This is a genomic window from Acidovorax sp. Leaf78, from assembly GCF_001422735.1.
In the GTDB taxonomy this organism is placed as follows: Bacteria; Pseudomonadota; Gammaproteobacteria; order Burkholderiales; family Burkholderiaceae_C; genus Acidovorax.
Genome location: NZ_LMLZ01000021.1, coordinates 337290 through 451365, shown reverse-complemented (window position 1 = coordinate 451365; position 114076 = coordinate 337290). Strand labels below are relative to the sequence as shown.

The following is a 114076-nucleotide window of genomic DNA, read 5'->3' as shown; positions in this document are numbered from 1 at the left end:
CGGGGCGCTTTTGCGCGGCTGGCGTCAGGCCGACCAGCGCCAGGGCGGCGTCGGTGCGGGCACGCAGTTGCGCCTTGCTTTCCTTGCCGCCAAACACGCGTTCCACCGCCAGGTAGATGTTGTCGAAGCAGGTGAGCCACGGCAGCAGCGAGTGGTTCTGGAACACGACTGCGCGCTCGGGGCCCGGGCCCTTGATCTCCTTGTTGGCGCACAGCAGTGCGCCGTTGGTGGGCGTCGTCAGGCCGGCAATCAGGTTCAGCAGCGTGGACTTGCCGCAGCCCGAGTGCCCGATCAGCGCGACGAACTCGCCCTTGGCGATCGTGAGGTTGATGTCGCGCAGTGCCGGGAACATGCCCTTGGCGGTCTTGAAGGTCTGCTCCACGCCATGGACTTCGATGAACTTGGTGGTGAGAGAGGTGTGCATGAGGAACTCCTGGTTGTTTCGAGGCCCGCCGTGACCACCGCTTGGCCGGGCCACTGGGGGGCGCCTGAAGGGATGAAGCCCCGCAGGCGCTGCTCAGGGGAGGGTCAGGCTTTGACCTCTTCGAACGTGAATGCGGTGGCCAGCTTGATGAGCGCAAACTCCAGCACCAGCCCGACGATGCCGATCACGAAGATCGCGATGATGATGTTCTTAACGTTCAGGTTGTTCCACTCGTCCCACACCCAGAACCCGATGCCCACGCCGCCCGTCAGCATCTCGGCCGCCACAATCACGAGCCACGCGGTGCCCACGGCCAGGCGCACGCCGGTCAGCATGTAGGGCAGCACGGCGGGGAACAGGATCTTGGTGGCGATCTTCCACTCCGACAGGTTGAGCACGCGGGCCACGTTCATATAGTCCTGCGGCACGCGCTGCACACCCACGGCGGTGTTGATGATCATGGGCCAGATGGAGCAGATGAAGATGGTCCAGATGGCGGCCGGGTTGGCGCCCTTGAAGACCAGCAGCCCGATGGGCAGCCAGGCCAAGGGCGACACCGGGCGCAGCAAGCTAATCAGCGGGTTGAACATGCGCGACAGGAAGTTGAAACGCCCGATCACGAAGCCCGCCGGAATGCCCACCAGCGCCGCCATGCCGAAGCCGACCGCCACGCGTTCGAGTGACATCAGCACGTTCCAGCCCACGCCCTGGTCGTTGGGGCCATTGCGATAGAAAGGGTTGCTGAAAATCTCGAGCGCCTGTTTCCATGTCTCCAGGGGCGTCGGAATGCTGCCGCCCGTGGTGGTGGAGACCACCGCCCACAGGCCGATGAGCAGGCCCAGGCCACACAGCGGCGGCAGCACGGCCATCCAGAAGCTGCGCGACAGGGCAGCCCAGTCGCGGCGCGGGGCTTGCGCTGGCACGGTGGCGGCAGGGGCAGCAGCGCCTGCAGCGGCGGCTGGTGCAGTGCTGCCGACGGCGGTGGCCGCAGCGCTGGCGGGGGCAGGGTTCATGGTTTTCGGTGCAGCCGCGGGGGCTGCATCCAACGGGGTGTGAAAAACGGCGCTGACCATGGTGTTCTCCTTCAAGAGGGGCGGGTGGTGCTGGCGGGGTGGATGTCGTCGTCAGGCGAGGGCGATCAGGCCTTGACCTTGAAGCTGTCGGCGTACTTGGCGGGGTCCTTGCCGTCCCACACCACGCCGTCCATGAACTTGCTGCTGCGCATTTCGGTCTTGGGCACGGGGGTCTTCGATGCGGCGGCGGCCTGCTTGTAGACGTCGATGCGGTTCACGGCCTTGGCCACGTTCAGGTAGTCAGGGTGGTCCTTGATCAGGCCCCAGCGCTTGTGTTGTGTGAGGAACCACATGCCGTCCGACAGGTACGGGAAGTTCACCGCGCCGTCGTTGAAGAACTTCATGTGGTTGGGGTCGTCCCAGGTCTTGCCCATGCCGTCCTGGTAGCGGCCCAGGATGCGCTGGTTGATAGCGTCCACGCCGGTGTTCACGTAGGCCTTGCCGGCAATGGTCTCGGCCATCTTGTTCTTGTTGGCCAGGCCTTCGTCGATCCACTTGCTCGCCTCCAGGATGGCGGCCGTCACGGCGCGCGCCGTGTTGGGGTACTTCTGCACGAATTCGGACGTGGTGCCCAGCACCTTCTCGGGGTGGTCCTTCCAGATGTCCTGCGTGGTGGTGGCGGTCACGCCGATGCCGTCCATGATGGCGCGGTGGTTCCAGGGCTCGCCCACGCAGAACCCGTCCATGTTGCCCACGCGCATGTTGGCCACCATTTGTGGTGGCGGCACGGTGATGACCTTGGCGTCCTTCATCGGGTTGATGCCGTTGGCCGCCAGCCAGTAGTACAGCCACATGGCGTGCGTGCCGGTGGGGAAGGTCTGCGCGAAGGTGTACTCGCGCTTCTCGCTGGCCATCAGCTTGGCCAGGCCCGCGCCGTTGACCGCGCCTTTGTCCGCCAGCTTCTTGGACAGCGTGATGGCCTGGCCGTTGTGGTTGAGGTTCATCAGCACGGCCATGTCCTTCTTGGGGCCGGCCAAGCCCAGGTGCACGCCATACACCAGGCCGTACAGCACGTGGGCAAAGTCGAGTTCGCCGTTGACCAGCTTGTCGCGCACACCGGCCCAGGAGGCTTCCTTGGTGGGGATGATGGTCACGCCGTATTTCTTGTCGATGCCCAGCACCGAGGCCATCACCACGCTGGCGCAGTCCGTCAGCGGGATGAAGCCGATCTTGACTTCCTTCTTCTCGGGGGCGTCCGAGCCCTGGGCATGCACCAGCGCACGCAGCGCAGGGCTGACGCCAACGGCGCCCACGGTAGCGGCCTGCAGCACGGTGCGGCGGTTGAGGCTGGTTTTAAGCAGATCGGTCATGGGGCACTTCCTCGTAGCGTTAAAAACAAAAAGGCGTCCACACCACACCCCGCGAGATGCACGCATGCATACGTCGGGGCGGGTGGGGACGCCTTTGTCCATTGCCAAGCATTGGGGCTTGGCATCAGCACCGGCCCGCCATTGGGCCGCTGCTGTCAGGGGCAAGACCTTCATTGGTCTTGCCAGGGTTAACGCAAGCTGCGTGCCAACCTGTGACGCACCAGCTGCGCGCCAAGGCGGCGCAGTAATTGCTATGTAATTGATAGCTGGTAGCGCTTGTCTATCAAGCGGTAGCGGCCAGTTTTAATCAAATGGTTGTGCGATGGGTGCTGCAGGAGCGCCCGCACTGCCTTTGTGCGGTGCACCATCTGGGAGTGGTGTTGAGAACTGTGCGCGGCCCAGGGCAGGGACGCCAGGCAAAGGCCGACGCGCAGCACATCGAGAAGCCCCTCGCTGCAGGCGAGCAGTGCCTATGGGGATGTCACGGGTTCAGCCCAGCAGGTCCATCACGTCCAGCATCCGCTGGGCCACGTCCACGAGCTTCAGGCCCTTGTCCATGGCCGTCTTGCGCAGCTTTTCGTACGCTGCCTGCTCGGTCAGGTTCTGGCGCTGCATCAGCAGGCCCTTGGCGCGGTCGATGGTCTTGCGGTCCTTGAGCTCGGTCTTGGCATCGGCCAGCTCGGCGCGCAGGGCCTGTTCGTGCTGAAAGCGCGCCATCGCCACGTCCAGGATGGGGCGGATGCGCTGGGGCGACAGGCCGGCCACGATATAGGCCGACACGCCCGCCGCCACTGCGGCCTTCACGTGCGATGTGTCCTCGTCGTTGGTGAACATCACGATGGGCCGGCGTTCGTCGCGCGTGGCGACCACCACATGCTCGAGCGCGTCGCGGGCCTCGCTCTCAGCGTCCACGATGATCAGGTCGGGTTGCAACTGGGCGATGCGCTCGCTCAGGAACACGTCAGCCGGCAGTGTGGCCACCAGGTTGAAGTTGTTCTCCAGCAGCCCGATGCGCAGCGCCCGCGAACGCTCCGCCTGCAATACGGCGTGTTCGTCGTCGGGATCGGCAATGGCCAGGTCCGGGGCCACCACCACGATGCGCAAAGACTCGTTCATACCCCGAAGCATAAGCAATTTTTACGCCACATATTGGTGCGCGCAAGCGGTGCAAGACGTCCGATCATCCCATCACCGAGCCCATCGTTCCTTGCAGGGCCTGAAACTTGCTAATAGTTTGATGATTGGCAGGGCATACCCGATAGCCGCCTTCCATTCGCTCGCATATACATCTGGTCACATTGACATACTGATGAGGAATCTGCATGAACAAGCTTAACGACCGGCGCCGTTTTCTTTCCGCCGGCCTGGCCCTGACCGCGGTCACGTCTGCGGCGCTGCTGCTCCTGTCCGGGTGCAGCAAGGTGCCCGACACCATCAAGATCGGCGTGGCCCAGCCCTTGAGCGGCCCGCTGGGGGCGCTGGGTCAGGACTTGCTCAACGGCGTGAATCTGGCGGTGGCCGAGCTGAACAAGGGCGGCTACACCGTGGACGGCAAGCGCGTGACGCTGGAGGTGGTCTCCGTGGACGACAAGGCCGACGCCGCCACCGGCAAAACGGTGGCCCAGCAACTGGTGGATGCGGGCGTGGTGGCCGTTATCGGGCATTTGAACTCGGGCGTGAGCATCGAGACCGCCCCCATCTATGCCGCCAAGGGCATCGCGCAGATCGCGATCTCCACCAACCCCAAGTTCACGCAGCTGGGCTTTCCCACCACGTTCCGCATGGTCGGCAACGACACCCTGCAGGCGCGCGCCATCGGTTCGTTCGCCGCCACGCAGTTGGGTGCTGCACGCTACGCGGCGCTGGACGACGGCACGCCCTACGGCAAGGGCCTGGCCGACGGCGCGGCCGCACAACTCAAGACCGAGAAGAAAGAGGTCGTGGTGCGCAAGTCGTTTGACGACAAGACCACGGCGTTCAATGAACTGGCCGGCGAGCTGAAGGCCGCCAAGGTCGAGGTCATCGTCTCCACTCTCAACGACTTCCAGGCGCTGGCGCTGCTCGAAGCCCTGCGCAAGGTCGACCACACCAAGGTCAGCCTGCTGGGCGGCGACACCATCAAGACCACCGACATGGTCAAGGGCGCCGGCATCATCGATGGCATCTACGCCACGTCGCCCGTGCTGGAGGCCAAGGAATTCGCCACCGGCAAGCCCTTCCTCGAAAAGTACATCGAGGCCTACAAGAAGCCGCCCGCTTACGGCGGCCATTACAGCTACGACAGCATGTACGTGCTGTCTGCCGCCATCCAGAAGGCCAAGTCGGCAGAGCCCTCAGAGATCACCAAGGCGATGCACAGCATCAACGGCTATGCGCCGGTGATCGGCACCATGACCTGGGACGACAAGGGCGAGCAGCGCTACGGCGCCGTGGGCGTGTACGAACTGCGCAGCGGCAGCTGGGAGCTGCGCATGCGGTCGGACCGCTGGTAGCCGTCCTCTGACGGTTGCGCCGAATCGGTGGGCTCCTCCGCCTTCTGCGCACCACGCTCACGCACAAAGCCCCTGCCGGCCACCGCCCGCAGGGGCTTTGTGCCGTGGCGGCGGGCCATACCGGTGCGGGTTTTACACTCGGGCGATGAGTTTGCTGATCCTTGGAATCGAATCCTCCTGCGACGAAACCGGCGTGGCCCTGGTGCGCTCCACCGGCGACGCCGCCGTGCCCACCCTGCTGTCGCACGCGCTGCACAGCCAGATCGAGATGCACCAGGCCTATGGTGGCGTGGTCCCCGAGCTGGCCAGCCGCGACCACATCCGCCGCGTGCTGCCACTGACTACCCAGGTGCTCACCGAGTCCGGCCAGACGCTGGCCGACGTGGACGTGGTGGCCTACACCCGCGGCCCGGGCCTGGCCGGAGCCTTGCTGGTGGGTGCCGGCGTGGCGTGTGCGCTGGGGGCCTCGCTGGGCAAGCCCGTGCTGGGCGTGCACCACCTCGAAGGGCATCTGCTCTCGCCTTTCCTGAGCGCGGATCCGCCGGAGTTTCCGTTCGTGGCCCTGCTGGTGTCGGGCGGCCATACGCAGCTGATGCGCGTGGACGGCGTGGGCCGCTACGAAATCTTGGGCGAGACCATCGACGACGCCGCCGGCGAGGCCTTCGACAAGTCCGCCAAGCTCATGGGCCTGGGCTACCCCGGCGGCCCGGCGTTGTCGCGGTTGGCAGAGCAGGGCAGTGCCACGGCGTTCAAACTGCCGCGGCCTCTATTGCATAGCGGGGACCTCGATTTTTCTTTTGCGGGGCTCAAGACGGCGGTGCTCACGCAGGCTAAGAAGCTGGGCGATGAGCTCGAAGCTCGCAAGGCTGATTTGGCAGCCAGCACCGAGGCGGCGATCGTCGACGTGCTGGTGCGCAAGACGATGACGGCGCTCAAGCAGACGGGTTTGAAGCGTGTGGTGGTGGCCGGGGGCGTGGGGGCCAATCGGCATTTGCGTGCGCAGCTGAATGGGGCCTGTGCGGCTGCGGGGGTGCGGGTGCACTACCCCGAGCTGCATTTGTGCACGGACAACGGGGCGATGATTGCGATGGCGGCGGCGATGCGGTTGCAGGCGGGGCAGCAGGAGGCCAGCAGCGACTATGCGTTTGATGTGAAGCCGCGGTGGCCGTTGGATGCGATTGCTGCGGGGGCTTGATGAGCTTGTCGAGATGCCGGTACTTTGAGTTCGAGAAACCGTTTACATGCCGAACAGTTCGCAACGCAGGCTGTTCGGGCTGAGCCTGTCGAAGCCGTTGCGCATCGCAACCCGTAGCCGTTCGGGTTGAGCTTGTCGAAACCTGGGCGCTGCTCGCTAGCTCGCTGGTTTGAGAGGTGTGCCTGTGCTGAGGGCGGGAGCCGGGGTGCGCGCCCGGCGGCGCGGTAACTTTCTCTTGCGTCGCCAAGAGAAAGTCACCAAAGAGAAGGCGACCCCAAGTCTGCGACCCCTTCGCGGTGCGAAGGGGCAAACCTGCGTCGGGGCGGTTGCGGGGTGCGCCGCAGAACTCACTGCGCTGCTTTGCAGCTACGTTCAAACAACTGCGGCGAGCTAGAGCACGAAGCATGCGCGCTCCGACGCGCATGCCACCCCGCAACCGCCCCTCCGCAGGCGCAGCCAGCAGGGGGTGGACAGCCGAACAGCCACACGGGCCATCGCGTTGCTCGGCCCCGAACGCGCAGGCGCTTCGCGCCGCGACCGCCAGGCCGAGCGCAGCGATGGCCCGTGTGGATGTTGGCTCCCCCATCCCTTCAGGATGCGCCGAGGAGCGCAGGGCGTGGGGTGAGCGTGTGCCGAAGGACACACGCATCGTGAACTGACTCGCTGCGGATGTTTGAGCGTAGCGCGSCAGCGCGCAGCGAGTTCCGCAGCGCACCCCACGACCGAGCACCGCAGGTTGCCCGAAAGAAAGTTACTCGCACGCCGGGCGACTCCCGGCCTCCGCCCTCAACAAAGGCATGCTGCCCATCAGCGAGCCTGCGAGCAGCGCCCAGGTTTCGACAAGCTCAACCCGAACGGATGTGGGTCGCTGCGCCTTGGTTTCGACAGGCTCAACCCGAACGGACGTGGATCGATGTGCCCAGATTTCGACAAGCTCAACCCGAACAGATGGGCGGCAGGACAACCTCAATCCACAGACAGCACCGCTTCAGAACGGATAGTGCCGCGCAGTCGTCTGCACCGTAATCCACCGCAGCTCCGTAAACTCCCGCACCCCCGCCATCCCCCCAAACCGCCCGTACCCCGAACTCTTCACGCCCCCGAACGGCATCTGCCCCTCGTCATGCACCGTCGGCCCGTTGATATGACAAATCCCCGACTCAATGCGCGCCGCCACATTCCACGCCTTCGCCACATCGCGGCTGAACACGGCGGATGACAGGCCAAACTCGTTGTCGTTGGCGCAGGCGATCGCCTCCTCCACGCCGTCCACCCGCACCACCGGCTTGACCGGGCCGAACGACTCCTCGCGGTAGATGTCCATCTCGGCCGTCACGTGGTCCAGGATGGTGGCGGCCATCAGCGTGTTCTCGCTCTTGCCGCCGCACACCAGCGTGGCGCCCTTGGCCAGCGCGTCGTCGATCAGCGCGTTGCAGCGGTGCACCGTGGCCATGTCCACCACCGACCCCAGCACCACCGGGCCCTTGCGCGGGTCGCCCAGGGGCAGGGCCTTGGCGCGCTCGCCGAGCTTGGTGACGAACTCGTCGGCCACGGCGTTGTCCACGATGATGCGTTCGGTGGACATGCAGATCTGGCCCGAGTTGGCGAACGAGCCGAACACGGTGCCCGCTACGGCGGCATCCACGTCCGCATCGTCCAGCACCAGCAGCGGGGCCTTGCCGCCCAGCTCCAGCACCACGGGCTTGAGGTACTTCGCGCACGTCTGCGCGATGATGCGGCCCACCTTGGTGGAGCCCGTGAAGTTCACGCGGCGAACGGCCGGGTGGGACACGATGGCCTCGACCACCGCACCGGCGTCGGCGGGCGCGTTGGTCACGAAGTTCACCACGCCCGGGGGCAGGCCGGCTTCCTGCAGGGCCTCGATGATCAGGCCGTGCGTGGCGGGGCTCAGCTCCGAGCCCTTGAGGATGACCGTGTTGCCGCAGGCCAGCGGTGTGGCGATGGCGCGCACCCCCAGGATGATGGGCGCGTTCCACGGCGCGATGCCCAACACCACGCCCGCGGCCTGGCGCACGCCCATGGCCAGGCTGCCGGGTACGTCCGACGGAATCACCTCGCCCGCGATCTGCGTGGTCAGGGCCGCAGCCTCCTGCAGCAGGCCGGCCGCCAGGTGCACGTTGAAGCCAGCCCACAGGCCTGATGCGCCGGTCTCTGCGGCCATGGCGGCAGCAAAGGCGTCGCCCTTGGCTTCGAGCGCGTGCGCCGCCTTGAGCAGCAGTGCGCGGCGTGCATTGGGCCCAAGGGCAGACCAGGCCGGGAAGGCCTTGGCGGCTGTGTCTGCGGCGGCCTTGGCATCGGCCACGGTGGCGGCGGGCGCGGTGGTGGCCACGGAGCCGTCGAGCGGGTTGCGGCGCTCGAAAGTCGCGCCGCCGCTGGCCTGCACGCGCTCGCCGTGGATCAGCATGGAAATGGCAGTCATGGAATCAGTCTCCTGAAGGACAAGGGAAAAAGTCGGATACGAGTGGGTCGAAAAGATTCAGGCCACGCCCAGATAGGCCTGGCGTACCGCATCGGATTGCAGCAGCGTGGCAGCCTCGCCAGAGGCCACGATGCGCCCGCGCTCCAGCACATAGCCGCGCTGGGCCACCTGCAGCGCCTTGCGCACGTTCTGCTCCACCATGAGCACGGTGACGCCCTGCGCCGCGATGCGCTGCACGATGGCCAGCAGTTCGTCCACCATGCGCGGTGCCAGCCCCAGCGAGGGCTCGTCCAGCATCAACAGGCGCGGGCCGCTCATCATGGCGCGGGCCACGGCCACCATCTGCTGCTCGCCGCCGCTCATGGTGCCGGCCAACTGCTGGGCGCGTTCCTTGAGGCGCGGGAAGTCCTCGAACGCCTGGGCCAGGCGCTCGGCGCGCACCCGCGAGGGCACCAGCCAGCCGCCGAGTTCCAGGTTCTCGGTCACCGTCATCTGCGGAAACAGCTGGCGGCCCTCGGCCACCAGGGCCAGGCCGCGCTGCACGCAGGCCGTTGCATTCATTGCGGGCATGGCCTGACCGTCGAGCAGTACCGCGCCCTGGCGCGGCAGCAGCCCCGCCAGCGCCTTGAGCAGCGTGGTCTTGCCCGCGCCGTTGGGACCCACGATGACCGTGATGCCGGGCTGGGCTTCGAGCGACAGGTCCTGCAGCACCTGAAAGCCGTTGTAGCCCGTGGTCAGATCCTGTACCGAGAGGTGTGCGCCGCTCATGCCGTAGCTCCTTCGGGCGTGGCCTGTGTGCCCATCTCATCGCCCAGGTAGGCCTCGATGACCTCCGGGTTGCGCACCACCTCGGCCGGCGTGCCGTCGGCGATCTTGCGGCCCTGGTGCAGCACCAGCACGCGCTCCACGTACTTGAGCAGCGTGGTCACCGCATGCTCGATCCACACCACAGTGAGGCCCCAGTCATCGCGCAGGCGGCGGATGCGCTGGGCCATGGCATCGACCTCGGCCTCGGTCAGGCCGGCGGCCACCTCGTCGAGCAGCAAGAGGCGAGGGCGCGTCCCCAGGGCCATGCCGATCTCCAGCAGGCGCTGCTGCGAAGGCGTCACGTCGGCTGCGGGCCGGTCTGCGAGGGCTGACAGGCCCAGCATGGCCAGGATCTCGTCCTCATTGCGCAGGCCCACGGGCCCCTGGCGGTGGCGGCCCGCGAACTGCATGCCGAAGCGCACGTTGTCGCGCACCGTCATGTCCGGGAACACGCGCGGTGTCTGGAAGGTGCGCGCGATGCCGTGGGCCGCATAGTGGTGCGGGCCCTTGCCGGTTAGGTCGTCGGCCCCGCAGACAAGCGTGCCCGAAGTGGGCGGCTGCACGCCCGAGATGGCGTTGAAGAACGTGGTCTTGCCCGCGCCGTTGGGGCCGATGATGCCGATGAGCTCGCCCGCATGCAGCGTGGCGCTCACGCCGTCCACGGCGGTCAGCCCGCCAAAGCGCACGGTCACGCTGTCGATGGTCAAGAGGGCCTCAGACATGGCCAGCCTCCGTGGCAGGTGCGGCGGGCGTGGCCGCCCGCTTGCGCTGCCACAGCGTGGCCAGTCCGTTGGGCAGGTACATCACGCACAGGATGAGGAGCAGGCCCAGCACCATCATGTAGCCATAGGGCAGCTGCAGGCGCAGCGTCTCGGCCAGCAGGCTGAAGACGATGGCCGCGAGCACCGGGCCGCCGATGCTGGCCGCGCCGCCGATCAGCGCGATCAGCACCGTCTGGAAGCCGATGAAGGGGCTGAACACTGCCGCCGGTTCGATGTAGGTCCAGCGCACCGCCATGGCCGCGCCCACGGCACCCGCAAACGCGGCGGTGATGCCGAAGCCCGCGATCTTGGCCAGGCGCGTGTCCACGCCCAGCGTCTGCGCGCGCTGCTCGTCGGCGCCGATGCCCGAGAGCGCCAGGCCGAAGCGGCTGCGCTGGACGGCAATCGCGGTGGCGATGGCGCCCGCCGCGATCAGCAGCACCGTGAGGTACACCGTCTCGTTGCTCGGCACCACCGTGAGCACGCGGCCCACCGTGCCGGAGACCTGCTTTTCGACAAAGGTCACCGCATGGCGGATCAGCTCCGTCATGCCGAAGGTGAGCACCGCGAAGTAGGTGCCGCGCAGGTGCAGCACCGCCGCACCCATCACGACGGCCACCACGGCGGCGATCAGCGCGCCGGCCACGATCACCAGCGGCCAGGGCAGGCTACCGAGCAGCGTGGCGCTGGCATACGCCCCGATGCCGAAGAAGGCAGAGGTGGCCAGCGAGAGATAGCGCGTAGCACCGCAGAACAGCGACCAGCTCGTGGCGAGTGCGATGTACATCAGGCAGCTGAGCAGCACCGAGGCCATGAACTCGGACACCAGCCAGGGCAGGGTGCCGACTACGGCCGTGCCCGCTGCGAGCGCGAGCCAGGGCTTGTTGGAATGGAGTTTCATTTTTTTCTGAATAGACCGTTGGGGCGCCAGATGAGCACGCCGATAAAGACTGCGTAGCTCAGCAGCATCTTGAGAGAGGGGCTGCTGAAGTGCATGCCCAGGGCTTCGACCACACCCAGCAGCAGGCCTCCAGCCAGGCTGCCCGCCAGGCTGCCGAAGCCGCCCAGCGTGATCACGATCAGCGCGGTCACTGTGTAGGGCTCGCCCATGGAGGGCGAGATCTCGTAGGTCATCGACAGCAGCGCCCCCGCCACACCCGACAGGCCCAGGCCGATGCCGAACATCATCGGGTGCAGGCGCCGGGTGTTGATGCCCACGAGCTGCGCCCCCGTGGGCGACTGCATCAGCGCCCGCACGGCCTTGCCCAGCAAGGTGAGCTTGAGGAGCACGATCAGCGCGGCCGACAGCGCCAGTGCCACGCCGAACAGCACCAGCTTGTTCTCGGTGAAGCGCATGCCTGCCACCTGCACCGGGTCGGCCAGGTATTCGTAGCCGCGCAGGTCGCCGCCCCAGATCAAGAGGGCGGTGTTCTGCACCAGGAACATCAGGCCGAAGCCCACCATCAGGCTGCGCGCCTCGAACACGTCCACGTTCGGTGCGCGCGCCGCCAGGCGCTTGAAGCACAGCGCATGCACCGCCACGCCCAGCACGAACAGCGCGATGAAGGCGATGGGCATCAGCAGCAAGGGCGACCAACCCCAGGCGGTGTGTGCCCACCAGGTGAGGAAGGCGCCGAGCATCAGGAATTCGCCATGCGAGATGTTCATGATGCGCATCAGCCCGTACTGCAGGTTCAGGCCCATGGCCACCAGCGCGTAGATGCCGCCGGTAATGAGGCCGCTGGCGACCAGTTCGGCCCAGGAAGTCAGAGACACTGTGTTATTTCCAGGCTGGTTTTGCGGTGTTCAGCTGCGCCGTGGCGCGGTCCTTGGGCCACACCACTTCGAAGTCGCTGCCCTGCCACTGGCTCACCGTGCCCGGGATGGAGGCGTTCTCGCTGCCTGCAAAGCGGATGCCGCCCAGGATGGTCTTGAACTCGTTCTTGGCGATGTGCTCGCGCAGCGCCTTGCGGTCCAGGCCCACCTTCTCCACGGCCTGCTGCAATATCTGCAGGCCCGCCCAGGCATGGCCGCTGGCCCAGCGGTCGGGCTCCTTGCTGAACTTCTTCACGTGGGCGTCGAAATACGCCTTGGCCTCGGGGCTGGTCTTCACGCTCCACGATCCCATGCCGATCACGCCTTCGGTGTTGGCCTGCATCACGTTCTTGTACAACTGGAAGGCGGTGCCCACCGAGGCGTAGAAGAACTTGGGGTTCAGGCCCACCTCGCGCGCCTGGCGGCTGGCCAGGATGGTGTCGGGCGGGTAGGTGATGCCGATGAAGGCATCGGGGTTCAGGTCCTTGATGCCGCGCAGCACGGGCGCCAGGTCCTTCACGCCCAGCGGGTAGCTCTTCCTCTCCACCACCTGGATGCTGGTCTTCTTGAGCGCGCTGTTCAGCGCCGCGAAGTTTTCCAGGCCGAACAGGTCGTCCATGTAGACGATCGCCACCGACTTGACGCCGTTGGCCACCAGCATGTCCACCAGCGCGCCCATCATCTTGTCGGGCTGCTGCAGCAGCGAGAAGAAGTAGGGCAGGTTCATGTCGATCAGCTTGCGCGACAGGGCGGTGGGCGCCAGCAGCGGGTAGCCGAAGCGGTTGGCCAGCGGCGCGATGGCGAAGTTGGCGCCCGAGCCCCAGGGCGGCAGGATCAGGTCCACCTTGTCGCTGCCCATGAGCTTTTCAAACGTGCGCACGCAGGTCTCGGTCTCGCTGCGGTCGTCGTAGCCGATGAGTTCGATGGGGCGCTTGGCGCCCTTGATGCTCAGGCCGCCGGCGGCGTTCACCTGTTCGGCCCACAGCAGGTAGTTGGGCTCCTGGCTGACCTGGGCGCCCGCAGCCCAGGGACCCGTGCGGGCAATCGCGTAGCCGATGCGCACGGGGCCGCTGCCATTGCCTTGGGCCAGCAGTTGCGGCGCCACGGCCAGCGCGCCCACGGTGGCGGCGGCCCCCTTGATCCATTGGCGCTTGGAGGGTTGGGACGGTGAATGCGTTGTCATTGTGTGTCTCCTCGGATGGGAGGCCCGCGCAGTGCAGGCCGTACCCGGATCGTAGGAAGACGCCGCCCGGTACGCTGGGCTGAGCGTGCACAAAAGCCTTGTCCCAGCGTGCACGACGCAGGGGGTTTACCCGGATTTCCGTGCCCGCCGCAGGAATAGCGGCGCGGCCGATAATCCCGCTGAGACAGGCGGCACCGTCTGCATGACGACTGGAGACACCCATGGCCCACCCTCTGACCGAGGTATCGACCGACACCGTGCCACCGCGCGACCGCCTGCACCTGTGGGGCGATGCGGTGTGGCGCCTCATTGGCGGGCTGGAGTCCGATGCCTTCGGCGACGAGGCCTTTGCGGGCCACATCACGTCGGGCCAGGCCGGCTACGTGAACCTGTGCCAGCTCGACGTGAGCCGCCACCGTGTGGTGCGCACCCCCAGCCTCATCCGCAGCAGCGACCGGGCCTACATCAAGGTGGTGGCGCAGCTCGAAGGGCGCGCCTGCTTCGAGCAGAACGGCCGGCAGGTGTGGCTGTCGCCCGGCGAATGGAGCGTGTACGACACCACGCGCGCCTATGCCGTGAGCAACCCCGAGGCCGTGCGCCAGATGGTGCTGATGATCCCCAAGGAACAACTGCCCGAGCGCAAGCTCAAGCTCGACGACCTGATGGTGCAGCGGTTTTCAGGCACCACGGGCGTGTCGCGTCTGGCGTGGGACACCATGCGCGCGGCGTTCACCGAGCTGCCCAGCATGTCCGACACCGCTGCCGACGGTGTGGCCGACGTGATCACGCACCTGGTGCAGCTGTCGCTGCTGGAGCGCAACGGCCAGCACAGCGCCGTGTCGCAGCGCGAGGCCCTGCGCGACCGCATCGGCCAGTTCATCGACCGGCACCTGGGCGACCCCGAACTCACCATCGACCGCATGGCGCAGGCGCTCAACTGCAGCAAGCGGCACCTCTACAACGCGGTGGCCGACGACGAGGAAACGCTGGCCGCCATGATCCAGCGCCGGCGGCTGGAGGCCTGCCTGCGCGACCTGCGCAGCAGTGCGCAGGCGCAGCGGTCGGTGACGGACATCGCGCTGTCCTGGGGCTTTTCGAACAGCGCGCATTTCAGCCGCGTGTTCCGCAGCCACGTGGGCTGCAGCCCCAGCGAGTACCGCGTGCGGGCCCGGGTTCCGGTGCTGCCACACTGAGCGCGCGCCCGGGCCGCTGCGCAGGCCTGTCGGCAGGTGGTTTCATAAGAAAAAACGCCCCTACCGCTTGCGGTAAGGGCGCTTCCAGCTATTGAATCAATAGCATCGTGCGCGGTGCTGTCGGCCCGCCCTTTGCGGGCGAGCGACTGTGCGGGCGCCGCCTTTTTACTGAATGTTGAGCGACGTGGCACGGCTTACGGGCTCCAGACGGGCCAGCGTCAGGGTGAGCACGCCGTTTTCCAGCTTGGCGGAGCTGTTGGCGGCGTCGATGTCGGTGGCAAGCTCCCAGGCGCGCTGCACCTGGCGGGGCGCGCCTTCCACGCTGTGCAGGCGGACCTGGTTGCCTTCGATCTGGATGGACAGTTGCTCGCGCGCCAGGCCGGGCACATCGAGCTGCAAGGTGGTGGTCTTTTCGTCCTGGGTCACGCTCACGCCGGCAGAGCCTGCAGGGGCTGCATTGGCAAAGCTGCCCAGCAAAAAGCGTTGCAGCGCCAGGTCGGCAGAGCGGGGTGCGTTGAAGGCGGAACGGCGGGCGACGGGGGCGAAGATCATGGAAAGTACTCCTATACACTGCGCGGCTCTCGACGTGGTCGCCGCATGGACAGGAGTTGTGTACGGCCGCATCGCTTTTCAAGGGAAAAAGTGGCATGAATAAATTGCGTTCCGGGGGCTTGAAAACAGGCACCACGGCATTACGTCCAGCGGTTTTTGCCGCAGTTGTCGGCATCGCCGGGGTGTTGTTCTCGGCGACTCCGGCGGCGGCCCAAGGCAGCGCTTCAACAGCTGCCAGTGCGCCCGCCAAGCCGGTGAAGGTGGCGCTCATCGAAAGCCTCTCGGGGGCGTTCGCCAACACCGGCGAGGCCGTGTACCGCAACGTCTACTGGGCCATGGAGCGTGTGAACGCACGCGGCGGCGTGCAGCTGCCCGCCAGCAGCGGCGGCCCCCGCCCGCTGGCGCTGGAGCGCTACGACAGCAAGGGCCAGAACGAAGAAGCGCTGTCGGCACTGCGCGCGGCCATCGACGACGGCGCGCAGGTCATTCTGCAGGGCAATTCGTCGGCCACCGCGGCGGTGTTGATCGAAGCCATCAACAAGCACAACGAGCGCGAGCCGAACAAGCGCGTGATCTTTTTGAACTACTCCGCGGTGGACCCCATCCTCACCAACGAGAAATGCAGCTTCTGGCACTTTCGCTTCGATGCCCATGCCGACATGCGCATGGCCGCGCTGATGGAAGTGATGCGCGAAGACAAGGCCTTGAAGAGCGTCTACCTCATCGGCCAGGACTACAGCTTCGGCCAGGCCGTGCTGCGCGAGGCGAAAAAGCAGCTGGCCGCCCAGCGCCCCGATGTGACCGTGGTGGGCGACGAGCTGCACCCCATCGGCCGCGTGAAGGACTTCGCACCCTATGCGGTGAAGATCAAGACCAGCGGCGCGCAGGCCGTGGTCACCGGCAACTGGGGGAACGATCTCACGCTGCTGGTGAAGGCCGCGCGCGAAGTGGGCTACGAAGGCAGCTTCTACACCTTCTACGGCAACGCACTGGGTGCGCCCGCCGCCATCGGCGACGCGGGCATCGGCAAGGTGGTGGCCGTGGCCGACTGGCTGCCCAACGTGCCGGGCGCGCAGAGCGAGGCGTTCTACCAGTCGTTCCGCACACGCTTTCCCAAGCCGCAGGATGACTACGTGCACATGCGCATGCAGCTCATGGTCGAGGCGCTCGCCCAGTCCATCGAGCGCGCGGGCAGCACCGACGCCGTGGCCGTGGCGCGGCAGATGGAGAGCGCCAACGTGCAGCTGTCGGGCCAGGGCGGCAGCATGCGCGCGGCGGACCACCAGTTCCAGCAGGCGCTGGTGGTGGGCGTGATGGACAAGAAGGGCGCACCGGGCGTGAAGTTCGACGTGGAAGGCTCGGGCTACGGCTTTCGCGTGGTGCGGCAGATTGCCGCCGCCAAGGCACAGCAGCCGCACAGCTGCACCATGACGAGGTTCTGACCCACGGCGTGGGCGGTAGGCGGCGCAGCGCGCGCCGCATATCGATATGAAAAGTTAGCGCAACCGGTGCAGGCCGTCGGGCCACAGAATTTGTCGCATTGATCACCCATGCGCGAATCGCTGCCTCCACCGTGTCCTACACCCTCTCCCTGCTCGACAAAAGTCCCATCCCCGAAGGGGCCACAGCGGCCGAGGCGCTGCAGCGCACCGTAGCGCTGGCCCAGCGCGCCGAGCAGCTGGGCTACCGCCGCTTCTGGGTGGCCGAGCACCATGGCAACCCGGGCCTGGCCGGCTCGGCGCCCGAAGTGCTGGTGGCCCACCTGCTGGCGCGCACCTCGCGCATCCGCATCGGCTCTGGCGGCGTGATGCTGCAGCACTACAGCCCCTTCAAGGTGGCCGAGGCGTTCAAGGTGCTCGCATGCCTGGCCTCCGGCCGCGTGGACCTGGGCGTGGGCAAGGCGCCCGGCGGCCTGCCGCTGTCCACCCGGGCGCTGCAAGCGCTGCACGACAAATCCAGGCCGTCCGATTTCAGCGCGCGCTTTGCGGAGCTGGACGCCTTTCTGCACGGCACGCTGGACCCGGACCACGCGCTGGCGGGCGCCGTGGCCTACCCCGCACCGCCCAGCCTTCCCGAGTGCCATCTGCTCGGCGGCAGCCCCGACAGCGCGGCGCTGGCGGCACGCCACGGCTGGCACTTCACGTACGCGGGCCATTTCAACGGCGACCCCGCCAACATCGAGCGCACGGTGCGCGTATACCGCGAGGCCGCGGGCCGGGCCCCGTCACTGGCGCTCTATGCGCTCGTGGCCCCCACGCAGGCGCAGGCCGACAGCCTGGTGGGCGCATTGCGTGTCTTCAAGCTGCATTTGTCCACCGGGCAGAGCGTGAACCTGCCCAGCGCCCAGGCCGCCGCGGAGTTTGCGCGCCAGGCTGGTGTGGCGGACTACCGGCTCGAAGAAACCCGGCCCCACGTGATCGCCGGCTCGCCCGAGCATGTGCGCGAGCAGCTCGATGCGCTCAGTGAGCGCTACGGCATCGAAGAGTTCGTGGTCGACACGCCGGTCGCGGGCTTTGCCGAGCGCCTGGCCTCGGTGGAGCTGCTGGCGGGCGCCTATGCCACCGCCGAGGCCTGACCCGCCGGCCGCCCCCCTTTCCCCAGGAACAGACACCATGAGCAACACCCCACAACCCATCCGATTCGGCGTCATGCTGCACGGTGCAGGCGGCCACATGAATTCGTGGAAGCACCCCGCAGGTCCCGCGGACGCGAGCGTCAACCTCGACTTCTACATCGAGACCACGCGGAAGGCCGAGGCCAACGGCATCGCCTTCGCCTTTGTTGCCGACGGGCTCTTCATCAACGCGAAGTCGATCCCGCACTTTTTGAACCGGTTCGAGCCCATCTCCATCCTGTCGGCGCTGGCCGTGGCGACGTCGAAGATCGGGCTGGCGGGCACCATCTCCACCTCGTACAGCGAACCATTCACGGTGGCGCGGCAGTTCGCGTCGCTGGACCTCATCAGCAAGGGGCGCGCCGGCTGGAACGTGGTGACCACGCCGCTGGAGGGCACGGCCAGCAACTACAGCCGCAACCACCCGGACCATGCGCTGCGCTACGAGATCGCCGACGAATACCTGCAGGTGACGCAAGGCCTGTGGGATAGCTGGGACGAAGACGCCGTGGTGCGCAACCGCGCCACGGGCCAGTTCTTCGACCCCGCCAAGCTGCACACGCTGGACCACAAGGGCCGCTTCTTCCAGGTGGCGGGGCCGCTCAACATCGGCCGGTCGCCGCAGGGGCAGCCGGTGATCTTCCAGGCGGGTTCCTCCGACGCCGGCATCGGCCTGGCGGGCAAGTACGCCGATGCGGTGTTCACCCATTCGCCGTCGGTGGAGGAGACTCGCAGCTTTCTCCGCAAGGTCAAGGCCAGTGCCGTAGTGCATGACCGCCAGGCCGACGATGTGAAGATATTCCCCGGCATCGGGCCCGTGGTGGGCGCCACGCAGGACGAGGCGGACGCCAAGTACCAGGCCATCCGCGAGCTGCTCACGGTCGATGAAGCGCTGGCCTACCTGGGCCGCTACTTCGACCACCACGACTTCAGCCAGTACCCGCTGGACGCGCCCTTCCCGGAGCTGGGCGAGATAGGCCGCAACAGTTTTCGCTCCACCACCGACCGCATCAAGGCCGATGCCACGGCGCGCGGCCTGACCCTGCGCCAGGTGGCGCTGGAGGCCGCCACGCCGCGCTCGCAGTTCGTCGGTACCGGCGAGCGCGTGGCCGACGAGATCATCCGCTGGGTGGACGAGGGCGCGGCCGATGGCTTCATCCTGGGCTTTCCCGTGCTGTCGCAGGGGCTCGATGATTTCATCACCCACGTGATCCCCGTGCTGGAAGCGCGGGGCCGCTACCAGCGCACGCTGCCGGGCCACACGCTGCGCGACCACCTGGGCTTGCAGCGCAAGGCCAGCCGGTATGCGCAGGCCGATGCGGATGCAGACACGGCGCCAGAGAAGAAGGTGGCGTGATGGGCGCCGCATTGCCAGCAGCGGCTTCCGCACACGACGTGCAGCGGGTGAAAAGCGTGGAAGAGGGCATTGCCGCCTTCATCCACGAGTTCCAGGCATTGCGCCGGGACCTGCACCAGCACCCGGAGCTGTCGTTCCAGGAGCACCGCACCTCGGCCATTGTGGCCGAGCGCCTCGCGTCCTGGGGGTACGAGGTGACCACCGGCATCGCGGGCACCGGCCTGGTGGGCACGCTGCGCAAAGGGCAGGGCACCAAGACCCTGGGCATCCGTGCCGACATGGATGCACTGCCCATCACCGAGGCCACGGGCCTGCCGTATGCCAGCCGCAATGCCGGGGTGATGCACGCCTGCGGACATGATGGGCACACCACGGTGCTGCTGGCGGCCGCGCGCTTCCTGGCCGAGTCGGGCCGATTCGACGGAACGCTCAACCTGATCTTTCAGCCCGCCGAAGAGAACGGCGGTGGTGCCCACCGCATGATCGGCGAGGGACTGTTCGAGCGCTTTCCGTGCGACGCGGTGTTCGGCCTGCACAACTGGCCCTGCGTGGGCGCGGGGCACTTCGGCTGCGTGACCGGGCCTGCCATGGCCTCGGTGGACCAGATCACCATCACCGTGCGCGGCAAGGGCGGCCACGGCGCCGCGCCGCACGAGACGGTGGACCCCGTGGTGGCCAGCGCGCACATCATCACCGCGCTGCAGACGGTGGTCTCGCGCAACGTCGATCCGCTGGACATGGGCGTGGTCACCGTAGGCTCCATCCATGGCGGCAACGCGCCCAACGTGGTGCCCGAGAGCGTGGAGCTCAAGCTCACCGCCCGCGCCTTCAAGCCCGAGGTGCGCGAGGTGCTCAAGGAGCGCATTCCGGCCATAGCCCGCGCGCAGGCCGAGAGCTTCGGCGCCACGGCCGATGTGTTGTACCGGCCCGGCTATCCGGCCGTGCTCAACCACGAGGCAGAAACGGAGCTGGCACGCAGCGTGGCGCTGGACACCTTTGGCGCAGCCCGTGTGGACGCAGGCTTTCGCCCCCGCACAGCCAGCGAGGACTTCGCCTTCATGCTGCTCAAACGCCCCGGCAGCTACGTGTTCGTGGGCAACGGCGATGGGGCATCGCTGCACAGCCCGTACTACGACTTCAACGACGCCATCCTGGCGCCCTCGGCCACGTACTGGGTGCGGCTGGCCGAGCGGTTTCTGGCCTGAGACCCCTTTCACGAGAAAGCCCTCCCCATGAGTGACAGCTTCATCTACACCTCGCCTGCCGATCCCCTGGCGCGCCCGCTCATCGACGAGCTGTCGCACGAGTACGAGTCGCGCTACGGCGAGTTCTATGACCGCGAAGGCGGGCAGCGCGAGATGGAGAAGTACCCGCCCGAACTGTTCACGCCGGAGCACGGTGGCAGCTTTGTGCTGCTGCTGCGCGGCGGGCAGGCGATTGGCGGCGGCGCCTTCAAGCGCCACAGCGATGCGCACACGGCGGAGCTCAAGCGCGTGTGGACGCACTCGGCCCACCGTCGCCAGGGCCTCGCCGCCAAGGTGCTGCTGGAGCTCGAAGCCCAGGCGCTGCGCCAGGGCTATGCGCGGCTGTACCTCACCACCGGCTTTCGCCAGCCCGAGGCCGTCGGGCTGTACCTGGGCCACGGGTACACGGCGCTGTTCGACACATCGCTGCCGCACGAGACGTACCGCCATCTGCCGTTCGAGAAGACCCTGCGCGCAGTGGACGGCCTGGAGTCCGCCGCCATGTTGACGACGGCGCCCGCCACACCGCACGCCCTGGGCGCGGGGCGCGCCGCGGTGGTTGCGCAAGCGGCCTGAAACCGTCACGCGCACCGGCCCCGCCTGCCCCCGCTTTTTTTCCACGAACCCCGACAGCCTGCGAGACCTCACCACCATGTCCACCTCCACCACCCTGGACGCCGCTGCCGGTCTGCCGCTGGGCCCCGGCCATGCCGCGCCCCCTGGTGCCCACAGCCATGGGGCCGGCGCGCCTGCCCTCACGCCCTCGTCCTCCTCGGCCCCTGCCCCGGTGAAGGGCGACTATTCACACTACAAAGTCGTGCCCGCGCGCTACCGGGCACGGGCGGCCGGCACGGTGTTTGCCGCCGTGGTCATCGGGCTGGTGCTGTACTCGGTGTTCACCAACCCGCGCTGGGGCTGGAGCATCTTCGGCGAGTATTTCTTCTCGGAGCCCGTGCTGTTGGGCCTGGGCCGCACGCTGCTGCTCACCGCGCTGGGGGCGCTGTTCGGCTTCACCCTGGGCACGGCGCTGGCGCTGGCCCGGGTGTCGCGCTCGCCGCTGCTGGCGGGGCTGTCGTGGACCTTCATCTGGATCTTCCGGTCCATCCCGGTCATCGTGCTGCTGCTCATCATCAACAACCTGGGCTACCTGTACGAGACCGTGAGCCTGGGCGTGCCGTTCACCAGCTGGACGTTCTTCTCGTACCCCACCACGCAGCTCATCAGCCCGTTCGTGGCGGCGCTGATCGGCCTCACGCTGAACCAGGCAGCGTTTGCGTCGGAGATCGTGCGCGGCGGCATTTTGTCGGTGGACCAGGGGCAGCTCGAAGCAGCGGCCGCCCTGGGTCTGCCGCGCCGCCGCCAGGCATTTCGCATCGTGCTGCCGCAGGCGATGCGGTCCATATTGCCCGCGGGCTTCAACGACATCATCGGGCTGGCCAAGGGCACGTCCAATGTGTACATCCTGGCCCTGCCCGAGCTGTTCTACACCATCCAGATCATCTACCGCCGCAACCTGGAGGTGATCCCGCTGCTGATGGTGGCCACCGTGTGGTACCTGGTGATCCTCACGGTGCTGTCGCTGCTGCAGTACTACATCGAGCGGCATTTTTCCAAGGGCGCGCTGCGCAGCCTGCCGCCGTCGATCTTCAGCGGCATTGCGCAGCGCCTGTGGCCTGCGCGGCGCGTGGCCGTTCAAGCGGATACGGCCGTGGCCGCACCGGCAGCAGCGCCCACGCCCGCCGTCGCCACCGTGCCGCGCTGGACGGGCGAGCGCAATCGCGGTGGCGAGGTCACCATCCACGGCGTGTCCAAGAGCTACGGCGCCTTGCGCGTACTGAAGGATGTGACGCTGACGGTGCAGCCCGGCAGCGTCACGGTGATCCTGGGCCAGTCGGGCTCGGGCAAGTCGACCTTGCTGCGCACCATCAACCACCTGGAGCGCGTGGACGATGGCTTCATCGCCATCGATGGCGAGCTGATCGGCTACCGCCAGGACGCGGACACCCTGTTCGAGCTGGGCGAGAAGGACATCCTCCAACGCCGGGTGGATGTGGGCATGGTGTTCCAGAACTTCAACCTGTTCCCGCACCTCACGGTGCTGGAGAACATCGTCGAAGCGCCGGTCACCGTGCGCAAGCTGCCGCGTGCAGACGCCGAGGCCCTGGCGCTGGAGCTGCTGGCGCGCGTGGGCCTGTCCGACAAGGCGCACAGCTATCCGCGGCAACTCTCCGGCGGGCAGCAGCAGCGCGTGGCCATCGCACGGGCCCTGGCGCTCAAGCCCAAGGTGCTGCTGTTCGACGAGCCCACCTCTGCGCTGGACCCTGAACTGGTGGGCGAGGTGCTCGATGTGATCAAGGAGCTGGCGCGCACCGGCACCACGCTCATCATCGTGACGCACGAAATCGGCTTTGCCCGCGAGGTGGCCGACACGGTCGTCTTCATGGAGCAGGGCCGCGTGCTGGAGACCGGCACACCCGCCAAGGTGTTCAGCCAGCCCGACCACCCCCGCACCGCGGAGTTCCTGGCCAAGGTGCTCTGAGTAGCCGGCACACCTCACATTCCCCCGCCCGCAACGGCCCTTCTGGGTCAGCCGGCCTGTAGCCCAGGCCGGGCTGCGGCATGGGTGCCGCTGTGATCTACCCGATTTTTTGCTTCTTCCTTTGCCTGTTTTCTTGACCCATCCATTTCATCCCCGGAGCCGACCCATGACCCTTGTGAACCGAACCCTCGCAGCCCTGGCACTGGCCGCTGCCTCCATCGCCGCATTGGCGCCCATCCACGCTGCTGCGCAGGCCATCGACCTGAGCCCCGAGCAGCCCACGCGCCCCCGCTCGCAGAAGGTGGACGAGGCGATCAAGCTCGTCGCCAAGGACTTCAAGTTCGCCAAGGACGGCGTGCTCACCGTGGGCACCACCACCGGCCGCCTGCCGTTTGGTGCCTACGCCACCGACAACAAGACGCCCGTGGGCAACGCGCCGGACATCGCGCAACTAGTGGCCGACAGCCTGGGGCGCAAGCTGGAGCTGGTGTCGGTGGCCTGGGCCGACTGGCCGCTGGGCCTGCAGTCCGGCAAGTTCGATGTGGTGATCTCCAACGTCACCGTGACCGAGGAGCGCAAGGAGAAGTTCGACTTCTCGACCTACCGCAATGACCAGCTGGGCGTGTACGTGAAGGCCGACAGCAAGATCACGTCGGTGAAGGAACCCAAGGATGTGGCGGGCCTGAAGGTGGTGGTGGGCGCGAGCACCAACCAGGAGCAGATTCTGGTGCGCTGGAACCAGCAGAACATCGCCGCGGGCCTCAAGCCCGTGGACATCCAGTACTACGACGACGATGTGGTGCTGTACCTGGCGCTGGCCTCGGGCCGCGCCGACGCCTACCTGGCACCCAACGGCATCGCCGCGCACAACGCGCGCGATGGCAAGACGAAACTGGTGGGCACCTTCTCGGGCGGCTGGCCGCAGGCGGCCGAGATCGCCGTGACCTCGCGCAAGGGCTCGGGCATTGCCGACGCGATCACCGCGGCACTGAACGCGCAGATCAAGAACGGCAACTATGCCAAGGCGCTCGAGCGCTGGAACCTGCAGTCCGAAGCCATCCAGGTCTCGCGCACCAACCCTCCCGGCCTGCCCAAGAAGTAAGCCTGCGGCCTTCAAGGACTGTTCATGACTCTCCATTCCTTATCGCGCCGCAGCCTGGTGGCCCTGGCCTCGGCGTGCGCGCTGTCCTGCGCGTGGACCGTGGCCGGTGCTGCCACCGCGTTCGACTTCAGTCCGGAGCAAAAGGGCCGCATCCGCGCCGAGAAAGACGCAGCGGCCGTCCAGGCCATTCCGAAGAATTTCAAGTTCGTGAAGGAGGGCGTCTTCACCGTGGCGATCGCGCCGTTTGCGCCGCCCATCGCCACGTATGCCAGCGACGCCAAGACGGTGGTGGGGTTCGATCCGGACTATGCGCAGCTCATTGCCGACGCGCTGGGGCTCAAGCTCGAACTGCTTCCGATTGCCTGGGCCGACTGGCCGCTCGGGCTCACCTCGGGCAAGTACGACGCGGTGATCTCCAACGTGGGCGTGACGGAGCTGCGCAAGGAGAAGTACGACTTCTCCACCTACCGCCTGGGGCTGCACGGCTTTTATGTGCGGGCCGACAGCAAGATCACCTCCATCAAGGAGCCCAAGGACATCGCCGGTCTCAAGGTCATTACCGGATCGGGCACCAACCAGGAGCGCATCCTGCTGGAGTGGAACAAGCAGAACGTCACCGCAGGCCTCAAGCCCGTGGAGCCCGTGTACTTCGACGACGATGCCGCGCGGCTGCTGGGCGTGGTGTCGGGCCGGGCCGACGCCAACTTCAACCCCAACGCGCCGCAGGCCTACCACGCGGCCAAGGACGGCAAGATCAAGCTCGTGGGCACGGTGAACGCGGGCTGGCCGCTCAAGTCCGACGTGGCCATCACCACGCGCAAGGGATCGGGCCTGGCCGATGCGCTGACGCTGGCCACCAACGGGCTCATCAAGAACGGCAAGTACACGCAGGCGCTGCAGCGCTGGAGCTTGCTGGAGGAGGCCTTGCCCAAATCCGAAACCAACCCCCCAGGACTACCGAAGTTTTGACCATGGCCATCGCGCATCTCGCATTCCTGACCCCTGGCAACTATGCCGAGGACAGCCCGCTGCAAGGGCTGGAAGACACCTTGCGCCTGTTCGAGCTGGGGGAAGCCCTGGGCTACCAGGGCGCATGGGTGCGTCAGCGGCATCTGGAGCGGGCGGTGTCGTCAGCGGCCACGCTGCTGGCCGCCGCCACGCAGCGCACGCGGCGCATCGCGCTGGGCACGGCGGTGATCCAGATGGGGTATGAGAACCCTTTTCGGCTGGCCGAGGACCTGGCGACGGTGGACGTGCTGTCGCGCGGGCGGCTGCAGGTGGGGCTGAGTGCGGGGGCGCCGCCGTACGGGCCGCTGTTGGGCGGGCGCTTGTTCGACGGCGATGCGCAGGCCATCGATTTTTCGCACGCCCGGGTGGAGCGCTTGCGCAGCAATTTGCGCGGCGACTTCTTGGGTGACGATGATTTCTTCGTGGAGTCGCCTGCAGGCCGCCAGCGCCCGCGGGTGCAGCCGCATGCTGCAGGGCTGGTGGAGCGCCTGTGGTACGGGGGCGGCTCTTTGCGGTCAGCCCAATGGGCGGGTGCGAACGGCTACCACTTGCTGATCGGCAATCTCAACCGAGGTGAGCAGACGGACGACTTCTTCGCGGCGCAGCGCAGCCAGCTCGACTTGTTCCACGCGAACTGGTCGGCGCCGTATGCGCCGCGTGTGGCGCTGGGGCGGGTCATCGTGCCGCTGGACAGTGCGGACGCCGGCACGCGCGCCCGCTACCGTGCATGGGCTGCATTGCGGTTGCCGCGCACGCTGGGACCGCAGGGCGACCGCCGCACGCTGTTCGCGCGCGACCTGGTGGGCACGTCGGACGAGATTCTGGAGAGCCTGCGCAAGGATCCCATCGTGCCGCAAGTGCAGGCGCTGCGGCTGGAGCTGCCGTACGACTTCAGCGTCGAAGACTATGCGCAGATCCTGAGCGACACCGCGCGGTACATCGCACCGGAACTCGGCTGGTCACCGGCTGCTGCGGAGCCCGGGGACTCCGGCGATCACTGCCCGGCGCGCGCGGCGGACACTTCGCGGCCCAGCTCGATCACGGCCATCGCGTAGTAGCTCGACCAGTTGTAGCGGGTGATGGCGTAGAAGTTCTCGGTGCCTGCCACGTAGCTGGCGGCATCGCCGCCGTTTTGCAGTTCGATCAAGGCCAGGGGGCCGGTGTGCTGCACGCCCGCGGCGTCCAGCACGGCGCCCTTGGCCTGCATGCTGGCCACGCTGAAGGTGGGCAGGATGTCGGGGGCCATCAGGTCATCGAGCTGCAGACGTGCGGTGTCGAACTGCACGCCGAAGTGCGTGGGCATACCGGGCGTCCAGCCGTGGCCGCGAAAGTAGTTGGCGACCGAGCCGATAGCGTCGGCCGGACTGTTGAACAGGTCCACACGGCCGTCGCCATCGAAGTCGATGGCATAGCGCACCCAACTGGACGGCATGAACTGGCCCAGGCCCATGGCACCGGCATAGCTGCCCCGGGCCTCGAACGGGTCGGTGTTGCTGCGGTTGGTGAAGCTCAAAAACTGCTCGAGCTCGCGGCGAAAGAACTCGGTGCGCTCCTTGGCACGCGGGTGGGCCGACGGGAAGTCGAAGGCCAGCGTGGCCAGCGCATCCATCACACGGAAGTTGCCCATCTGCTGGCCGTAGATGGTTTCCACGCCGATGATGCCCACGATGATCTCTGCAGGCACGCCGTATTCGCGCTCGGCCCGCGCGAGTGCGGCCTCGTTCTGCTGCCAAAAGCGCACGCCCGCGCGGATGCGTATGGGCTCCACAAAGCGGCTGCGGTACACGCGCCAGTTCTTGGCCGTGCCCTTGGCTGGCGGCAGCATCAGGCGGGGCACCTGCGTGAGGAACTGCGCCTGGCCGATGGCCTGGCGCACCCACTCGCGGTCCAGGTCGCGGCGCGCGGCCAGGTCGTCGGCAAACTGCAGCGCCTCGGGGCGGGTGGCGTACAGGACGGCGGGTTGCCTGGCGGGCGCTGCGCTGCTCTTGCCCGCGGGTTTCGGGGATTTTTGCGTGTTAGCGCTGGCTGGGGTGGAGAGGGATGCTACCAATGTGATAGCAATTGCAAGGGCGGTCCGGCTCAGGGGATTCAGCATGTCCGATATCGGTGGATTCAATGGGGGGCAGGCTTGGGCCACGGCAGGCTGCGGAACTCGCTGCGCAGTGTGCCGAGTTCAGCGCCGGGGTCGGGGGCATAGCGCAGGCGCTCCAGGCGCAGCAGCCACTCGGCGACCGCGGCGGCCGGGGTTCCGAATTGTGCCTGCACGCGCTCTGCCATCGCGCGGGGCGGCAGGTTGTCCGGCAACGCCAGGCCTGCACGCGCCAGCCGCTGGCGCGTGCGCGCCAGCAGCCGCAGCCACGGGTCGTGCTGGCTGCGTTCCCACAGGCCCCAGGCTCCAGCCACCACGGCAGCTGAGATGATCAGGTAGCCCAGGACCGTGGTCAGGTCCTGCCAACTGGGCGATTCGAACCCCAGGGCCTTGAGCAGGTCCATCTGGCGACTCTGGGTGTAGTTGAGCACCCACTGGTTCCAGCTGTTGTTGACGGCTTCCCAGACGGCGCGCAGGCTCTGGGTCATCCCGATGGTGCCCATTGCCGCAGCGAAAGCGCCCTGGGGGGCCCGCAGGCGCTGGAACTGGCCGATCCGGCCGGGGGATACCGCGCCGGTGGGGTCCACGCGCACCCAGCCGCGGCCTTCCATCCAGACTTCGGCCCAGGCATGCGCATCGGCGTTGCGCACGGTCCAGTAGCCATCCACCGGGTTGCGCTCACCGCCCTGGTAGCCGGTGACGATGCGGGCAGGCACGTCCATGGCGCGCATCAGGATGACGAACGCGGAGGCGATGTGTTCGCAAAAACCTTCCTTGCGGTCGAACCAGAATTCGTCGGCGGTGTGTTCGCCGAAGACGCCAGGGTCGAGGGAATAGCTGTAGCCGCCGGTGCGCAGGCGTTGCAGGGCTGCAGTGACGAGGGCCTGCGTCCCTCCGCCGGACAGGACCGGATCTGCCCGCATCTGCGTGGCTAGCTCCAGAGTGCGCGGGTTGAAACCGGGCGGCAGCTCGGTGTGCACGCGCAATGGGCGCACCGATTGCTGTGGGCCATGGCGGAACTCCGGGTAGCTCACGGCCTGATAGCGCAGCACCTCCGTGATGGGCCGCGTGGTCAGCCACTGTAGATCCTGCGTCATGTAAGCCTGCATGTTGGGCAGGCTGGGCGCCTCGGGGGTGGCTTCCAGCACCATCAGCCAGGGTTGCCGCTGGGGTTCGAGCGTCACTTCGTACCGCACGGCGCGGCCGCTGGTCTGCAGGTTTGCCGGCAGGGCCACACGGGCCGCCCATGCGCTGTCTTCGCGAAACGGTTCCGCATTCCACTGCCGGCCGTCGAAGCCCGTCAAGACGGGGCCGCGGAAATAGAGCATCGCCTGGGGCGGCACATCGTCGACGCTCCCTTCGAAGCGCAGGCGGATGGCCACGCGCTCATCGAGCGCGATCTCGGCCATGTCGCCGATCTTCATCGTGCCCGACAGGCCGCTGCGCCCGGTGAGGTTCTCGCTGGGCATGCCCCACAGCGGCGCCATGCGCGGGAACAGCATGAACAGCGCCACCATGATCGGGGCACCCAGCAAGGCCATGGTGCCGGCGATGCGGAAGGTCTGCGCGAGGGCAGGGCGCCCCACGGGCATGTGCGCGTTGACCAGCGCCATCAGCAGGCCCAGCAGCGCCACCAGCATGGCAGCGGCGGTGGGCAGCGACTGCGAGAAGAAGAAATTGCTGAGCATCGTGAAGAAGCCCAGGAAGAACACCACCATCGCGTCGCGCCGGGCGCGCAGCTCCAGCATCTTGAGCACCAGCAGCAACACGATCAGCGTGACCCCGGCGTCGCGACCGAGGATCGTGCGGTGGGTGAGCAGCGTGCCCACCACCGCCAGCGCCAGCAGCGCGGCCACCGTCCAGCGGCCGGGCAGGGCCTTGCCCTTGATGGCCAGCCAGCCGCGCCACAGCAGCAGCCCGCCCGCGAGCACGGTGGTCCACACCGGAAGGTTGGGCACCTGCGGCGCGATGACCCAGACGATCACGAACAACAGGAACAGCGTGTCGCGCGCGTCGCGCGGCAGGGAGGTCAGCGTTTGGCGCAGGGTCATTGCGAAAGAGTCACGCTTGGCGTTCCGGTGAATGATTTGCTATTGAAAAAAGCTTTAAGGGCTTTTGAGTGCTGCGGCGGAGGGCAATTCGATGCTGCTGTCAGCACAGTGCCAACGCCTCCAGGCAACGCCTGCGGTGCGCGGCGCCGGTGTCGGGGTTTATTTCGACGCCCGGCAGGCGCAGTCCGTATTCCAGCCCGAGCCGGTCGGCCTGCAGCACCCAGGCCGCGAGGCGCGAGATGCGTGCCTCATGGTCGGGCAGCGTGGCGCGCGCCAGGTCCAGCCACAGTTCCTGCCGCTGGGCCTGTTGCGCATCCCGGCTGACGAGGTCATCCGTGCCCGTGCCCAAGGTCTTGGCGGCTTTCTTCCAGACCACCAGCTTCAAAGGGTCGCCGCGCCGGTAGGCGCGCACACCGTCGAACTCGCCGATGCCCTGGGTCGGCGTGCTGCCGGACCCGCCCGCGCGCGGCTCGCCGGCGGGCAGGGGTGGCGCAGGAGTTTCCGGCATGGGGTAGACCAGCACCTGGGCGGCGGGGCGCCAGTATGTCCACACCCGGAAGGTGCCCAGCGGAAACCGGGTCTCGGCCGTGAGCGTGGGCACATGGTGCAGGCCCCGGCGCTCTGGCTTGAACGCCACCTGCACGCTGGCCTGCCCCTGCGCCGGCACGTCCGTCCAGGCCCAATGGTGCGACTCCTTGCCCGTGCCGTGCACCGACAGCGCAATGCCATAGCGCGGCGTCTTGCGTTCGCTGGACACCTGGATGTCGAACGCCGTGCTGGTACCCATGAAGTGGGGGTCGGGCGCCTTCAGGTGCAGTGTGAGGCCGCGCAGGTTGGCGTGGCAGATGTGCATGCCGATCACCGCGCTGCCGGCGAGCAGAAACGTCAGCAGATAGCCCAGGTTGAGCTGGTAGTTGATGGAGGCAATGAGCAGGACGATCAGCGTCAGCGCCAGCATCCAGCCAGCCCCGGTGGGCAAGATGTACACATTGCGCTGGGTCAGCGTCAGCGTGTCGTTCAGCGGCAACCGGCCCTGCCACCAGTGCTGAAAGCGCCGGCGCAGCGGTGCCATCGGGCTAAGCCGCGCCGCCAAGCCACGCCAGCGCGCCAAGGGGGAGAGGGAGAGCGGGGCAGCGGAGTCCATGCGTCAGGCCAGCGGTACTGCATCCACCATGGCCCGCACCTGCTCCACAGCCCCGCGCCCCGCATCCCCCACGGGCACCAGGCGGTGGGCGATCGTCTGGGGTAGCACGGCCTGCACGTCGTCGGGGGCCACGTAGTCGCGCCCGCTGATGAGCGCCTGCGCCTTGGCCGCGCGCACCAGGGCGATGCCCGCGCGGGGCGACAGGCCCTGCAGAAACCAGCGGCCCGAGCGGGTGGCGGCGATCAGGTCCTGCACATAGTTCAGCAGCGGGTCGGCCGTGTGTACGGCCACCACCTGGCGCTGCAGTTCGGCCAGCTCCTCGTCCGACAGCAGGGGCAGCATGGTGTCGACCATGTCGCGGCGGTCGGCGCCGGCCAGCAGCACGCGTTCGGCCGCGCGGTCGGGGTAGCCGATGGAGATGCGCATCAGAAAGCGGTCGAGTTGCGACTCGGGCAGCGCGAAGGTACCCAGTTGGTCGTGCGGGTTCTGCGTGGCGATCACGAAGAAGGGGTGGGGCAGGGGGCGGGTCTCGCCTTCCACCGACACCTGTTTTTCTTCCATGGCTTCGAGCAGCGCGCTCTGGGTCTTGGGGCTGGCGCGGTTGATCTCGTCGGCGAGCAGCACCTGCGCGAACACCGGGCCGGGGTGGAACACGAAGGACTCCTTGCCGCGCTCGTACACCGACACGCCGGTCAGGTCGCTGGGCATCAGGTCGGCCGTGAACTGAACGCGCGAAAACTGCAGGCCGAAGGTGCGCGAGAGTGCATGGGCCAGCGTGGTCTTGCCCACCCCGGGCACGTCTTCGATGAGCAGGTGCCCGCCGGCCAGCAGGCAGGCCACGCAGTCCTGTACCTGGGCCTGTTTGCCGACGATCACCGTGTTAAGCTGATCCAGTAAGGATTTGATCTTGTGCTGTGCATTCATAGCGCGACGTTATCCGAAAAACACCAAAAATTGCGATACGCGGGGACAAGACTGTGAGCAAGACGGGCTATTTCACCCATCGGGACTGTTGGAAGCACGAGATGGGCCCGGGTCACCCTGAATGTCCCGAACGGCTGGATGCCATCGAAGACCGCTTGCTGGTCACCGGTGTGGGCGATGCGCTGGAGCGCTACGACGCCCCCGAGGCGTCGCTCGCCGACATCGAACTGGCCCACGGCCGCATGCACATTGCCGCGTTGCGAGGACTGTCCGACCGGCTCAACGAAGAGCTGATGGCGGGCGGCCCCCATTACGCGCAGATCGACACCGATACCTCCATCAACGCCCACACCTGGAAGGCATCGCTGCGCGCTGCTGGTGCGGCGCTGGCCGCGACCGATGCGGTGATGGCCGGGGAGATCGAGAACGCGTTCTGCTCCGTGCGCCCGCCCGGCCACCATGCCTGCCGTGACAAGGCCATGGGCTTTTGCTTCTTCAATAACGTGGCGGTGGCGGCCAAGTACGCGCTGCAGCGCTACAACCTGCGGCGTGTGGCGGTGGTGGACTTCGACGTGCACCACGGCAACGGCACCGAGGACATTCTGGCCAACGACCCGCGTGCGCTGATGGTCAGCATCTTCCAGCACCCGTTCTACCCGTACAGCGGAGACCAGAGCCCGGCCCCCAACATGGTCAATGTGCCGGTACCGGCGTACACCCGCGGCATGGACATCCGCGAGATCATCGAGATGATGTGGATGCCCCGGCTGGAGGCCTTCAAGCCCGAAATGATTTTTGTGAGCGCAGGCTTCGATGGTCACCGCGAAGACGACATGGGGCAGCTGGGCCTGACCGAGCAGGACTACGCCTGGATCACCCAGCGGGTGAAGGATGTGGCGCTGCGATATTCCAAGGGACGTATCGTCTCGTGCCTGGAAGGCGGCTATGTGATGGGGCCGCTGGCGCGCAGCGTGGAAGCGCATTTGCGGGTCCTTGCGGATCTTTAGGGATGCTCTGCACGAATCAAGCGGAAAGTGGGCGCTGCGGATCGGGAGGGGCTGCAAGGCGCAAAACGCAGCAATAGCTGGAGCTATTGCGAGTATTTGCAACGCTGCAGACTGCCCGAGCCCGCAGATGCCCACGACGCGCTGATTCGTGCAGAGCATCCCTGGCTCCCCCTGAGCCGCCTGCGGCGTCTTCCCCCTGAGGGGACGCCACCCGTGGCCTGGCGGAGCCAGTTCCACGGTGGCGCTGGCATGGCAGCGTGCTTGGTTTGACGCTCGCTGTCTATGAATAGAAAAGATATGACGACCTTGAACTCTGAACAATTGCTGCTGGCCACCCGCGATGCGCGCGGCGTGGTCACCCTGACCCTGAACGACCCGGCCCGCTTCAACGCGCTGGGCACCGAGATGCTGTCCGCGCTGCAGCAGGCGCTGGATGCCGCGGGCCGCGACGAGTCGGTGCGGGTGGTGGTGTTGGCTGCAGCGGGCAAGGCCTTTTGCGCGGGCCACAACTTGAAGGACATGGCCGCGAACCCCGAGCTGGCTTACTACCAAAAGCTGTTTGCCCAATGCAGCCGCATGATGCTCACCATCCACAAGCTGCCGGTGCCGGTGATTGCGCGCGTGCAGGGCATGGCCACCGCGGCGGGTTGCCAGCTGGTGGCGCAGTGCGATCTGGCCGTGGCGGCCGACACCGCCAGCTTTGCCACCAGCGGCATCCACTACGGCCTGTTCTGCGCCACGCCCAGCGTGCCGCTGGTGCGCAATGTGCCGGCCAAGCGGGCGATGGAGATGCTGCTGACGGGCGACTTCATCGACGCGCCCACCGCGCTGGCGCAGGGGCTGGTCAACCGGGTGGTGCCGGCCGACGCGCTGGATGCCGAAGTCGAGCAGCTGGTGCAGGCCATCCTGAATAAGCCCCGCGTGGCCGTGGCCATGGGCAAGGCGCTGGTGTACCAGCAGCGCGAACTGGGCATGGACGCCGCCTACCAGCTGGCGGGCCAGGCCATGGCCACGAACATGATGGACGCCGCGGCGCAGGAGGGCGCACGCGCCTTTGCCGACAAGCGCCAGCCTGAATGGAAGCAGTGAACACCATGGCTGTAGACGCAAGTTTGATGCTGGACGGCCTGGGGCGCTGGGCCGAGGCCTTTGTGCGCCCCACGGTGTTGGTGGAGCTGGCCGCGCTGGTGGCCTGCGTGGGGCTGGCCTGGTGGCTGGTCACGCTGCTGCAGCGCGGGCTGCACCACGGGGACCCGCGGTCGATCCTGTTCGGCACCCGCGTCATCGACGGAGCGCTGTTCCCGCTGGCGCTGCTGAGCCTGGCCTACGTGGCCCGCACCTCGTTGATGCACTGGATGCCGCTGGCGGTGTTCCGGGTGGCGATTCCGGTGCTGGTGTCATTGGTGGTGATCCGCATCGGCGTGAAGGTGCTGCAGGCCGCGTACCCGGACGCCACCTGGGTGCGGCCCATCGAGCGATCGATTTCCTGGGTGGCCTGGCTGGGCATGGTGCTGTGGGTCACGGGCCTGCTGCCGCTGGTGCTGGAGGAGCTGGACCAGATCCACTGGAAGGTCGGTGGCTCCAACCTGTCGGTGCGCACTCTCATCGAAGGGGCGCTCACCGCAGGCGCGGTGCTGCTGATCGCGCTGTGGATATCGGCCGCCATCGAGGCGCGCCTGCTGCGTGCCGCCACGGGCGCCGAGCTGTCGCTGCGCAAGGCGGTGAGCAACGCGGTGCGGGCGCTGCTGATTTTCGTGGGCCTGATCATGGCGCTGTCGGCCGTGGGGATCGACTTGACCGCACTGTCTGTGCTGGGTGGCGCCATCGGCGTGGGGCTGGGGTTTGGCCTGCAAAAGCTCGCGTCCAACTACGTGAGCGGCTTCGTGATCCTGGCCGAACGCAGCATGCGCATCGGCGACAACGTGCGCGTCGACAATTTCGAAGGCCGCATCACCGACATCAGGGCGCGCTACACCGTGGTGCGCTCGTCCACGGGCCGCGAGTCAATCGTGCCCAACGAGATGCTGATCATCCAGCGGGTCGAGAACCTGTCGCTGGCCGACACGCGGGTGTGGCTCTCCACGGTGGTCAGCGTGGCTTACGAGACCGATGTGGACCTTGCCACCGGCCTGCTTGCCGAGGCCGCGCTGGCCAGCAGCCGCGTACTGCGCGACCCTGCTCCCAGCGTGGCCTTGTCGGCGTTTGGGGCCGATGGCCTGGAGTTCACCGTGGGCTTCTGGATCGCCGACCCGGAGAACGGGTCGCTGGGGCTGCGCTCTGAAATCAACCGCGCCATCCTGAAGGCTTTGCGCGCCCACAAAATCGAAATCCCCTACCCGCAGCGGGTCATGCATGTGCAGGTCGATGGCGCATTGCCTGCGGCCCTGGCGCCTGCGGTTACGCCTTCCGCGCCGTCCGGTGCGGCTCCGTAGGCCCTGACGCAGACCCCGGTTGCCGCATGCGACAGCCGCACTGGACAAGTGGCCGCTGCAGTCGCCTATAATCTGTAAAAAGCACGATCGTTCTTTTTTTCGATCCTGCACGCTGTGTCCCGGCTCCGTAGCACTCTCGCTGCAGCGCGGCATAGAATGTTCTAGTTTACGTAAACGTCAATTCAACCAACTCTAGGAGCCGCAGCAATGAAGGTCTTGGTCCCTGTCAAGCGCGTGGTGGACTACAACGTGAAGGTCCGCGTCAAATCGGACAATACGGGTGTGGACATCGCCAACGTGAAGATGAGCATGAACCCCTTTGACGAGATCGCCGTCGAAGAGGCCGTGCGCCTGAAAGAAAAGGGCCTGGTGACCGAGGTCATCGCTGTGTCCTGCGGCGTGGCCCAGTGCCAGGAAACCCTGCGCACCGCCATGGCCATCGGCGCCGACCGCGCCATCCTGGTCGAGACCGATGCCGAGCTGCAGCCCCTGGCCGTGGCCAAGCTGCTCAAGGCCCTGGTCGACAAGGAACAGCCCGGCCTCATCATCCTGGGCAAGCAGGCCATCGACGACGATGCCAACCAGACCGGCCAGATGCTGGCGGCCCTGGCCGACCTGCCGCAAGCCACGTTCGCCAGCAAGGTCGAACTGTCGGCCGACAAGGTCAGCGTGACCCGTGAAGTCGATGGCGGCGCTGAGACGCTGTCGCTCACACTGCCAGCGGTCATTACCACCGACCTGCGCCTGAACGAGCCCCGCTACGTCACCTTGCCCAACATCATGAAGGCCAAGAAGAAGCAGCTCGATACCCTCAAGCCCGAAGACCTCGGCGTGGACGTGGCGCCGCGCCTGAAGACCCTGAAAGTGACCGAGCCCGCCAAGCGCGGTGCGGGCGTCAAGGTGGCCGACGTGGCCGCCCTGGTCGACAAGCTCAAGAACGAAGCAAAAGTCATCTAAGGAGAACAAGAAATGACCGTACTCGTTATTGCTGAACACGACAACGCGACCATCAAGGGCGCAACCCTCAACACCGTGACCGCCGCTGTGGCGTGTGGCGGCGACGTGCACGTGCTGGTGGCCGGCCACAACGCAGGCGCCGCCGCAGCCGCTGCGGGCCAGATCGCCGGCGTCGCCAAGGTCATCCATGCCGATGCCCCGGGCCTCGAACACGGCCTGGCAGAAAACGTGGCCGCCCAGGTGCTGGCCATTGCCTCGAGCTACAGCCACATCCTGTTCGCGTCCACCGCCAGCGGCAAGAACGTGGCCCCCCGCGTGGCCGCCAAGCTCGACGTCGCGCAGATCAGCGACATTACCAAGGTGGTCGCCGCCGACACCTTCGAGCGCCCCATCTACGCCGGCAACGCCGTCGCCACGGTGCAAAGCGCCGACAGCGTGAAGGTCATCACCGTGCGCACCACGGGCTTTGACGCTGCTGCCGCCACTGGTGGCTCCGCAGCGGTGGAAACCGCCGCTGCAACCGCCGACGCCGGCAAGAGCACCTTCCTGGGCAGCGAGATCGCCAAGAACGACCGCCCCGAGCTGACCGCCGCCAAGATCATCGTCTCCGGTGGACGCGCGCTGGGCAGCAAGGAAAAGTTCGACGAAGTCATCACCCCCCTGGCCGACAAGCTGGGCGCCGCCATCGGCGCATCGCGCGCCGCGGTGGATGCGGGCTACGCACCGAACGACCTGCAAGTGGGCCAGACGGGCAAGATCGTGGCGCCGCAGCTGTACGTGGCCGCCGGCATCTCGGGCGCCATCCAACACTTGGCCGGCATGAAGGACTCCAAGGTGATCGTCGCGATCAACAAGGACCCGGAAGCGCCGATCTTCAGCGTGGCCGACTATGGCCTGGAGGCTGATCTGTTCACGGCCGTTCCTGAATTGGTCAAGGCGCTCTGAGCACGCCGCTGGCCCGCAAAAAGGCATCGCTTGCGGTGCCTTTTTTTTGAGTTTTTTCCGCTATCTCGGAGACTTTCATGAGTTACATCGCCCCCGTCAAGGACATGCTGTTCGCCATCGAGCACCTGGCCTGCATTGAACAGATCGCGCAGATCCCCGGTTTTGAAGACGCGGGGCTCGACACAGCGCAGGCCGTGCTGGAAGAGTGCGCCAAGTTCAACGAGGGCGTGCTGGCTCCGCTCAACTTCGAAGGCGACAAGAACCCGTCGAGCTGGAAAGACGGCGTGGTCACCACCACCCCCGGCTTCAAGGAGGCCTTTCGCCAATACGGCGAAGGCGGCTGGCAAGGCCTGCAGCACCCGGCCGACTTCGGCGGCCAGGGCCTGCCCAAGACCATCGGTGCGGCGTGCATCGAGATGACCAACAGCGCCAACATGAGCTTTGCGCTGTGCCCATTGCTGACCGACGGCGCCATCGAAGCGCTGCTCACCGCCGGCAGCGACGAGCTCAAGACCACGTACCTTGAAAAGCTGGTGACCGGCGAGTGGACCGGCACCATGAACCTGACCGAACCCCAGGCGGGCTCGGACCTGGCCCTGGTGCGCACGCGTGCCGAACCCCAGGCCGATGGCAGCTACAAGGTCTTCGGCACCAAGATCTTCATCACCTACGGCGAACACGACATGGCCGAGAACATCGTGCATCTGGTGCTGGCCCGGGTGGCGGGTGCGCCTGAGGGTGTGAAGGGCATCAGCCTGTTCGTGGTGCCCAAATTCATGGTCAACCAGGACGGCACGCTGGGCGCGCGCAACGACGCGCACTGCGTGAGCATCGAGCACAAGTTGGGCATCAAGGCATCGCCCACGGCGGTGCTGCAGTTCGGCGACCACGGTGGTGCGGTGGGCTACCTGGTCGGCGAAGAAAACCGCGGCCTCGAATACATGTTCATCATGATGAACGCCGCGCGCTATGCCGTGGGCATGCAGGGCATCGCGATCTCTGAGCGCGCCTACCAGAAGGCCGTGCAGTACGCCAAGGACCGCGTGCAGAGCCGCCCGGTGGACGGCTCCATGGCCGCCAGCGCGGCCATCATTCACCACCCCGATGTGAAGCGCATGCTCATGACCATGCGCGCCACCGTGGAAGGCTGCCGCGCCATGGCCACCGTGGCGGCGGCCGCGTTCGATGCCGCGCACCACCACCCGGACGCCGACACGCGCAAGCAGAACCAGGCGTTCTATGAGTTCATGGTGCCGTTGGTCAAGGGCTACAGCACCGAGACCAGCCTGGAGGTCACCAGCCTGGGCGTGCAGGTGCACGGCGGCATGGGCTTCATCGAAGAAACCGGCGCCGCGCAGTACTACCGCGACGCCAAGATTCTGACCATCTACGAAGGCACCACCGCCATCCAGGCCAACGACCTCGTGGGCCGCAAGACGGCGCGCGATGGCGGCCAGGTGGCCAAGGGCATTGCTGCGCAGATCGAGACCACCGAAGGCGAGCTGCTGGCCAGCGGCACCCCGGCCGCCCTGGCCGTCGCCAAACGCCTCACGGCTGCGCGCAAGGCGCTGCTCGACGTGATCGACTTCGTGGCGGGCGGCACCAAGACCCAGCCCAACGCTGTGTTCGCGGGCAGCGTGCCCTACCTGATGCTGGCAGGCAACGTCGTGGCGGGCTGGCAGCTGGCGCGCAGCCTGCTGGTGGCCCAGGAGCTGTTGCACAAGGGACAGGACACCGTGTTCATGCAGGCAAAAATCACGACAGCGCAGTTCTACGCGGAGCACATCCTGGTCAAGGCACCGGGCCTGCGCGACAGCATCGTCGAAGGTGCTGCCAGCGTGACGGAACTGGCGCTCGACGCTTTCTGATCGGCAGGTCGACAGATCTACAGATTTGTCGCATCTGTGAACGGCACGGTCCAGCGTGACCATGCCGCGTGTTGTGAGGAGACCCGCCTTGTGCCGTGCACCAGGCGGTTGCTATAAAAATAATAGCTGCTAGCGCTTGTCTATCAAGCGGTAGGGGTTTTTTTGAATACCATTCTTTGTCCTGGAAGTCGCTGCCATGTCCACACTGCCTCCCGTTTTGCAGAACCTCTCGCTCCCCGTCATCGGGTCGCCGCTGTTCATCATCAGCAACCCCAAGCTCGTGATCGAGCAGTGCAAGGCGGGTGTCGTGGGTTCCATGCCTGCGCTCAATGCCCGCCCGGCCGAGTTGCTCGACGAATGGCTGGCCGAGATCACCGAGACGCTGGCCGCCTACAACAAGGCGAATCCGGACAAGCCTGCCGCGCCCTTCGCCATCAACCAGATCGTGCACAAGAGCAATGACCGGCTCGACCACGACATGCAGGTCTGCGCCAAGTACAAGGTCCCGATCATCATCACCAGCCTGGGCGCCCGTGAGGATGTGAACCAGGCCGTGCACGCCTGGGGCGGCATCGTGCTGCACGACATCATCAACAACAAGTTCGCGCACAAGGCCATCGAGAAGGGGGCCGACGGCCTGATCGCCGTGGCAGCCGGTGCCGGCGGCCATGCGGGCGTGAAGAGCCCGTTCGCGCTGATCCAGGAGATCCGCCAGTGGTTCGACGGCCCCGTCGCGCTCAGCGGCTCCATCGCCAGCGGTGACGCGGTGCTGGCCGCGCAGGCCATGGGCGCGGATTTTGGCTACATCGGCTCGGCTTTCATCGCCACGCACGAGGCGCGTGCCAGCGACGAGTACAAGCAGGCCATCGTGGCCGGCAACTCCGACGACATCGTCTACAGCAACCTCTTCACCGGCGTGCACGGCAACTACCTGGCGCCGTCCATCCGCGCGGCTGGCATGGACCCCGACAACCTGCCCGAGTCCGACCCCAGCAAGATGAACTTCGGCGGCGACGCCAAGAAGGCCTGGAAGGACATCTGGGGCTGCGGCCAGGGCATCGGTGCCATCGACGCCGTGACCAGCACCGCCGACCTGGTGGCTCGCCTGCGCACCGAGTACCAGGCCGCCCGCGCCCGCCTCAAGCTCTGAGTTCTGCATCCCCGTCAGGCCGGCTGTGGGGTCGGCCCGCTGGTATCTCCCCTGCGCCCGCAGCGTGTCACGCGCTGCGGGCGCAGCTGTTTGTGCAGCGGCTCTGGCAGGTTTTTGCACCGATCGGGACCGGGCAAACCCCCAATAGACGGCGCCGCTCGGCCTGGTGAATGATGATGAACCATAACCAGATCAGCGCCGCGGACAGCGAGTGCTGCTCACCATCATCGCGGGGGATCGCGCCATGCTTCGTTCAACTTTGCTGGGCCTGCTGTTGCTGGCCCTGGGTGCCAGCCAGGGCGCGCATGCCCGCAATGAGGGCGTGACGAACGACGAGATCCGGCTGGGCGCGTCGGCAGTGCTCTCCGGCCCCCTGGGCCCGCAGACGGCGCAGTACGGAGAGGGCTCGCGGCTGATGTTCGACGCCGTGAACGCGCAGGGCGGCGTGCACGGCCGCATGATCCGCTACACCACGCTGGACGACGCCTTCGACACCGCCAAGGCCGTGGAGAACACGCGCCAGCTGCTGGAGACCGACAAGGTCTTCATGATCTACAACAGCACCGGCACGGCACAGACCGCCGCCATCCTGCCGTTGATCAAGGAGCACCGCACACTGCTGTTCGGCCCGGTCACGGGGGCATCGGTGTTCCGTGAAACGCTGAACCCGCTGGTCTTCCACGTGCGCGCAGGCTACGCCAGCGAGGCCACCAAGATCGTGTCCCAGCTGCGCCAGCAGGGCATCAGCCGCGTGGCGGTGTTCTACCAGGACGACGGCCTGGGCAAGACACTGCTGGCCGAACTCAAGAAGGCATCCGACGAAGAAAAGCTCGCGTTCGTCGCCGAGATCAAGGTCGACCCCAAGCAGCCCGACTTCGCGGCCGCCGCGCAAGCGGCCGAGAAGGCGCAGCCGCAGGCCGTCATCGTGGCCACGGCGGGCACCACGTTCACCAGCTTCGTCAAGGCCGTGCAGGCCACGGCGGCGCGGCCGGCGTACTACGGATTTTCGGTGGCCAGCATGGACGTGATCCAGCGCGAGCTCAAGGACAAGGCGCGCGGCATCATCCTGGCGCAGATCATGCCGTCGCTGCGCAACACCACCGTGCCGGTGGTGGCCGAGTACCTGGCCCTGCTGCGCGCCAAGTCGCCCAACGCCCAGCCGTCGGCCTCGCAGTTCGAGGGCTTCGTGCACGCCCGGCTGCTGGTGGAGGGCCTGCGCCGCACCGGCCGCAACCTGACCACCGAGTCGTTCACCAAGACCATGGAAGACGCGGGCGAGATCTCGTTCGGGCGCTTCAACGTCAAGTACTCGCCCAGGAGCCACAACGGGTCTACCTATGTGGAGCTGGCCATTGTGGATGCGGAGGGGAGCTTGCGGTATTGATATTGAGCTGGCTGCAGCGGCGGGGTGTTGGGCGAGTCCATGAGGTAGCGAGATGGAGCAGCTTCTGCAGCCTCCATCCGTTCGGGCTGAGCCTGTCGAAGCCTTGCACGGCGCTTCGACGGGCTCAGCGCGAACGGTCTTGGTGGTGTGCGGCCTGCATTGCTGACCCTTCACAACCCATACGTCAGCTCCCGCGCCTTGCCCCAGAACACCCGGTACATGAAGACCGTGTACACGATGATCGCCGGCAGCGTGATGGCCATGCCGATGCCGATCACGACCAGCGACTCCGGTGCGCTGGCGGCGTCCCACACCGTGAGGCGGTCGATCACGATGTACGGGTAGATGCTGTAGGCCAGGCCCAGGAACGCCAGCATGAAGATCAGCACCGTGGCCACGAACACGATCCAGCCGTAGCCTGCCTGCACCACACGCGGCGTGCCCAGCACGTGGCGGATGGCGAAGAACGCCGCCACGCACGCCAGCGGAATCGGCAGCAGCGCGAACAGCTCGGGCAGCACGAACCATTTGGCGAACACGGTGTGGCTGACCAGCGGTGTGGCCAGCGAGATGCCCAGCAGCGCCAGGCCCATGGGCCACAGCACGCGCTGGCCCCACGTGGCGGCTTTGGTCTGCAGGTCGCCATCGGTCTTCATCAGCAGCCAGCCCACACCGAGCATGGCGTACGCCGCCGGCAGCGTGAGCGCGATGCCCGCCGAGAACAGCAGGCCCCAGGCGTCGTTCTGGAAACCGGTGACGTACGCGCCCAGCATCCAGCCCTGCGCCAGCGTGGTGACCAGCGACCCACCGGCAAACAGCTTGTTCCAGGTGGCCTTGTGCGCATCGCGGGCCTTGACCCGAAAGTCGAACGCCACGCCGCGCAGGGTCAGCCCCAGCAGCATGGCGGCCACGGGCAGGTACAGCGCCGACAGCACCACGCTGTGCGCCATCGGAAAGCAGATCAGCAGCACGCCCACGCCCAGCACGAGCCAGGTTTCGTTGGCGTCCCAGAAGGGACCGATGCTGGAGACCATCACGTCCTTTTCGGCATCGGTGGCCAGGGGCAGCAGGATGCCCACGCCCAGGTCGTAGCCGTCCAGGATCACGTAGGCCAGCAGCGCCAGCCCCATGACGGCCATGAACACCAGGGGCAGCGTATGGGCCAGGGTCATTTCCATGGGGTTCTCCTCAAGCGGCAGGGGGTGTGGGCAGCGGCGCCTGCGCCGGCGGCGGTACGGCCGGTACGGGCATGGCCGGGTGCTCGGACATGTACTTGATCACGCCGATGTAGGCCACGAGCAGCAGCACATAGACCGTGAGGTAGGCTCCCAGCGTGGTCGCGACCATGCCCGGCGGGTGCGTGGCCACGGCGTCCGCGGTCTTGAACAGGCCGTAGACCAGGTACGGCTGGCGGCCGATCTCCGTCACGTACCAGCCGGCCAGCGTGGCCACCCAGCCCGAGAATGTCATGCCCACCAGCGTGAACAGCAGCACGCGGGGCAGGGCGGCGGTGGCCTGCCTGCGGCGGCGGTACAGCACCCAGGCGCTGGCCCACGCCACCGCCAGCATGAGCATGCCCATGCCCACCATCACGCGGAAGGCCCAGAACACCGGTGCCACCGGTGGGTGGGCACCCGGAAACTCGTTCAGCCCCTTGAGCTCGGCGTCGATGTCGTGTGCCAGGATCAGGCTGGCGGCCTTGGGGATCTGCAGCGCGTAGTCGGTGCGGCCTTCCTTTTCGTTGGGCAGGCCGAACAGCGTGAGGGGCGCGCCTTTCTCGGTGTGCCAGATGCCCTCGATGGCCGCGATCTTGGCGGGTTGGTGCTGCAGCGTGTTCAGGCCGTGCATGTCGCCCATCAGGATCTGCAGAGGGATCGCCACGGCCACCGCGGCGACGGCGGTGCGCAGCGCCTTGTGCGTGCCCTCGGTGGCCGTGCCCTTGAGCAGTTGCCAGGCGCTGACGCCTGCGATGAGGAAGCCCGCCGTCAGCGCGGAGGCCAGCAGCTTGTGCCCCAGGCGGTAGGGGAACGAGGGGTTGAACACGATGGCGAGCCAGTCCACCGCGTGGAACTTGCCGTCGATGATCTCGTAGCCCTGCGGTGTCTGCATCCAGGAGTTCAGGCTCAAGATCCAGAACGCCGACAGCGTGGTGCCGAACGCCACCATCAGCGTGGCGACCAGGTGCACCCGCTCGGACACGCGGCCCCGGCCGAACAGCATGATCCCGAGGAAGGTGGCCTCCAGGAAGAAGGCCGTGAGCACCTCGTAGCCCAGCAGCGGCCCGGCGATGTTGCCCACGTGTTCCATGAAGCCTGGCCAGTTGGTGCCGAACTGAAAGCTCATCGTGATGCCCGAGACCACGCCCAGCGCGAAGGTGAGCGCGAACACCTTGGTCCACAGGTAATAGGCCTGCTCCCAGCCCTTGGCCGCCGGCGTGCCGCGCGTGGCGGTGTACCGCAGGCGAAAGAACACCAGGAACCAGCACAGCGCGATGGTGATGGTCGGGAACAGGATGTGAAAGCTGATGTTGGCCGCGAACTGGATGCGCGACAGCATGAAGGTGTCCATGGCCTCAGGCCCCCTTGTTGTCCTTGGCCGGCGAGCCCTTGCCCGTCAGCCGGTCCTTGAACTCCAGCACCCGGGTCACCGCGGTGCCCATGCCCATGAGCTGCATGGCGGTCTCGGGCGCCAGGCGCTGCACGTCGTCGAACCAGGTCATGAGCCGGTCGATGAGCTCGTGCATCTCGCGCATGCGCTCCTGGGCGTGGCGCTCCGCGTCGGTGCCGGGTTCTTCGAGCAGCGCCATGCGCAGCATCGACAGCGTGGGCTCGATTTCGCGGCGGCGGCGCTCTTCGGCCAGCACACGGAAGATCTCCCACACGTCCTTGGGCGCCTCGAAATACTCGCGCCGGTCGCCGGGCTGGTGGCTGAGCTTGACCAGGCGCCAGGCCTGCAGTTCTTTCAAGCCCATGCTCACGTTGGACCGCGAGAACTCCAGCGTCTCGGCAATCTCGTCAGCATTGAGCGGGCGGGACGACAGAAAGATGAGCGCATACATCTGCCCCACCGTGCGGTTGATGCCCCACCGGCTGCCCATCTCGCCGAAGTGGGCGACGAACTGTCGGTTGAGGGGGGGCAGATGGTTGATGTAGGTCATGGCCATGCATTGTGCCTGTAATTTCTGAATTTTCAGTATTTACTGAAAATTCAGAATATGCCGGGGTTGTGCGCTGGGTTATCCATGTCCGAGGCGCGGTGCGGTGTACGGGCGGGGTGCAGACACCTACGTGACGAGCATTTGTGCCATCACAGGGGACAATAGAAGGTTTTTGGCCTGTGCGCCTGTAGGCGCACGGCCTGCGGCACCTTCACCTCCCGGCCCCCAACCAGCATGTCTTCACCCATCTCCCGCACGCCCATCATCGATATGGCCAAAGGCCTGGCGTGCATTGCCATCGTGTGGCACCACCTGGCGTTTTATGGGCCGATGTCGGACATCGCCCAGCCCTTGGCGCCGGGGCTCATCGGCTGGCTGTACGACTACGGTCGCATGGCGGTGCAAGTGTTTTTGGTGCTGGGCGGTTACCTGGCTGCCTCCAGCCTGGCACCGCAGGGTGTGCCGCGCTTTGACCACGCGGGCCATGCCATCGCCAAGCGCTTCGTGCGGCTGGTGGTGCCTTATGCGGTGGCGCTGCTGCTGACCGTGATCGTGGCCGCGCTGGTACGGCCCGGCCTGGACCATGCCTCCGTGCCGGACGAACCCACGCTCGCGCAGCTGCTGGCCAATGCGCTGCTGCTGCAGGACATCGTGGGCGAGAGTGCCTTGTCGGCTGGGGTCTGGTACGTGGCCATCGACTTTCAGCTGTTCGCCCTGAGTGTGCTGGTGTGGGCCGGCGCGCGCGCGTTTCCGGGCGCCCGGGCACAGCAGCATGCGGCGCTGCTGGCCAAGAGCGCCATCGTGGCCGGCATGGCGGCCTCGCTGTGGGTTCTGAACCGCATGCCCGAGCTCGACATGTGGGCGGTGTACTTTTTTGGCTCTTACGGCCTGGGCATGCTGGCCTACTGGGCGGTGCAGGCCCCACGTGCGCAAGGCTGGGTGGCCCTGATGGTGGTGCTGGGGGGCGTTGCCCTGGCCATCGACCACCGTGGCCGCATCCTGGTGGCGCTGGCCACTGCGTTGTGCCTGGTGGCGGCCTTGCGCTCCGACAGCGTTCGGTCGTGGCGGGGCGTGGCGCCGCTGGTGCAACTCGGGCAAATGTCGTACTCGGTGTTCCTGGTGCACTTTGCGGTGTGCCTGCTGGTCAATGCAGTGGTCAGCCGCCTGTGGCCGGAGTCGCCGGTGCTCAATGCCCTGGGCATGCTGCTCGCGTTCATGCTGTCGCTGGCCGCGGGCCGTCAGCTGTATCTGCATGTGGAGCGGCATGTACCTTCATGGACCACGGCCTTGCGCTGGCAGGTGGGACTGGTCGGGGCGGGCATGCTGGTGGCGGTGTCCAGCAATTGGGCTTAGCGCGGGGCGTGGGCGCTCAGGCGGGCGGCAGGCGCTCCCGGCGCTTGCGTTGCCGGTCCAGAAACCACGCCATGAAAGGCAGGATCAGCATCGATCCGGGAATGACCCAGATAAAAAGATAGGGGCTGACGGACGAGGCCGAGCGCATCACGTCGCGCAGGTGCGTGCGCTCGTCGGCCGTCCAGTTGCCCTGGCGGCGCTGCTGCACCAGCCACACCACCGAGCCCCGCATCGTCGCCATCTCGCGCTTGAGACGGCTCTTCTCTCGGCTGTTGCCGGCCAGGAACGAGCAGAACCACTCGGGGGCGCGCTCCATGCGCCGCTGGAATGCGAGGGTCGAGTCCGGATCGAACGCGTCGATGGACGGAGGAGTCTCCGGCGGGCGCGGTGCGGGCGGCGTCGGCAGGTCTGGCGGCGTGGTCATGGCGGGTGCCATTGTCACTGCTCGCACGGCAAGCGCCAAGCCGTGTGTGGCGCCAGCGCCCCGGGGGCGGGGCGCCATCCGGGCAGCCGTGGTGCCTCAGCGGTGCAGTTCGCCAGCGCTTTCGGGCTGGTACAGCAAGTCTTTCACCCGCACCGTCATGGATTTGCCGCCCGGGCCCGGCCAGGCCAGCTCGTCGCCCACCGACAGGCCCAGCAAGGCGCTGCCCACGGGCGCGAAGATCGACAGGCGGTCGGCGCTGCCGTCGGTGTCGCGCGGGTAGACCAGGGTCAGGCAGAACTCCTTGCCGGTCTCCAGGATGGAGAACTGCACGGTGGAGTTCATCGTCACCACGTTCGGCGGCATCTCTTCGGGCGCGACCACGTCCGCCCGGTCGAGCTCTGCCTGCAGCTCGGCCTTGCCCGGAAAAACGCTGGCCGGAATCGCGGCCAGCAAGGCCTCGATGCGGTCAACGTCGAGCGACGACAGGATGATCTGGGGCTTGCGCGCCATGGCGGTACCTCTGGGGTTGTGGCAAAGCGCGGGACTGTAGACCATCCGCAATCTCGCACTGCCGCGCGCGGACATTCAACGAGAGCGCGCGCCGCGGCGCACACCGTCAGTCGCCGGTGATGTTGCGCGCCTTGATCAGCGCACCAAAGCGCGTGCTGTCGATGGCGGCGCGGGCATTGAAGTCGGCCGGCGACATGGGCGCGGGCACGCCGCCCAGCGCGTGGATGCGCTCCCTCACGGCCGGCGTGGCCAGTACCTTGTTGATCTCGCGGTTCAGCCGGCTGACCACGTCGGGCGGTGTGCCCGCGGGCGTGTAGAAGCCGAACCACGTGTCCGCATCGAAGCCCTTGAGGCCCACCTCGTCCAGCGTGGGCACGTCCGGGAACAGCGGCGAGCGCTTGGAGCTGCCCACGGCCAGCAGCTTGAGCTTGCCGGCCTTCACGTGCTGCAGGCCGATGCCCGGGTCGAACATGAAATCCACCTGCCCGCCCAGCAGGTCCTGCATGGCGGGGGCTGCTCCGCGGTAGGGCACATGCACCGCAAATACATTGGCCTGGGCCTTAAGCATCTCGGCTGCCAGGTGCGGCGAGCTGCCGTTGCCCGGCGTGCCGAAGCTCAGCTTGCCCGGATTGGCCTTGATGTACTTCATGAACTCCTCGATGTTGTTCACCGGCAGTGTGGGCCGGACCTCGAGGAACACCAGCACCCGCGCAGCGGCGGCCACGGGGACCAGGTCCTTGGTGGGGTCGAACGGCATCTTGGGATACAGGTGCGGGTTGACCGACACCATGCCGCCCGAGCTCATGAGCAGCGTGTAGCCGTCTGCCGGCGACTTGGCCACCGCCTCGCCGCCGATGTTGCCGCCCGCGCCGCCGCGGTTCTCGACCACGACGGGTTGCCCAAGCGCCGCTTGCAGCGGCACTGTCACGGCGCGGGCGATCTGGTCCGCAGCACCGCCCGCCGGGAAGTTCACGATGACCTTGATCGGCTTGGCGGGCCAGGTGTCGGCCAGTGCCGTGGCGGGCAGCAGCAGGCCCGCTGCGGTGCCGGCCAGTGCCAGCGTGCCCAGCAGCCGGCGGGTGGTGCGAAGGGGAAAGGAATGCATGTTTGTCTCCGGTGGGTGCCCAGGTGTTCCGGGTCTTGTGCGAGGTATCCAGAAAGCCGCACGGTTCATGCCGTGCCGGGGTAGGTGTCGTCAGGCCACGTCCACCTCCACGAGGATCGGGCGGGGATGGGACAGGGCTTGCCGCAGCGCATGCGCCAACTGGGCCGCATCGCTCACGCGCACGGCGTCGCAGCCCTGTCCCCGTGCCAACGCGAGGAAGTCCAGGTCGGGCAGGTCGGTGCCTTCGAGCTTGTCGTTTTCGTGGAAGCCGAAGGTGGGTGCGAATTCCTGCAGCGCTGCATAGCGGCGGTTCTTCAGGATGATGAAGGTGATGGGGAGTTTGAGTTGCGCCGCGCTCCACAGCGCCTGGATGGAGTACATCGCCGAGCCGTCGCCGATGAGCCCGATGACCTTGCGGTCAGGCTTTGCCAGCGCCACGCCCACCGCAGCCGGCAGGCCATAGCCCAGGCCACCGCTGCACATGGTGTAGAAGGTTTCGCTCTGCACGATGGGCAGGTAGGCGTGCATGGCGGCGCGGGAGCTGGGCGCTTCCTCCACCACGACTGATGCGGCATCGCGCACCTCGGCCAGTGTCTGCATCACGTAGGGCACGCTCATCAACTCGCCCGGTGCCGAAGGCTCGGCGCGTGGGCGTGCTGCGCGGGGCGGGGGCAGGGCGCGCATAGCCGGCGCCGGCCGTGCCAGCAAGTCCTGCACACCCAGGCGCACGCTGCCCACGGCCGAGGTGCCCTCGGGTGTCCAGGCGGCGGTGCCCGGGTCGTCGATCAGCTGCACCAGTTGCGCGCCCGGTGGCACATGCGGGCCGAAGCCTTCCACGTGGTACGTGAAGGCCGCAGCGCCCAGCGCGAACACCAGGTCGTGCCCGCCCAGCAGCGCCACGATCTTCTCGCGCATGGCGGGCAGCACGCCCGCAAACAGGCGGTGGTCCTGCGGAAAGCCGCAGCGGCCGGACATGGGCGCGGTCCACACGGCGGCGTTGTGCCGCTCGGCCAGGGCGAGCACATCATTCCAGGCGCGGTCGCGGTCCACGGCGGCGCCGACCACGAAGACCGGGCGCTGCGCGGCGTCGAGCGCGTCGCCAATGGCCTGCAGCACGCGCGGCTCGGGGCGCGTCTCGGTGCTCACGGTGCGCGCCTGCAGCGGCTCGCAGGGCTTGTCCCAATCGTCCGCAGGAATGGACACCAGCACCGGCCCGCGCGGCTGCTGCATCGCGATGTAGTAGGCCCGCGCGATGGCCAATGGCACGTCTTCGGCGCGGGCGGGCTCGATGCTCCACTTCACGTAGGGCTTGGGCAGCTCGGTGGCCTGGCCCGAAAACAGGAAAGGGTCGAACGGCAGGATGGACCGCGCCTGCTGCCCTGCCGTGATGACCATGGGCGTGCGGTTCTTGTGCGCCGTAAAGATGTTGCCCATGGCGTGGCCCACACCCGCAGCCGAGTGCAGGTTCACAAACGCCGCGTTGTGCGTGGCCTGCGCATAGCCGTCTGCCATGCCCACGACCACCGATTCCTGCAGGCCCAGGATGTAGCGGAAGTCCGCCGGAAAGTCGAGGAACAGCGGCAGCTCGGTCGAGCCCGGGTTGCCGAAGATGGTGTCGATGTGAAGGCCGCGCAGCAGTTCGAGCACGGCCTCCCGCACGGTGGGGAGCAAGGTTTCTGAAGGCATCCCTCGATCTTCGGGGCGCGTGCTTCATCCATCAATACAATGAAGTGACTAAGCGGTATTCATTCAATGCATATCAAGGACATCGACCTCAACCTGCTGCGCCTGTTCGATGCCGTCTACCGCACGCGCAACGTCAGCCGCGCCGCCGAGCTGCTGGACCTGACGCAGCCTGCGGCCAGCCAGGCGCTGACACGCCTGCGCCTGCTGATCAAGGACCCGCTGTTCGTGCGCGCGGGCGGCGGTGTGGAGCCCACGCCCAAGGCCGACCGGCTGGCCGATGCGGTGCGCAGCGCGCTGGGCTTGCTGGAGGAAGCCCTCAACGAGTCTGCGCTGTTCAACCCGCTCGATTCGCACAAGGTGTTCCGCATCCACATGAGCGACATCGGCGAAGGCCGCTTTCTGCCGGACCTGATGGTGGCGCTGCGGCGCGAGGCCCCCGGTGTGCGGCTGGAGACACTGCCCGTGCCGCGCATCGAGATCGCGCAGCGGCTGGACAGCGGCCGCATCGACTTTGCGTTTGGCTTCTTGCCCACGGTCAAAGACACGCAGCGCGTGCAACTCATCAAGGACCGCTACGTGGTGCTGCTGCGCGCGGGCCACCCCTTTGCGGCACGCAAGCGCAGCGGGCCGGCCTTGCTCAAGGATTTGCGGCAACTGGAGTTTGTGGGCGTGCGCACGCATTCGGACACCCTGCGCATTCTGGAGATGCTGCAGCTGCAAGACCGGCTGCGGCTGACCACCGAGCACTTCATGGTGCTGCCCGCCATCGTGCGGGCGACCGACCTGGCAGTGGTCATGCCGCGCAACATTGCGCGCACCTTTGCCGCAGACGGCGGCTACACGCTCATCGAGCCTGCGTTTCCGCTGCGCGACTTCACCGTGTCGCTGCACTGGAGCCGGCGGTTTGAAAGCGATCCCGGCAATCAATGGATGCGTGGGCTGATCGAAAAGCTCTTCAGGGAATAGGGCAGCAGCTTCTTCGGAATGCCATTTGTGTAGGGGGATAAATACTGTATATTTGTACAGGCATGACTCCCAAGACCGCTTTCGACCCCGATCTGCCCGAGGTGCCGGCGGAAGTGCGCGTACCCATTCAGGCAATCCGCGGCCGTGGTGCCGCCACCGCCATGCCGCACCGGTTCACACGCGATGTGCGAGAGGTGGCAGATGACGGCTGGGGGCGTGCCGGCCAGGGTGACGAAGGGCAGGGGCATGAGGAGGAAGACGGCGCGCCGGCGTTGACCACCACCGTGCACTTGGAGACCGCGCGCAGCGCTATCTGCGCCAACGACTCACCCGACATCTTTTTCGAGTTGTCCGTCAATCCGTACCGTGGGTGCGAACACGGTTGTGTGTACTGTTATGCGCGGCCTACGCACAGCTATCTCAACTTTTCGCCTGGGCTCGACTTCGAAACCCAGATTGTGGCCAAGCAGAACATCGCCGAGGTGCTGCGCCACGAGCTGGCGCAGCCGCGCTATGTGCCGCGCCTGCTCAACATCGGCTCGGCCACCGACTGCTACCAGCCGGTCGAGCGTGAGCTCAAGCTCACCCGCAGCCTGATCGAAGTCATGCGCGATGCGCGCCACCCGTTCTCGCTGATCACCAAGTCGAGTGGTGTGGAGCGTGACCTGGACCTGCTCGCCCCGTTGGCGGCGCAGCATCTCACGGCGGTTTACGTGACCATCACCACGCTGGACCCCGTGCTGGCCCGCCGTATGGAGCCGCGCGCTGCGGCCCCCCACAGGCGCCTGCGCACTCTGCGCACGCTGGCCGATGCAGGCATCCCGGTGGGCGTGAGCGTGGCCCCGCAGATCCCTTTCATCACTGAGGACATGGAGCAGGTACTTGAAGCCGCGCGCGATGCCGGCGCGCAGAGCGCGTTCTACACGGTGCTGCGCCTGCCCTGGGAGTTGGACGCCGTTTTTCGCGAATGGCTGGAAGTGCATTACCCGCAGCGCGCGGCGCGGGTGATGGCCCGGGTGCAGGACCTGCACAGCATCGACGCCACCGAGCGCAGCGCGGGCAAGAGCTACGACAGCAACTTTGCCACCCGCATGAAGGGCAGCGGACTCTGGGCGGATCTGCTGCGCCAGCGGTTTGCCGGCGCGTGCCGGCGTCTGGGGCTCAACCGCGCCAGGGTCGAGCTGGATCTGACGCAGTTCAGGCCTGGGCTGACGCGGGGGCAGGGCAGCTTGTTCTGAAGGCGGGGGCTAAGGTGGCTGATGGCTGGGTTGGCGTTCTGCTCCGCGACGCCTCGCCTGTCCGAAAAATGGCCTTGCCTGAGGGCAATTGCTGCGAGCGCCTGTGTTTTTCACCATCTGCGTGCTTGAGTTTCAAAAACGCATGGAATGCTGACGAGCGCCATCCGATCCGCATCAAGCCCGCTCCGCTCGCCCATAAGCTTGACTCTTTTTGGCGTGCGCGGCGGGCCGCCTGCACCCGCAACTCTTTAGCGTGCCACGAGTCAGCACAGGAGAAACCCATGGCTTTGCGCGATTTCAGGGTACTGGCGTTTGATGTGGTGGAAACATTGGCACCGGCGCAGTTGGCCGATGCGATGGAGGCCGGGCAATGAGCGCCGCAGCGGCGGCAAGCGCTCCCCATGCATTCTCAGGCGCCGCCATCGCAGCGCCTGTGTCTGACCTGTTGCCCGACCTGGTGGCCCTGCGCCACGACCTGCATGCGCATCCCGAACTGGCCTTCGAGGAGCGACGCACGGCAGGCATCGTGGCCCGCGCTCTGCGGCTGCTCGGACTCACAGTGCACGAGAGCGTGGGAGGCACGGGCGTAGTGGGCACGCTGCACTGCGGCCCCGGTGAAAGCAAACACAGTGGCACCGGCAAAAGCATGCCCAGCGTGGGCCTGCGCGCCGACATGGATGCACTTCCAATGGTGGAACTGGGTCAACGTGCGCATGCCAGCCGGTCGCCCGGCAAGCACCACGGCTGCGGACACGACGGTCACACCAGCATGCTGCTGGGTGCCGCGCAGCAATTGGCACGCACGCACCAGACGCTGGGTTTGAAGGGCACGGTGCATTTCATCTTTCAGCCTGCCGAAGAAGGCAAGGGCGGTGCGGCCCGCATGATCGACGACGGGCTCTTCGAGCGGTTTCCTTGCGATAGCGTCTATGCCTTGCACAACTGGCCCGACCTGCCGCTAGGCCAGGTGCAGACACGTCCCGGGCCCATCATGGCGGCCGCAGACCGTTTCGACATCACCTTGCGGGGTCGCGGCGGGCATGCGGCCCAGCCACACCACACGCCCGATGCCATCCTGGCGGCCAGTCAACTGGTGGCGCAGCTCAACACCATCGTGGCCCGGCGCATCGACCCGGGCGAGTCCGCTGTGTTGTCGGTTACCCGCATCGAGGGTGGCCACAGCCACAACGTGTTGCCGGCAGAGGTGCAGATCACCGGCACCGTGCGCAGCTTCGATGCCACCATACAAGACCGCATCGAAGCCGCGCTGCGCGCCACCGCTCAGGGCGTGGCATTGGCCAGCGGCACCGAGGTGGACGTCAAGTACCTGCGTTACTACCCGGCCACCATCAATACCGCAGCAGAGGCTGCACTGGCGCTTGCCGCAGCGCGCGCCGTCGGCCTGCAGGCCCATGTGGCACCGCGCGCCGCGTTCACATCCGAAGACTTCGCCTTCATGCTGCAGCGCAAGTCCGGCGCCTACCTGTGGCTGGGCCAGGGCAAGGCAGAACCAGGCCCCGACGGAGAGCGTGCACTGCACCACCCCTGCTATGACTTCAACGACGATGCATTGCCGCTGGGGGTGCGCTGGTTCTGTGAGATAGCGGCAAGGGCCTTGTCAGCGGCGGATGCGCGCTGACAGGCGGGAATCGATGGTTGATTGGCGATTCACGTTTGCCGTTTGCCGTTTGCCGTTTCCCGTTTGACGTTTGACGTTTGACGTTTGACGTTTGACGTTTGACGTTTGGCGTTGCGAGTGCAGATGTCAGAGTGACAGCGGGTGACCGTGAATGCCCCAAAACTCCGGCCTGAGCCGATGTGCGAAGCAATCCACGGTTGCGGTAGGCCGCAGTCAATCGGCTATGTGTGCGCGCAGGGCTGGCGCTACGTCTACGCCACGACCCACACTTTGCGCACGGTCGCCAGCGTCTTCCATGTGCCGGTGTAGCCCGGCTTCATGATGAAACAATCGCCCGCCCGAAAAGTGATGGGGGCGTGGCCGTCTTCGGTGATCTCTGCTTCGCCAGACAGGATGTAGCAGAACTCCCAGGTATCGCCCTTGATGGAACGGTTGGTCCCCGGTGTCGACTCGAAGACGCCAGCACGCACGGCGCCGTCCTTGGCACTGTCTATATCCCAGTTGCGCACAACGATGTCTCCTTCGAGCACGCGATCCGCCGGCGGCCGGTACTCGCGGGGATCGCCGAGGTTGTTCAAACTGAAGGTGACGAGGTTGCGGGTCATGGGTGGCCTTGGGTTGGGCGGTTGAAAAAGCGTTAAATCGAATGGAAGGTCTGAGAAGGTCAATGAGGGCCATGGCGGTCACTCAAGGACGGGAAGCCATTGAAGTTCTACGGGTCCTGGATCAGCTGCGTGGGGAGCAGCCAGGGGCTGCTTGGCACCGGGTCGCTGCATGTGGCGTGACTCACCCCCTACGCCAATCAGCACGGGAAGGATGGCAGGCGGCTGCGGAAGGGGCACGGTTCGGTTTGTGACCGCGCCGGGCCCGCTCCCTATCAAGCTCACGACAAGAATGCTCAAGAACAATCGCTCAAGACGACAGCGTTTGGCCTGCAGCAAACCTTTCAATCGCGTACGGTTTCATCGGGATGGCGGTACATCCGGTAGCGATCAATTCGGCCATGGTTTCGCCCACCCCTGGGCTGATGGCAAAACCTTCTCCGTTGAAGCCGAAGGCATAGTGCAGCCCCGGCACTTTGGCGCTCGGGCCCATGACGGGCTGCCAGTCGGGTGTATAGCCTTCGATGCCGCTCCACACGCGAATGAGCTGCACGTTGTCGAACGCCGGCACAAAGCGGCGCAACTCGCGCAGTTGCCTGAGCACGTTGTCAGGCTTGACGTAAGCCCGCACATGGTCGGCGTGGGCAGGGCCCTTGAGGCCGCCGCCAAACACGATGTTGCCGCGCGCAATCTGCCGAAAGTACATCCCCTCGTGCTCGACAGGCGAGGACAGTCCGATGGACGGCCCCAGGGCGTAAGGCAGAGGCTCTGTCACGCCCATCTGCGGGCCGCGGGCCTCCAGCGGCACACCTTCGCCAAACTGCTCTGCCATGCGGTTGGACCACGCGCCGCATGCCACCAGCATCTGTGGTGCCTGAAAGCGCCTCCCGTCCGCCGTGTGGGCGGTAAATCCCTTGCCGTCGTGCTCGACCTGCAGCACGTCCGCATGTTCGATGATCCGGGCGCCCGCTCGCTGCGCCGCGCGTGCGAACGCAGGACCTGCGAGCCGTGGGTTTGCGTGGCCGTCTTCGGGAGAGTAGGAGCCTGCCACCACTCCTGGCGCGAAGATGCCCCAGCGTTGGCGCAGCTGCGCAGCGGTAAAAAGCTGCAGGTGAAGACCCAGGGGCTTCACATCGAGCGCATGTTGCTCGATCACGGCGGCCTGCTTTTCGGTGTAGCACACGCGCAGGTGGCCGTAAGGTACGAACTCAGCGTCCTCGCCCAGCAGTTCGCGGATGCGGCCCCACACGGCGCGGGCGCGGTGGGCCAATGGCATCTGGTGCAGTTCGCGCCCCTGGCGGCGCACATTGCCAAAATTGGTCCCGCTGGCTTGGCGGCCCACCAGTTCGCGCTCCAGCAGCGTGACCGACAGGCCGTGCTGGCGCAGAAAAAAGGCTGTGGTGGTGCCCATCAGGCCACCGCCCAGCACCAGCACGTCAGTGCCGTGCGCGCCGGTGCGGGACGCACTCATGCCTGCACCTCGCGCGTGTTCATCATGAGCGGTTTGACCGGCGCCTGCGAGCGCAGTCGGCCCACTTGTTCAATCGGAATGCTGCAGGTGTGCGCCACGATCTCTGCCGCGGCGTGTCCGCAAAAACGGCCTTGGCAACGGCCCATGCCCACGCGGCTGAAGGCCTTGGCGCGGTTGACCTCGCGGCTGTCCAGCTCGGTCACGCAGCGCCGCAGCTCACCCGCCGTGACCGATTCGCACCTGCACACCACAGCCGTGTCGGGCAGAACTGCGGCATGCGCGTGGGGCCAGGGAAACGCGTGGCCCAGCCCTTGGCGGAAACGGTCCATGCGCGCCAGTTCACTGCGCAGCGCGGGGGCCTCGCGAGTGTGCACGGCAGTCCCCGCAGCGTGCTTCAGGTCCGACAGCGCCGCCAGTGCCGCCAGCCTGCCCGCGGCTTCGGCACCATCTGCGCCCAAAATGCGCGTGCCGTCGCCTGCCAGGTACACCCCCGCAGTGCTACTCCGACCATCGGAATCGATGCGGGGCAGCCATTGCCGTGTGACCGGCTCGAAGTAGAAATCGCACCGCGCCATGTCGGCCAGCTGAGTCTCGGCGCGCAGATGCCAGCCCATGCCGACGGCATCGCATTCGAACCGGCGGTCCGCCCCGTGTGACGGCCGTACGGTCACTGCACGCACGCCCTGAGTGTCGTCGCCTTCGATGGCCACCGGGGTCACACCCTGCAGCACCGGCACACCCGCTGCACGCAGGCTGCGAATGAGTGACAGGCCGCGCAGTGCCAGCCGCGGCCGCGCGAGCAGCCCGCACAGCGCCTTCCATGACTTCATCGCTGGTCCAGTGTCCAGCACTGCGGTCACACGCGCTCCGGCCTGCACGTACTGAGATGCCACCAGATACAAGAGGGGCCCGCTGCCCATGAACACCACCTGCGAGCCAATGGCACATGCCTGTGCCTTCAGCGCGATCTGGGCGGCGCCCAGGCTGTAGCAGCCCGCGTGCTGCCAACCGGGCACCGGCATCAGTCGGTCGGTGGCGCCAGAGCACACCAGCAGTGCGTCGTACGGCAGGGTCGCGGTATCGCCCGCTCGCACCACATGCAACTCGCCTGCGGTCACGTTCCACGCCAGGGTGTCAGGCCTGTAGTCGACATGGTCGCGAAGGGCCGCAAAGTCGCGGTGCAGAGACTCGGCCTTGGATGCTTCCGCGCCATACAGCTTGGCGTAGGGGCGTTTGAAACCTTCTGGCTGGCGGCGGTAGATCTGGCCGCCGTCGAGACGGCCTTCGTCGACCAGGGTGGGGCGCAGGCCTGCTTGCACGACGGCCTGTGCAGCGCGCACGCCCGCAGGGCCGGCACCGACGATGACGATGCGCGGCGCGGTGCCCGGCGCTGTATCGGTGGTCGGCGCGGAAGGTGCTGTGGGCGTGCTCATGCGGCGCCTTTGGTCGGCGGGGATGCGGCACCGGCTCGAAGGCCTACATTTGCATCTGCATCTGCATCTGCATCCGTAGCCGCAACCATGTGGGCATGGATATGCAAGACGGGAACTGCTGCGCCGTGCTGTGTCAGCGATTCCCGCAGGTCCTGCGTCATCGGCCAGTGCCCGGCTGGTGGGCGGGTCAGCACTTCCATGCCAGCCTGCACTGGCGTCGAGCACGCGCGCAGCCGCTCTCCGGTGGACTGCCACACCCAGCAATCCTGGCAGGCGCCCATCAGGCAAAAACCCGCGCGCGGCCCATCACCAAATTCACTGTCGCGCACCCGTCGGCCGTGGCACATCAACGCAACCAGCAGGGTGTCGCCAGCAAGCGCCATGCAGGTGGCGCCGTCGATGGTGATGTAGACCGAGGGGCGGTCCGTTTCGGCCAGCCGCACGAAGCGGGCGGCCTGTGGCGGAGCGGGGGCGCGCATGGGTGGCATCACGGTAATGTGTGGCGTCAGCGCTGGTTGGGAAACAGCCGTTCAATCGGGCAATGTGTCTTGATGAATGGGGACTTGATGACGATGTAGCTGAAGTACTTGGCAATACCAAGATTGCGCTCCAGCAGCTCTTCAATGATCTCCTGGTAGTGGTTGACGCCCCGGGTGACAAAGCGCACCAGATAGTCGTAGCCGCCGCTCACCAGGTGGCACTCCAGCACCTCATCGACTTCGCGCAGCGCTGCTTCGAATCGCGTGAAATCTTCGCGGCGATGATCGGCCAGCGTGATTTCCGTGAAGACGGTGAGCGTGTCGCCCAGCTTTTCCAGTCGCAGATGCGCGCCGTAGCCACCGATGTACCCCGCCTGCTCCAGGCGCTTCACCCGGATGAGGCAAGGGCTGGGCGAGAGCCCGACGGCATCCGCCAGGTCCACGTTGGTCATGCGCCCGTTTTTTTGCAACTGCGCCAGAATGCGCAGGTCCAGGCGGTCGATCTTGAAGGCTTCGTTCATCATGGTTTGCAAGCGAGGAGAAATTGCGTCGATTTTGCTCGGCGGCTGCCAGTAGCGTTCATTCTGTAAGGGCTGCGCGGACGTCTGGGGCGGTCAGCACTTCGTCCAAGGTTGCACGCACGCGGTCGAACAGCAGGCCGAAATCGTCCCGCGTGTAAGTGAGTGCCGGCGCGAAACCCAGGATGTTGTCGCCGAACGCTCTGAAGACAACGCCCTGGCGGTAGCTGGCGGCCGCGATGCGCTCGGGCAGTCCCAATGCGGGCGCAAACCCGCTTTTGGTGTGTTTGTTGCTCACGAGCTCCAAGGCGCCCAGCAGGCCGCGGTGACGCGAATCCCCTACCAACGGGTGTTCCAGCAACGCGTCGAGGCCGTTCGCGAAGGTGCTGGCCATGCGTTGAGCGTTGGCCAGGATGCCGCCTGCCTCATACAGGCGGAGCACTTCCAGTGCCACCGCAGCGCTGACGGGGTGGGCGGAATAAGTGGCGCCATGGCCGATGGAGGCACCCGCCGGGGCACCATCGGCAATCGCAGAATAAACCGCGTCGGACATGAGCGTGGCGCCCATGGGCACGTAGCCGGAGGTGAGGCCTTTGGCCACGGTCATGAGATCGGGCTCGGCGCCTTCGGCATCGCACGCGAACATGGGTCCTGTGCGGCCGAAGCCGGTGATGACTTCATCCACCACAAAAAGGATGCCCAGCTCGTGCGCGGTGTCGCACATGGCCTTGAGCCAGCCCTTGGGCGGCACGATGACGCCGCCCGAACCCTGGATGGGTTCGCAAAAGAATGCTGCGACCTGCTCCGCCCCCAGCTCGTCGACTTTGGCACGCAGTGCAGTCACCGATGCGGCGATGATGGTGGCCCCGTCTTGCGGATCAGGCGCGCGGTAAGGGTTGGGCGATGGAATGTAGTGCTGCGTGGGCAAGGGCAGGTCGAACCCCCGGTGGAACACGGGCAGTGCGGTCAGGCCAGCGCCGGTAGATGACGAGCCGTGGTAGCCCCGCTCCAGCGCAATGAAATGCTTCTTGCCAGGTTTGCCGATGGCGTTGCAGTACTGCACGATGAATCGCACCGCGGCGTCGATGGAGTCGGAGCCACCGAGCGTGAAGTACACGTGCTGGAGCGGCGCAGGCGTAATTTGAACGAGTTTTTCGGCCAGGCGGATGGCGGGCTCGCTGCTGAAGTGAAAGTAGCCCGTGGCGTAAGGCAGGCGGCGCATTTGCTCTGCCGCGGCCTGGACCACGCTCTCCTGGCCGTAGCCCACGTTCACGCACCACAGGCCCGCAAAGGCGTCGAGCAGGCGGTGTCCCTTGGCATCGGTCAGCCATGCACCGTGGGCCGACGACAGGATGGTGGGGCCGCGCTGTTCGTGCGTGCGCCAAGGTGCCACAGGGTGGATGAGGTGGGCGCGATCTATTGCGTCCAGGGCTGCAATTTGGGGCAGGGCTTCGGAATGGGTCATTGCGGCTATCCGTGGAAAGCTAGGGACAAGGGTGATGGCAAGAGGCCTTTCCAGCAACCGCTCTTGACGCCAAGGTTACACCCCGCGCTTGACAAGGTTGTGCTTCTTTGAGGCTTTTGCACGCGGCAGCCTGCGGTTGTTCGGTCTTGGACGGCACATAGTTCTGCCGATGGACTAAAGGCGGTAACGCGGTGGATCCGGGGCACTATCTGCATGGTTTCAATAGCCTCGGCGCCGGTCCACCAAGCCGGTCATTGGCTCGCCTGCACGGAATCGGTGCAAGTTGTCGATGACGGCTGCCGCAGCGCTCTGGGGCTGGGTCATGCTGGCAATGTGGGGTGTGATCTGCACATGGGGGTGCCGCCACAGCGCATGACCGTAGGGCAACGGCTCCGGGTCGGTCACATCCAGCACTGCTTGGGCGATCTGCCCACTGGCCAGCGCCTCGAGAAGGTCCTCGCTGACCAATTGAGCCCCGCGGCCCACATGCACCAGCGACGCCCCTTTTGGCAGTCGGCTGAACATTTCGCTGTTCAGAATGCCCCGGGTGGCATCGGTCAGCGGCAGCAGGCACACGGCAATATCAAGCCGGGGCAGGAATTGGCACAGGCCATCTGGACCAGCGTAGCAATCCACCCCCGCCACTGTGTGGGTGGAGCGGCTCCAGCCCGCGCAGATGAAGCCGAGACTTTTGAGCTGCATCAGCACCGCCTGGCCCAACGAGCCCAGGCCCAGAACACCCACGCGGCGCTGGCTGGCAGGGCGCACCGGCAGCGGGCGCCACTCGCCACGCAACTGCTGGCGCCGGTACTGCGGCATGTCGCGGTGCAGGTCGAGCACAGCGTGCGTCACGTACTCGACCATTCCTTGCACAATGCCGGGCTCGACCATGCGGACTACCGGCAGATGGGCGGGCAGGGCATGCAGATCGAACTGATCCACGCCGGCGCCTGACGAAAACAGCACCTGCAGGTGGGGGAACAATTCGCCGATCTGCTCCGGCGGCTCCCACGCAGCCATGAAGCGCACGGCGTCAGGGTCGCCGACGTCGGGCCAGATGCGAAAGTCGATCTCTGGAGCCTGTTCGCGAAACACCTCGGCCCACTGCCTGCCGCGAACGGGGTCGGCTTTATACAGGAATGTGGGTGGGGATTTGGGTGCGGGCGAAGTCATGCTGCTAAGAGTTGGCGTTGCGTTGCGTTTGCTCTAGGCAGGTACAGGGGCGAGTGCAAATGCAAGGACGTCGCGGTCCGCTCGCTCAGCCCACCGCCTGGGTAGCGATTGCAAACAACCTGGGACCTTCGGCAGGACTCTGAAGCGGCGCGCCGCGCACCATGGTGGTGGGTGCGTCGACCCGCGGCAGCCCGATGCTTTCAAGCCACTCGGTCATGCCGCTGTCGAAATCGATGTCGATGCGGGTGAAGCGGCCGGCATTCATGCCTGCGAGGTGGGCGATCAGCGCCTTGGCGCCTTGAACATCTGGGGCGATCACCGGCCCGATGGCATGACCGCGGCCAAATCTGCGCAGCAGAGCAAAACCGAGTTGCTCGCCGTCACAGTCCAGCACCACGCAGGCTTCGGACTGGTTCAGCAGGTCATCGATCAAGGCGGGACGCGGCATGCCGCGCGCCTGCGCGTCCAGGTTGTGCAATGCCTGGGCTTCATTCAGCCCGGCTGGCCGCAGGCGACAGCCTCGTGCCAGGGCGATGAGCGGCGTCGACACCGCCATCCCCTGGTGCTGGCGCACCTCGCCGGAACGCACAAAGCCAAGGCGCTCATACAGGCCACGCCCCTCCGTGGTAGCGTGCAACAGCACAGTGCGGCCTTGCAGGCCGTCCAGCAGGGCCGTCATGAGGCGATGGCCGATGCGGCGGCCCTGGCAAGCTGGGGACACGATCACCAAGCCGATGGTGGCGTGGTCCGGTCCCCACAGCCACCGCTGGGCCGTGCCGACGACCTGCCCGTCACGTTCGGCCACCAGTCCCTCGGCGTGTGCAAACACCTGCTCCCAGTCTGCAGGACGGTGGGGCCAGCGCAGTTCGGCCGACAGGGCGTGCGCTTGGGGCAGGTCTTCCGACGTCATGGCGCGCAGCACAACGCCGTCGTCGGCAATGAAAGTGCCGGGCGGCAAGGGAGCGGGATGCGTGGGGGGCATGAAAATCAACCTCATGTCAATGGAAATTGGCGCTCATATTGGACGACATCGCCTCTGCGCACCAGCGCCAATGAGAGGGCTGGACGCAACTTGCAAGCATCATCTGTGGAGTGCCCGCGTTTTGATATTCGCTGCGGAACAGTGACTGCTTACAGGCACATATGCTGGGGCTTACTGCCTAGCATCGGACGCTTGTCCATCTTTTCTGCGTTTACCCCGCACACTGCCCCATGTCCGTGTTCGACCCCAACGCCGTCGCTGTACCTTCGGGTCATTTCATTGGGGGGCAGCTCGTTCCTGGCACCCTCCGCATGCCCGTTCTGCGCCCTTCGGATGGCCAGTTGCACGCCGATTTGCCCCTGGCCGATGCAGGGACCGTGGACTTTGCGGTACAAAATGCTTGGCGGGCATGGCGCCAGTCAGACTGGGCACGCCGCGCTCCCCGGGACCGAGCCCGTGTGTTGCGGCGCTGGGCGGACCTTGTGGAGGCAGACGCACCAACTCTGGCGCCCCTCGAAGCCGTGTGCTCCACGCGACCAATGCGCGATGCTGCGGCGTGGGACGTGCCTTTCACGGCTGAAGGGCTGAGGTTCTTTGCAGAATATGCCGACAAGCTGGGCGGCGAAGTGGCCGCCACGCGGCACGATCATCTGGGCATGGTGGTGGCCGAGCCCTACGGCGTGGTGGGTGCGATCACTCCGTGGAATTTTCCGCTGGTGATGGTGTCCTGGAAGGTGGGGGCCGCACTGGCCGCAGGCAATGCTGTGGTGCTCAAGCCCTCGGAACTGACGCCTTTTTCTGCCGTGCGCCTGGCGCAGCTGGCGGTGCAGGCGGGTATACCGCCGGGGCTTTTCAACGTGGTGCAGGGCGATGGGCGCACCACGGGTGATGCGCTGACGCGCCACCCGCTGGTCTCCAAGATGACCTTTACCGGCTCGACCCGCACGGGCGCGGCGATCATGGCCACCTGTGCCTTGCAGGGCCCGAAGCCGGTGACGCTGGAGCTGGGCGGCAAAAGCCCGCAGTTGGTGTTCGACGATGCGCCAGACATCGACCGGCTGGCCGGCATCATTGCGGGCGCCATCACGGGCAATGCGGGCCAGGTCTGCGTGGCTGGCTCACGGCTGATCGTGCAGCGCGGCATCGGTGAACGCCTGGTGGAGCGCATTGCGGCAAGATTTGCTGCGCTGCGCCCAGGTGCCACCTGGGATGCCGAGGCCACGCTCTCGCCCATCATCTCGTCGCCGCAGGCGGCCCGCATTCTCGACATCGTGGAGCGATCACGCGATGCAGGTGGGCGGGTGCGTTGCGGTGGCGGTCTATTTGACGGCGGGCCCGGCGGCGCGTTCTTCCAGCCGACGCTGATCGACGGCGTGGCAGGGGAGAACCCGGCCGTGCAAGAGGAAATTTTTGGTCCGGTACTCACCGTGCAGACCTTCGACGACGAAGAAGAGGGCCTCGCGCTGGCTGCCCACGAGCACTACGGACTGGCCGCGGGGGTGCACACGGCGGACATCGGCCGCGCCCTGCGCGCCATGCGCAGCATCTCTGCTGGCACGGTCTGGATCAACCGCTATGGACGCAGCGCCGACTTCGTCATTCCCACCGGGGGCTATCACCAGTCCGGTCTCGGCAAGGATCTGGGGCGGCAGGCCGTGGAGGCCAACCTGCGCTTCAAAAGCGTGTTGATAGATTTTGCTGCGGCGCAATAACCGTGTCTGCAAGGGTTGCAGAGGTGCAGGTATGCACTGCGTCGGTGCAGACAGCATTGCATGCTGCGGTCGTGCTGCAAAACGCAGATTGCCCGTGTCTCGCCCCGTATTTCCCTATGAACTCGGCCAAGCAGCGTGCTTCAATGGCCTTCAACCATTTGGTCATGACACCGTCGCAAATGCTGCGTAAGGCAGGCGGCCCGCGCCGGCCCGTGACGGCACAACCCAAGGATTCGAAACCATGACTTTCCGTCCCAAGTACGTGACTTTCGACTGCTACGGCACGCTCACGCGCTTTCGCATGGGGGAGATGACGCGTGAACTGTTCGCCGACCGCGTTCCGGCCGAGCGCATGGACCAGTTCATCGCTGACTTCTCCGCCTACCGCTTCGACGAAGTGCTGGGTGATTGGCAGCCCTACGAGGTGGTCCTCAAGAATGCGGTGCGCCGGTTGTGCAAGAAGTGGAAGATTCAGTATTTCGACACCGACGGGCAAAAGTACTACGACGCCGTCCCGACCTGGGACCCCCATGCCGATGTGCCCGCAGGCTTGGCCAGGGTGGCCAAGGAGATTCCGCTGGTGATCCTCTCGAACGCTTCGGACGATCAGATCCAGAAAAACGTCGCCATGCTGGGTGCGCCTTTCCACCGGGTGTACACGGCCCAGCAAGCCCAGGCCTACAAGCCGCGCCTCAAACCGTTCGAATACATGCTCGATTCGCTGGGCTGCAATCCGGAAGACGTCCTGCATGTCTCGTCCAGCCTGCGCTATGACCTCATGTCCGCCGACGACATCGGCATCGTCAACAAGGTGTTCGTGAACCGCGGGCACGGCCCTGGCAACCCTGCGTACCGCTATACCGAGATCCAGGATATCGGCGGTCTTGCGGGCGTGGTCGGCCTCTGACCCGTGTTTGATGCCGCATGCCGTTGGTCGCTGATGCTCACTGCCTGATATGAAGCTCGACTCGTACTGGAACGATGCTTTGCCGGTATGGCCTGCCGAGGCACGGCGCAGCCTGCCTGCCAAGGTGGACGTGGCAATCGTCGGGGCGGGGTTCACGGGCCTGTCCGCAGCGCTGGAGCTGGCCCGCAATGGAGCCACGGTGGCCGTGCTCGAAGCGGGGCCCACCGTGGCCCCTGAGGCATCGGGGCGCAACGGAGGGCATGTCAACAACGGTCTGGCCGTGGACTATGCCGACGTGGCTGCGCGGGTGGGCGTGCAGCAGGCCCGGGCCTGGTACCACGCCTACGACGATGCGGTGGACACCGTGGCCCGCCTGGTGCGCGAGGAATCGATCGACTGCGACTTTTTGCGCCACGGCAAGCTCAAGCTCGCAACGCGGCCCCAGCAGATGGAGGCGCTGCACCGCAGCGCAGAGCGGCTGGTGGCAGACGGCGTCGACACCGATGTGGACGTGCTCACGGCCGCCCGCGTACGCGACGAGGTGCAGAGCGACCGCTTTCATGGCGGCCTGCTGTACAAACGCAGCGCGCAGATGCACATGGGACGGTTTGCGCTGGGGCTGGCGCGTGCTGCACAGCGCAAGGGTGCCGAGATCTACACTGGAGCCCGCGTCGACCGACTGGAGCGGGTGCAGGGGCGCACGCACAAGCTGCACACAGCGCATGGGGTCGTCAAGGCCGACCAGGTGCTTCTGGCAACCGGTGCGTCGCGCCATGGTGGTTATGGCAGCTTTGGCTGGTTGCGGCGGCGCATCGTTCCCATCGGCAGCTTCATCGTGGTGACGGAGCCGCTGGGCGAAGACCGGGCCAGCGCCCTGCTGGCGGCCCGCAGGACGTACACCACCATCGCCAACATCCACCATTACTTTCGGCTCACGGCCGACCATCGGCTGGTCTTTGGCGGACGTGCCCGTTTTGCCATTTCCAGTCCCCAGTCGGATGCCGCCAGTGGCGAGATCCTGCGGGCTGGCCTGAGCGAGATTTTCCCAAGGCTTGGCCCGGTGCGGCTCGACTACTGCTGGGGCGGCCTGGTGGACATGACGCAGGACCGCCTGCCCCACGCTGGCGAGCGCGATGGCCTGTTCTATTCCATGGGCTACAGCGGTCATGGCACCCAGATGTCCGTGCACATGGGTCAGTGCATGGCGGCCGTGATGGCTGGCAATGCCAGTGCCAACCCATGGGGCGGCAGGGCGTGGCCAGCCATTGCAGGGCACTTCGGCCCGCCGTGGTTCCTGCCAGCCGTGGGCCTGTACTACCGGCTCAAGGACCGGCTGGCCTGAGGCCAGAAGCCTGAACCCCTGAAGTCCCAGCGTCATCAGTTCGCCAGTCTGTCTTTCCCTCCAACGATTTCCACCCACTTGCTTTTCAACCAGGAGCTGCACCATGAGCGATAGCCACCACCAGTTCGAGCAACTTGTCGGTTCCCGTGAAAGCCTTCGTGTGATGGACTCGCTGCGCCGGGGCGCTTCGCGGCGCGACGTGCTGGCCATGCTGGCAGCCTGCGGCATGCAGGCCACGGTGGCCGGCAGCATCGCCGGGCTGGCCATGACGGCCCACGCCCAGACACCGAAGCGGGGCGGGCGCATCCGCGTGGCAGGCGCAACGGCCGCGGCCACCGACACGCTCGACCCCGCCAAGCAGTCCAACCAGACGGACTACTCGCGTGGGACCATGCTCTACAACGGGCTCACGGTGCTCGATGCCTCGCTCACCCCCCAGCCTGCGCTGGCGGAGTCGTTCGCCACGCAGGACGCCAAGACCTGGGTGTTCACCCTGCGCAAGGGCGTGGTGTTCCATGACGGCAAGGCCCTGACGCCGGCCGACGTGGTGTTCTCCATCCAGCGCCACAAAGACCCGGCCACGGCCTCCAAAGCCAAGGTGCTGGCCGAGCAGATCGAATCGGTGCGCGCCAGTGGGCCGAACGAAGTCACCATCGTGCTGTCGGCGCCCAATTCGGACCTGCCGGTCATCCTGGGAACCTTCCACTTTCACATCGTCAAGGACGGCACCACCGACTTCAATGCCGGTATCGGCACCGGGCCGTACAAGCTCAAGGAATTCAAGCCGGGCGTGCGCTCGCTGGTGGTGCGCAACGGGGCGTACTGGAAGCCCGGCAAACCCTACCTGGACGAGATCGAGTTTGTGGGTATCGGCGATGAAAGCGCCCGCGTGAATGCGCTGCTGTCTGGCGGCATGGACCTGGTGGCCTCGATCAACCCGCGCGCCGTGGCGCGTGTGAGCGGCACGCCGGGCTACGCCGTCTTCACCACCCAGTCAGGCCAGTACTCCGACCTCATCATGCGCAAGGACGTGGGGCCGGGCATGAATCCCGACTTCGTGCTCGGCATGAAGCATCTGTTCGACCGCGAGCAGATGAAGAAGACGATTGCGCTGGACTACGCCGTGCTCGGCAACGACCAGCCCATCGACCCCACCAACCGGTTCCACTTCAAAGGCCTGCCGCAGCGTGCATACGACCTGGACAGGGCCAAGTTCCACTTGCAGAAATCGGGCGTGACGGGCAAGGTGCCGGTGGTGGTGTCACCGGCCGCGATGTACTCTGTCGAAATCGCGCTGTTGCTGCAGCAGTCGGCCCAGCGCGCCGGCATCGACCTGGATATCAAACGCATGCCCGCCGACGGCTACTGGTCGAACCACTGGCTCACCAGCCCGGTGGGCTTCGGCAACGTCAACCCCCGGCCGAGCGCCGACACGATCCTGACGCAATTTTTCAAGTCCGATGCTGCGTGGAACGAATCCCGCTGGAAGAGCGCCCAGTTCGACCAGTTGCTGCTGGCATCACGGGCCGAGACCGATCTGGCCAAGCGCAAGCAGATGTATGCCGACATGCAGACCATGATCCATGGCGAGGCGGGTATCGGTATTCCCCTGTTCCTGGCCAGCATCGACGGGCACTCCAGCAAGCTCAAGGGTTTGTCTCCGATTCCATTGGGCGGGCTGATGGGCTACTCTTTCGCCGAGCACGTCTGGCTGGACGCCTGACGCGCACGACCCGGCAACCGTCACCCCAGCTTTCGCATGAACCGTGTGATCCTCTCGCTGTTGGCCAAACGCCTGCTGTTTGCGTTGCTTTCGCTGCTGGCGGTGTCGGTCATCGTGTTTGCGATCACGGCGGTGCTGCCGGGCGATGCCGCCCAGGAGCAACTGGGGCAGGACGCGACGCCCGACGCGCTGGCCGCGTTGCGCGCCCAGATGGGCCTCGATGTACCGGCGCCCACGCGCTACCTGCGGTGGCTGTGGGGCGTGGTGCGCGGCGATCTCGGGCAGTCGGCCACCACCCAGATGCCGGTCGGCGACCTGGTGGCCAGCAGGCTGCCCAATTCACTGCTGCTGGCGGCGGTGACGGCGCTTTTCTCCGTACCCATCGCATTGGCGCTGGGTATCTCCTCGGCAGTGTGGCGTGGGTCGTGGCTGGACCGGATTGCGTCCAACCTGTCGGTGGCGGTGGTGTCCGTGCCCGAATTTCTGGTGGCCACGCTGGCCGTGCTGGTGTTCGCGGTGCAACTGCGCTGGCTGCCTGCGCTGTCGTATGTGAGCGATATCGAATCCGTGGGCCAGATGCTGCGTGCGTTTGCCATGCCGGTGCTCAGCCTGTGCTGCGTGATCGTGGCGCAGATGATGCGCATGACCCGTGCCGCGGTCATCGACCAGCTGGAGGCGCCCTACATCGAGATGGTGCGGCTCAAGGGGGCGTCGCCCTTGCGCATGGTGCTGGTCCACGCGCTGCCCAACGCGGTGGGGCCGATCGCCAACGCGGTGGCGTTGTCGCTGTCGTACCTGCTGGGCGGCGTGATCGTGATCGAAACCATCTTCAACTACCCGGGCATTGCCAAGCTGATGGTCGATGGCGTGACCCAGCGCGACATGCCGCTGGTGCAGACCTGCGCCATGATTTTTTGCACCGGCTACCTGGTGCTGGTCACGCTGGCCGACGTGTGCGGCATCGTCGCCAACCCGCGCCTGCGGCACCGCTGACCCCTACCGAGCGAGGACCGCACCATGGACACCAGCCCTCCTGCACGCACGGCTTCGGCCGATGCCGTGCGTGGCCGAAGCGCTGCGCGCCACTGGCTGGCCGGCTTCGGCTGGGCTGGCAGTGTGGGGCTGCTGGTCCTGCTGCTTTGGCTGGTGGCGGCGCTGGCAGGGCCCTGGCTGCTGCCGCGCCACCTGGTGGATCTGCAGGCATCGGTCGTCTATGGCCCCATCAATGCCACCCACTGGCTGGGCACCGACTATCTGGGCCGCGACATGCTGGTGCGGGTGGTGCAGGGGGCCCGCTACACCGTGGGCGTGGCACTGGTCGCCACGCTGGTGGCCAGCGCCACAGGGACGGTGCTGGCCCTGCTGGCCGCCGCTAGCGGTACGGTGGTGGACAGCGTACTGAGCCGGCTGCTCGATACGCTCACGTCCATCCCCAGCAAGATGTTTGCGCTGGTGCTGGTGGCGGGGTTTGGCTCTTCGGTGGGCATGCTGGTGTTCACGGCGGCACTCATCTACGTGCCGGGCGCCTACCGCATCGCCCGGTCTCTGGCCGTCAACATCAACGAGCTCGACTACGTGACGGTGGCCCGCACCCGGGGCGAGAGCACGCTGTACATCATGCTGCGCGAGATACTGCCCAACATCCTGGGCCCCATGCTGGCCGACTTGGGCCTGCGCTTCGTCTACGTGGTGTTGCTTCTGGCCAGCCTGAGCTTTCTGGGGCTGGGCATTCAGCCGCCTGCTGCAGACTGGGGCTCGCTGGTGCGGGAGAACATCGGCGCCCTGCCCGATGCAGGCGCCTCGGTGATCGCACCGGCACTCGCCATTGCCAGCCTTACCATCGCCGTCAACCTGGTGATCGACAACCTGCCGGGCCGGTCTGCCCGTGCGCGGGGAAGGTGCTGACATGGGCGCTTCTGTGGTGGTCAAGGACCTGCACATCACCGCCGGCGGGCAGACGCTGGTGGACCGCCTCAGCTTTGCCATCGAGCCCGGCGAAGTGCTGGCGCTGATCGGCGAGTCGGGCTCGGGCAAGACCACGACGGCGCTGGCACTGATGGGCTTTGCCCGCTACGGCTGCACCATCGCAGGGGGCAGTGTGCACATCGGCGACACCGATGTGCTCAACCTGTCGCCCGCAGGCCAGCGGGCGCTGCGCGGGCGCACGGTGTCGTACATCGCGCAGAGCGCAGCGGCGTCGTTCAACCCGTCGCGCACCATTCTGGACCAGGTGGTGGAGCCCACGCGCATCCACGGCACCATGCCCCGTGCCGAGGCCGAAGCCAAGGCGGTGCAGCTGTTCGCCGAACTGGCCCTGCCAAACCCTGAAACCATAGGCCAGCGCTATCCGCACCAGGTGTCGGGCGGGCAGCTGCAGCGCCTGATGGCGGCCATGGCGCTGATCACCGACCCCGACGTGGTCATCCTCGACGAGCCCACCACGGCGCTGGATGTGACCACCCAGATCGAGGTGCTGCGCGCGTTTCGCCGCGTGGTGCGGGAGCGGCGGACCACCGCGGTGTACGTGAGCCACGACCTGGCCGTGGTCGCGCAGATGGCTGACCACATCCTGGTGCTGCGCGGCGGGCAGACGCAGGAGATCAACACCACCGCGCACATCCTGCAGGCGCCCACGCACTGCTACACGCAAAGCTTGCTGGCGGCGGCACTCCCCACACCACGCGTGGCCGGGCATTGCAAGGGCGAGGGTGAACTGCTGCTGGAAGTGCGCAACCTTTCTGCCGGTTACGGTGCCACGGATGCGCAGGGCCAGCCTGCCACGCTGATTCTTGAGGACATCAGCTTCAAGCTGCATCGGGGCCAGGCCATCGGCGTGATCGGCGAGTCCGGGTCGGGCAAGACCACGCTGGCCCGCGCCATCGCGGGGTTGGTGGCGCCGTGCAAGGGCAGCGTGCTGTTCCACCACCGCGAGCTGCAGCCCGAGCTGCGCCACCGCACCAGGGACGAGCTGCGCCGCATCCAGATCGTGTTCCAGATGGCCGACACGGCGCTGAACCCATCGCAAACCATCGAGCGCATCCTGGCACGCCCCCTGCAGTTCTACAAAGGCCTGCAGGGCGACGCGTTGCAGCGCCGCATCCATGAACTGCTCGACCTGGTGCGCCTGCCGCACGCGGTGGCGCAGCGCTTGCCCGGCGGGCTGTCGGGCGGGCAAAAGCAGCGGGTGAATCTGGCGCGCGCCCTGGCCGCAGAACCGGACCTGATCCTGTGCGACGAGGTGACGTCGGCGCTGGACACGGTGGTGGGGGCTGCCGTGCTGGACCTGATGGCGGACCTGCGGCGCGAGTTGGGCGTGTCCTATTTGTTCATCAGCCACGACCTGCACACCGTGCGTGCGGTGTGCGACGAGATCATCGTCATGCAGCACGGCCGCAAGCTCGATCAGCTGGCCCGTGCCAACTTCGACAGCGGGCCGCACCACCCGTACTTCGAGCTGCTGGCACGGTCGGTGCCCGAGCTGCGCCAGGGCTGGCTGGATGAGCGTGACGCAGAGCGCGGCGCTGCGGTGGGCGTGGCTCCTGCGGCCGCCTCGACCGCCTGAAGGTCTGAACGCCTGCCTAGACGCATGACCGCAAGTTGCGCCTTGCCGGTGCGGGCGCTGCAGCGATGGCTAGGCGGTAGTGCTCCTTTTTTTATAGCTGGTAGCGCTCTACAGGAGCGCGGTAGGTGCCAATTTCATTCGCATGTCTGCCCATCACGGCAGTCCTGTGCCCCTATTGACGCTCGTAACTGTTCGCTTAAAACCATTCGACGGTCATCCCAAGCCCGAACCCAAGTGCACTAACCACGCCCGCCATCCAAGCCCATCGCCCACGCCCGCACCCTGTGCCACACACCACGCCCGCAACCCCATGCCACAGACCCTTGCCCTCACCCGCCACGACCTGATCCGCAACGCCAACTTCATTGCCGGCGCCTGGACCGACACCGCTACAGCGCGCTTTGCCGTCACCGACCCCGCCACCGGCGAGACGATCACCCGCGTTCCTGACTCCGGCGCTGCCGAGGCGCTGGCCGCGCTGGAAGCCGCGCACGCCGCTTTCCCGGCATGGAAGAAGGTACCCGCCAAACAGCGCGCCGCCATCATCAAGCGCTGGAACGATCTGGTGGTGGCCCACCAGGACGACCTGGGCAAGCTGATCTCGCTGGAGCAGGGCAAACCCTTGGCCGAAGGCCAGGGCGAGGTGGCCTACGCCGCCAGCTATATCGAATGGTTTGCCGAGGAGGCCACGCGCATGAACGGCGAAATCATCCCGGCCCCGGTGCCCCGCCGGCGCATGTTCGCGCTGCGCGAGCCCGTGGGCGTGGTGGCCGCCATCACGCCGTGGAACTTTCCGGCCGCGATGATCGCGCGCAAGATCGCCCCGGCGCTGGCCGCAGGTTGCACGGTGGTGTGCAAACCGGCCGAGGACACCCCGCTCACCTCGCTGGCCCTGGTGCTGCTGGCGCACGAGGCGGGGGTGCCTCCGGGCGTGCTCAACATCGTGACCGCTTCACGCGAGCGAACGCCCGACGTTGTGGACGTGTGGCTCGATGAGGCCCGCGTGCGCAAGATCACCTTCACCGGCTCCACGCCTGTGGGCAAGCACCTGGCGCGGCGCAGCGCCGACACGCTCAAGAAGCTGTCGCTGGAGCTGGGCGGCAACGCTCCCTTCATCGTGTTTGAAGACGCGGACATCGGCGCGGCCGTGGACGGCTTCATGGCCGCCAAGTTCAGAAACGGTGGCCAGACCTGCGTGTGCCCCAACCGGGTGTTCGTGCATGCCAGTGTCCACGAGGCATTTGCCAGTCAGCTCACCGCCCGGGTCGCAGCGCTGAAGGTGGGCCCCGCCAGCGACCCTGCCTCGCAGATCGGCCCGATGATCAACGAACGGGCAGTGCAGAAGATAGAGCGCCATGTGCACGATGCCATCGCCAAGGGCGCCCAGGTGCTCACTGGCGGCAAGCGCCTGACCGCACCGGGTGCCACCTACTACGCCCCCACCGTGCTTGCCGGTGCGGACGCGAGCATGGCCTGCGCCTGTGAGGAAACCTTCGGCCCTGTGGCGCCGCTGACCATCTTCCACGACGAGGCCGAGGTGGTCGCCGCGGCCAACGACACGCCGTTCGGGCTGGCGGCGTACTTCTACAGCACCGACGTGCGCCGCATCTGGCGCGTGGCGGACGCGCTGGAGACGGGCATCGTGGGCATCAACGAAGGCGCCATCTCGGCAGAGGCCGCGCCGTTCGGTGGCGTCAAGGAATCAGGCTACGGCCGCGAGGGCTCCACGCACGGGCTGGACGACTACCTGCACACCAAATACATCTGCCAGGGACAGCTGGACTAACGCGTTGCTTGCGCGGTGCGGATACGTTCAGCGCTTTTCATCGCAGGCCCAGAATCACAGCCGGCTGCCTGCAGAAGCGGCTGCGGCCATGGACTGCGATTTGTTCCTGCAGGCCGTGAACATGTCCAGGTCGGGGTTGTAGGCGCCCGTTGTCACGTCCATCAGGCCGAGCACGGAATGAAAGTAGTTGTCGTGCGTGATGCGCCGCTGCGCCAGGTCCTGCTGCAGGCAGCCTGTCGGCAGGCTGGAGCGGGACTGCATTGCAGGCGACAGCCAGGTGAGCCAGGGCACATGCTTTTGCACGTCGGGCGCAATGGCGTAGGGCAGGCCGTGCAGGTAGATGTTGTTCTCGCCCAGCGACTCGCCGTGGTCTGCTACATAAATCATAGCTGCTTCCGGTTGATCAGAGCGCGTGGAGAGCCATTTGAGCACCGATTCGAGGAACAGATCCGTCTCCCGGATGCTGTTGTCGTAGGCGTTCACCACCTGCTGGCGTTCGCATTCCTGCAGCGCGGTCGATGCGCATTCGGGCATGAACTTCTTGAGCTCGGGCGAGGAGCGCTTGGAGTACGCCGGGCCGTGGCTGCCCAACTGGTGCAGCACCACCACCGTGCCGCGTTGGCGCTGTTCGGCAGGCAGCGCGGCGATGTGCGCGTCCAGGTCCTTGAGCATGATGCGGTCCAGGCATTCGCCGCGGGCTGCGCACAGCGCGGGGTCCTTCAGTGCCGAGGTATTGATGTCGTTGCTCACCCGGTCGCACACGCCCTTGCAGCCCGACTGGTTGTCCACCCACAGCACGGCCAGGCCGGCATTGTGCAGCACGTCGATCAGGCTCTCGAAATTGGCGGCGCGCGCCTCGTAGCCGGTGCGCCCCAGGTGCGAGAACATGCACGGCACGGAGGCTGCGGTACTGGTGCCGCAGGACCAGGCGTTGCGCGCGCTGACCAGGTCGGTGCGCGCCGACAGCAGCGGGGTGGTGTCACGCGCATAGCCGTTGAGCCCGAAGTTGCCGCTGCGGCCGGTTTCGCCCAGCACCAGCACCAGCAGGGGCGGTGCTTTCTGGCCCACGTAGCTCGCACCCAGCTGCGCATCGCGGCCCAGCGGCAGCAGCTTGCTGCCGTCGATGCGCAAGGGCCGGGTGGCGATGTTGCCCAGCGCATACACGGTGTTGAGCGGGTTGATGAGGTAGCGCAGCTTGGTGTGGTTGCGCATGGTGGAGGCAAAGTCCTGGAACACCATCAGCAGGCACACCACGATGACGGCGATGGCACCCAGCAGCAGCGCGCCGTTGTGCGCCACCTGCCGCACCGTGCTCAAGCGCCGCACCGGCGTGCGGTACAGCCACACCAGCGGCGGCGCCAGCAGCGCGAACACAGTGCCGGCCATGCGCCAGCTGAGCACGTCGGCGGCCTCATGGGCGTCGGTCTGCAGCACGTTGACCAGCATGCTCGCGTCGATGGTGATGCCGTAGGCCAGCATGAAATACGCGCCGAAGGCCGCCATGACCACCAGCACCGCAGCGGCAGGCTTGAGCGTGAGGCGCCACGCCAGCAGGCTGAGCAGCGCTGCATTGCCCGCCGCCACGATGACGAAGAATGCCGCCGCAAACAACCAGCCGCGCAGGCTGCCATGGCCGGGCAACTGGGCCACTTCGCGCCACAGCGGCACATTGCACGCCGCGGCCAGCCAGACGCTGATGAACACCACCACCCAGGCAGGGTGCAAGGCACGGGGCGCGGCGGCAGCGCCAGGCCGGGGGGCAACGCCCACGGCCGCGGGGGAGAGCAGCAGGCGCTGCAGGATCAAAGGCATGGGCGCACTGTGGCGCCCGAGACTTAAGGCCGCATTAACGTGGAATGAGCTGCAAGTGAGCGGCGTGGTGCTTCAGGTGGTCGGCCATGAAGGTCTGGATGAAGTAGTAGCCGTGGTCGTAGCCGGCGTGCTGGCGCAAGGTCAGCGGCTGGCCGATGGCCTGGCAGGCGGCGTCGAACAGGTGGGGGTGCAACTGCGTGGCCAAGAATTTATCGGCCAGCCCCTGGTCGATGAGAATGCCCGCGGGGTAGGGCGCCACCGGCTGGTGCTGCATCAGCACGGTGGCATCGTGCTCGATCCAGCCCGTGCGGTCCGCGCCCAGGTACCCGGCGAAGGCCTTTTCTCCCCAGGGGCACTGCGTGGGCGCGCAGATGGGCGCAAACGCCGACAGGCTCTTGAACCGCCCCGGATGGCGCAGGGCCAGCGTCAGCGCGCCATGCCCGCCCATCGAATGGCCGAAGATACCTAGCCGTTCACCATCGACCGGCAACTGCGCCACCACCTGGGGCAGCAGTTCCTTCATCAGATAGCTTTCCATGCGCCAGTGGCGCGCCCAGGGCTCTGCCGTAGCGTCGAGGTAGAACCCCGCACCCACGCCAAAGTCCCAGCTCTCGGCCTCGCCCGGCAGGTTGGCGCCACGCGGGCTGGTGTCGGGCGCTATGAGCGCCAGGCCCAGTTCGGCCGCCAGGCGCTGGGCTCCGGCCTTGACCATGAAGGTTTCTTCGGTACAGGTCAGCCCCGCCAGGTACAGCAGGGCCGGCACGGGCCCGTGCTGCGCTGCGGGCGGCAGAAAGACCGAGAACTTCATCGGCAGACCGATCTCGGTGGAGGCGTGCTGGTAGAAGCGCTGCTCGCCGCCAAAGCAGGTATGGCTGCTGAGCAGTTCCAGGGAGGTTGTCATGGTTTTGCTCTCAAAAATATAGCTGGATGCGCTTGATAGGCAAGCGGTAGGGGCTGTTTTTATCTGAAATCAGGCCGCTGCACAGTCAAAAACGAGAACCCCGGTCACGCTGAGCCTTGTCGATGCGTAGCGCGAGGCTTCGACAGGCTCAGCCCGAACGGGTTGCGGGCTCGTCAGGCCACACGGCGAGGCGTCGCCAAGCTCGACCCGAAAGGGCGGAGGAAGGCGTCCGCGCATCGTTGCACGCGTGCTGGCACGCGAGCTGGGGCATGTGCACTAAGACCGACGCCCGGCACCTGCTTCCGCCACCCCCTTGTTCACCCGATCGATCAGGCAGCGTACTTGACCACCGAGCGGATCGACTTGCCCTCATGCATCAAGTCGAACGCCTCGTTGATGTCCTTGAGGCCCATCGTGTGCGTCACGAACGGCTCCAGCTGGATCTTGCCGGCCATGGCGTCTTCCACCATGCCGGGCAGCTCGCTGCGGCCCTTCACGCCGCCGAACGCCGTGCCCAGCCACTTGCGGCCCGTGACCAGCTGGAAGGGGCGGGTGGAAATCTCCTGCCCCGCACCCGCCACGCCGATGATCACCGACTGGCCCCAGCCGCGGTGCGCGCATTCCAGCGCCGCACGCATCACGTTCACGTTGCCGATGCACTCGAAGCTGTGGTCCACGCCCCAGGTCGTCATCTCCACGATCACCTGCTGGATCGGCTTGTCGAAGTCCTTGGGGTTGATGCAGTCCGTGGCGCCGAAGGTGCGGGCCAGGTCGAACTTGGAGGGGTTGGTGTCGAGGGCGATGATGCGCCCGGCCTTTGCCAGCTTGGCGCCCTGGATCACTGCCAAGCCGATGCCGCCCAGGCCGAACACTGCGACCGTGTCGCCCTCCTGCACCTTCGCCGTGTTCTTCACCGCGCCCAGGCCCGTGGTCACGCCGCAGCCCAGCAGGCACACCTGCTCGGGATTGGCGTCGGGGTGAATCTTGGCCAGCGAGACCTCGGCCACCACGGTGTATTCGCTGAAGGTCGAGCAGCCCATGTAGTGGTAGATCGGCTGGCCGTTGTAGCTGAAACGCGTCGTGCCGTCGGGCATCACGCCCTTGCCCTGCGTGGCGCGCACGGCCACGCACAGGTTGGTCTTGCCGCTCTTGCAGAACAGGCACTCGCCGCATTCGGCGGTGTACAGCGGGATCACATGGTCGCCCGGCTTCACGCTGGTCACGCCTTCGCCCACTTCCACCACAATGCCTGCGCCCTCGTGGCCCAGCACCACGGGGAACAGGCCTTCGGGGTCGTCACCGCTCAGAGTGAACGCATCGGTGTGGCACACGCCGGTGTCGGTGATGCGGATCAGCACCTCGCCCTTTTTCGGCGGCGCCACGTCGATCTCGACGATCTGCAGGGGTTCTCCGGCCTTGAAGGCCACGGCGGCTTTGGATTTGATGGTCATGGTCTGTGGGAATGGGTTGGCAGAGGGGAGGGGCGCCAAAGGCTCTGTGGCCATGTGGCGTGCGTTGACGTCGTGACTGTAGGCCATGTGCGCCGTGCTCAGAACCCCATGGCCGCAGACCTTGGGGGTATGGCCGAATACCACTGTTCATGGCTTTGGCGGACATGGACTCTCGTATAGTTGCATTGCCTTTTCCGCACTGCCACGCCGCATGGACGCCAACCACCACCACCCACAATCACAAACACAGCAACACCACCACCCCGCCGGCAAGCCCCACCGCGTCGATCTGGTCGTGTACCCCGGCTTCAAGGCGCTGGAGGCCGTGGGGCCCATGTCCGTGTTCGACTATGCCAACGTGCACCTGCGCCAGCACGGCCGGCCTGATGGCTACGCAGTGCGGGTGGTGGCGGCGCAGGCCGGGGCCGTGCAGTCCGACACCCTGATGGCCCTGACCGCCACCCACACCCTGGCCGAGCTGGAGCTGCAGCAAGAAAAAGGAGAGGGCGGCCCGGGCTGCACCGTTGTGCTGGTCGGCTCGCGCAACATCGAACAGGTACTGGCCGCCTCGCCCGACCTGGTGGCCTGGGCCGCCCGCGTCGCGCCGCGTGTGGACCGCATGATCGCCCTGTGCTCCGGCAGCTTCTTCCTGGCCGCCGCCGGTTTGCTCGACGGCCGCCGCGCCGCCACCCACTGGAGCGTGGCCGCTCTGCTGCGCCAGCGCTACCCCGCCATCGACGTGGACCCCGACGCCATCTACGTGCGCGACGGCCCGCTGTGGACTTCTGCAGGCGTCACCGCCGGCATCGACCTCGCCCTGGCCCTGGTGGAAGAAGACTTTGGCCACGCCCTGGCGCTGGAGGTGGCGCGCGACCTGGTCATGTACCTCAAGCGCCCCGGTGGCCAGTCGCAGTTCAGCGTGCAACTGGCCAGCCAGGGCACCGCCCACCGCGACATCCAGGCCGTGCAGACCTGGGTGCTGGAGAACTTGCAGGAGCCCATGTCCCTGGCCGCGCTGGCCGACCGCGCTGCCATGAGCGAGCGTCACTTTCGGCGGGTGTTCGTGCAGGAGACGGGGCAGACGCCTTCGGCGTTTGTGGATGCCGCGCGGCTCGAAGGCGCGCGGCGGCTGCTCGAGTCGCAGTCCACGCTACCGCTCAAGACCGTGGCCGCGCGCGTGGGCATGGGATCGGAGCAGGCGCTGCGGCAGCTGTTCGTGCGGCATTTGGGGATTGCGCCGCAGGCATATCGGGAGCGTTTCGGTGGGCAAGGGCGGCGTTGACGGGCTGTGATGCCGCCCTCGCTATCCCCGCGAACCTGCAGGCCGATGGTGTGCCAGCGTCTGGAGCCGTTGGATCGCCGCCTTCTGGATCGGTAGCACGGCTGCCACCAGGGCGGGGCACAGCCAGGGGTCCCAGAAAAGCCCGCTGACGATGGCCAGGCCGAAGACCAGGCCGACAAGCACCAGCGCGCTCATGCACTGGGAAAGCTCCGATCCCGCGCGGATCAGCACCAGGCCAGCGCCGAGTGCAACCACCAGGGACCAGCCGATGAACGGGTTATTGACCAGCCGGTAGGGCGTGGTCTTGGGCTTCCAACCTGCCGCGATGCCCAGCTCGGGCAGCATGAGGACGAAGGCCAGCAGCACGGCGAGGACCAGCAGGACCGCCGAGCCCAGGTGATTGATGCGCTTGAGGGGATGCATGGGTGGGCTGCGTCGCTCATGGGTACCGATCGGCCGGAGCCGCGGCGCCGTCCTCTGCGCCATCCTACTGGCTCGCCGGCTGCTTTGCGCATGGGCAGGCGCGGTACACCATGAAAAAAGCCCGCCGAAGCGGGCTTTCCAGAGCAGGTACCTCGAAGACCGGAGACTTCAAGGTACCAGGCTGCCAATCAACGCTTGCCGATGGGCGGCACATCACGGCGCTCGGAGCCCGTGAACAGCTGGCGGGGGCGGCCGATCTTGTACTCGGGGTCGCCGATCATTTCGTTCAGCTGGGCGATCCAGCCGACGGTGCGGGCCAGGCTGAAGATGCCGGTGAACAGGTTCACGGGGATGCCGATGGCGCGCTGCACGATGCCGGAGTAGAAGTCGACGTTCGGGTAGAGCTTGCGCTGCACGAAGTAGTCGTCTTCCAGGGCGATCTTTTCCAGTTCCTTGGCCAGCTTGAACAGGGGGTCGTTTTCCAGGCCCAGTTCGGCCAGCACTTCATTGCAAGTCTCTTGCATGAGCTTGGCGCGCGGGTCGTAGTTCTTGTACACGCGGTGGCCAAAGCCCATGAGCTTGACGCCGGAGTTCTTGTCCTTGACCTGCTTGATGAAGTCGCCGATCTTCTCCACGCCGCCTTGGGCCTGGATGTCGTACAGCATATTCAGGGCTGCTTCGTTGGCACCGCCGTGGGCAGGGCCCCACAGGCACGCCACGCCGGCAGCGATGGCTGCGAACGGGTTGGTGCCCGACGAGCCGCACAGACGCACGGTGGAGGTCGATGCGTTCTGCTCGTGGTCTGCGTGCAGGATGAAGATGCGGTCCAGCGCGCGTTCCAGCACGGGGTTGACCTTGTACTCTTCGCAGGGCGTGCCGAACATCATGCGCAGGAAGTTGCCTGCGTAGCTCAGGTTGTTCTGCGGGTACATGTAGGGCTGGCCCACGCCGTACTTGTACGCCATGGCCACCAGGGTGGGCATCTTGGCGATCAGGCGGATGGCAGCGATCTCGCGGTGCTGCGGGTTGTTGATGTCGGTGCTGTCATGGTAGAAGGCCGACAGGGCGCCCACCAGGCCGGTCAGCACGGCCATGGGGTGCGCGTCACGGCGGAAGCCACGCAGGAAGAACTGCATCTGCTCGTTGACCATGGTGTGGTTGGTCACGCGGCTGGTGAAGTCGGTCTTCTGGGCTTCGTTGGGCAGGTCACCGTACAGCAGCAGGTGGCAGGTTTCCAGGAAGTCGCAGTTTTGCGCCAACTGCTCAATGGGGTAGCCGCGGTACAGCAGTTCGCCCTTGTCGCCATCGATGTACGTGATGGCCGACTGGGTGGCTGCCGTCGACAGGAAGCCCGGGTCATAGGTGAACATGCCCGTTTGCGCATACAGCTTGCGGATGTCGATGACGTCCGGGCCAATGCTGCCCTGGTAGACCGGCAGGTCCACGCTGGGGCTGCCGTTACTGAACGACAGGGTGGCTTTGTTGTCAGCTAGCTTCATTGTTACTTTCCTTGGGTAGGTTGCCGGTAATCCGGGGGTTCAGGCCTTGTCTCAGGTCTTGCTCAGGGCCGTGGCCGTACTGCGCCACCACTGAGCCGCAGCATGCCGAGTACTTCACGCACTTCTTCTGTATCCAGTTCGCCTTCGGGCTCGCGCCGCGCGAGCACCAGGTCCAGGAGGTCGTTGTCCGCCAGGTCCATGAGCGTGTTCATGCCGTGGGCCTGGCGCCAGGTCAGGCCCGCCCCGTGCTTGGCGAAGAAGTTCTCGATGTAGAGATCGTTCTCCAGCAGGCCGCGCCGGCAGCGCCAGTGCAGCTTTGCGCGTTCGCGGTCGTCGAGCACATCGGAGGGCGATGGCAGGACCGGGGTCGGGGTGTCGGACATGAAGGTGATGCTCTGGATAAGGTCAGACGGCGCGGCGCACCATCAGTTCCTTGATCTTGCCGATGGCCTTCGTGGGGTTCAGGCCCTTGGGGCACACGTCCACGCAGTTCATGATGGTGTGGCAGCGGAACAGGCGGTACGGGTCTTCCAGGTTATCCAGGCGCGCACCCGTGGCTTCGTCGCGGCTGTCGGCGATGAAGCGGTAGGCCTGCAGCAGGCCGGCGGGGCCCACGAACTTGTCGGGGTTCCACCAGAAGCTGGGGCAGCTGGTGGAGCAGCTGGCGCACAGGATGCACTCGTACAGGCCGTTGAGCTCTTCGCGCTCTTCGGGGCTCTGCAGGCGTTCCTTCTCGGGCGCCAGGTCCTCGGTGATGAGGTAGGGCTTGATCGAGTTGTACTGCTTGAAGAACTGCGTCATGTCCACGATCAAATCGCGGATGACCGGCAGGCCGGGCAGGGGCTTGAGAACGATGGTGCCCTTGAGGGTGTTCATGTTCGTCAGGCACGCCAGGCCGTTCTTGCCGTTGATGTTCATCGCGTCGGAGCCGCACACGCCTTCGCGGCACGAGCGACGGAACGACAGCGAGGGGTCTTGCTCCTTGAGCTTGACCAGGGCATCCAGCAGCATGCGTTCGTGGCCGTCGAGCTCGATCTCGATGGTCTGCATGTAGGGCTTGGCGTCCTTGTCCGGGTCGTAGCGGTAGATTTGAAAGGTGCGCTTCATGTTGTTCTTTCGTGAGGCTGCTGGTTCATCAGAACGTACGGACCTTGGGAGGCACGCTGTCCACCGTCAGGGGCTTGAGGTTGACGGGCTTGTAGGTCAGGCTGTTGTTCGCGCTGTGCCACAGGGTGTGCTTCATCCACTCCTTGTCGTTGCGGCCCAGAGGGAACTCTGCGTGGTCGGCAGGGTGCTCGTAGTCGTACACGGTGTGTGCGCCACGGCATTCCTTGCGGGCTGCGGCGGAGGTCATCGTGGCCTGGGCCACTTCGATCAGGTTGTCGACTTCCAGCGCTTCCATGCGGGCCGTGTTCCAGACCTTGGACTTGTCCTTCAGGGTCACGCCGCTCACGCGGTCGCGGATCGCGTTGATCTTGCCCACGCCTTCGTCCATGCTGGTCTGCGTGCGGAACACGCCGGCGTGCAGTTGCATGCCGGCGCGGATGTCGTTGGCCACGTCCTGCGCGTAGATGCCTTCGTTGGAGTCCTGCAGCTGGTTCAGGCGCGTCAGTGTGCGGTCAGAGCCGTCGGCAGGCACTGGCTTGTGCTCGCCGGATTCCTTGACGAAGTTGACGATGTGCTTGCCAGCCGCCTTGCCGAAGACCAGCAGGTCCAGCAGCGAGTTGGTGCCCAGGCGGTTGGCGCCGTGGACCGACACGCACGAGCATTCGCCCACGGCGTAGAGACCGTTGACCACGTTGTTCTGCTGGCCGTCGTGCACCACGACCTGGCCGTTGATGTTGGTGGGGATGCCACCCATCTGGTAGTGGATGGTGGGCACCACAGGGATCGGTTCCTTGGTGATGTCCACGTTGGCGAAGTTGTGGCCGATTTCTTCGACCGACGGCAGGCGCTTGCGGATGGTGTCCGCGCCCAGGTGGTCGAGCTTCATCAGGATGTAGTCCTTGTTGGGACCACAGCCACGGCCTTCCTTGATTTCCTGGTCCATCGAGCGCGACACGAAGTCGCGCGGTGCCAGGTCCTTCAGGGTAGGCGCATAGCGCTCCATGAAGCGTTCGCCATTGCTGTTGAGCAAGATGGCGCCTTCGCCGCGGCAGCCTTCGGTCAGCAGCACGCCAGCGCCGGCCACGCCGGTGGGGTGGAACTGCCAGAACTCCATGTCCTGCAGCGGGATGCCGGCACGTGCGGCCATGCCCAGGCCGTCGCCGGTGTTGATGAAGGCGTTGGTCGATGCCGCGAAGATGCGGCCCGCGCCGCCGGTGGCCAGCAGCACGGCCTTGGCGTGCAGCTCGTACAGGTCGCCGGTTTCCAGCTCCAGTGCGGTCACGCCGACCACGTCGCCTTCGGCGTTGCGGATCAGGTCCAGGGCCATCCACTCCACGAAGAAGTTGGTCTTGGACTTCACGTTCTGCTGGTACAGCGTGTGCAGCATGGCGTGGCCGGTACGGTCAGCCGCGGCGCAAGCGCGCTGCACGGGCTTTTCACCGTAGTTGGCGGTGTGGCCGCCGAAGGGGCGCTGGTAGATGGTGCCGTCGGGGTTGCGGTCGAACGGCATGCCGAAGTGTTCGAGCTCGATCACCACGTTGGGTGCTTCGCGGCACATGAACTCGATGGCGTCCTGGTCGCCCAGCCAGTCCGAACCCTTGATGGTGTCGTAGAAGTGGTAGTGCCAGTTGTCCTCGCTCATGTTGCCCAGCGATGCGGACACGCCGCCCTGCGCCGCCACGGTGTGCGAGCGGGTGGGGAACACCTTGGACAGGCAGGCCACGTTCAGGCCTGCGCGGGACAGTTCCAGCGATGCGCGCATGCCGGAGCCGCCGGCGCCGACGATGACGACGTCGAACTTGCGCTTGGTGATGTTAGCTTTGGTGTAGCTCATTGTTGTTTGCCTTCAGTCGCGGGGGATCGGTATCAGAGACGCCACAGAACCTGGATGCCCCAGCCGGCGCAGCCGACGAGCCAGACGATGGTGAAAACCTGCAGTGCCAGGCGGATGCCCACGGGCTTGACGTAGTCCATCAGGATTTCGCGCATGCCGATCCACGCGTGCCACGCCAGCGAGATGATCACGGTGAAGGTCAGCACCTTCATCCACTGGGCCGAGAAGATGCCCGCCCATTTGTCGTAGCCCAGAGGGCCTTTGGAGAAGATCACCTGGGCCAGCAGGGCCAGCGTGAACAGGGCCATCAGGATGGCGGTGACGCGCTGGCTGAGCCAGTCGCGCAGGCCGTAGTGAGCGCCGACGACGACGCGTTTGGAACCGTAATTGACAGACATCGCTGCTTTCCTCTGGTGCGGCGGTGTTGGCTGCGGAATGGCAGCAGTCACCGCTTTTTTTATCGGGGGTGGTGGATCGATCAGTACAGGCCGAAGAGCTTGGCGCCCAGCGCGAGGGTCAGCGTGATGCTGACCACGAAGACTGCGATGGACGAGGTCTTGCCGAATTCCTTGTTCACGGCGCTGTGGCTCACGTCCATCCACAGGTGGCGCAGGCCGGCGCTGAAATGGTGCAGGTAAGACCAGATCAGGGCCAGGGCCACGAGCTTGATGAACCAGCCAGGCACGAAGCCGATGCCGATGCTGAACGCCGCGGTGAACCGGGCGAACGAGAATTCAGACGACACCGAGGTGTCGAACATCCAGATGATGAAAGGCAGCAGCAGGAACATGATCAGCCCGCTGCCGCGGTGCAGGATCGACACCCACGCTGCAGGCGTCATGCGGTAGGTGGTCAGGTCCTTGAACGCGTTGATGTTGCGAAATTCAGGCCGTTTTTTGGCGAGCTCGGTCATGTTGAGTGCTTTCGTGGATGTAACTTCTTTGTAATTCGGAGATGCAAAGAACGCAAAATTCTATTGCAACGCAACAACCGGGGTTTCAAGCGGGTCGCAATATTCGAGGTTAATACTCGGGTGCCAGCTTGAAGTCAGCTCAATTCATTACGGTAGTGGTGGGTGTCGGTCAGGTACAGACCACGCCGTAACTCCATCGGAACGTCGTTGTAGGTATAGGCAATGCGCTCCACGCTCAGCAGCGGCGTGGTGGGCGCAATGCCCAGCAGGCCGGCCTGCTCCGCGTCTGGCAGCACGGCCCGGATCTTTTCTTCGGCCCGCACCATGCGTACGCCGAAGTCGAGCTCGAACATCGCGTAGGTGGGACCCTGGTAGCTGGCCAACTGGTCTGCCGTCAGCCCTTTGAAAGCCTGGCCGGGCAGCCAGATGTCTTCCAGGATGGTGGGCACGCCTGCAAAGGCGAGGATGCGCCGGGCCTGCATGACGGCATCGCCGCTGCGCAAGGCCAGCGCCCGCGCCACTTCGGCATTGGCCCGCACGCGGCGGCAGTCGATCACGCGGCGCTGGGCGGGGCCCTCGACGCGGGCGTCGCCGGTGTCGGGCAGCAGTTTCAGAAAGCGGTACTGCACATGCTGCTCGGCATGTGTGGCCACGAACGTGCCCTTGCCCTGGCGGCGCATGACCAGATTCTCGGCCGCCAGTTCGTCGATCGCCTTGCGCACCGTGCCCTGGCTGACCCGAAAGCGGGCGGCCAGCTCCATCTCGCTCGGAATGGCTTCGCCGGGCTTCCATTCGCCCTGTTGCAGGCTCTGCAGGATCAGTCCCTTGATCTGCTGGTACAGCGGGCTGAACGCCGGCGTGGCACCGCCCGCGGTGCCCGGTGGCGCAGCAGGGTTGTCGGCGGCGAAAGGAAGCGAGGACATGGCAGGCGGGCGCGGTGGAGCCCTGCGTTGCGGCAGGGATTTGCGGACGACGAAGAGGTCTCAATCATATCTTATATAAGACATAAGACAAATTGACCGGGGTGTCCAATCAGCGGTACACTCCAAGGCTGTTTTGCGGGGCACGGGCTGCTGGTAACAGAGGCTGGTGCTTGTTTGCATCACCTTCTGTTTTTTCACTTCCTGGAGTTTTCACCATGAGCAAGAAGCCTGTTCGCGTGGCCGTCACCGGCGCTGCTGGCCAAATCGGTTATGCCCTGCTGTTTCGCATCGCCTCCGGCGAAATGCTGGGCAAGGACCAGCCCGTCATTCTTCAACTGCTCGAAATCGCCGACGAGAAGGCCCAGAACGCCCTGAAGGGCGTGATCATGGAGCTGGAAGACTGCGCATTCCCTCTGCTGGCCGGCATCGAAGCCCACAGCGATCCCCTGCAAGCCTTCAAGGACACCGACTACGCCCTGCTGGTGGGTGCCCGTCCTCGCGGCCCCGGCATGGAGCGCGCCGACCTGCTGGCCGCCAACGCCCAGATCTTCACCGCACAGGGCAAGGCCCTGAACGCAGTGGCTTCGCGCAACGTCAAGGTGCTGGTGGTGGGCAACCCCGCCAACACCAACGCCTACATCGCCATGAAGTCGGCCCCCGACCTGCCAGCCAAGAACTTCACAGCCATGCTGCGCCTGGACCACAACCGCGCTGCCTCGCAACTGGCGGCCAAGACCGGCACCAAGGTGGGCGATATCCGCAAGCTGACCGTGTGGGGCAACCACTCGCCCACCATGTACGCCGACTACCGCTTTGCCACCACCAACGGCAAGTCGATCAAGGACCTGGTGAACGACCAGGTCTGGAACGCCGACACCTTCCTGCCCACCGTGGGCAAGCGCGGCGCGGCCATCATCGCCGCCCGCGGCCTGTCGTCGGCCGCTTCGGCTGCCAACGCCGCCATCGACCACATCCGTGACTGGGCCCTGGGCTCCAATGGCGAGTGGGTCACGATGGGCGTGCCATCAAACGGCGAGTACGGCATTCCTGCCGGCATCGTGTTCGGCTTCCCGGTCACCACCGAAAACGGCGAGTACAAGATCGTCGAAGGCCTGGAGATCGATGCCTTCTCGCAAGAAGCCATCAACAAGACCCTGGCCGAGCTGCAAGGCGAGCAGGACGGCGTCAAGCACCTGCTGTAAAACCAGCCCGCACCATGCAGCCGACGCCACAGGCATCGGGCCTTCGGGCCGCCCCAGCCCCTGAACAGGGGCAGGGCGCTGCACAACCCCATCCGCGCGATGTGCTTCTAGGCGCCCAGGCGCAGACCGGTTTTCTGCCGGTCTGCGACCACTACAGCGGCGTGGAAGCGCGCATGCGCAAAAGCCTGCAATTGCAGGCCGAGATGACGCAAGAGTTCGGAACCTGCGTCTTTGATGTCACCCTCGATTGCGAGGACGGGGCGCCCGTCGGTCTGGAGTCCGAGCACGCGCGGCTGGTGGCTGCACTGGCTGTTGCCGCAGCCCCCGGCGCCCGCGTGGCCGCCCGGGTGCATGCGGTGGACCACCCCGCATTCGCCAACGACGTGGCCGTGATCGCCGGCGAGGCGGGCCACAGGCTGTGCCACATCATGGTGCCCAAGGTCGAGTCGGTGGACGATGTCCTGCTGGCCGAGCGCGCCATCGACCGCGCGTCGCCCTCGCAGCTGCCCATCCATGTGCTGATCGAATCCCCGGCGGCTGTGCACCGTGCCTTCGAGATCGCAGCCCATCCCCGCGTGCAGAGCGTGAGCTTCGGGCTCATGGACTTCGTGTCGGCCCATGCCGGTGCGATCCCGGCCCATGGCATGACGTCGGCCGGGCAGTTCACGCACCCGCTGGTGGTGCGCGCCAAGCTGGAGATCGCCGCGGCCTGCCACGCGCACGGCAAGGTGCCGTCCCATTGTGTGGTGACGGAGTTCGCCGACACGGCGGCCATGCAACGTGCGGCCAGCCAGGCTGCCCACGAGCTGGGCTACACCCGCATGTGGAGCATCCATCCGGCGCAGATCCGCCCCATCCTGCAAGCGTTCGCGCCGCAGCAGGACGATATCGAGCATGCTTCCAAAATAATAGCGGCTGCCGCCGATGCTGATTGGGCTCCGATCAGCATGGACGGCACGCTGCACGACCGTGCCAGCTACCGTTTCTTCTGGCAGGTCATCGAGCGCGCCCACAGCACCGGGCGCGCGCTTCCCCAGGCGGTGCGCCATTGGTTTGACGCGCCGGCTTTCGCTTGAGTTGTAGATACCCGCCCACACCCCCACGCAGGACCCTCCATGAAATTCCTTATCGCCTCTGCCTTGATGCTGCTGGCCCCAGCCCTCGCCCTGGCGCAAACGGACGCCAAGCCTGCGGCCAAGTCTGAAACCAAGGCCGCTGCCAAGCCTGCCGCCAAGCCGGCGGCGAAGTCCGAAGCCAAGTCTGCCAAGTCCTCCGAGAAGGCGGCCCCCAAGAAGGCCGTGGCCAAGAGCGAACCCACCAGCAGCCGCACGCAGCTCAAGAGCGCGACCAACCAGGTGGCCGCCGGCATCATTGCCGCTGAAGCTGCGCTGTCGCCTGCCGAGCTGGCCATTGCCGATCGCGTGCACACCGGCCGCATCCCCTGCGAGCTGGGCGCCTTCGTGACGGTGACTGCCGAGCCTGCATCGCCTGGCCACTTCCACGTGGAAGGCAAGGGCTTCAAGTACTTCATGTCGCCCGTGGCCACCACCACCGGCACCGTGCGCCTGGAAGACCAGAAGGGCGGCGCGGTCTGGCTGCAGATCGGCAACAAGTCCATGCTGATGAACCAGAAGGTCGGCCAGCGCCTGGCCGACGAATGCATGAGCCCCGAGCAGCAACTGGTGGCCGAGGCCATCAAGAAGAACCCGCCCGTCAGCGTGCTGGAGCCGATGACGGTCAAGTAAGCCCTGCCAGGCCGAAGCCGCCAGAGGCTGCCCGCATAACAACCACATAACAACACAGACAGACAGACCGAACTGCGTGCAGCCCGGCTGTGCCGTCGCGATGACGGCGCCAGCCCGCTGCATGCCGCCCCACTTTAGAACGCAACCGGAGAAAAATGATGTTGAAAGCCTACCGTGACCACGTGGCCGAGCGCGCCGCCCTGGGCATCCCGCCGCTGCCGCTGGAAGCCAAGCAAGTGGCCGAACTGATCGAGCTGATCAAGAACCCGCCCGCTGGCGAAGACGCCTTCCTGCTGGACCTGCTCACGCACCGCGTGCCCCCAGGCGTGGACGACGCCGCCAAGGTCAAGGCCAGCTTCCTGGCCGCCGTGGCGCACGGTGACATCCAGGTGGGCCTGGTCTCCAAGTCCAAGGCCACCGAGCTGCTGGGCACCATGGTGGGCGGCTACAACGTGCACCCCCTGATCGAACTGCTGGACGACGCTGAAGTGGCGGGCGTTGCAGCCGATGCGCTCAAGAAGACGCTGCTGATGTTCGACTTCTTCAATGACGTGGCGACCAAGGCCAAGGCCGGCAACGCCAAGGCGCAGGAAGTCATGCAAAGCTGGGCCAACGCCGAGTGGTTCACGTCGCGCCCTGAAGTCGCCAAGAAGATCACCGTCACCGTGTTCAAGGTGCCTGGCGAAACCAACACCGACGACCTGTCGCCCGCACCCGATGCCTGGAGCCGCCCCGACATCCCTCTGCATTACCTGGCCATGCTCAAGAACACCCGTCCCGACGCAGTGTTCAAGCCCGAAGAAGACGGCAAGCGCGGCCCGATGCAGTTCATCGACGACCTGAAGAAGAAGGGCCACCTGGTTGCCTACGTGGGCGACGTGGTGGGCACCGGCTCGTCGCGCAAGTCGGCCACCAACTCCATCGTCTGGGCCACCGGCCAGGACATCCCGTTCGTGCCGAACAAGCGCTTCGGCGGTGTCACGCTGGGTGGCAAGATCGCCCCCATTTTCTTCAACACGCAGGAAGACTCGGGCTCGCTGCCGATCGAAGTGGACGTGTCCAAGCTGGAGATGGGTGACGTCATCGACGTGATGCCCTACGACGGCAAGATCGTCAAGGACGGCGCCACCGTGGTGGAGTTCCAGCTCAAGAGCGACGTGCTGTTCGACGAAGTGCGCGCCGGCGGCCGTATCAACCTCATCATCGGCCGCTCGCTGACGAGCAAGGCCCGCGAATTCCTGGGCCTGCCAGCCTCCACCGTGTTCCGCCTGCCGACGCCACCCGTGGCCACGCAGGCCGGCTTCACGCTGGCGCAGAAGATGGTCGGCCGCGCTGTCGGCCTGCCCGAAGGCCAGGGCGTGCGCCCCGGTACCTACTGCGAACCCAAGATGACCACCGTGGGCTCGCAAGACACCACCGGCCCGATGACGCGCGACGAGCTCAAGGACCTGGCCTGCCTGGGCTTCTCGGCCGACCTCGTGATGCAGTCCTTCTGCCACACGGCCGCCTACCCCAAGCCCGTGGACGTGAAGACCCACCGCGAACTGCCAGCGTTCATCTCCAACCGCGGCGGCGTGGCCCTGCGTCCTGGCGACGGCGTGATCCACAGCTGGCTCAACCGCCTGCTGCTGCCCGATACCGTGGGTACCGGCGGTGACTCGCACACGCGTTTCCCCATCGGCATCTCGTTCCCAGCGGGCTCTGGCCTCGTGGCCTTCGGCGCTGCCACCGGCGTGATGCCGCTGGACATGCCGGAGTCCATCCTGGTGCGCTTCAAGGGCGAAATGCAGCCCGGCGTGACCCTGCGCGACCTGGTGCACGCGATTCCGCTGTACGCCATCAAGCAGGGCCTGCTGACGGTGGCCAAGGCCGGCAAGATCAACGCCTTCTCGGGCCGCGTGCTCGAGATCGAAGGCCTGCCAGACCTGAAGGTCGAACAGGCGTTCGAGCTGTCCGACGCGTCCGCCGAGCGCTCCGCCGCCGGCTGCACGATCAAGCTCAACCCCGAGCCGATCAAGGAATACCTGACGTCCAACATCGTTCTGATGAAGAACATGATCGCCGACGGTTATGCCGACGCCAAGACGCTGCAGCGCCGCATCGAGAAGGTCGAAGCCTGGCTGGCCAAGCCCGACCTGCTCGAAGCCGACAAGGACGCCGAGTACGCCGCCGTGATCGAGATCGACCTGGCCGACATCAAGGAACCCATCGTCTGCTGCCCCAACGATCCGGACGACGCCAAGTTCCTGTCCGAAGTGTCCGGCACCAAGATCGATGAAGCCTTCATCGGCTCGTGCATGACCAACATCGGCCACTTCCGCGCAGCTGCCAAGCTGCTGGGCGGCCAGCGCGACATCCCCGTCAAGCTGTGGGTGGCACCGCCCACCAAGATGGACGAGAGCGAGCTGATCAAGGAAGGCCACTACGCTGCGTTCGGCACGGCCGGTGCGCGCACCGAAATGCCCGGCTGCTCGCTGTGCATGGGCAACCAGGCACAGGTGCGTGAAGGCGCGACGGTGATCTCCACCTCGACCCGCAACTTCCCCAACCGCCTGGGCAAGAACACCAACGTGTACCTCGGCTCTGCCGAGCTGGCTGCCATCGCGTCGCGCCTGGGCTACCTTCCTTCCAAGGAAGAGTACTTGAAGGAAATGGGCGTGATCGACGCCGACAAGGCCAGCGTCTACCGCTACATGAACTTCGACCAGATCGAAGAGTACGCAGAAGCCGCAAAGGCTGCGCCTGCGTCGGCGGCCGTGGCCTGCTGATCCCGCGGCGGCGGCCAGACCGTTGCCTGCCAAGCGGCCCTTCGGGGCCGCTTTTTTTATGGGGGCCCGCGTTGTGGGAGGGGGGCTCGTGACAGTGGTTTGTCGGCAACATGACAGTCACTGATTTGTCATATGTTGGCAGCTAAGCTCGCGGAATAACAACAACCACCACCACGACAAGGGAGGGATTCATGAAAAACACAATGGGGCGCGCAGGGGCGCTGGTGTTCAGCGCGATTTTTGCCGTCGCCTTCGGCCTGGGGGGCTACTTCTTCGGTTTGAAGCCTCTGGCTCAGACACTGTGGACCGCCTGGCAGGTGGGGCAGTGGCAGCAGGTACCCGCGCAGGTGATCAGCGCCGAGCTGAAGCGGCACCCGGGCAGCAAGGGCGGCACGACGTACGAAGTGCAGGCCCGCTACCGCTACGAGTTCAACGGCGCGCGCCACGAGGGAACACGGGTGGGGCTCGATGCGCAGAGCGGGTCCGACAACATCGGCGACTGGCACCAGCAGTGGCACGGCCGGCTGCAGCAGGCGCAGGCCCGCGACCAGCCCATCACGGTACGGGTGAATCCGGACAACCCTGCCCATTCGCTGATCGATTCTTCCATCCGGTGGCGGCTGCAGATTTTTCGCTTGCCGTTTGCTCTGATCTTCACCGCGGTGGGGGTGGTGGCGGCTTGTGTCTTTGTGCTGCTGCTCATCGGTCGCGGCGAGTCGATGGGCCTGGCGCAGCCCGCGCAGGGCGAGCTGCCAGCCAGCGGGCCGGCCCCGCGCAATTCACTGCACGGCACGGCGGTCGGGGCCTGGATTTTCAGCCTGCTGTGGTGCGGCCTGTCGTTCCCCATGGCCGCGCTGCTCTGGTCCGACCGCAATGCGTCGGGCTGGGCCCAGGGGTTCATCGGCGTCTTCGTGCTGGTCGGTGTGCTGATGCTGGGCCTGGCCATCCGCCAGACCCGCATGGTGTGGCGCTACCGGGGCTCGGCGTTCACCTCGTTGCCCCAGCAGCCCCAGGCGGGCCGCTTGGTGGAGGTCACACTCCGGTTGACGCACCGTGCTGCTGCACAGCCCGGCGCCCAGGCCCTGCGCCTGCGCCTGGCGCAGTACCGGGTGGATGAATCGAGCTCCGGCTCGCCCGAGCGGCAGGTCGAAGCGGTGGACGCCCCGGCCTCGCTGCAGCCCATGCCCGACGGCGGCCTGCGGCTGGTCGCACGTTTCGAGGTGCCGCCAGACGCACCCGCCCACGGTGCGCAGCGGGGCCGGGAGCGGGTCGACTGGCGAGTCGAACTGCTGGGGGCCGATGGTTCGGTGGAGCTGTCCTACGACCTGCCCGTCAAGGCCGCCCCCGTGGGTTTTGGCGATTCGGTGCCTGAGGACCGCTTCGACCCCCGCGCAGTGTGGCGGCGAGAGGAGCCCATTGCCCCGCCAGAGGCCGCGCAGATCCCGGGCACCATCCCCGCGTGGCCTGCAGGCGCTGTCCTGCAGGAGTTGCCGCAGGGCGTGCAGATCAGCTTTGAGCAGCAGGCCTGGCGCTGGGGAGCCGGCATCGCGCTGGCGGCGCTGGCCATGGAATGGCTCGTCAATGACCGTATTGGCCTGCATGGCGTGGTGTTGCCCCAGTCGTGGGGCGGGCTGGCCGCGACGGCGGGGCTGCTGGCCGTGGCGCTGCACGCGGCAACGCGCAATTGGGTGACCCGGGTGCAGGACGATGGCGTGGTGGCGCGCTGCAGCTCCTGGATGTGGACCTCCGTGAGATCGGTGGCGGGCGATGCCAGCCAGTCGCTGGTGCACAAGGTCGTGTATGCCACGGGCAGCGGCAGCGCGCAGAACAACCACCATGCGGTGTATGGCCGCAACGCGCAGGGCACGCTGGTGCAGCTCACGCCGGCGCTGAACGGGCCCGATGCTGCGGCCGGCGTGGGCCGGGCCATTGCCAAGGCCTGGCAGGACCGCCGCGGCCGCTTCACGCCGGGCGCCCGGCGTTCGCAGCGCCAGGACGTGTCGCGCCCCGCCTGGGGCTGGTTGTTCATCGGCGCGGTGGTTGTGGCCCTGTGGTGGGCGCCACGCAGTCCCGTGGGCGTCGCCACCATCAACGCAGCCGGCGGTGCCGCGTCGCACCGGACCTGGTCGGGCCCGGACGGCCGGCTGATGGATGCGCAGAACGCCGGCGATGCCGCTGCGCTGGAGCAGGCCCTGCGCGATGGCGCCAACCCGAACCTGCTGGCGGACAACGGGTCTTCCATGTTGATGCTGGCGGCGCACCGGGGGCAGATGGCCCACGTGAACCTGCTGCTCAAGGCCGGCGCGCAGCCGGACCTGCGCCAGACGCAGAAAGACAGCGAGCGGGGCGACACCGCGCTGCTGCGCGCTTTTTGGGGCGGCCATCTGGCCGTGGCGCAGCGGCTGGTGCAGGCCGGTGCCAGCCTGCAAGCCCGCAACCGCTGGGACTGGGGCCCCGTGCACATGGCTGCGCAAAGCGGGTGCGTGCCGTGCCTGCAATGGCTGGCCGACCAGGGTCAGCCGCTGGACGAACCCGCACCCGCCAGCCGCGGCGAGACGCCCGCCATGCTGGCGGCCGCCAAAGGTCGGGTGGCGGTGCTGCGGTGGCTGGAGGGCCGCGGCGTCGACCTGTGGCGCCGCGACCCGCACGGCAAGACGGCCCTGGACTGGGCACGCTTCGGCCAGCAGGCCGACGCCGAGCGCTGGCTCCTGGAGCGCCAGCGCTGACGCGGTGCCCTGCGGCTCGATGCGGCGCGACGCGAGGGGGGCGCCGTGATGGAAATGCGGGCTGACAGAAGGTGCAGGCAGCGAGGCCACGACAGGGACATCGGCCAGAAAGAACCGTGAGCCAGCCACGGAACGTTCGCGCGACGCCGCGATCACATTCCGCAGAACCATAACAACTCGGCATCCACGATGTTCAAGTCCTTCTTTTTCTCTCGCCGGTGGTGGGCCTGGTCGATCCTGGGCTCCATCGTCATCCTGCTGGCCACCTGGTACCGCGTCGAGCTCGACGTGCAGATCAACGACTGGTTCGGCAGCTTCTACGACCTGGTGCAAAAGGGCCTGAGCCAGCCCGGCAGCATCACGATGCAGGAGTTCTGGCGCCAGCTTTCCACCTTCACGCACGTGGCCATGCTGTACGTGACCACGGCGGTGCTGGTGGACTTTTTCTCCAAGCACTACATCTTTCGCTGGCGGCAGGCCATGAACGAGCACTACATGGCCGCCTGGCCCCGGCTGCGCCACATCGAAGGCGCGGCGCAGCGGGTGCAGGAGGACACGATGCGCTTCGCCCGCATCATGGAAGACCTGGGGCTGAGCTTCATGCGCAGCCTGATGACGCTGGCCGCGTTTTTGCCCATCCTGTGGACGCTCTCGGACAAGGTCACGGCGCTGCCGGTGCTGGGTGCCGTGCCGCACTCGTTGGTCTGGGTGGCGCTGCTGTGGTCGCTGGGCGGCACGCTGCTGCTGGCGCTGGTGGGCGTGAAGCTGCCGGGGCTCGAATTCCAGAACCAGCGCGTGGAGGCGGCCTACCGCAAGGAACTGGTGCTGGGCGAGGACGACGCGGCCCGCGCATCCCCGCCCACTGCCGCCGCGTTGTTCCAGGACGTGCGGCGCAACTACTTCCGGCTGTTCTTCCACTACCTGTATTTCGACGTCGTGAAATGGTCCTACCTGCAGGTGAGCGTGCTCGTGCCGCTGGTGGCACTCGGGCCCACGCTGGTGGCCGGTGCCATCACGCTGGGGGTGATGCAGCAGATCGCGCGGGCGTTCGACAAGGTGCTCGAGTCGTTCCAGTTCCTGGTGCTGAACTGGAGCACGGTGGTGGAGCAGATCTCGGTCTACAAGCGCCTGCGCGCCTTCGAGCGGCAGATGACGGCGCCGATGGCAGAGGGGCTGGCGGGCTGAGGCGGCAGATCAGGGCGGGCGCCGGCTGGTAACTGCACCGCGGGCCATTCGTTGGCCTTTCAGTGGTTTGCTATATTTTTAATAGCTGTTGGCGCTTGTCTAGAGCGCGGTAGCGCCTTTTTTTATTCGATATTCGGGCTGCAGCAGCGCCCACTGGTCATTCGCGTGCAGTGGGCGTCGCGCCCGCCACCAGGTGCTGCAGCAGTTGCAGCGCATGCTGCGGCAGCTCGCCGGGGCTGCGGGTGCACAGCACCAGGCTGCGATGGGCCCACCCGTCGGTCAGCCGCAGAGCCTTGATGCCGTGCGCACGGCGGTGCCGTTGGGCGGCGGCCAGGGGCACGATGCCCACTCCGGCGCCCAGCCCCACCAGTTGGCAGACGGCCTCGAAGTGCCGCAGCCGCACCCGAAAGCGCAGCCGCTGGCCCATGCGCTGGGCGTGCCGCGCCACATGGCTTTGCAGTGCGCTGCCTTCGGCCAGGCCGATGAAGTCCAGGTGCGCCGCGTCGGCCAGCGCCAGCCGCGGCGCGCTGGCCAGGGCATGGTGGCGCGGTACGACCAGCACCAGCGGGTCCGGCCGCAGCGCCCAGGTGGCAAGCCCTTGCAGGTCCGCCGCATCCGACGCCACGCCCATGTCGCACAGGCTGGAGCGCACGGCATCTGCCACGTCTTCGCTCGGGGCTTCCTGCACATCGATGGAGATGCGCGGGTGCTGCTGCAGAAAGCCCGCCATCGCCGCCGGCAGAAATTCGCTCAGGGCCGACGAGTTGCACCGCAGGCGCACGTGGCCCGCCAGGCCGTTGCCGTAGTCGCCCAGGTCGCCGCGCAGGTGCTCCATCTGGCGCAGCACCAGCCGTGCGTGGTGCAGCAGCGTGTGGCCCGCCGGCGTGGGCTGCACGCCCCGCTGGGCGCGCACCAGCAGCGGCACGCCCAGCGCGTCTTCCATGCCGCGAATGCGCTCGCTGGCCGATGCCAGCGCCATGTGGCTGCGCTCGGCGCCGCCGGTGATGGTGCCCGCCTCGTGCACGTGCACGAAGAGCCGCAGGTCGGTCAGGTCAAAGCGCATGGGCGCAAAACTACCACAGCCCGCTGCAGCAGGCTTCGGCTGTGCCTGAGGCTGGCTGCGCGGCTTCCGCATTTCCAGGCGCGCCGGTGTTGCGAACAATGCGCCCATGGCCCGCCGCATGGTGCGGGCCGCGGAGTACTGGCGATGCATCAGACGAAACCTGCCGGATACCGGCGTGCGGCGCGCAAGGCCCGGCGCATGCCGGCGGAGCTGCACCCATGACGGGCCTCGGCCTGGGCGCCCACGGCGGAACGTGGCTGGTGGCGATGGCCGCCGTGTTCGTGCTCGCGGGCTGCATCAAGGGCGTGGTGGGCCTGGGGCTGCCCACCGTGTCGATGGCCTTGCTGGCGCTGCTGGTGGTACCGGCCGAGGCGGCGGCGCTGCTCATCGTGCCGTCGCTGGTCACCAACCTCTGGCAGCTGCGCCCCTGGGCCACGCTGTGGCCGCTGCTGCGCCGCCTGGGTGGGATGCAGTGGGGCATCTGCGCGGGCACGTGGCTGGGCGCCTGGCTGCTGGGGGCGCCAGCCGGGGCCTGGTCGCGCGCCTTGCTGGGCGTGGCGCTCATCGCCTACGCGGTGTGGGGACTGCTGGGGGCGCGCCTGCATGTACCGCCCCGGGCGGAGGCCTGGCTGTCGCCCCTGGTGGGCCTGGCCACGGGCGGGGTCACGGCCGCCACCGGCGTGTTCGTGGTGCCCGCCGTGCCCTACCTGCAGGCGATGGGATTGCACCGGGATGCGCTGGTGCAGGCGATGGGCCTGTGCTTTACTGTGTCCACCATGGCGCTTGCGGGTGGGCTGGCGCTCAATGCGAGCTACCCGGTCTCGACCCTGGTGTTGTCCACATGGATGCTGGTGCCCGCGCTGCTGGGCATGGCCCTGGGCACGCGCATCCGCCAGCGCATGTCGGCCGTGTGGTTCAGGCGCTGCCTGATGGTGGGGCTGCTGGCCCTGGGGGTGTACATGGTGGCGGATGTGGTGGCCTGGCACGGCTTTGCATCTCGGTGACGGCGGCTGCCAAGGCTCTCCTGGCGCCGTTGTCGGGTCTTGCCGTCCTTGCAGTACTGTCTGCGACCCAACGCCTGGACAGGACCGCTGCGCTGAGTTTTGCCAGCCGCTGGAAGGGCTCAGGACTGGCGTCGTTGCGGAACCTGGAGAGGCTCCCGGTCTGGCTGCCAACGCGTCTCAGACCGGGCCCGGCAACACCGGTTTGGCCGCGCTCTCCAGCACCCACAGCGCGGCGCGGGCCCGGGTGGTGGCCACGTACAGCATGTTGCGCTCGCGGTAGGCCTCTTGCTGGGGCGCCGGGCCCGGGAAGCGGCCGCGCTCCACAAAGGGCACGGCCACGAAGGTGAACTCGCGGCCCTTGCAGGCATCCACGGTCAGCAGGCGCAGGCTCACGGGTTCGCCCTGCTCGTGCATGGCGATGCTGGCGGTGGCGATCAGCGTGAGGCGGCCCAGAAACTCCGCCACCGGGATCTGCCGCGCCAGCCGGCCCAGGCTTTCCAGGCTGGCCAGGCAGGCGCGCCGCTCGCGGTCCTGGATGGGCGCATCGGCAAAGATGCGCTGCACCAGCGGGTGTTGGCAGAACGCGCCCGCATCGGCCAGCACAGCCGCCTTGTCCGTGGGCTCCAGCGCCATGATGCGCGCGCAGGCATCGGTCAGCTCCGGCGCCGTGGGGGCCAACGCTCCATGCGCAATGAAGCGCCGCATGCGGGCGCTGCTGCTGTGCAGCGTGGCGGCCAGCTTCTGGCCTTCGTCGGCACCGGGCAGGCCTGCCCAGACCGTGGTGTCGAACTGGCCCTGCGCCAGCAGGTCGGTGTCCACCGCATCGGTGCGGGGTGCGCGGCGGCCGTAGTGCAGCAGCCCCTCGATGGCGGCGCCCACGATGCCGGGGGTGAGATGGCGCTCCCCTGCATCGGCATGGGGATGGTCGCCCTCGCTGCCGTGCAGCGCCCACATCAGCGCCAGCGCCAGCGCCACCTCGCGCCGCAGGTAGAACGGGCTCAGGCCCTGGGTGCCGTAGTGCACGCCTTCGTGGCCGAACACCCATTCCAGCAGGATGCTGTCCTGCGGGTTGCGGAGCACCACGTTCAGCGAGCTGTGCTGCGCGTTCTGCGGGCCTGGCCGGCCAGTGTGCACCCGCTGCGCTTTCTGCTCCTGCAGCGCCCCCCAGCCGTTCACGATCTGCGCGTGCAGCTCCACCAGTTGCTGGGCGCAATGTTCGTCGCTGTCATAGGCCAGGTGCAGGAAGGCGTCGGAGCTGCCCGCCACCGGCGCGAACTCCACGCCGAACAAGGGGTTGAGCGCCGCGCAGATGTCGGCGCCGAAGCGGCGCGTGGTGTGGATGTTGAACACTTCGGTGCCCGCGGGCAGGCAGGCCAGGATGTGCTGCATGCCACCGCCGAACACCGAGAACGAGCCTTCGTGGATGTGCTGGTTGAAGTCCCCGGCGCCCACGAAGAAACCGTTGTCGCCCCGCACCAGCGCGCGCAGCACGGTGAGCGCGCCTTCGTCCAGATCGTGCAGCTCGTCGAACAGCACGGCGCTGTAGCGCCCCTGTAGCCCTTCGAAGGGCTGGTCCCAGTCCAGCTCGCCCAACTGGCGACACAGCTCAAACGTGCAGTCGCCCTCGGCGTAGAAACTGGGCTCATGGTTCATGCCCACGCGCATGCGCTCGTACTGGCCGTACAGCCGGTACAGGCCGTAGTCGATGTCCCGGTCTTCGCAAAATGCGCGCAGGGACAAGCCCGAGTCCTGCACGTCCCTGTCCAGCAGCTTCTTCTTGGCCAGCGCCTCGAACGCCAGAAAGGCGTCGACATCCACGCCGTGCGACAGCAAGTCCCCGTCCATACCATCGCTGTCCGCGCTGCGTTCCAGCTCTTGCCGCAGCGCCTGCTGGGCCTGCAGGATCAGAAAGCGCCGGCGCACCGGGTCGTCCAGCGTGTCCACCGGGTCGCCCTGCTCGCGCAGGAGCTGTTCGCACAACTGCTCCATGGTCAGGATCTCCATGCTGCGCGGCACGGCGCCGTGTAGTTGCAGCATGCGGTCGCGGATGGCCGTGACGCCCGCGCGCGAGTACGCCAGCACCAGGATGCGTGCCGGTGTCTTCTGGTCCCCCAGTGCCGCCAGCAGGTTGCAGGCCTTCATGCACAGGGTGGTCGTCTTGCCTGTGCCCGCCAGCGCGCTGATGATCGACGCCGTGGCCTGGGAGTCCAGCACCCGCCGCTGCTCCGCGGTGGCCGTGATCCGGGTGTGGGCCCAGCTGCGTGCGGGAGATGGCGCGGGGGTAGAGGCGGGAGAGCGTGGAGCGGGCATGGAGTCGGTGGGCGGGGCGGGGTGCCATTGTCCTTGACTGGCGGCCGGGCCCTGCGCCGCAAGCCCCTGCCGCGGTGCGGGCCCGCCGCACAGGTCACCGGCAGCCCGCCGCCCGCATGTCCTCCGACGCCACCCGTACGCTGCGGCCCGGCTGGGTGATCGCGCAGCGCGACTGGTAGTAGAACGACAGCCGGTCGCGCACCGGCGTGCCGCCCACCAGGTAGGGCCGGTTGCCCTTTAGGACCGAATCCCCTGCAACCGCCTGGTCGTACATCCCCTGGCTGATGTTGTGCCGGTCGGCCGAGTCGTCGAAGGTTGGGGCTGTGAGCCGCCGGAACGCATCGGCCGCCAGCGCCGGGTCGTGCGCGCCCTTCAGGTAGCGGTCGAACCAGGCCAGGGTGTAGTAGTTGATGACACTCTCGCCATAGCGGCTGGCCGGCCCGCCGAAGAGCGAGAAGTCCAGGTGCGTGCCCGCGCGCAGCACCACCAGCATGGTGTCCATCCCAGCGCTTTTGAGTTCCTGGTAGCCCGGGTCCTTGGGGTGGGGCTCGCCACCACGCCCCCGGCCGCCCTGGGTGTTGACCTTGGCGGGCTCGGGCGCTTCGGTGGTGGGCACCACCTTGAAGTAATAGTCCGCCCCAATGCCCAGCGCCGGCGTGCGCAGGGCCAGGTCGGCCGGTGGGTCCATGCCGATCTTGTCGACCCAGCCGGTCTTTAGCGCGGTAAGGTTGTCCCAGGCCACGATGGCGCCGATGCGCTTGTCTGCCTGGCCGATCAGGCTCGCGGTGCTGCCGCCTTGCGAGTGGCCGGCAATGCCCACCATGCGCACATCCAGCTGGTCCCAGTGCGGGAAGAATGGTGTGCCATCTCCCGCCAGCGGCGCCTTGGGCGTGGCAAACACCCAGTCCACCACGCTTTGCGCATCGGGCCCGTGTGTGCCCATGGGGGCCGTGGTCTCCAGTGCGATGGTCATGTAGCCCGCCTCGGCCAGCACCTGCGCGGCCGAGCGGTGCAACCGCTTGGAGCTGTAGCCCCCGTGCACGATCACCACCGCAGGGTAGGGCGGCTCGAAGGTCTTGAGCCCTGCCGGCATGCCGGTGCAGGTGCCTGCGGCGCAGGGGCGGTAGATCTCCACCGCAATCGGCTTGCCCGATGCGGATGGCGTGCTCGCCTCGGTGTACCGAAAGCGCTTGTCGGCATGGCTGGCCGGGTTGCGGTAGGCGTCGAGCGCGGGCGTCTTGCCCGGGGTGAACAGGGCTGCGGGTTGCTGCGCAAAGTCGTCGATGCGCTGGCGTGCGCAGGCCATGTTGTCGGCATCGCGCTGCTGCCATTCGGCCGAGCCGGGTGCGGGCGATTCGTGCTGCACCGGGCCCAGGCAGTCCAGCGGCTTGGGCTCCGCCGCATGGGCCGTGGCGCCCAGGCTGCCCAGGGCCAGCAGCGCTGCGGTGGCAAGGCAACTGCTGCGCATCACTTGGCACCCCCGGCGCTCGCGTTGCGCTTCATGAAGGCCGCCAGCGGCCGGATCACGTTGTTCGTCGCATCGTCGTCGGCCATCACGATGTCCACGTGCGAATAGCCCTCGCTCATGTGCACCTCGAAGCCGCCCTCCACCCCGCCGTACTGGCGGTTGGCGACCAGCGTGGGCTGGCCGGCGGGCGTGCGCGCCATGCCGGCCTTGCAACTGGCTGCGGCGCAGGGCGCAATCGCCTCGGCAAAGCCGCGCCAGATGCCGGCCACGGGTGTGAGGCCATTGGTGCCGCCAAAAGCGATGACGGGGATGTCGATCTTCTTGGCCTGCGTCTGGTTCACGATGTCGGCGCGGCCACGCCCGCCTAGGGCCACGGGCAGCGACAGGGCGCTGGTGTCCAGCCCCAGGTTGGCGCCGCCGCTGCCCTCGGCATTGGCGAGCAGCAGGCCCGAGCTGGGGTAGTACCAGTCGCTGTAGGTGGTGTTGCCCAGGTACAGCGCGCGCGACAGGCGCTGGAGGTTGGTGGGCTCCACCTCCTTGCCCCAGGCGGGCGGGTTGGCCACCAGCGTGGCCGGCTGCGGGCCGAAGTCTCGGAATGCCGATGGCGGCAGCGGGTCGGTGTTGTCCAGCCAGGTGCGCAGGCCGTCGGCCCGCGCCGGGCCCAGGGCGCCCATCGACACAGAATAGAACACCGTGCGCTGCAGGTTGTCGTCGTCCATGAAGGTGCCAATCGCCGCGCCCGCCGTCACGGGAAAATCGCGCTTGGTGAAGTCCGCCACGCGGCTGTAGACGTTGTTGCCCGCCACGCCCCCCTGGTCCGCCTGTAGCAGTGCTTGCGTGCCGTTGATCGTGCCCTCGAAGGCCATCTGCATGCCCGCGATCTCGGTCGATGCGCTCACGCGCGGCGTGAGGCCCGGGCGCGAGACAAAGCCAGGCTCCGCCCCCGAGGCCACGGCCGCATACAGCCCCCCATCGGCCGCGCGCACCACCGCATCGAGCTGCGCCGCCGTGGGCGCGCTCGTTGCCAGCGCACCGCCCGGCCCCTCGAACAGCACCAGCCCCCGGAGCTTGGCGTAGCCCGGCTGCGCCGGCCCCGTGCCCGAGAGGTTGAAGTCCGTGGCCGCATAGCGCGCCACAAAGCCCGTGCCCGCCGAATGCCCGCCCAAGAAGACATTGCCATTGCGCGCCACCGTGTGCGCCTGCGTCACCACCGCGTCCAGGTCCAGCGAATGCACCTGCGGCGTCCAGTCCGCGAGGAAGGGGATCTCGCGGCTTTCGTGGAACACCGCGCGCCGCGAGAGCTGGGCCGGCAGCGGCAGCCCCAGCTCGCCGCCGTACAGAAAATTCAGGCCCAGCGCCGCATCGCGTTCGCGCTCGGCGATCTGCAGGCCCTCCATGTCCTGCAGCGCCACGGAGCGGCGGTCCACGCCCCACACCTCCACCACCGCCTGGTGGTCGGCCCACATGCGGCGCACCAGGTTCTCGGCCAGGATCAGGTAGCTGTGCGACGCGGCCAGCGTGCCCGGCGTGGCCACCAGCACCGCATCCACCGGCTTGCCCACGTTGGCCGCCAGCCCGTAGCGTGTGTAGCGCACCCGGTTCAGGTCCGGCCCTGCAGCGCCGAACTGCGTGGCCAGCTTGCTGCCCGCCGCCACGGTGACGCCTGCCGTGCCCGGTGTGCGCGCCGCTTTGGCGCGGCTGGCCAGCTCGTGCGTGCTGATGGTGAAATCACCGGTGGTGGTGGCGCCGCCATCCACCAGCGCCTGCCCGCCACCGCCGCAGGCGGTGAGGGCGGTGGCCACGGCCAAGCCCAGCAGGGTGCGGCGCCCGGGCATGCCGGGCAGGGCAGTGGTAGTGGTGTTGGATTGGTTGGTTGTCATCGTTGTTGTCTCCGTGGTGGTGGTTGAAACTGGCATGGAAAAAATGGGCGCAGGCTGACGCTGCAGGTGCGTTGCCCAGGCAACGCACACGCGCAGGTTCATCACAGGGGGTTCAAAGCGGTTAACAAAGCCTCTTTGGCCCGGCGCTTGTGTTGCAGACAGTGCTGCCAGTACGGCAGGGCAGAACAACGGCGCCAGGGAGGCTTTGTTAGCCGCTCAACCCCGCCACCAGGTAGTCGAGGAATTCTTCTTGCTCGCGCGCCTCGTTGCCGGGCATCGACAGGTCCATGGCACCAAAGGGCGAGCGCCGCATGTAGCTGCGGTACGAGATGCCGTAGTACACCGCGTTCATGGTCAGCAGCAGGCGGAACTGGATCGTCTCGCGCCCCACGGCGGGCATCAGCGCCTGCAGCCGCGCCAGCGTCAGCTCCAGCGTGCGGCGGTGCAGGGCGGCCGAGATCTCCTGCCCCTTTTCGCCATAGTCCCACCCCAGCCGCCCGATGAAGTTGACCGCATCGCGCCCCAGCGCGGGCGCGCTCAGCATGGCGATCACAGGGCCGAAGGCGGCCTCCACCACATCGCGCACGGTGTAGGGCTGCGCCTGGCCCTCCAGGGCCTGCAGCCGCGCACAGGCCCGGGGCTCCAGCCACTGCTGCAGATAGCTGGCAATGGCCGCCACCAACTCATCACGCCCACCAAAGTGGTAGTGCAGCGCCGAAGGGTTCTGCGCCCCCGCCGCGATCACGATGCGCCGCAGCGACACCGCATTCATTCCCTCGCGCGCCATAAGCTGCACGGCCTCTTCGATCAGGCGTGTGCGAGTGGCCTGCGGGTCGGTCGGGGAGGGGGCTGGCAGGTCGGTAACGGGCGAGACAAGGGCAGAGTTCATGGGGTGGATAATGCACTTGAATTAATTCATGTGCATTAGGGCTTGCCCTCAATCGATTGCCACCACCTCCAGTTCACCCGGTACGCTTGACCATGGGCCACCTGAACCACAACGACCACGACCAAGACGACGACGCCTGGTTTGAGCGCGAGCGCCTGCACCGCGCCGCCGCCGAAGGCAACTGCGACGAGATGCGCCGCCTGCTGGCCGCGGACAGCCATGCGCTGAGCACCTTCGACGACCTGGGCCGCACCCCGCTGCACTACGCGGTGGAGGGCGACCACTACCGCGCGGCAGAGTGGCTGATCCAGCAGGGCGCAGTCGTCAACGCGCACGACGAGCCCATGATTGGCGAGACGCCGCTTTGCTTGGCCGTGCGGCGCGACTACCCCGAGATGGTGGAGCTGCTGCTCGCCCATGGTGCCGACCCCGACATCACGGGTTGGATGGGCAACACCGCCCGCATGCGTGCAGAACGCCGCCAGGACGAAGACGGCAAGGCGATTGCAGCCCTGCTCCAGCGCTACCGGCCCCGCTGATCCGACACGTCACCAGCACGGCAGCAGTACTGCAACGCCATCGCATCGCGGCGCACAATGGCGCATTTCTTGCGCTGCCGGTGGCCTGCCTGCTGGTTGCCATGCATGTGCACGCCAAACCCGGCGCGGCAACGCTCTCTCTTCTTGCCAAGGTGTCTTCGATGCGCTCCTTCTCCCTTTTCTCGCTCTCCTCCTGCCTCTCTTTCCAACCCACGCGCTGGCTGCTGCCGGTGCTGGCCGCCACCACCCTGGCAGGCTGCGCAAGCGCGCCCCCGTCAGCAACCACCGGCGCCCATGCGGAGGACGCGCCCATCCGCGTCAAAGTCTTCGTCGCCGCCATGTTCGAGATCGGCAAGAACACCGGCGACCGCGCGGGCGAGTTCCAGCACTGGTACGAGCGGTACTGGAAAGACGCCACCCCCATCACCGTGCCCGGCGCCCTGCGCCCCGTGTACTGCAACACCGATGGTGTCTGCGGTGCCGTGCTGGGCATGGGCAAGGTCAACTCGTCATCGTCCATGCAGGCCATCCTGCTGAACCCGAAGTTCGACTTCGCGCAGTCGTACTACGTGATCTCCGGCGTGGCCGGCACGCCGCCGCAGCGCGGCACCATCGCCGATGTGAGCTGGGGCACCTGGCTGGTGGACTACGACCTGGGCCACCGCTGGGCGCCTGAAGAGAACACCCCCGGCGCCCCCACCTTCATGCCGCGCAAGGGCTACGAGGAATACCGCCGCATTCAAATGAACCCACTGCTGGTGGACTGGGCCATGAACCTCACGGTGGACATGCCCCTCAAGGACTCGGACAGCGCCCGCACCTACCGCCTGCGCTACCCCGACACAGCGGCCCGCCGCAGCCCCGCAGTGACCAGTGGCACCCACATGACTGGCGACACGTTCTTCCACGGCCCCGGCATGTCCCGCCAGGCCCAATACATCGCGAAGCTTTACGGCGCCGATGACTATGTCATCACCGAAATGGAAGCTGCCGCCATCTCTCTGGTGGTCAAGCGCACCCACGGCACCGACCGCCTGATGAGCCTGCGCGGCGCGGTCAATTTTGACCAGGGCAACCCGAATGAGACCACGCTGCAGCACCTGGACCCGGCGCCGGGTGAGACGGCAGGGGGCTTTGCCGAGACGGTGGAGAACGTGGCGCTGGTGGGCACGCGGGTGGTGGACCACATCGTGCGGAACTGGGGGCAGTGGCAGGGTGGGGTGCCTGCGCGGTAGGGTCCGTGCCGCCTGTTCTCAACCCACTTGGAAGGACGGGCGATGACCACGAAGTCGCCTTCGATCACTGCTCCGGCGCCGCGACAGACTGGTCCGGACCGGGGAACTTGTAGGCGTCTTGCTCAGCTCACTTGCTGTTTCTCAAGCTTCCGCGCCAACGTCCTGCGGTGCATCCCCAGCCTCCGTGCCGTTTCCGAGATATTGAACCCCGTCTCCGCCAGCACCTCGTGAATGCGTTCCCACTCCAGCGTCTTGAGCGAGCTGGACCGGTTGGTCACGTCCACCTCGGTGTCGCCTGCCTTCAAGCCGAAGGCGGCCTCGATGTCGTCGGTGTTCGATGGCTTGGCCAGATAGTGGCAGGCGCCCAGCTTCACGGCTTCCACGGCGGTGGCGATGCTGGCAAAGCCGGTCAGCACGACGATGAGCATGCCTTCGCTGGCGGCATGCAGCTTCTGTACGCAGGCCAGGCCCGAGGCATCGCCCTTGAGTTTCAGGTCCACCACGGCGTAGCCCGGCGTGTGCTGGGTCAGCACGGCCTCGACCTCGGGCAGGCTGGCGGCCTGCAGGACGCGGTAACCACGCCGCTCGAAGGAGCGGGCCAGCGTGCGCGCAAAGGCCTCGTCGTCTTCCACGATCAGCAGCAGGGGCTTTTCGGTGACTGGCGCCTTGGTGCCCGCGTCCGCGCCGGAGTCAGCCGCGGGTTGGGACGCGGCTGCGCCGTTGCCGGTAGCGAGGTTGACGGTGTTGTCGGTGCTGATGGAGTTGCTGCTTTTGCTGGGTTGCATGGCGGGTCCGGGTGGTTCGTCCTCTCTCTCTATTTCTCTCTTTGTCTGTCTGGGCTGTCTCCGTCGCTGCATTGCGCTCGGCTGGCTGCAGCCGCTTGGCAGGCATTGTCGCCCTGGGGCCTCGACGCTGCGGGGCGCCGCACCGCTCAGCCCGCGGGCCGGTGCGCCTTGGGCAGCACGATGGCCGCCAGGGGCAGGCGGATGCTCACTTGCGCGCCGCCCGCCGCCGCCCGGTTGCGGGCCGACACGCTGCCGCCCAGGGTGCGCGCCACGTTCATCACCAGGTACAGGCCGAGTCCGCTGCCCGGCCGCTGCTTGGTGGACTGGTAGGGCTCGCCCAGGTGGTCCAGCATGCCGGGCGCAAAGCCGGGGCCTGCGTCGTTGACGGTGATGCACAGCGCTGGCGCTTCCGCTGCGTCGTCGCGGGTGATGAGCAGTTCCACCCACTGGGGCGAGGCGTCCCGTGCATTGTCCAGCACATTGAAAACCATCTGCTTCAACGTGGTGTCCGACACCATGGGCGTGTCGTCGCCGAAGTCGTTGTGGTACGAGAACGCCGGGATGGAGCGCGTGGTGCGCCATTCCTCGGCCAGCGCGTCCACGAACTTGCACACGGTGGTCTGCTCCGAATGCTCGCCGCGAGCCTCGCCAGCGGACAGCAGGATGCCGCTCACGATGCCCTTGCAGCGCTGCACTTGGGTGCGCATCTCGTCGATGTCTTCGCGCAGTACCGGGTCGGCCATCAGCTCTGCATCGTGCTGCCAGTCGCCCAGGATCACGGCGAGCGTGGACAGGGGCGTGCCCAGCTCGTGGGCTGCGCCCGAGGCCAGCAGGCCCATGCGCACGATGTGTTCTTCTTCCACCCGGCGGCGGCGCGCGGCGGCCAGGCGGGCGTCGCGCTCGCGCAGGTTCAGGTTGATGCGGGTGATGAACACCACGACCAGGATGGCGTTGAGCACGAAGCACACCAGCAGCCCGATGACGTACAGGCTGGACAGGCCCTGGTGCAGGTCCTGCGGCAGCTCCAGCGGCAGGTGGTAGGTGGCCAGCGCTCCAAAGCACACGGCCGTGATGGCCACCATGGTCCAGATGTAGGCGCCGCGCAGCAGGATGGCGCCCAGGGCGATCTGCAGCAGGTACAAGAAGACGAAAGGGTTGCTGGTGCCGCCGCTCAGGTACAGCTGGGTGGTGAGCACGGCCACGTCCACCAGCAGCGCGAGGAACACCTCCACATTGCGCACCTGCACGCCCATGCGCAGCCGCAGCAGGCTGACCACGTTGAACACGGCCAGGCAGGCCACCACCAGCAGCATCGGCACCAGCGGAATGCTCAGCCGCAGGCTGTGGTGCGCCACCTCGATGGTGAAGATCTGGCCGATGACAGCCATCCAGCGCAGCTGAATGAGCTGCTGCAGGTTCTTGATGCCGGCGGCGGCATCGGCAGCGCGCGGGCTGCTGCGCAGAAGTTCACCGCTTTTGGCGATGCGTTGCAGGGGCATGGTGGGCGGAGTCTACCGGCCTGTGCCGCCCAGGCCTGCGTTGGCAGCGCCGCCGCCGTTCAGGCCTGCACGGCGCTCGTAGCGCACCACCAGCCAGGCCGCGCCCACGACCATCATGGCCAGGCCGTACCAGGTGATGGCGTAGACCAGGTGGCTGTTCGGAAAGCGGATGGTGGTCATGCCTGCGCGGGGCCATGGGGTGCTGGCGGTTGCAGCGGCGCCTGCCACCTCGACGGCCTCGGCGGTCAGCGCTCGTGTGCCGGCGGTGGGCAGGCCGGCGTCGATGAAAAAGGGTGCCGCGTGGCCCAGCTGCAGTGCCTGCGCGATGGCCGCCACATCGCGGGAGAACCAACGTTGCTGCGCAGGGTCGTTGCTGCGCAGGAAGCCGCCCTTGGGTTCCGTCATGCGGATCAGGCCCTGCACGGTGACGGGGGAGGGCGGTGCAGAAGGGGTTGTGGTCGACGTCGCGGGGTCGGACGGAGGCCACGCGGCGCGCTGCTCTTGCGGTATGAAGCCGCGGTTGACCAGCACCGCCGTGCCGTCGTCCTGCTGCAAGGCGCTGACGACCCAGAAGCCCGACCCCAGGGCCGTCACGGCCTGGGTGAGCACGGTCTTGCCCGGCAGCCAGTGTCCGCGGACGGTGACCGGAAGGTACTCATGGCGCGCAGCGTCGATGCCGGGCCATTCGCTTGCCGAGGGCAGGGGGACCGGGGCCGCGTGGACGCGCTGGTCCACGCGCTCGATGAGATCGAGCTTCCATACCCGCCGCTGTACCTGCCACGTCCCCAGGGCCACAAAGCCCAGGAACAGCGCGATGCCGACCACCAGCAGCACGGCCCGGCGCAGCGCGCGGTGCGCGGCGGGGCGTGCCACGAAGGACGGCGCAGTGGTCAAGGCGTGTTGTGCCCGGTCGCCTCGTGCTTGGGCGGCGTGGGCGTGGGGTGGTCGGGCATCATGTTGCTGTTCATGTGGAACATGACCCACAAGGTGCCGCTGATCGCGATGGCGACGAACACCACAGTGAAGATGGTGGACAGCAGCGTCCAGCCGCCTTCGACCTTGCCGTTCATGTGCAGGAAGTACACCATGTGCACCAGGATCTGCACCACCGCGAAGGCGCCCAGCACCAGCACGGCGGTGTTGCGGTCGGCGATCACCTTGGCCATCACCAGCCAGAACGGAATGGCGGTGAGGATGACCGACAGCACGAAGCCGATCGCGTATTCGCGCAGGCTGCTGTGGGGGCCCACATCGCCATGGTGGTCGTCATGGCCGTGGCCATGATCACCGTGCGCATGGTGTGCAGGTGCTGGTGCGTGTGTGTGTTGTGCGCTCATTTACAGCACTCCCATCAGGTACACAAAGGTGAAGACGCCGATCCAGACCACGTCCAGGAAGTGCCAGAACATCGACAGGCACATCAGGCGGCGCTTGTTCTCGTGGATCAGGCCATGCTTGCCGATCTGGATCATCAGCACCACCAGCCAGATCAGGCCGAAGGTCACGTGCAGGCCGTGGGTGCCCACCAGCGTGAAGAAGGCGGACAGGAAGGCGCTGCGCTGGGGCGTGGCGCCCTGGTGGATCAGGTGGTAGAACTCATACAGCTCCAGGCCCAGAAAGCACAGGCCGAAGAAGCCGGTCACGGCCAGCCACAGCAGCGTGCCCTTCACGTCACCCACCTGCTTGCGCAGCATGGCAAAGCCGAAGGTGATGGACGACAGCAGCAGGAAGGCCGTGTTGATGGCCACCAGCGTCAGGTCGAACAGCTGCGCGCCCGTGGGGCCCGCCGCATAGCTGCGGCCCAGCACGCCGTAGGTGGCGAACAGAGCGGCGAAGATGAGACAGTCGCTCATCAGGTAGAGCCAGAAGCCCAGGGCCGTGCCGTTTTCGGGGTGCGGCTCGTGCGCGGGGTGGTACTGGCGCAGCGGGAGCGCTGCGGTCGCGGCGCCTGCTGCGCCGGGGGTGGTACGGATATCAGACATGGCTGGCGCGCAGTTGTTGGGTGCGAAGGTTTTCCGTCTCCGTCACTTGAGAGGCGGGGATGTAGAAGTCGCGCTTGTAGTTGAACGTGTGGATGATGGCGACCAGGATCACGGCGGCAAACGACGCACCGGCCAGCAGCCACATGTGCCAGATCAGCGCAAAGCCCAGCACCAGCGACAGTGCCGATATCACCGCACCCGAGCTGGTGTTGGCTGGCATGTGGATGGGCGCGTAGCCGCTCAAAGGACGCTGGTAGCCGTGCTTCTTCATGTCCCACCACGCATCGATTTCATGCACCACAGGCGTGAAGGCGAAGTTGTAGTCGGGCGGTGGCGACGACGTGGCCCACTCGAGCGTGCGGGCATCCCACGGGTCGCCGGTCACGTCGCGCAGTTCGTCGCGCTTGAGGTAGCTCACCACGATCTGCATCAGGAAGCAGCCGATGCCGGCAGCGATCATCGCGGCGCCGATGGCGGCCACCACGAAGTAGGGCTGCAGCGAGGCGTCTTCGAAGTGGTTGGCACGGCGCGTGACGCCCATCAGGCCCAGCACGTACAGCGGGCCGAAGGCCACCCAGAAGCCCACCACCCACAGCCAGAAGGAGCGCACGCCCCAGGTGCGGTCGAGCTTGTAGCCAAACGCCTTGGGATACCAGTAGTTGATGCCGGCGAACAGGCCGAACAGCACGCCGCCAATGATCACATTGTGGAAGTGGGCGATCAGGAACAGGCTGTTGTGCAGCACGAAGTCGGCCGGTGGCACGGCCAGCAGCACGCCGGTCATGCCGCCGATGGCGAACGTCACCATGAAGGCCACGGTCCACATCATGGGCAGCTCGAAGCGGATGCGGCCCTTGTACATGGTGAACAGCCAGTTGAAGATCTTCGCGCCCGTCGGGATCGAGATGATCATGGTCGTGATGCCGAAGAAGGTGTTCACGCTCGCGCCCGAGCCCATGGTGAAGAAGTGGTGCAGCCACACCAGGTACGACAGGATGGTGATCACGACCGTGGCGTACACCATGGAGGTGTAGCCGAACAGGCGCTTTTTGCAGAACGTGGCGACCACTTCGGAGAAGATGCCGAAGCAGGGCAGGATCAGGATGTAGACCTCGGGGTGGCCCCAGATCCAGATCAGGTTCACGTACAGCATGGCATTGCCGCCCAGGTCGTTCGTGAAGAAGTTGGTGCCCGCATAGCGGTCGAGCGACATCAGCACCAGGGCTGCCGTCAGCACGGGGAACGACGCCACGATGAGCGCGTTGGTGCACAAGGCCGTCCAGGTGAAGACGGGCATGCGCATCAGGTTCATGCCCGGGGCGCGCATCTTGATGATGGTGACGATCAGGTTGATGCCCGAGAGCGTCGTGCCCACCCCCGCGATCTGCAGCGCCCAGATGTAGTAGTCAAGCCCCACCCCCGGGTTCTGCGCCCCCAGGTTGGACAGCGCCAGCCAGCCTGCGGTGGAGAACTCGCCCAGGAACAGCGACACCATCACCAGCACGGCGCCAGCGGTGGTCATCCAGAAGCTGAAGTTGTTGAGGAACGGGAACGACACGTCGCGCGCACCGATCTGCAGCGGCACGAGGTAGTTCATCAGGCCCGTGACCAGCGGCATCGCCACGAAGAAGATCATGATCACGCCGTGCGCGGTGAAGATCTGGTCGTAGTGGTGCGGCGGCAGGTAGCCCAGGTTGTCGCCGAAGGCCATGGCCTGCTGCAGGCGCATCATCACCGCGTCGGCAAAGCCGCGCAGCAGCATGACGAGGCCGAGGATCATGTACATGATGCCGATGCGCTTGTGGTCGATGCTGCAGATCCAGTCGCGCCAGAGCGGGCCCCAGAGCCTGAACTTGGTGACGCCGGCCAGCACGACGAGGCCACCGAGCACGGTGGCGATGAAGGTCCACAGCACGATGGGCTCGTGCGCCATGGGGACCGAGTCCCAGGTGATTCGGCCCAGGGCCCAGTGGGTGTCAGTAACAGTGACGGAGGACATAAAGAGTCTCTTTGGAGGGCGCCAGCATCGCCGCGGACGGCTGCCGGCACGTCAGGTCAAGGGCGGGTCATTGGGCGGCGTTGGTCACGCGGGGTGCGTGGCGGGCTTCCAGGCTGGCAACCACCTGGGCGGCGTTCTGCGACGTGCACACGTCCTGGGGCAGGTTCAGGCCCATGGCGCGCACGTAGGCATCGCCACCGTTCTCGTCGATGGCCATCATGTGGTGCATGCACATCTTGCCGTCTTCGACGCAGCGGTTGAGCACCTTGTCGTACAGGCCTTCTTCCACGCTGGCGAAGCGCTGCACGGGATCGCGCTCGCTGGGCTTGGCCAGGTCCATGTAGGTCTGGCGCGTGAGCGGCTTGCCTTCGGTGCGGGTCTTGGCCACCCACTGCTCGAAGTCGCCCTGGCTCAGGCCGTGGAACTTGAACGTCATGCCCGAAAAGCCCTGACCGCTGTAGTGCGTGGCCAGCCCTGGGAACACGCCGGGCTTGTTGATCACGGCGTTGAGTTCGGTCTGCATGCCGGGCATCGCGTAGATCATGCCGGCCAGATCAGGCACGTAGAACGCGTTCATCGTGGATGTGGCCGTGAGCTTGAAGAGGATGGGGCGGTCGACCGGCGCTGCCAGTTCGTTCACCGTGGCAATGCCGAGCTCCGGGTAGAAGAACAGCCACTTCCAGTCCATGGCCACCACCTGCACCTCGAGTGGAGTCGATTGCGCATCGAGCGGCTTGGAGGACGAGATGCGGTCCAGCGGGCGGTAGGGGTCGAGCTTGTGCGTGCCGATCCAGGTCAGTGCGCCCAGCGCGATGATGATCATCAGCGGCACCGTCCAGATCACCAGCTCCAGCGTGGTGGAGTGGTGCCAGTCGGGGTCGTAGTCGTCTTCGGTATTGGTCGCGTTGTTGTGCCGGTACTTCCAGGCAAACCACAGGGTCAGCGCGATCACCGGCACGATGATGATCAGCATCAGCAGCGTCGCCTGGATGACCATATGGCCTTGCTGTGCAGCGACGTCACCCGCCGGGTTGAGGACGACCGCCTTGCTGCAGCCGGCCAGGGTGCCCAGGGCAGCCATGGCGGCGAGCCAGGCAGGCACGCGGGATAGAGATATTTTTGGCATGTGAAGATCGCAATCGGGGCGCTTATTTGAGGGTAAACGCGGATGACGGAGTGCCGCTGAATGTAATAGCTCTAGCTTTTTTGTACATTGGACATTTTGTCCAAGGTCAAAAAAATTTGCCCCAACCTGGTGCAAAAGTACATGGTTACGGTTTTGTCCTGCACCGGTCATAGTGAAACCGCACTTGTCGACAACTGAACTTGCGTGTAGAACAAGGGTGTCTTATCCAAACAACGAAGGAATCCTGTTCATGAGCAGCCCCGCCTCTGCCACTTACCCTGCGGCCGGCTTTGAAGAAAGCGCCGCCTCTCTCTCGCGGGCTGATACGCATGAGGACGTCACCCCCAGCGAAATCGCTGTGGGCGTGATCATCGGACGGTCGTCCGAGTATTTCGACTTCTTCGTTTTCGGGATCGCCTGCGTTCTCGTCTTCCCGTCGTTTCTGTTCCCCTTCCTGTCGCGCCTGGACGGCACGCTGATGGCGTTTGCGCTGCTGGCGGTGGCCTTTGTGGTTCGCCCGGTGGGCACCGCCATCTCGATGGCCATCCAGCGTCGCTGGGGGCGTGGCACCAAGCTGACCATCGCCCTCTTCCTGCTGGGCGTGTGCACCGTCGGCATGGCCTTCTTGCCTGGTTACAAGGATGCCGGCGTGGTGGCCATCGTCGCTTTGCTGATCCTTCGCATCGGCCAGGGCCTGGCGCTGGGCGGCTCGTGGGACGGACTGCCCTCGCTGCTGGCGATGTCGGCCCCCAAGGACCGCCGCGGCTGGTACGCCATGATCGGCCAGCTGGGCGCTCCACTGGGTTTCGTGCTGGCGGCCGGCCTGTTCACTTACCTGTACAGCAACCTGTCTGTGCAGGAGTTCCTGGCCTGGGGCTGGCGCTACCCGTTCTTCGTGGCCTTTGCCATCAACGTCGTGGCATTGTTCGCCCGTCTGCGCCTGGTGGTGGGCCAGTCTTACGCCGAGCTGCTGCAGGAGCGTGAATTGCAACCTGTGCCCGTGAGCCGCGTGATGCGCGACGAGGGCAGCAACGTGCTGCTGGGAGCGTTTGCGGCACTGGCCAGTTTTGCGCTGTTCCACCTGGTCACCGTGTTCCCGCTGTCGTGGATCACGCTGTACTCGGACCAGCCCGTGACGCAGATCCTGGGCGTGCAGATCGTCGGCGCCTTCTTGGCCGCTGGCGCCATCATGGTGTCGGGCTGGCTGTCGGACCACCTGGGCCGCCGCAAGCTGCTGGGCGGCATGGCGGTGCTGATCGGTGTGTTCAGCTTCATGGCGCCCGTGCTGCTCAATTCGGGCGAAGTGGGCAGCACCATGTTCCTGCTGCTGGGCTTTGTGCTGCTGGGCCTGTCGTACGGCCAGGCTTCGGGCACGGTCACGGCCAACTTTTCGCCGCAGTACCGCTACACCGGCGCTGCGCTGTCGGCCGACCTGGCCTGGATCATCGGCGCCGCGTTCGCGCCCCTGGTGGCCCTGTACCTGTCGTCGCAGTTCGGGCTGCTGGCCTTGACGGTGTACCTTCTGTCGGGCGTGGCCTGCACGCTGGGGGCGCTGAACCTGAACCGCCGGATGGAGCGGCGGGATCGGTAAGCGACCTGTGGGCAGGTGATGCACGACCTGCGCTCTGCCCACCTGATGCACAACAAAAACCCGGTGGCTGCCTGTGCAGCCACCGGGTTTTTTGCTTGGTATGGGGCGTAATGGGTTTGCGTGGATCGACGGTCTGTGACGCCGCCGCAGTCGCTACTGCTGGCGCGTGTGGCACTGTGGCACGCCGATGACAAGGGGTGGTTCGATCAAGCTGCGGGGCTTGATCGAACCCTCGCTCTCAGTTCCAGGCGTCAGTCCTGGGGCCGGAAACCGATCGTGAGGGACGAGGGCACCCGTCCATCCACATCGCGCGGCAGTGTCTCGGTCTTGTCCAGGGCGCGCAGCACCGCGTCGTCCCAGGCCTTGTTGCCGCTTGATTGCACCAGCCGCTTGCCCACGATAGTGCCGTCGGGCGACAGGCGCACTTCCACCTCGGCACGCGGGTTGCCGGATATGGCATCGGGGTACACGATGTTGGGCTTGACCTTGGCCGCGACCTTGCCGCCGTAGCTGCCCGACGGGCCTGCGCTGCGCTGTGCGGTACCGGTGGCGGTTTCACCGCCGGTAGCGCCCGCCATGCCTTGCATGCGGCGCAGGTTGTCTTCGCGCAGTTTGGCCAACTGCTTGTCTTCCGCCTCGGCT

Annotated in this window: 97 protein-coding genes and 1 pseudogene (2 of these 98 only partly in view); 44 read left to right on the top strand and 54 right to left on the bottom strand. The window is 66.6% G+C overall.

All coding sequences use genetic code 11. The features are described from left to right. From ASF16_RS18080 to ASF16_RS18065, 4 genes are all read right to left on the bottom strand, one after another. Window positions 1–424, bottom strand: partial view of an ABC transporter ATP-binding protein gene (locus ASF16_RS18080; RefSeq protein ID WP_056170382.1) — the 5' portion only. 389 nt of this gene lie to the left of the window's left edge; the window shows 424 of its 813 coding nt (coding positions 1–424); it begins with the start codon at window positions 422–424; its stop codon lies beyond the left edge, outside the window. 104 nt (window positions 425–528) lie between these two features. Continuing rightward, window positions 529–1497 (bottom strand): nitrate ABC transporter permease, encoded by a 969-nt coding sequence (gene ntrB, locus ASF16_RS18075; protein WP_056170768.1) that lies wholly within the window; start codon window positions 1495–1497, stop codon window positions 529–531. 65 nt (window positions 1498–1562) lie between these two features. Beyond that, a complete protein-coding gene (locus ASF16_RS18070) occupies window positions 1563–2807 on the bottom strand; it encodes a CmpA/NrtA family ABC transporter substrate-binding protein (protein ID WP_056170379.1) in 1245 nt (414 codons plus the stop codon). A gap of 489 nt (window positions 2808–3296) precedes the next feature. Continuing rightward, window positions 3297–3923 carry an ANTAR domain-containing response regulator gene (locus tag ASF16_RS18065; RefSeq protein ID WP_056170376.1) on the bottom strand — a complete coding sequence of 209 codons (627 nt, stop codon included), beginning with the start codon at window positions 3921–3923 and terminating at the stop codon, window positions 3297–3299. 206 nt (window positions 3924–4129) lie between these two features. Here ASF16_RS18065 and ASF16_RS18060 point away from each other — a divergent pair, with 206 nt between their 5' ends. Then, the gene (locus tag ASF16_RS18060) at window positions 4130–5299 is read left to right on the top strand and encodes a branched-chain amino acid ABC transporter substrate-binding protein (RefSeq protein WP_056170373.1); all 1170 of its coding nucleotides are present in this window, start codon (window positions 4130–4132) and stop codon (window positions 5297–5299) included. A gap of 145 nt (window positions 5300–5444) precedes the next feature. After that, complete coding sequence (gene tsaD, locus ASF16_RS18055; protein ID WP_056170370.1) at window positions 5445–6494, top strand: tRNA (adenosine(37)-N6)-threonylcarbamoyltransferase complex transferase subunit TsaD; 1050 nt, start codon at window positions 5445–5447, stop codon at window positions 6492–6494. A 988-nt stretch (window positions 6495–7482) separates the two neighbouring features. Here tsaD and ASF16_RS18050 read toward each other — a convergent pair. From ASF16_RS18050 to ASF16_RS18025, 6 genes are read right to left on the bottom strand one after another with little or no spacing between them, the layout of a single operon-like run. Beyond that, window positions 7483–8934, bottom strand: coding sequence for an aldehyde dehydrogenase (locus ASF16_RS18050; RefSeq protein WP_056170367.1), 1452 nt, complete (start codon window positions 8932–8934; stop codon window positions 7483–7485). Window positions 8935–8991: 57 nt separating this feature from the next. Continuing rightward, window positions 8992–9702 carry an ABC transporter ATP-binding protein gene (locus tag ASF16_RS18045; protein ID WP_056170363.1) on the bottom strand — a complete coding sequence of 237 codons (711 nt, stop codon included), beginning with the start codon at window positions 9700–9702 and terminating at the stop codon, window positions 8992–8994. Beyond that, a complete protein-coding gene (locus ASF16_RS18040) occupies window positions 9699–10463 on the bottom strand; it encodes an ABC transporter ATP-binding protein (protein WP_056170360.1) in 765 nt (254 codons plus the stop codon). The genes ASF16_RS18045 and ASF16_RS18040 overlap by 4 nt, the downstream gene beginning before the upstream one ends. Next, window positions 10456–11403: a branched-chain amino acid ABC transporter permease gene (locus tag ASF16_RS18035; RefSeq protein WP_056170358.1), complete on the bottom strand. Its 948-nt coding sequence runs from the start codon at window positions 11401–11403 to the stop codon at window positions 10456–10458. Before ASF16_RS18035 ends, ASF16_RS18040 begins: the two co-directional genes overlap by 8 nt. Then, the gene (locus ASF16_RS18030) at window positions 11400–12278 is read right to left on the bottom strand and encodes a branched-chain amino acid ABC transporter permease (protein WP_056170355.1); all 879 of its coding nucleotides are present in this window, start codon (window positions 12276–12278) and stop codon (window positions 11400–11402) included. Before ASF16_RS18030 ends, ASF16_RS18035 begins: the two co-directional genes overlap by 4 nt. A gap of 4 nt (window positions 12279–12282) precedes the next feature. Next, window positions 12283–13500, bottom strand: coding sequence for an amino acid ABC transporter substrate-binding protein (locus tag ASF16_RS18025; protein WP_056170352.1), 1218 nt, complete (start codon window positions 13498–13500; stop codon window positions 12283–12285). Between the two features lie 221 nt (window positions 13501–13721). Between ASF16_RS18025 and ASF16_RS18020 the strand changes: the two genes are divergently transcribed. Then, window positions 13722–14693 carry a helix-turn-helix domain-containing protein gene (locus tag ASF16_RS18020; protein ID WP_056170349.1) on the top strand — a complete coding sequence of 324 codons (972 nt, stop codon included), beginning with the start codon at window positions 13722–13724 and terminating at the stop codon, window positions 14691–14693. A 165-nt stretch (window positions 14694–14858) separates the two neighbouring features. Here the strand turns inward: ASF16_RS18020 and ASF16_RS18015 are convergent, their stop codons facing one another. Further along, on the bottom strand, window positions 14859–15245 hold the full coding sequence (locus tag ASF16_RS18015; protein WP_056170347.1) for an Hsp20/alpha crystallin family protein: 387 nt from the start codon (window positions 15243–15245) through the stop codon (window positions 14859–14861). 95 nt (window positions 15246–15340) lie between these two features. Here ASF16_RS18015 and ASF16_RS18010 point away from each other — a divergent pair, with 95 nt between their 5' ends. From ASF16_RS18010 to ASF16_RS17965, 9 genes are all read left to right on the top strand, one after another. Continuing rightward, window positions 15341–16687 carry a branched-chain amino acid ABC transporter substrate-binding protein gene (locus tag ASF16_RS18010; RefSeq protein WP_056170345.1) on the top strand — a complete coding sequence of 449 codons (1347 nt, stop codon included), beginning with the start codon at window positions 15341–15343 and terminating at the stop codon, window positions 16685–16687. A gap of 131 nt (window positions 16688–16818) precedes the next feature. After that, window positions 16819–17820: an LLM class flavin-dependent oxidoreductase gene (locus ASF16_RS18005; RefSeq protein ID WP_056170766.1), complete on the top strand. Its 1002-nt coding sequence runs from the start codon at window positions 16819–16821 to the stop codon at window positions 17818–17820. 37 nt (window positions 17821–17857) lie between these two features. Next, window positions 17858–19216: an LLM class flavin-dependent oxidoreductase gene (locus ASF16_RS18000; protein WP_056170343.1), complete on the top strand. Its 1359-nt coding sequence runs from the start codon at window positions 17858–17860 to the stop codon at window positions 19214–19216. Further along, on the top strand, window positions 19216–20421 hold the full coding sequence (locus tag ASF16_RS17995) for a M20 aminoacylase family protein (protein WP_056170340.1): 1206 nt from the start codon (window positions 19216–19218) through the stop codon (window positions 20419–20421). The genes ASF16_RS18000 and ASF16_RS17995 overlap by 1 nt, the downstream gene beginning before the upstream one ends. Before the next feature lie 27 nt (window positions 20422–20448). Then, window positions 20449–21036 (top strand): GNAT family N-acetyltransferase, encoded by a 588-nt coding sequence (locus ASF16_RS17990; protein WP_056170337.1) that lies wholly within the window; start codon window positions 20449–20451, stop codon window positions 21034–21036. A 76-nt stretch (window positions 21037–21112) separates the two neighbouring features. Continuing rightward, a complete protein-coding gene (locus ASF16_RS27045; RefSeq protein ID WP_082517026.1) occupies window positions 21113–22999 on the top strand; it encodes an amino acid ABC transporter permease/ATP-binding protein in 1887 nt (628 codons plus the stop codon). 166 nt (window positions 23000–23165) lie between these two features. Beyond that, the gene (locus ASF16_RS17975; protein WP_056170333.1) at window positions 23166–24101 is read left to right on the top strand and encodes an ABC transporter substrate-binding protein; all 936 of its coding nucleotides are present in this window, start codon (window positions 23166–23168) and stop codon (window positions 24099–24101) included. A 24-nt stretch (window positions 24102–24125) separates the two neighbouring features. After that, window positions 24126–25070: an ABC transporter substrate-binding protein gene (locus ASF16_RS17970; RefSeq protein WP_056170331.1), complete on the top strand. Its 945-nt coding sequence runs from the start codon at window positions 24126–24128 to the stop codon at window positions 25068–25070. Window positions 25071–25072: 2 nt separating this feature from the next. Beyond that, the gene (locus ASF16_RS17965; protein WP_082517013.1) at window positions 25073–26164 is read left to right on the top strand and encodes an LLM class flavin-dependent oxidoreductase; all 1092 of its coding nucleotides are present in this window, start codon (window positions 25073–25075) and stop codon (window positions 26162–26164) included. On the opposite strand, the gene mltB is transcribed toward ASF16_RS17965, so the two are convergent. The 4 genes from mltB to ASF16_RS17945 form a co-directional block, all read right to left on the bottom strand. Then, complete coding sequence (gene mltB, locus ASF16_RS17960) at window positions 26104–27204, bottom strand: lytic murein transglycosylase B (RefSeq protein WP_056170327.1); 1101 nt, start codon at window positions 27202–27204, stop codon at window positions 26104–26106. The genes ASF16_RS17965 and mltB overlap by 61 nt on opposite strands. Before the next feature lie 17 nt (window positions 27205–27221). Further along, the gene (locus tag ASF16_RS17955; RefSeq protein WP_056170324.1) at window positions 27222–29249 is read right to left on the bottom strand and encodes a DUF3488 and transglutaminase-like domain-containing protein; all 2028 of its coding nucleotides are present in this window, start codon (window positions 29247–29249) and stop codon (window positions 27222–27224) included. Window positions 29250–29349: 100 nt separating this feature from the next. After that, window positions 29350–30393, bottom strand: a complete 1044-nt coding sequence (locus tag ASF16_RS17950; RefSeq protein WP_056170322.1) for a DUF58 domain-containing protein — start codon at window positions 30391–30393, stop codon at window positions 29350–29352. A gap of 3 nt (window positions 30394–30396) precedes the next feature. After that, window positions 30397–31317 (bottom strand): MoxR family ATPase, encoded by a 921-nt coding sequence (locus ASF16_RS17945; protein ID WP_056170319.1) that lies wholly within the window; start codon window positions 31315–31317, stop codon window positions 30397–30399. Between the two features lie 101 nt (window positions 31318–31418). Between ASF16_RS17945 and ASF16_RS17940 the strand changes: the two genes are divergently transcribed. The 8 genes from ASF16_RS17940 (at window position 31419) to ASF16_RS17905 (ending at window position 41060) form a co-directional block, all read left to right on the top strand. After that, window positions 31419–32324, top strand: coding sequence for a histone deacetylase family protein (locus tag ASF16_RS17940; protein ID WP_056170316.1), 906 nt, complete (start codon window positions 31419–31421; stop codon window positions 32322–32324). A gap of 297 nt (window positions 32325–32621) precedes the next feature. Continuing rightward, window positions 32622–33413 carry an enoyl-CoA hydratase gene (locus ASF16_RS17935; protein ID WP_056170313.1) on the top strand — a complete coding sequence of 264 codons (792 nt, stop codon included), beginning with the start codon at window positions 32622–32624 and terminating at the stop codon, window positions 33411–33413. Between the two features lie 5 nt (window positions 33414–33418). Beyond that, a complete protein-coding gene (locus ASF16_RS17930) occupies window positions 33419–34756 on the top strand; it encodes a mechanosensitive ion channel family protein (RefSeq protein ID WP_056170760.1) in 1338 nt (445 codons plus the stop codon). 207 nt (window positions 34757–34963) lie between these two features. Continuing rightward, complete coding sequence (locus ASF16_RS17925) at window positions 34964–35713, top strand: electron transfer flavoprotein subunit beta/FixA family protein (RefSeq protein ID WP_056170310.1); 750 nt, start codon at window positions 34964–34966, stop codon at window positions 35711–35713. A 12-nt stretch (window positions 35714–35725) separates the two neighbouring features. Beyond that, complete coding sequence (locus ASF16_RS17920) at window positions 35726–36658, top strand: electron transfer flavoprotein subunit alpha/FixB family protein (RefSeq protein ID WP_056170308.1); 933 nt, start codon at window positions 35726–35728, stop codon at window positions 36656–36658. Between the two features lie 77 nt (window positions 36659–36735). After that, entirely contained in the window at window positions 36736–38526 is a 1791-nt protein-coding gene (locus tag ASF16_RS17915) for an acyl-CoA dehydrogenase (protein WP_056170304.1), read from the top strand. 196 nt (window positions 38527–38722) lie between these two features. After that, a complete protein-coding gene (locus ASF16_RS17910) occupies window positions 38723–39676 on the top strand; it encodes a nitronate monooxygenase family protein (protein WP_056170301.1) in 954 nt (317 codons plus the stop codon). Between the two features lie 244 nt (window positions 39677–39920). After that, window positions 39921–41060 carry an ABC transporter substrate-binding protein gene (locus tag ASF16_RS17905; RefSeq protein ID WP_056170757.1) on the top strand — a complete coding sequence of 380 codons (1140 nt, stop codon included), beginning with the start codon at window positions 39921–39923 and terminating at the stop codon, window positions 41058–41060. A 170-nt stretch (window positions 41061–41230) separates the two neighbouring features. On the opposite strand, the gene ASF16_RS17900 is transcribed toward ASF16_RS17905, so the two are convergent. Genes ASF16_RS17900 through ASF16_RS17890 form a run of 3 tightly spaced genes read right to left on the bottom strand, consistent with a single transcriptional unit; the run spans window position 41231 to window position 44217 of the window. Continuing rightward, window positions 41231–42232 (bottom strand): cytochrome d ubiquinol oxidase subunit II, encoded by a 1002-nt coding sequence (locus ASF16_RS17900; RefSeq protein ID WP_369817176.1) that lies wholly within the window; start codon window positions 42230–42232, stop codon window positions 41231–41233. Window positions 42233–42248: 16 nt separating this feature from the next. After that, window positions 42249–43628 carry a cytochrome ubiquinol oxidase subunit I gene (locus tag ASF16_RS17895; RefSeq protein ID WP_056170296.1) on the bottom strand — a complete coding sequence of 460 codons (1380 nt, stop codon included), beginning with the start codon at window positions 43626–43628 and terminating at the stop codon, window positions 42249–42251. 4 nt (window positions 43629–43632) lie between these two features. Beyond that, window positions 43633–44217 carry a GbsR/MarR family transcriptional regulator gene (locus tag ASF16_RS17890; protein ID WP_056170756.1) on the bottom strand — a complete coding sequence of 195 codons (585 nt, stop codon included), beginning with the start codon at window positions 44215–44217 and terminating at the stop codon, window positions 43633–43635. Window positions 44218–44451: 234 nt separating this feature from the next. On the opposite strand from ASF16_RS17890, the gene ASF16_RS17885 reads away from it, so the two are divergent. Further along, window positions 44452–45570 carry an acyltransferase gene (locus ASF16_RS17885; RefSeq protein WP_056170294.1) on the top strand — a complete coding sequence of 373 codons (1119 nt, stop codon included), beginning with the start codon at window positions 44452–44454 and terminating at the stop codon, window positions 45568–45570. A 16-nt stretch (window positions 45571–45586) separates the two neighbouring features. Here the strand turns inward: ASF16_RS17885 and ASF16_RS17880 are convergent, their stop codons facing one another. The 4 genes from ASF16_RS17880 to mdlC all read right to left on the bottom strand — a co-directional run bounded on the left by ASF16_RS17880 (window position 45587) and on the right by mdlC (window position 49295). Beyond that, a complete protein-coding gene (locus tag ASF16_RS17880) occupies window positions 45587–46006 on the bottom strand; it encodes a hypothetical protein (protein ID WP_369817169.1) in 420 nt (139 codons plus the stop codon). Between the two features lie 84 nt (window positions 46007–46090). Continuing rightward, a complete protein-coding gene (gene rnk, locus ASF16_RS17875) occupies window positions 46091–46504 on the bottom strand; it encodes a nucleoside diphosphate kinase regulator (RefSeq protein WP_056170292.1) in 414 nt (137 codons plus the stop codon). A 106-nt stretch (window positions 46505–46610) separates the two neighbouring features. Further along, window positions 46611–47609, bottom strand: a complete 999-nt coding sequence (locus tag ASF16_RS17870; protein WP_056170288.1) for a tripartite tricarboxylate transporter substrate binding protein — start codon at window positions 47607–47609, stop codon at window positions 46611–46613. Window positions 47610–47699: 90 nt separating this feature from the next. Then, window positions 47700–49295: a benzoylformate decarboxylase gene (gene mdlC, locus ASF16_RS17865; protein ID WP_056170286.1), complete on the bottom strand. Its 1596-nt coding sequence runs from the start codon at window positions 49293–49295 to the stop codon at window positions 47700–47702. A 66-nt stretch (window positions 49296–49361) separates the two neighbouring features. On the opposite strand from mdlC, the gene ASF16_RS17860 reads away from it, so the two are divergent. The 4 genes from ASF16_RS17860 (at window position 49362) to ASF16_RS17850 (ending at window position 53138) form a co-directional block, all read left to right on the top strand. Continuing rightward, entirely contained in the window at window positions 49362–50261 is a 900-nt protein-coding gene (locus ASF16_RS17860; RefSeq protein ID WP_200926925.1) for a LysR family transcriptional regulator, read from the top strand. Window positions 50262–50323: 62 nt separating this feature from the next. Further along, entirely contained in the window at window positions 50324–51499 is a 1176-nt protein-coding gene (locus ASF16_RS17855; protein ID WP_056170279.1) for a PA0069 family radical SAM protein, read from the top strand. A gap of 125 nt (window positions 51500–51624) precedes the next feature. Further along, window positions 51625–51873, top strand: a complete 249-nt coding sequence (locus tag ASF16_RS26260; RefSeq protein ID WP_156372123.1) for a hypothetical protein — start codon at window positions 51625–51627, stop codon at window positions 51871–51873. After that, window positions 51870–53138, top strand: coding sequence for a M20 aminoacylase family protein (locus ASF16_RS17850; RefSeq protein WP_056170276.1), 1269 nt, complete (start codon window positions 51870–51872; stop codon window positions 53136–53138). Before ASF16_RS26260 ends, ASF16_RS17850 begins: the two co-directional genes overlap by 4 nt. A gap of 251 nt (window positions 53139–53389) precedes the next feature. Here ASF16_RS17850 and ASF16_RS17845 read toward each other — a convergent pair whose 3' ends face one another. From ASF16_RS17845 to ASF16_RS17810, 8 genes and pseudogenes are all read right to left on the bottom strand, one after another. After that, entirely contained in the window at window positions 53390–53743 is a 354-nt protein-coding gene (locus ASF16_RS17845; protein WP_056170272.1) for a cupin domain-containing protein, read from the bottom strand. 307 nt (window positions 53744–54050) lie between these two features. After that, entirely contained in the window at window positions 54051–55211 is a 1161-nt protein-coding gene (locus ASF16_RS17840) for an FAD-binding oxidoreductase (RefSeq protein ID WP_056170268.1), read from the bottom strand. Then, on the bottom strand, window positions 55208–56644 hold the full coding sequence (locus ASF16_RS17835; protein ID WP_056170264.1) for an NAD(P)/FAD-dependent oxidoreductase: 1437 nt from the start codon (window positions 56642–56644) through the stop codon (window positions 55208–55210). Before ASF16_RS17835 ends, ASF16_RS17840 begins: the two co-directional genes overlap by 4 nt. Before the next feature lie 125 nt (window positions 56645–56769). Next, a pseudogene (locus tag ASF16_RS17830) lies at window positions 56770–57123 on the bottom strand ((2Fe-2S)-binding protein); the annotation flags it as partial. Between the two features lie 26 nt (window positions 57124–57149). Beyond that, window positions 57150–57644 (bottom strand): Lrp/AsnC family transcriptional regulator, encoded by a 495-nt coding sequence (locus tag ASF16_RS17825; RefSeq protein WP_056170752.1) that lies wholly within the window; start codon window positions 57642–57644, stop codon window positions 57150–57152. Window positions 57645–57702: 58 nt separating this feature from the next. Continuing rightward, entirely contained in the window at window positions 57703–59106 is a 1404-nt protein-coding gene (locus tag ASF16_RS17820; protein WP_056170261.1) for an aspartate aminotransferase family protein, read from the bottom strand. A 219-nt stretch (window positions 59107–59325) separates the two neighbouring features. Beyond that, entirely contained in the window at window positions 59326–60279 is a 954-nt protein-coding gene (locus ASF16_RS17815; protein ID WP_056170258.1) for a glyoxylate/hydroxypyruvate reductase A, read from the bottom strand. Between the two features lie 85 nt (window positions 60280–60364). Continuing rightward, on the bottom strand, window positions 60365–61261 hold the full coding sequence (locus ASF16_RS17810) for a GNAT family N-acetyltransferase (protein ID WP_056170749.1): 897 nt from the start codon (window positions 61259–61261) through the stop codon (window positions 60365–60367). Between the two features lie 230 nt (window positions 61262–61491). On the opposite strand from ASF16_RS17810, the gene ASF16_RS17805 reads away from it, so the two are divergent. From ASF16_RS17805 to ASF16_RS17770, 8 genes are all read left to right on the top strand, one after another. After that, on the top strand, window positions 61492–62973 hold the full coding sequence (locus ASF16_RS17805; RefSeq protein WP_056170257.1) for an aldehyde dehydrogenase: 1482 nt from the start codon (window positions 61492–61494) through the stop codon (window positions 62971–62973). Between the two features lie 241 nt (window positions 62974–63214). Beyond that, window positions 63215–63880, top strand: a complete 666-nt coding sequence (locus tag ASF16_RS17800; protein ID WP_056170254.1) for a haloacid dehalogenase type II — start codon at window positions 63215–63217, stop codon at window positions 63878–63880. 49 nt (window positions 63881–63929) lie between these two features. Beyond that, window positions 63930–65222: an FAD-binding oxidoreductase gene (locus ASF16_RS17795; protein ID WP_056170251.1), complete on the top strand. Its 1293-nt coding sequence runs from the start codon at window positions 63930–63932 to the stop codon at window positions 65220–65222. A gap of 103 nt (window positions 65223–65325) precedes the next feature. Further along, entirely contained in the window at window positions 65326–66945 is a 1620-nt protein-coding gene (locus ASF16_RS17790; RefSeq protein ID WP_056170248.1) for an ABC transporter substrate-binding protein, read from the top strand. Between the two features lie 36 nt (window positions 66946–66981). Beyond that, window positions 66982–67938, top strand: a complete 957-nt coding sequence (locus ASF16_RS17785) for an ABC transporter permease (RefSeq protein ID WP_056170245.1) — start codon at window positions 66982–66984, stop codon at window positions 67936–67938. A gap of 24 nt (window positions 67939–67962) precedes the next feature. Then, window positions 67963–68850 (top strand): ABC transporter permease, encoded by an 888-nt coding sequence (locus ASF16_RS17780; protein WP_056170242.1) that lies wholly within the window; start codon window positions 67963–67965, stop codon window positions 68848–68850. Between the two features lies 1 nt (window position 68851). Then, the gene (locus ASF16_RS17775; RefSeq protein ID WP_056170240.1) at window positions 68852–70507 is read left to right on the top strand and encodes an ABC transporter ATP-binding protein; all 1656 of its coding nucleotides are present in this window, start codon (window positions 68852–68854) and stop codon (window positions 70505–70507) included. A 310-nt stretch (window positions 70508–70817) separates the two neighbouring features. After that, entirely contained in the window at window positions 70818–72293 is a 1476-nt protein-coding gene (locus ASF16_RS17770; RefSeq protein WP_056170236.1) for an NAD-dependent succinate-semialdehyde dehydrogenase, read from the top strand. Between the two features lie 54 nt (window positions 72294–72347). Here the strand turns inward: ASF16_RS17770 and ASF16_RS17765 are convergent, their stop codons facing one another. The 3 genes from ASF16_RS17765 to ASF16_RS17755 form a co-directional block, all read right to left on the bottom strand. After that, window positions 72348–74105, bottom strand: a complete 1758-nt coding sequence (locus tag ASF16_RS17765) for a phosphoethanolamine transferase (protein ID WP_056170233.1) — start codon at window positions 74103–74105, stop codon at window positions 72348–72350. 34 nt (window positions 74106–74139) lie between these two features. Next, a complete protein-coding gene (fghA, locus tag ASF16_RS17760; RefSeq protein WP_056170230.1) occupies window positions 74140–75006 on the bottom strand; it encodes an S-formylglutathione hydrolase in 867 nt (288 codons plus the stop codon). Window positions 75007–75335: 329 nt separating this feature from the next. Next, the gene (locus tag ASF16_RS17755) at window positions 75336–76451 is read right to left on the bottom strand and encodes an S-(hydroxymethyl)glutathione dehydrogenase/class III alcohol dehydrogenase (protein WP_056170746.1); all 1116 of its coding nucleotides are present in this window, start codon (window positions 76449–76451) and stop codon (window positions 75336–75338) included. Window positions 76452–76668: 217 nt separating this feature from the next. Here ASF16_RS17755 and ASF16_RS17750 point away from each other — a divergent pair, with 217 nt between their 5' ends. Continuing rightward, entirely contained in the window at window positions 76669–77739 is a 1071-nt protein-coding gene (locus ASF16_RS17750; RefSeq protein ID WP_200926924.1) for a GlxA family transcriptional regulator, read from the top strand. Window positions 77740–77760: 21 nt separating this feature from the next. Here the strand turns inward: ASF16_RS17750 and ASF16_RS17745 are convergent, their stop codons facing one another. From ASF16_RS17745 to ASF16_RS17710, 8 genes are all read right to left on the bottom strand, one after another. Further along, the gene (locus ASF16_RS17745; RefSeq protein ID WP_056170229.1) at window positions 77761–78162 is read right to left on the bottom strand and encodes a hypothetical protein; all 402 of its coding nucleotides are present in this window, start codon (window positions 78160–78162) and stop codon (window positions 77761–77763) included. Between the two features lie 188 nt (window positions 78163–78350). Then, window positions 78351–79661, bottom strand: coding sequence for a citrate synthase (locus ASF16_RS17740; protein WP_056170226.1), 1311 nt, complete (start codon window positions 79659–79661; stop codon window positions 78351–78353). A gap of 62 nt (window positions 79662–79723) precedes the next feature. Beyond that, the gene (locus ASF16_RS17735) at window positions 79724–80044 is read right to left on the bottom strand and encodes a succinate dehydrogenase assembly factor 2 (RefSeq protein ID WP_056170223.1); all 321 of its coding nucleotides are present in this window, start codon (window positions 80042–80044) and stop codon (window positions 79724–79726) included. 22 nt (window positions 80045–80066) lie between these two features. Continuing rightward, window positions 80067–80768, bottom strand: a complete 702-nt coding sequence (locus tag ASF16_RS17730) for a succinate dehydrogenase iron-sulfur subunit (protein WP_056170220.1) — start codon at window positions 80766–80768, stop codon at window positions 80067–80069. A 28-nt stretch (window positions 80769–80796) separates the two neighbouring features. Beyond that, a complete protein-coding gene (gene sdhA / locus ASF16_RS17725) occupies window positions 80797–82602 on the bottom strand; it encodes a succinate dehydrogenase flavoprotein subunit (protein WP_056170217.1) in 1806 nt (601 codons plus the stop codon). 32 nt (window positions 82603–82634) lie between these two features. Next, window positions 82635–83000, bottom strand: a complete 366-nt coding sequence (gene sdhD, locus ASF16_RS17720; RefSeq protein ID WP_056170214.1) for a succinate dehydrogenase, hydrophobic membrane anchor protein — start codon at window positions 82998–83000, stop codon at window positions 82635–82637. Window positions 83001–83080: 80 nt separating this feature from the next. Further along, window positions 83081–83515, bottom strand: coding sequence for a succinate dehydrogenase, cytochrome b556 subunit (gene sdhC / locus ASF16_RS17715; protein ID WP_056170211.1), 435 nt, complete (start codon window positions 83513–83515; stop codon window positions 83081–83083). A 134-nt stretch (window positions 83516–83649) separates the two neighbouring features. Continuing rightward, the gene (locus ASF16_RS17710) at window positions 83650–84438 is read right to left on the bottom strand and encodes a GntR family transcriptional regulator (protein WP_056170208.1); all 789 of its coding nucleotides are present in this window, start codon (window positions 84436–84438) and stop codon (window positions 83650–83652) included. Between the two features lie 215 nt (window positions 84439–84653). Between ASF16_RS17710 and ASF16_RS17705 the strand changes: the two genes are divergently transcribed. The 6 genes from ASF16_RS17705 (at window position 84654) to sbmA (ending at window position 94064) form a co-directional block, all read left to right on the top strand. Next, a complete protein-coding gene (locus tag ASF16_RS17705; RefSeq protein WP_056170206.1) occupies window positions 84654–85640 on the top strand; it encodes a malate dehydrogenase in 987 nt (328 codons plus the stop codon). Window positions 85641–85654: 14 nt separating this feature from the next. Further along, complete coding sequence (locus ASF16_RS17700) at window positions 85655–86716, top strand: CoA ester lyase (RefSeq protein ID WP_082517010.1); 1062 nt, start codon at window positions 85655–85657, stop codon at window positions 86714–86716. 39 nt (window positions 86717–86755) lie between these two features. Beyond that, window positions 86756–87385, top strand: a complete 630-nt coding sequence (locus ASF16_RS17695; protein WP_056170200.1) for a hypothetical protein — start codon at window positions 86756–86758, stop codon at window positions 87383–87385. A 158-nt stretch (window positions 87386–87543) separates the two neighbouring features. Then, on the top strand, window positions 87544–90153 hold the full coding sequence (acnB, locus tag ASF16_RS17690) for a bifunctional aconitate hydratase 2/2-methylisocitrate dehydratase (protein ID WP_056170739.1): 2610 nt from the start codon (window positions 87544–87546) through the stop codon (window positions 90151–90153). Window positions 90154–90344: 191 nt separating this feature from the next. Further along, window positions 90345–92879, top strand: a complete 2535-nt coding sequence (locus tag ASF16_RS17685; protein WP_056170196.1) for an ankyrin repeat domain-containing protein — start codon at window positions 90345–90347, stop codon at window positions 92877–92879. A 189-nt stretch (window positions 92880–93068) separates the two neighbouring features. Then, a complete protein-coding gene (gene sbmA / locus ASF16_RS17680) occupies window positions 93069–94064 on the top strand; it encodes a peptide antibiotic transporter SbmA (protein ID WP_056170194.1) in 996 nt (331 codons plus the stop codon). A 157-nt stretch (window positions 94065–94221) separates the two neighbouring features. Here the strand turns inward: sbmA and ASF16_RS17675 are convergent, their stop codons facing one another. Then, a complete protein-coding gene (locus ASF16_RS17675; RefSeq protein WP_056170191.1) occupies window positions 94222–95127 on the bottom strand; it encodes a LysR family transcriptional regulator in 906 nt (301 codons plus the stop codon). Window positions 95128–95345: 218 nt separating this feature from the next. On the opposite strand from ASF16_RS17675, the gene ASF16_RS17670 reads away from it, so the two are divergent. After that, entirely contained in the window at window positions 95346–96131 is a 786-nt protein-coding gene (locus ASF16_RS17670; RefSeq protein WP_056170188.1) for a sulfite exporter TauE/SafE family protein, read from the top strand. A gap of 177 nt (window positions 96132–96308) precedes the next feature. Here the strand turns inward: ASF16_RS17670 and ASF16_RS17665 are convergent, their stop codons facing one another. The 4 genes from ASF16_RS17665 to ASF16_RS17650 all read right to left on the bottom strand — a co-directional run bounded on the left by ASF16_RS17665 (window position 96309) and on the right by ASF16_RS17650 (window position 102678). After that, window positions 96309–98441 (bottom strand): UvrD-helicase domain-containing protein, encoded by a 2133-nt coding sequence (locus ASF16_RS17665; RefSeq protein ID WP_082517009.1) that lies wholly within the window; start codon window positions 98439–98441, stop codon window positions 96309–96311. Between the two features lie 94 nt (window positions 98442–98535). Beyond that, window positions 98536–99909 carry an alpha/beta hydrolase gene (locus ASF16_RS17660; protein WP_056170184.1) on the bottom strand — a complete coding sequence of 458 codons (1374 nt, stop codon included), beginning with the start codon at window positions 99907–99909 and terminating at the stop codon, window positions 98536–98538. Further along, complete coding sequence (locus ASF16_RS17655) at window positions 99909–101789, bottom strand: hypothetical protein (RefSeq protein ID WP_056170181.1); 1881 nt, start codon at window positions 101787–101789, stop codon at window positions 99909–99911. Before ASF16_RS17655 ends, ASF16_RS17660 begins: the two co-directional genes overlap by 1 nt. Before the next feature lie 208 nt (window positions 101790–101997). Beyond that, window positions 101998–102678 carry a TetR family transcriptional regulator gene (locus ASF16_RS17650; RefSeq protein WP_056170180.1) on the bottom strand — a complete coding sequence of 227 codons (681 nt, stop codon included), beginning with the start codon at window positions 102676–102678 and terminating at the stop codon, window positions 101998–102000. Between the two features lie 92 nt (window positions 102679–102770). Between ASF16_RS17650 and ASF16_RS17645 the strand changes: the two genes are divergently transcribed. Beyond that, on the top strand, window positions 102771–103217 hold the full coding sequence (locus ASF16_RS17645; protein WP_056170177.1) for an ankyrin repeat domain-containing protein: 447 nt from the start codon (window positions 102771–102773) through the stop codon (window positions 103215–103217). 161 nt (window positions 103218–103378) lie between these two features. Next, entirely contained in the window at window positions 103379–104452 is a 1074-nt protein-coding gene (locus tag ASF16_RS17640) for a purine nucleoside permease (RefSeq protein ID WP_056170733.1), read from the top strand. A gap of 122 nt (window positions 104453–104574) precedes the next feature. Here ASF16_RS17640 and ASF16_RS17635 read toward each other — a convergent pair whose 3' ends face one another. From ASF16_RS17635 to cyoA, 7 genes are all read right to left on the bottom strand, one after another. Further along, the gene (locus ASF16_RS17635; protein WP_235507422.1) at window positions 104575–105237 is read right to left on the bottom strand and encodes a response regulator transcription factor; all 663 of its coding nucleotides are present in this window, start codon (window positions 105235–105237) and stop codon (window positions 104575–104577) included. A 146-nt stretch (window positions 105238–105383) separates the two neighbouring features. Then, entirely contained in the window at window positions 105384–106736 is a 1353-nt protein-coding gene (locus ASF16_RS17630; protein WP_056170174.1) for an ATP-binding protein, read from the bottom strand. 12 nt (window positions 106737–106748) lie between these two features. After that, the gene (locus tag ASF16_RS17625) at window positions 106749–107630 is read right to left on the bottom strand and encodes an SURF1 family protein (RefSeq protein WP_304439423.1); all 882 of its coding nucleotides are present in this window, start codon (window positions 107628–107630) and stop codon (window positions 106749–106751) included. Beyond that, complete coding sequence (gene cyoD / locus ASF16_RS17620; RefSeq protein WP_056170170.1) at window positions 107627–108073, bottom strand: cytochrome o ubiquinol oxidase subunit IV; 447 nt, start codon at window positions 108071–108073, stop codon at window positions 107627–107629. Before cyoD ends, ASF16_RS17625 begins: the two co-directional genes overlap by 4 nt. Further along, window positions 108074–108718, bottom strand: a complete 645-nt coding sequence (gene cyoC, locus ASF16_RS17615; RefSeq protein WP_056170167.1) for a cytochrome o ubiquinol oxidase subunit III — start codon at window positions 108716–108718, stop codon at window positions 108074–108076. Next, window positions 108711–110717 carry a cytochrome o ubiquinol oxidase subunit I gene (gene cyoB / locus ASF16_RS17610; RefSeq protein ID WP_056170164.1) on the bottom strand — a complete coding sequence of 669 codons (2007 nt, stop codon included), beginning with the start codon at window positions 110715–110717 and terminating at the stop codon, window positions 108711–108713. Before cyoB ends, cyoC begins: the two co-directional genes overlap by 8 nt. A 67-nt stretch (window positions 110718–110784) precedes the next feature. After that, entirely contained in the window at window positions 110785–111843 is a 1059-nt protein-coding gene (cyoA, locus tag ASF16_RS17605; protein WP_056170160.1) for a ubiquinol oxidase subunit II, read from the bottom strand. A gap of 250 nt (window positions 111844–112093) precedes the next feature. On the opposite strand from cyoA, the gene ASF16_RS17600 reads away from it, so the two are divergent. Further along, on the top strand, window positions 112094–113434 hold the full coding sequence (locus ASF16_RS17600; protein ID WP_056170158.1) for an MFS transporter: 1341 nt from the start codon (window positions 112094–112096) through the stop codon (window positions 113432–113434). Between the two features lie 251 nt (window positions 113435–113685). On the opposite strand, the gene tolA is transcribed toward ASF16_RS17600, so the two are convergent. Then, on the bottom strand, window positions 113686–114076 hold the 3' end of the coding sequence (tolA, locus tag ASF16_RS17595) for a cell envelope integrity protein TolA (protein WP_056170154.1). The gene runs 593 nt beyond the window's last position; 391 of the gene's 984 nt are visible here — the last part of the coding sequence; its start codon lies beyond the right edge, outside the window; the stop codon is at window positions 113686–113688.

What these genes read in the sequence shown, in the direction of transcription:
- ASF16_RS17975 (WP_056170333.1), top strand. Translation starts at nt 23,166, where the DNA reads ATGACCCTTGTGAACCGAACCCTCGCAGCCCTGGCACTGGCCGCTGCC.
- ASF16_RS17880 (WP_369817169.1), bottom strand. Translation starts at nt 46,006, where the DNA reads ATGGCACCCGCCATGACCACGCCGCCAGACCTGCCGACGCCGCCCGCA.
- ASF16_RS18025 (WP_056170352.1), bottom strand. Translation starts at nt 13,500, where the DNA reads ATGACAACGCATTCACCGTCCCAACCCTCCAAGCGCCAATGGATCAAG.
- ASF16_RS17670 (WP_056170188.1), top strand. Translation starts at nt 95,346, where the DNA reads ATGACGGGCCTCGGCCTGGGCGCCCACGGCGGAACGTGGCTGGTGGCG.
- ASF16_RS17650 (WP_056170180.1), bottom strand. Translation starts at nt 102,678, where the DNA reads ATGAACTCTGCCCTTGTCTCGCCCGTTACCGACCTGCCAGCCCCCTCC.
- ASF16_RS17950 (WP_056170322.1), bottom strand. Translation starts at nt 30,393, where the DNA reads ATGGACTCCGCTGCCCCGCTCTCCCTCTCCCCCTTGGCGCGCTGGCGT.
- ASF16_RS18010 (WP_056170345.1), top strand. Translation starts at nt 15,341, where the DNA reads ATGAATAAATTGCGTTCCGGGGGCTTGAAAACAGGCACCACGGCATTA.
- ASF16_RS17935 (WP_056170313.1), top strand. Translation starts at nt 32,622, where the DNA reads ATGACGACCTTGAACTCTGAACAATTGCTGCTGGCCACCCGCGATGCG.
- ASF16_RS17955 (WP_056170324.1), bottom strand. Translation starts at nt 29,249, where the DNA reads ATGACCCTGCGCCAAACGCTGACCTCCCTGCCGCGCGACGCGCGCGAC.
- ASF16_RS18040 (WP_056170360.1), bottom strand. Translation starts at nt 10,463, where the DNA reads ATGTCTGAGGCCCTCTTGACCATCGACAGCGTGACCGTGCGCTTTGGC.
- ntrB (WP_056170768.1), bottom strand. Translation starts at nt 1,497, where the DNA reads ATGGTCAGCGCCGTTTTTCACACCCCGTTGGATGCAGCCCCCGCGGCT.
- ASF16_RS17780 (WP_056170242.1), top strand. Translation starts at nt 67,963, where the DNA reads ATGGACACCAGCCCTCCTGCACGCACGGCTTCGGCCGATGCCGTGCGT.
- ASF16_RS17945 (WP_056170319.1), bottom strand. Translation starts at nt 31,317, where the DNA reads ATGAATGCACAGCACAAGATCAAATCCTTACTGGATCAGCTTAACACG.
- ASF16_RS18060 (WP_056170373.1), top strand. Translation starts at nt 4,130, where the DNA reads ATGAACAAGCTTAACGACCGGCGCCGTTTTCTTTCCGCCGGCCTGGCC.
- ASF16_RS18070 (WP_056170379.1), bottom strand. Translation starts at nt 2,807, where the DNA reads ATGACCGATCTGCTTAAAACCAGCCTCAACCGCCGCACCGTGCTGCAG.
- ASF16_RS17825 (WP_056170752.1), bottom strand. Translation starts at nt 57,644, where the DNA reads ATGAACGAAGCCTTCAAGATCGACCGCCTGGACCTGCGCATTCTGGCG.
- mdlC (WP_056170286.1), bottom strand. Translation starts at nt 49,295, where the DNA reads ATGCCTTCAGAAACCTTGCTCCCCACCGTGCGGGAGGCCGTGCTCGAA.
- acnB (WP_056170739.1), top strand. Translation starts at nt 87,544, where the DNA reads ATGTTGAAAGCCTACCGTGACCACGTGGCCGAGCGCGCCGCCCTGGGC.
- ASF16_RS17790 (WP_056170248.1), top strand. Translation starts at nt 65,326, where the DNA reads ATGAGCGATAGCCACCACCAGTTCGAGCAACTTGTCGGTTCCCGTGAA.
- ASF16_RS17665 (WP_082517009.1), bottom strand. Translation starts at nt 98,441, where the DNA reads ATGCCCGCTCCACGCTCTCCCGCCTCTACCCCCGCGCCATCTCCCGCA.
- ASF16_RS17765 (WP_056170233.1), bottom strand. Translation starts at nt 74,105, where the DNA reads ATGCCTTTGATCCTGCAGCGCCTGCTGCTCTCCCCCGCGGCCGTGGGC.
- ASF16_RS17635 (WP_235507422.1), bottom strand. Translation starts at nt 105,237, where the DNA reads ATGCAACCCAGCAAAAGCAGCAACTCCATCAGCACCGACAACACCGTC.
- ASF16_RS17970 (WP_056170331.1), top strand. Translation starts at nt 24,126, where the DNA reads ATGACTCTCCATTCCTTATCGCGCCGCAGCCTGGTGGCCCTGGCCTCG.
- ASF16_RS17730 (WP_056170220.1), bottom strand. Translation starts at nt 80,768, where the DNA reads ATGAAGCGCACCTTTCAAATCTACCGCTACGACCCGGACAAGGACGCC.
- ASF16_RS17800 (WP_056170254.1), top strand. Translation starts at nt 63,215, where the DNA reads ATGACTTTCCGTCCCAAGTACGTGACTTTCGACTGCTACGGCACGCTC.
- ASF16_RS17915 (WP_056170304.1), top strand. Translation starts at nt 36,736, where the DNA reads ATGAGTTACATCGCCCCCGTCAAGGACATGCTGTTCGCCATCGAGCAC.
- ASF16_RS17820 (WP_056170261.1), bottom strand. Translation starts at nt 59,106, where the DNA reads ATGACCCATTCCGAAGCCCTGCCCCAAATTGCAGCCCTGGACGCAATA.
- sbmA (WP_056170194.1), top strand. Translation starts at nt 93,069, where the DNA reads ATGTTCAAGTCCTTCTTTTTCTCTCGCCGGTGGTGGGCCTGGTCGATC.
- ASF16_RS17925 (WP_056170310.1), top strand. Translation starts at nt 34,964, where the DNA reads ATGAAGGTCTTGGTCCCTGTCAAGCGCGTGGTGGACTACAACGTGAAG.
- ASF16_RS17655 (WP_056170181.1), bottom strand. Translation starts at nt 101,789, where the DNA reads ATGACAACCAACCAATCCAACACCACTACCACTGCCCTGCCCGGCATG.
- ASF16_RS17810 (WP_056170749.1), bottom strand. Translation starts at nt 61,261, where the DNA reads ATGCCCCCCACGCATCCCGCTCCCTTGCCGCCCGGCACTTTCATTGCC.
- sdhA (WP_056170217.1), bottom strand. Translation starts at nt 82,602, where the DNA reads ATGAGCTACACCAAAGCTAACATCACCAAGCGCAAGTTCGACGTCGTC.
- ASF16_RS17910 (WP_056170301.1), top strand. Translation starts at nt 38,723, where the DNA reads ATGTCCACACTGCCTCCCGTTTTGCAGAACCTCTCGCTCCCCGTCATC.
- ASF16_RS17705 (WP_056170206.1), top strand. Translation starts at nt 84,654, where the DNA reads ATGAGCAAGAAGCCTGTTCGCGTGGCCGTCACCGGCGCTGCTGGCCAA.
- ASF16_RS17920 (WP_056170308.1), top strand. Translation starts at nt 35,726, where the DNA reads ATGACCGTACTCGTTATTGCTGAACACGACAACGCGACCATCAAGGGC.
- ASF16_RS17895 (WP_056170296.1), bottom strand. Translation starts at nt 43,628, where the DNA reads ATGGACACCTTCATGCTGTCGCGCATCCAGTTCGCGGCCAACATCAGC.
- ASF16_RS17785 (WP_056170245.1), top strand. Translation starts at nt 66,982, where the DNA reads ATGAACCGTGTGATCCTCTCGCTGTTGGCCAAACGCCTGCTGTTTGCG.
- ASF16_RS17700 (WP_082517010.1), top strand. Translation starts at nt 85,655, where the DNA reads ATGCAGCCGACGCCACAGGCATCGGGCCTTCGGGCCGCCCCAGCCCCT.
- ASF16_RS17870 (WP_056170288.1), bottom strand. Translation starts at nt 47,609, where the DNA reads ATGCATTCCTTTCCCCTTCGCACCACCCGCCGGCTGCTGGGCACGCTG.
- ASF16_RS17630 (WP_056170174.1), bottom strand. Translation starts at nt 106,736, where the DNA reads ATGCCCCTGCAACGCATCGCCAAAAGCGGTGAACTTCTGCGCAGCAGC.
- ASF16_RS17840 (WP_056170268.1), bottom strand. Translation starts at nt 55,211, where the DNA reads ATGAGTGCGTCCCGCACCGGCGCGCACGGCACTGACGTGCTGGTGCTG.
- ASF16_RS17815 (WP_056170258.1), bottom strand. Translation starts at nt 60,279, where the DNA reads ATGACTTCGCCCGCACCCAAATCCCCACCCACATTCCTGTATAAAGCC.
- ASF16_RS17795 (WP_056170251.1), top strand. Translation starts at nt 63,930, where the DNA reads ATGAAGCTCGACTCGTACTGGAACGATGCTTTGCCGGTATGGCCTGCC.
- ASF16_RS17965 (WP_082517013.1), top strand. Translation starts at nt 25,073, where the DNA reads ATGGCCATCGCGCATCTCGCATTCCTGACCCCTGGCAACTATGCCGAG.
- ASF16_RS17940 (WP_056170316.1), top strand. Translation starts at nt 31,419, where the DNA reads ATGGGCCCGGGTCACCCTGAATGTCCCGAACGGCTGGATGCCATCGAA.
- ASF16_RS17640 (WP_056170733.1), top strand. Translation starts at nt 103,379, where the DNA reads ATGCGCTCCTTCTCCCTTTTCTCGCTCTCCTCCTGCCTCTCTTTCCAA.
- ASF16_RS17855 (WP_056170279.1), top strand. Translation starts at nt 50,324, where the DNA reads ATGACTCCCAAGACCGCTTTCGACCCCGATCTGCCCGAGGTGCCGGCG.
- ASF16_RS17775 (WP_056170240.1), top strand. Translation starts at nt 68,852, where the DNA reads ATGGGCGCTTCTGTGGTGGTCAAGGACCTGCACATCACCGCCGGCGGG.
- ASF16_RS17745 (WP_056170229.1), bottom strand. Translation starts at nt 78,162, where the DNA reads ATGCATCCCCTCAAGCGCATCAATCACCTGGGCTCGGCGGTCCTGCTG.
- ASF16_RS17995 (WP_056170340.1), top strand. Translation starts at nt 19,216, where the DNA reads ATGGGCGCCGCATTGCCAGCAGCGGCTTCCGCACACGACGTGCAGCGG.
- ASF16_RS17645 (WP_056170177.1), top strand. Translation starts at nt 102,771, where the DNA reads ATGGGCCACCTGAACCACAACGACCACGACCAAGACGACGACGCCTGG.
- ASF16_RS17885 (WP_056170294.1), top strand. Translation starts at nt 44,452, where the DNA reads ATGTCTTCACCCATCTCCCGCACGCCCATCATCGATATGGCCAAAGGC.
- ASF16_RS27045 (WP_082517026.1), top strand. Translation starts at nt 21,113, where the DNA reads ATGTCCACCTCCACCACCCTGGACGCCGCTGCCGGTCTGCCGCTGGGC.
- ASF16_RS17805 (WP_056170257.1), top strand. Translation starts at nt 61,492, where the DNA reads ATGTCCGTGTTCGACCCCAACGCCGTCGCTGTACCTTCGGGTCATTTC.
- ASF16_RS17740 (WP_056170226.1), bottom strand. Translation starts at nt 79,661, where the DNA reads ATGAAGCTAGCTGACAACAAAGCCACCCTGTCGTTCAGTAACGGCAGC.
- ASF16_RS17695 (WP_056170200.1), top strand. Translation starts at nt 86,756, where the DNA reads ATGAAATTCCTTATCGCCTCTGCCTTGATGCTGCTGGCCCCAGCCCTC.
- ASF16_RS17905 (WP_056170757.1), top strand. Translation starts at nt 39,921, where the DNA reads ATGCTTCGTTCAACTTTGCTGGGCCTGCTGTTGCTGGCCCTGGGTGCC.
- ASF16_RS17845 (WP_056170272.1), bottom strand. Translation starts at nt 53,743, where the DNA reads ATGACCCGCAACCTCGTCACCTTCAGTTTGAACAACCTCGGCGATCCC.
- ASF16_RS17990 (WP_056170337.1), top strand. Translation starts at nt 20,449, where the DNA reads ATGAGTGACAGCTTCATCTACACCTCGCCTGCCGATCCCCTGGCGCGC.
- tsaD (WP_056170370.1), top strand. Translation starts at nt 5,445, where the DNA reads ATGAGTTTGCTGATCCTTGGAATCGAATCCTCCTGCGACGAAACCGGC.
- cyoC (WP_056170167.1), bottom strand. Translation starts at nt 108,718, where the DNA reads ATGTCTGATATCCGTACCACCCCCGGCGCAGCAGGCGCCGCGACCGCA.
- cyoB (WP_056170164.1), bottom strand. Translation starts at nt 110,717, where the DNA reads ATGTCCTCCGTCACTGTTACTGACACCCACTGGGCCCTGGGCCGAATC.
- cyoD (WP_056170170.1), bottom strand. Translation starts at nt 108,073, where the DNA reads ATGAGCGCACAACACACACACGCACCAGCACCTGCACACCATGCGCAC.
- ASF16_RS18000 (WP_056170343.1), top strand. Translation starts at nt 17,858, where the DNA reads ATGAGCAACACCCCACAACCCATCCGATTCGGCGTCATGCTGCACGGT.
- ASF16_RS17675 (WP_056170191.1), bottom strand. Translation starts at nt 95,127, where the DNA reads ATGCGCTTTGACCTGACCGACCTGCGGCTCTTCGTGCACGTGCACGAG.
- ASF16_RS17860 (WP_200926925.1), top strand. Translation starts at nt 49,362, where the DNA reads ATGCATATCAAGGACATCGACCTCAACCTGCTGCGCCTGTTCGATGCC.
- ASF16_RS17930 (WP_056170760.1), top strand. Translation starts at nt 33,419, where the DNA reads ATGGCTGTAGACGCAAGTTTGATGCTGGACGGCCTGGGGCGCTGGGCC.
- ASF16_RS18065 (WP_056170376.1), bottom strand. Translation starts at nt 3,923, where the DNA reads ATGAACGAGTCTTTGCGCATCGTGGTGGTGGCCCCGGACCTGGCCATT.
- ASF16_RS17770 (WP_056170236.1), top strand. Translation starts at nt 70,818, where the DNA reads ATGCCACAGACCCTTGCCCTCACCCGCCACGACCTGATCCGCAACGCC.
- cyoA (WP_056170160.1), bottom strand. Translation starts at nt 111,843, where the DNA reads ATGCCAAAAATATCTCTATCCCGCGTGCCTGCCTGGCTCGCCGCCATG.
- ASF16_RS17850 (WP_056170276.1), top strand. Translation starts at nt 51,870, where the DNA reads ATGAGCGCCGCAGCGGCGGCAAGCGCTCCCCATGCATTCTCAGGCGCC.
- rnk (WP_056170292.1), bottom strand. Translation starts at nt 46,504, where the DNA reads ATGGCGCGCAAGCCCCAGATCATCCTGTCGTCGCTCGACGTTGACCGC.
- ASF16_RS17890 (WP_056170756.1), bottom strand. Translation starts at nt 44,217, where the DNA reads ATGACCTACATCAACCATCTGCCCCCCCTCAACCGACAGTTCGTCGCC.
- mltB (WP_056170327.1), bottom strand. Translation starts at nt 27,204, where the DNA reads ATGCTGAATCCCCTGAGCCGGACCGCCCTTGCAATTGCTATCACATTG.
- ASF16_RS17735 (WP_056170223.1), bottom strand. Translation starts at nt 80,044, where the DNA reads ATGTCCGACACCCCGACCCCGGTCCTGCCATCGCCCTCCGATGTGCTC.
- ASF16_RS18015 (WP_056170347.1), bottom strand. Translation starts at nt 15,245, where the DNA reads ATGATCTTCGCCCCCGTCGCCCGCCGTTCCGCCTTCAACGCACCCCGC.
- ASF16_RS18045 (WP_056170363.1), bottom strand. Translation starts at nt 9,702, where the DNA reads ATGAGCGGCGCACACCTCTCGGTACAGGATCTGACCACGGGCTACAAC.
- ASF16_RS17685 (WP_056170196.1), top strand. Translation starts at nt 90,345, where the DNA reads ATGAAAAACACAATGGGGCGCGCAGGGGCGCTGGTGTTCAGCGCGATT.
- ASF16_RS17660 (WP_056170184.1), bottom strand. Translation starts at nt 99,909, where the DNA reads ATGCGCAGCAGTTGCCTTGCCACCGCAGCGCTGCTGGCCCTGGGCAGC.
- ASF16_RS17750 (WP_200926924.1), top strand. Translation starts at nt 76,669, where the DNA reads ATGGACGCCAACCACCACCACCCACAATCACAAACACAGCAACACCAC.
- ASF16_RS18035 (WP_056170358.1), bottom strand. Translation starts at nt 11,403, where the DNA reads ATGAAACTCCATTCCAACAAGCCCTGGCTCGCGCTCGCAGCGGGCACG.
- ASF16_RS17835 (WP_056170264.1), bottom strand. Translation starts at nt 56,644, where the DNA reads ATGAGCACGCCCACAGCACCTTCCGCGCCGACCACCGATACAGCGCCG.
- ASF16_RS18050 (WP_056170367.1), bottom strand. Translation starts at nt 8,934, where the DNA reads ATGACTGCCATTTCCATGCTGATCCACGGCGAGCGCGTGCAGGCCAGC.
- ASF16_RS17710 (WP_056170208.1), bottom strand. Translation starts at nt 84,438, where the DNA reads ATGTCCTCGCTTCCTTTCGCCGCCGACAACCCTGCTGCGCCACCGGGC.
- sdhC (WP_056170211.1), bottom strand. Translation starts at nt 83,515, where the DNA reads ATGACCGAGCTCGCCAAAAAACGGCCTGAATTTCGCAACATCAACGCG.
- ASF16_RS17600 (WP_056170158.1), top strand. Translation starts at nt 112,094, where the DNA reads ATGAGCAGCCCCGCCTCTGCCACTTACCCTGCGGCCGGCTTTGAAGAA.
- ASF16_RS18020 (WP_056170349.1), top strand. Translation starts at nt 13,722, where the DNA reads ATGGCCCACCCTCTGACCGAGGTATCGACCGACACCGTGCCACCGCGC.
- sdhD (WP_056170214.1), bottom strand. Translation starts at nt 83,000, where the DNA reads ATGTCTGTCAATTACGGTTCCAAACGCGTCGTCGTCGGCGCTCACTAC.
- fghA (WP_056170230.1), bottom strand. Translation starts at nt 75,006, where the DNA reads ATGACAACCTCCCTGGAACTGCTCAGCAGCCATACCTGCTTTGGCGGC.
- ASF16_RS17900 (WP_369817176.1), bottom strand. Translation starts at nt 42,232, where the DNA reads ATGACCCTGGCCCATACGCTGCCCCTGGTGTTCATGGCCGTCATGGGG.